Origin of the sequence: Tepidibacillus fermentans, assembly GCF_004342885.1 — a bacterium.
Classification (GTDB): Bacteria; Bacillota; Bacilli; order Tepidibacillales; family Tepidibacillaceae; genus Tepidibacillus; species Tepidibacillus fermentans.
This window is the reverse complement of sequence record NZ_SMAB01000001.1, coordinates 115343-230685: the sequence shown is the minus strand read 5'-3', so window position 1 is coordinate 230685 and position 115343 is coordinate 115343. Positions and strand designations below refer to the sequence as shown.

113 protein-coding genes, 5 tRNA genes and 2 pseudogenes (2 of these 120 running past the window's edge) are annotated in these 115343 nt (G+C 36.0%); 95 read left to right on the top strand and 25 right to left on the bottom strand.

What is annotated here, in order from left to right; genetic code table 11:
* The 8 genes from EDD72_RS01115 to EDD72_RS01085 form a co-directional block, all read left to right on the top strand.
* On the top strand, positions 1-360 hold the end of the coding sequence (locus tag EDD72_RS01115; RefSeq protein ID WP_132766779.1) for a hypothetical protein. It extends 747 nt beyond the left edge of the window; only the last 360 of its 1107 coding nucleotides appear in the window; its start codon lies off the left edge, out of view; its stop codon occupies positions 358-360.
* A gap of 65 nt (positions 361-425) precedes the next feature.
* On the top strand, positions 426-704 hold the full coding sequence (locus tag EDD72_RS12645) for a hypothetical protein (protein ID WP_207893603.1): 279 nt from the start codon (positions 426-428) through the stop codon (positions 702-704).
* 58 nt (positions 705-762) lie between these two features.
* Complete coding sequence (locus EDD72_RS01110) at positions 763-2661, top strand: cell wall-binding repeat-containing protein (protein WP_132766778.1); 1899 nt, start codon at positions 763-765, stop codon at positions 2659-2661.
* Positions 2662-2670: 9 nt separating this feature from the next.
* A complete protein-coding gene (locus tag EDD72_RS01105) occupies positions 2671-5676 on the top strand; it encodes an Ig-like domain-containing protein (protein ID WP_132766777.1) in 3006 nt (1001 codons plus the stop codon).
* A gap of 169 nt (positions 5677-5845) precedes the next feature.
* A complete protein-coding gene (locus EDD72_RS01100; protein ID WP_132766776.1) occupies positions 5846-6898 on the top strand; it encodes a hypothetical protein in 1053 nt (350 codons plus the stop codon).
* Positions 6899-6902: 4 nt separating this feature from the next.
* The gene (locus EDD72_RS01095) at positions 6903-7310 is read left to right on the top strand and encodes a hypothetical protein (RefSeq protein WP_132766775.1); all 408 of its coding nucleotides are present in this window, start codon (positions 6903-6905) and stop codon (positions 7308-7310) included.
* Positions 7311-7438: 128 nt separating this feature from the next.
* Positions 7439-7657 carry a JAB domain-containing protein gene (locus EDD72_RS01090; protein WP_132766832.1) on the top strand — a complete coding sequence of 73 codons (219 nt, stop codon included), beginning with the start codon at positions 7439-7441 and terminating at the stop codon, positions 7655-7657.
* A gap of 17 nt (positions 7658-7674) precedes the next feature.
* The gene (locus tag EDD72_RS01085; protein ID WP_132766774.1) at positions 7675-7959 is read left to right on the top strand and encodes a YgiT-type zinc finger protein; all 285 of its coding nucleotides are present in this window, start codon (positions 7675-7677) and stop codon (positions 7957-7959) included.
* 267 nt (positions 7960-8226) lie between these two features.
* Here EDD72_RS01085 and EDD72_RS12430 read toward each other — a convergent pair whose 3' ends face one another.
* Complete coding sequence (locus EDD72_RS12430; RefSeq protein WP_165894890.1) at positions 8227-8367, bottom strand: hypothetical protein; 141 nt, start codon at positions 8365-8367, stop codon at positions 8227-8229.
* A 1-nt stretch (position 8368) separates the two neighbouring features.
* Complete coding sequence (locus EDD72_RS01075) at positions 8369-8587, bottom strand: hypothetical protein (RefSeq protein WP_132766773.1); 219 nt, start codon at positions 8585-8587, stop codon at positions 8369-8371.
* Positions 8588-9529: 942 nt separating this feature from the next.
* Between EDD72_RS01075 and EDD72_RS12640 the strand changes: the two genes are divergently transcribed.
* The 5 genes from EDD72_RS12640 to EDD72_RS01055 all read left to right on the top strand — a co-directional run bounded on the left by EDD72_RS12640 (position 9530) and on the right by EDD72_RS01055 (position 15411).
* Positions 9530-10066, top strand: a complete 537-nt coding sequence (locus EDD72_RS12640) for a reverse transcriptase domain-containing protein (protein WP_207893609.1) — start codon at positions 9530-9532, stop codon at positions 10064-10066.
* 27 nt (positions 10067-10093) lie between these two features.
* Positions 10094-10432 (top strand): group II intron maturase-specific domain-containing protein, encoded by a 339-nt coding sequence (locus tag EDD72_RS12635; RefSeq protein ID WP_279388073.1) that lies wholly within the window; start codon positions 10094-10096, stop codon positions 10430-10432.
* A gap of 144 nt (positions 10433-10576) precedes the next feature.
* Positions 10577-11149, top strand: a complete 573-nt coding sequence (locus EDD72_RS01065) for a TetR/AcrR family transcriptional regulator (protein ID WP_132766772.1) — start codon at positions 10577-10579, stop codon at positions 11147-11149.
* A gap of 27 nt (positions 11150-11176) precedes the next feature.
* Positions 11177-14029 (top strand): hydrophobe/amphiphile efflux-3 (HAE3) family transporter, encoded by a 2853-nt coding sequence (locus EDD72_RS01060; protein ID WP_165894889.1) that lies wholly within the window; start codon positions 11177-11179, stop codon positions 14027-14029.
* Between the two features lie 329 nt (positions 14030-14358).
* A complete protein-coding gene (locus tag EDD72_RS01055; protein WP_165894887.1) occupies positions 14359-15411 on the top strand; it encodes a GAF domain-containing protein in 1053 nt (350 codons plus the stop codon).
* 101 nt (positions 15412-15512) lie between these two features.
* Here EDD72_RS01055 and EDD72_RS01050 read toward each other — a convergent pair whose 3' ends face one another.
* Complete coding sequence (locus tag EDD72_RS01050; protein WP_132766769.1) at positions 15513-16007, bottom strand: hemerythrin domain-containing protein; 495 nt, start codon at positions 16005-16007, stop codon at positions 15513-15515.
* Positions 16008-16114: 107 nt separating this feature from the next.
* Here EDD72_RS01050 and EDD72_RS01045 point away from each other — a divergent pair, with 107 nt between their 5' ends.
* Together EDD72_RS01045 and EDD72_RS01040 are read left to right on the top strand one after the other, a co-directional pair.
* Positions 16115-17533 carry an MFS transporter gene (locus tag EDD72_RS01045; protein ID WP_132766768.1) on the top strand — a complete coding sequence of 473 codons (1419 nt, stop codon included), beginning with the start codon at positions 16115-16117 and terminating at the stop codon, positions 17531-17533.
* Between the two features lie 163 nt (positions 17534-17696).
* On the top strand, positions 17697-21182 hold the full coding sequence (locus EDD72_RS01040) for an efflux RND transporter permease subunit (RefSeq protein WP_132766767.1): 3486 nt from the start codon (positions 17697-17699) through the stop codon (positions 21180-21182).
* A 117-nt stretch (positions 21183-21299) separates the two neighbouring features.
* Here the strand turns inward: EDD72_RS01040 and EDD72_RS01035 are convergent, their stop codons facing one another.
* The 3 genes from EDD72_RS01035 to EDD72_RS12915 all read right to left on the bottom strand — a co-directional run bounded on the left by EDD72_RS01035 (position 21300) and on the right by EDD72_RS12915 (position 24131).
* Entirely contained in the window at positions 21300-22103 is an 804-nt protein-coding gene (locus EDD72_RS01035) for an NAD kinase (protein ID WP_132766766.1), read from the bottom strand.
* A gap of 252 nt (positions 22104-22355) precedes the next feature.
* Positions 22356-23390, bottom strand: coding sequence for a ThiF family adenylyltransferase (locus EDD72_RS01030; protein WP_132766765.1), 1035 nt, complete (start codon positions 23388-23390; stop codon positions 22356-22358).
* A gap of 51 nt (positions 23391-23441) precedes the next feature.
* Positions 23442-24131 (bottom strand): molybdenum cofactor biosynthesis protein, encoded by a 690-nt coding sequence (locus EDD72_RS12915; protein ID WP_132766764.1) that lies wholly within the window; start codon positions 24129-24131, stop codon positions 23442-23444.
* A gap of 246 nt (positions 24132-24377) precedes the next feature.
* On the opposite strand from EDD72_RS12915, the gene EDD72_RS01020 reads away from it, so the two are divergent.
* Positions 24378-26180: an aldehyde ferredoxin oxidoreductase family protein gene (locus EDD72_RS01020; RefSeq protein WP_132766763.1), complete on the top strand. Its 1803-nt coding sequence runs from the start codon at positions 24378-24380 to the stop codon at positions 26178-26180.
* Between the two features lie 129 nt (positions 26181-26309).
* Here EDD72_RS01020 and EDD72_RS01015 read toward each other — a convergent pair whose 3' ends face one another.
* On the bottom strand, positions 26310-26594 hold the full coding sequence (locus tag EDD72_RS01015) for a MoaD-like domain-containing protein (RefSeq protein WP_132766762.1): 285 nt from the start codon (positions 26592-26594) through the stop codon (positions 26310-26312).
* 1 nt (position 26595) lies between these two features.
* Positions 26596-26877 carry a ubiquitin-like small modifier protein 1 gene (locus EDD72_RS01010; RefSeq protein WP_132766761.1) on the bottom strand — a complete coding sequence of 94 codons (282 nt, stop codon included), beginning with the start codon at positions 26875-26877 and terminating at the stop codon, positions 26596-26598.
* Between the two features lie 113 nt (positions 26878-26990).
* On the opposite strand from EDD72_RS01010, the gene EDD72_RS01005 reads away from it, so the two are divergent.
* The 9 genes from EDD72_RS01005 (at position 26991) to EDD72_RS00965 (ending at position 35543) form a co-directional block, all read left to right on the top strand.
* Positions 26991-28259, top strand: coding sequence for a molybdopterin molybdotransferase MoeA (locus EDD72_RS01005; protein ID WP_243643740.1), 1269 nt, complete (start codon positions 26991-26993; stop codon positions 28257-28259).
* Between the two features lie 93 nt (positions 28260-28352).
* The gene (locus tag EDD72_RS01000; RefSeq protein WP_132766760.1) at positions 28353-30257 is read left to right on the top strand and encodes a molybdopterin biosynthesis protein; all 1905 of its coding nucleotides are present in this window, start codon (positions 28353-28355) and stop codon (positions 30255-30257) included.
* Between the two features lie 98 nt (positions 30258-30355).
* Positions 30356-31198 (top strand): ABC transporter substrate-binding protein, encoded by an 843-nt coding sequence (locus EDD72_RS00995; protein ID WP_132766759.1) that lies wholly within the window; start codon positions 30356-30358, stop codon positions 31196-31198.
* A 16-nt stretch (positions 31199-31214) separates the two neighbouring features.
* Positions 31215-31919, top strand: a complete 705-nt coding sequence (locus EDD72_RS00990) for an ABC transporter permease (protein ID WP_132766758.1) — start codon at positions 31215-31217, stop codon at positions 31917-31919.
* Positions 31916-32620: an ABC transporter ATP-binding protein gene (locus tag EDD72_RS00985; protein WP_132766757.1), complete on the top strand. Its 705-nt coding sequence runs from the start codon at positions 31916-31918 to the stop codon at positions 32618-32620. Before EDD72_RS00990 ends, EDD72_RS00985 begins: the two co-directional genes overlap by 4 nt.
* 73 nt (positions 32621-32693) lie before the next feature.
* On the top strand, positions 32694-33695 hold the full coding sequence (gene moaA, locus EDD72_RS00980) for a GTP 3',8-cyclase MoaA (RefSeq protein WP_132766756.1): 1002 nt from the start codon (positions 32694-32696) through the stop codon (positions 33693-33695).
* Between the two features lies 1 nt (position 33696).
* The gene (gene moaC / locus EDD72_RS00975; RefSeq protein ID WP_132766755.1) at positions 33697-34179 is read left to right on the top strand and encodes a cyclic pyranopterin monophosphate synthase MoaC; all 483 of its coding nucleotides are present in this window, start codon (positions 33697-33699) and stop codon (positions 34177-34179) included.
* Between the two features lies 1 nt (position 34180).
* Entirely contained in the window at positions 34181-34681 is a 501-nt protein-coding gene (gene mog, locus EDD72_RS00970; protein WP_132766754.1) for a molybdopterin adenylyltransferase, read from the top strand.
* Between the two features lie 244 nt (positions 34682-34925).
* Positions 34926-35543 carry a PilZ domain-containing protein gene (locus tag EDD72_RS00965; protein WP_165894884.1) on the top strand — a complete coding sequence of 206 codons (618 nt, stop codon included), beginning with the start codon at positions 34926-34928 and terminating at the stop codon, positions 35541-35543.
* Between the two features lie 144 nt (positions 35544-35687).
* Here the strand turns inward: EDD72_RS00965 and EDD72_RS00960 are convergent, their stop codons facing one another.
* Entirely contained in the window at positions 35688-36020 is a 333-nt protein-coding gene (locus tag EDD72_RS00960) for a hypothetical protein (protein ID WP_132766752.1), read from the bottom strand.
* 111 nt (positions 36021-36131) lie between these two features.
* Here EDD72_RS00960 and EDD72_RS00955 point away from each other — a divergent pair, with 111 nt between their 5' ends.
* On the top strand, positions 36132-36965 hold the full coding sequence (locus EDD72_RS00955) for a PHP domain-containing protein (RefSeq protein ID WP_243643739.1): 834 nt from the start codon (positions 36132-36134) through the stop codon (positions 36963-36965).
* Positions 36966-37018: 53 nt separating this feature from the next.
* Here EDD72_RS00955 and EDD72_RS00950 read toward each other — a convergent pair whose 3' ends face one another.
* Positions 37019-37456: a GNAT family N-acetyltransferase gene (locus EDD72_RS00950; protein ID WP_132766751.1), complete on the bottom strand. Its 438-nt coding sequence runs from the start codon at positions 37454-37456 to the stop codon at positions 37019-37021.
* 19 nt (positions 37457-37475) lie between these two features.
* Positions 37476-37985, bottom strand: coding sequence for a 2'-5' RNA ligase family protein (locus tag EDD72_RS00945; protein ID WP_132766750.1), 510 nt, complete (start codon positions 37983-37985; stop codon positions 37476-37478).
* Between the two features lie 165 nt (positions 37986-38150).
* On the opposite strand from EDD72_RS00945, the gene EDD72_RS12420 reads away from it, so the two are divergent.
* The 4 genes from EDD72_RS12420 (at position 38151) to EDD72_RS00930 (ending at position 39979) form a co-directional block, all read left to right on the top strand.
* Entirely contained in the window at positions 38151-38303 is a 153-nt protein-coding gene (locus EDD72_RS12420; RefSeq protein WP_165894880.1) for a hypothetical protein, read from the top strand.
* 80 nt (positions 38304-38383) lie between these two features.
* A complete protein-coding gene (locus EDD72_RS00940; RefSeq protein WP_132766749.1) occupies positions 38384-38941 on the top strand; it encodes a phosphatidylglycerophosphatase A family protein in 558 nt (185 codons plus the stop codon).
* A 58-nt stretch (positions 38942-38999) separates the two neighbouring features.
* A complete protein-coding gene (gene thpR / locus EDD72_RS00935; protein WP_165894878.1) occupies positions 39000-39545 on the top strand; it encodes an RNA 2',3'-cyclic phosphodiesterase in 546 nt (181 codons plus the stop codon).
* A 56-nt stretch (positions 39546-39601) separates the two neighbouring features.
* Positions 39602-39979, top strand: coding sequence for a hypothetical protein (locus tag EDD72_RS00930; protein ID WP_132766747.1), 378 nt, complete (start codon positions 39602-39604; stop codon positions 39977-39979).
* A 109-nt stretch (positions 39980-40088) separates the two neighbouring features.
* On the opposite strand, the gene EDD72_RS00925 is transcribed toward EDD72_RS00930, so the two are convergent.
* The gene (locus tag EDD72_RS00925) at positions 40089-40520 is read right to left on the bottom strand and encodes a hypothetical protein (RefSeq protein WP_132766746.1); all 432 of its coding nucleotides are present in this window, start codon (positions 40518-40520) and stop codon (positions 40089-40091) included.
* A 217-nt stretch (positions 40521-40737) separates the two neighbouring features.
* Between EDD72_RS00925 and EDD72_RS00920 the strand changes: the two genes are divergently transcribed.
* The 5 genes from EDD72_RS00920 to EDD72_RS00900 all read left to right on the top strand — a co-directional run bounded on the left by EDD72_RS00920 (position 40738) and on the right by EDD72_RS00900 (position 41214).
* Positions 40738-40813 (top strand) — tRNA-Met (locus EDD72_RS00920).
* A gap of 14 nt (positions 40814-40827) precedes the next feature.
* A tRNA-Asp gene (locus EDD72_RS00915) sits at positions 40828-40904 on the top strand.
* Between the two features lie 35 nt (positions 40905-40939).
* Positions 40940-41015, top strand: a tRNA-Ile gene (locus EDD72_RS00910).
* A 16-nt stretch (positions 41016-41031) separates the two neighbouring features.
* Positions 41032-41120: transfer RNA gene (locus tag EDD72_RS00905), tRNA-Leu, on the top strand.
* A gap of 18 nt (positions 41121-41138) precedes the next feature.
* Positions 41139-41214 (top strand) — tRNA-Val (locus EDD72_RS00900).
* A 253-nt stretch (positions 41215-41467) separates the two neighbouring features.
* Here EDD72_RS00900 and putP read toward each other — a convergent pair.
* The 4 genes from putP to EDD72_RS00880 form a co-directional block, all read right to left on the bottom strand.
* Positions 41468-42916: a sodium/proline symporter PutP gene (putP, locus tag EDD72_RS00895; RefSeq protein ID WP_132766745.1), complete on the bottom strand. Its 1449-nt coding sequence runs from the start codon at positions 42914-42916 to the stop codon at positions 41468-41470.
* 154 nt (positions 42917-43070) lie between these two features.
* On the bottom strand, positions 43071-43787 hold the full coding sequence (locus EDD72_RS00890; RefSeq protein ID WP_132766744.1) for an SDR family NAD(P)-dependent oxidoreductase: 717 nt from the start codon (positions 43785-43787) through the stop codon (positions 43071-43073).
* A 70-nt stretch (positions 43788-43857) separates the two neighbouring features.
* The gene (locus EDD72_RS00885; RefSeq protein WP_132766743.1) at positions 43858-44868 is read right to left on the bottom strand and encodes a spore photoproduct lyase family protein; all 1011 of its coding nucleotides are present in this window, start codon (positions 44866-44868) and stop codon (positions 43858-43860) included.
* Positions 44834-45667 (bottom strand): 5'-methylthioadenosine/S-adenosylhomocysteine nucleosidase family protein, encoded by an 834-nt coding sequence (locus EDD72_RS00880; protein WP_132766742.1) that lies wholly within the window; start codon positions 45665-45667, stop codon positions 44834-44836. The genes EDD72_RS00885 and EDD72_RS00880 overlap by 35 nt, the downstream gene beginning before the upstream one ends.
* 268 nt (positions 45668-45935) lie before the next feature.
* On the opposite strand from EDD72_RS00880, the gene EDD72_RS00875 reads away from it, so the two are divergent.
* The 15 genes from EDD72_RS00875 (at position 45936) to EDD72_RS00815 (ending at position 61802) form a co-directional block, all read left to right on the top strand.
* On the top strand, positions 45936-47108 hold the full coding sequence (locus EDD72_RS00875; RefSeq protein WP_132766741.1) for an MFS transporter: 1173 nt from the start codon (positions 45936-45938) through the stop codon (positions 47106-47108).
* A 61-nt stretch (positions 47109-47169) separates the two neighbouring features.
* Positions 47170-48129, top strand: a complete 960-nt coding sequence (locus tag EDD72_RS00870) for a helix-turn-helix transcriptional regulator (RefSeq protein ID WP_132766740.1) — start codon at positions 47170-47172, stop codon at positions 48127-48129.
* A gap of 40 nt (positions 48130-48169) precedes the next feature.
* Positions 48170-48574 carry a DnaA N-terminal domain-containing protein gene (locus EDD72_RS00865; RefSeq protein ID WP_132766739.1) on the top strand — a complete coding sequence of 135 codons (405 nt, stop codon included), beginning with the start codon at positions 48170-48172 and terminating at the stop codon, positions 48572-48574.
* A 51-nt stretch (positions 48575-48625) separates the two neighbouring features.
* Positions 48626-49462, top strand: coding sequence for a DUF4352 domain-containing protein (locus EDD72_RS00860; protein ID WP_132766738.1), 837 nt, complete (start codon positions 48626-48628; stop codon positions 49460-49462).
* A gap of 95 nt (positions 49463-49557) precedes the next feature.
* Positions 49558-50427, top strand: coding sequence for a gamma-glutamylcyclotransferase (locus EDD72_RS00855; RefSeq protein WP_132766737.1), 870 nt, complete (start codon positions 49558-49560; stop codon positions 50425-50427).
* A gap of 127 nt (positions 50428-50554) precedes the next feature.
* The gene (locus EDD72_RS12415) at positions 50555-50692 is read left to right on the top strand and encodes a hypothetical protein (protein ID WP_165894876.1); all 138 of its coding nucleotides are present in this window, start codon (positions 50555-50557) and stop codon (positions 50690-50692) included.
* An 87-nt stretch (positions 50693-50779) separates the two neighbouring features.
* Complete coding sequence (locus EDD72_RS00850; RefSeq protein ID WP_132766736.1) at positions 50780-51100, top strand: HIRAN domain-containing protein; 321 nt, start codon at positions 50780-50782, stop codon at positions 51098-51100.
* A 132-nt stretch (positions 51101-51232) separates the two neighbouring features.
* Positions 51233-51430 (top strand): gamma-glutamylcyclotransferase family protein, encoded by a 198-nt coding sequence (locus tag EDD72_RS00845; protein WP_132766735.1) that lies wholly within the window; start codon positions 51233-51235, stop codon positions 51428-51430.
* A gap of 582 nt (positions 51431-52012) precedes the next feature.
* On the top strand, positions 52013-52282 hold the full coding sequence (locus EDD72_RS12765) for a phospholipase D-like domain-containing protein (protein ID WP_243643738.1): 270 nt from the start codon (positions 52013-52015) through the stop codon (positions 52280-52282).
* Entirely contained in the window at positions 52239-55196 is a 2958-nt protein-coding gene (locus tag EDD72_RS00840) for a helicase-related protein (protein WP_243643737.1), read from the top strand. The genes EDD72_RS12765 and EDD72_RS00840 overlap by 44 nt, the downstream gene beginning before the upstream one ends.
* A gap of 12 nt (positions 55197-55208) precedes the next feature.
* Positions 55209-55988, top strand: coding sequence for a DUF4391 domain-containing protein (locus tag EDD72_RS00835; protein ID WP_132766734.1), 780 nt, complete (start codon positions 55209-55211; stop codon positions 55986-55988).
* Positions 55989-56001: 13 nt separating this feature from the next.
* Positions 56002-57813 (top strand): site-specific DNA-methyltransferase, encoded by a 1812-nt coding sequence (locus EDD72_RS00830; protein ID WP_132766733.1) that lies wholly within the window; start codon positions 56002-56004, stop codon positions 57811-57813.
* Between the two features lie 3 nt (positions 57814-57816).
* Complete coding sequence (locus EDD72_RS00825; protein ID WP_132766732.1) at positions 57817-60774, top strand: type III restriction-modification system endonuclease; 2958 nt, start codon at positions 57817-57819, stop codon at positions 60772-60774.
* Positions 60775-60850: 76 nt separating this feature from the next.
* A complete protein-coding gene (locus EDD72_RS00820) occupies positions 60851-61588 on the top strand; it encodes a hypothetical protein (RefSeq protein ID WP_132766731.1) in 738 nt (245 codons plus the stop codon).
* The gene (locus tag EDD72_RS00815) at positions 61581-61802 is read left to right on the top strand and encodes a YdbC family protein (RefSeq protein ID WP_132766730.1); all 222 of its coding nucleotides are present in this window, start codon (positions 61581-61583) and stop codon (positions 61800-61802) included. Before EDD72_RS00820 ends, EDD72_RS00815 begins: the two co-directional genes overlap by 8 nt.
* A gap of 337 nt (positions 61803-62139) precedes the next feature.
* On the opposite strand, the gene EDD72_RS00810 is transcribed toward EDD72_RS00815, so the two are convergent.
* Complete coding sequence (locus EDD72_RS00810; protein ID WP_132766729.1) at positions 62140-65181, bottom strand: helicase-related protein; 3042 nt, start codon at positions 65179-65181, stop codon at positions 62140-62142.
* Between the two features lie 83 nt (positions 65182-65264).
* Between EDD72_RS00810 and EDD72_RS00805 the strand changes: the two genes are divergently transcribed.
* Positions 65265-66476 carry a sigma-70 family RNA polymerase sigma factor gene (locus tag EDD72_RS00805; RefSeq protein WP_132766728.1) on the top strand — a complete coding sequence of 404 codons (1212 nt, stop codon included), beginning with the start codon at positions 65265-65267 and terminating at the stop codon, positions 66474-66476.
* A gap of 80 nt (positions 66477-66556) precedes the next feature.
* Here the strand turns inward: EDD72_RS00805 and EDD72_RS00800 are convergent.
* A pseudogene (locus EDD72_RS00800) lies at positions 66557-66772 on the bottom strand (ATP-binding protein); the annotation flags it as partial.
* 1 nt (position 66773) lies between these two features.
* On the opposite strand from EDD72_RS00800, the gene EDD72_RS00795 reads away from it, so the two are divergent.
* From EDD72_RS00795 to EDD72_RS12410, 10 genes and pseudogenes are all read left to right on the top strand, one after another.
* A complete protein-coding gene (locus EDD72_RS00795; protein WP_132766727.1) occupies positions 66774-67091 on the top strand; it encodes a hypothetical protein in 318 nt (105 codons plus the stop codon).
* Positions 67092-67373: a hypothetical protein gene (locus EDD72_RS00790; RefSeq protein ID WP_132766726.1), complete on the top strand. Its 282-nt coding sequence runs from the start codon at positions 67092-67094 to the stop codon at positions 67371-67373.
* A 139-nt stretch (positions 67374-67512) separates the two neighbouring features.
* Positions 67513-67806 carry a hypothetical protein gene (locus EDD72_RS00785; protein ID WP_132766725.1) on the top strand — a complete coding sequence of 98 codons (294 nt, stop codon included), beginning with the start codon at positions 67513-67515 and terminating at the stop codon, positions 67804-67806.
* Positions 67797-68570 (top strand): helix-turn-helix domain-containing protein, encoded by a 774-nt coding sequence (locus EDD72_RS00780; protein WP_132766724.1) that lies wholly within the window; start codon positions 67797-67799, stop codon positions 68568-68570. Before EDD72_RS00785 ends, EDD72_RS00780 begins: the two co-directional genes overlap by 10 nt.
* Positions 68571-68712: 142 nt before the next feature.
* A complete protein-coding gene (locus EDD72_RS12760) occupies positions 68713-69054 on the top strand; it encodes a hypothetical protein (protein WP_243643736.1) in 342 nt (113 codons plus the stop codon).
* 43 nt (positions 69055-69097) lie between these two features.
* Complete coding sequence (locus tag EDD72_RS00775; RefSeq protein ID WP_243643735.1) at positions 69098-70075, top strand: M20/M25/M40 family metallo-hydrolase; 978 nt, start codon at positions 69098-69100, stop codon at positions 70073-70075.
* 1201 nt (positions 70076-71276) lie between these two features.
* The gene (locus EDD72_RS12755; RefSeq protein WP_243643734.1) at positions 71277-71432 is read left to right on the top strand and encodes a DNA cytosine methyltransferase; all 156 of its coding nucleotides are present in this window, start codon (positions 71277-71279) and stop codon (positions 71430-71432) included.
* Between the two features lie 78 nt (positions 71433-71510).
* A pseudogene (locus EDD72_RS12750) lies at positions 71511-71792 on the top strand (ATP-binding protein); the annotation flags it as partial.
* A gap of 15 nt (positions 71793-71807) precedes the next feature.
* Positions 71808-73691 (top strand): Ig-like domain-containing protein, encoded by a 1884-nt coding sequence (locus EDD72_RS00760; protein WP_132766723.1) that lies wholly within the window; start codon positions 71808-71810, stop codon positions 73689-73691.
* Positions 73692-73944: 253 nt separating this feature from the next.
* Positions 73945-74085: a hypothetical protein gene (locus tag EDD72_RS12410; RefSeq protein WP_165894872.1), complete on the top strand. Its 141-nt coding sequence runs from the start codon at positions 73945-73947 to the stop codon at positions 74083-74085.
* Positions 74086-74156: 71 nt separating this feature from the next.
* Here EDD72_RS12410 and tnpC read toward each other — a convergent pair whose 3' ends face one another.
* The 3 genes from tnpC to tnpA form a co-directional block, all read right to left on the bottom strand.
* A complete protein-coding gene (tnpC, locus tag EDD72_RS00755) occupies positions 74157-75764 on the bottom strand; it encodes an IS66 family transposase (RefSeq protein WP_132766829.1) in 1608 nt (535 codons plus the stop codon).
* Positions 75765-75920: 156 nt separating this feature from the next.
* A complete protein-coding gene (gene tnpB, locus EDD72_RS00750) occupies positions 75921-76277 on the bottom strand; it encodes an IS66 family insertion sequence element accessory protein TnpB (protein WP_132766722.1) in 357 nt (118 codons plus the stop codon).
* Positions 76271-76591: an IS66 family insertion sequence element accessory protein TnpA gene (gene tnpA, locus EDD72_RS00745; protein WP_132766721.1), complete on the bottom strand. Its 321-nt coding sequence runs from the start codon at positions 76589-76591 to the stop codon at positions 76271-76273. Before tnpA ends, tnpB begins: the two co-directional genes overlap by 7 nt.
* A gap of 1169 nt (positions 76592-77760) precedes the next feature.
* On the opposite strand from tnpA, the gene EDD72_RS00740 reads away from it, so the two are divergent.
* The 8 genes from EDD72_RS00740 (at position 77761) to rarD (ending at position 88930) form a co-directional block, all read left to right on the top strand.
* A complete protein-coding gene (locus EDD72_RS00740; RefSeq protein WP_207893600.1) occupies positions 77761-78132 on the top strand; it encodes a DUF3427 domain-containing protein in 372 nt (123 codons plus the stop codon).
* Between the two features lie 98 nt (positions 78133-78230).
* Positions 78231-78539 carry a LapA family protein gene (locus tag EDD72_RS00735; protein ID WP_132766719.1) on the top strand — a complete coding sequence of 103 codons (309 nt, stop codon included), beginning with the start codon at positions 78231-78233 and terminating at the stop codon, positions 78537-78539.
* Between the two features lie 103 nt (positions 78540-78642).
* Positions 78643-80154: a TIGR02677 family protein gene (locus tag EDD72_RS00730; RefSeq protein ID WP_132766718.1), complete on the top strand. Its 1512-nt coding sequence runs from the start codon at positions 78643-78645 to the stop codon at positions 80152-80154.
* Between the two features lie 9 nt (positions 80155-80163).
* Positions 80164-81360, top strand: a complete 1197-nt coding sequence (locus EDD72_RS00725; protein WP_132766717.1) for a TIGR02678 family protein — start codon at positions 80164-80166, stop codon at positions 81358-81360.
* Entirely contained in the window at positions 81347-85489 is a 4143-nt protein-coding gene (locus EDD72_RS00720) for a TIGR02680 family protein (RefSeq protein ID WP_165894869.1), read from the top strand. Before EDD72_RS00725 ends, EDD72_RS00720 begins: the two co-directional genes overlap by 14 nt.
* Positions 85473-86846: a TIGR02679 family protein gene (locus EDD72_RS00715; protein ID WP_165894867.1), complete on the top strand. Its 1374-nt coding sequence runs from the start codon at positions 85473-85475 to the stop codon at positions 86844-86846. The genes EDD72_RS00720 and EDD72_RS00715 overlap by 17 nt, the downstream gene beginning before the upstream one ends.
* A gap of 45 nt (positions 86847-86891) precedes the next feature.
* A complete protein-coding gene (locus EDD72_RS00710; protein WP_132766714.1) occupies positions 86892-87869 on the top strand; it encodes a nucleoside triphosphate pyrophosphohydrolase family protein in 978 nt (325 codons plus the stop codon).
* Positions 87870-88000: 131 nt separating this feature from the next.
* A complete protein-coding gene (gene rarD / locus EDD72_RS00705) occupies positions 88001-88930 on the top strand; it encodes an EamA family transporter RarD (RefSeq protein WP_132766713.1) in 930 nt (309 codons plus the stop codon).
* 116 nt (positions 88931-89046) lie between these two features.
* Here the strand turns inward: rarD and EDD72_RS00700 are convergent, their stop codons facing one another.
* Positions 89047-89943, bottom strand: a complete 897-nt coding sequence (locus EDD72_RS00700) for a LysR family transcriptional regulator (protein ID WP_132766712.1) — start codon at positions 89941-89943, stop codon at positions 89047-89049.
* Positions 89944-90062: 119 nt separating this feature from the next.
* Here EDD72_RS00700 and leuC point away from each other — a divergent pair, with 119 nt between their 5' ends.
* The 21 genes from leuC to EDD72_RS00600 all read left to right on the top strand — a co-directional run bounded on the left by leuC (position 90063) and on the right by EDD72_RS00600 (position 108645).
* On the top strand, positions 90063-91469 hold the full coding sequence (gene leuC, locus EDD72_RS00695; RefSeq protein ID WP_132766711.1) for a 3-isopropylmalate dehydratase large subunit: 1407 nt from the start codon (positions 90063-90065) through the stop codon (positions 91467-91469).
* A gap of 15 nt (positions 91470-91484) precedes the next feature.
* Positions 91485-92093 carry a 3-isopropylmalate dehydratase small subunit gene (gene leuD, locus EDD72_RS00690; protein ID WP_132766710.1) on the top strand — a complete coding sequence of 203 codons (609 nt, stop codon included), beginning with the start codon at positions 91485-91487 and terminating at the stop codon, positions 92091-92093.
* A 41-nt stretch (positions 92094-92134) separates the two neighbouring features.
* Complete coding sequence (locus tag EDD72_RS00685; protein WP_132766828.1) at positions 92135-93112, top strand: bile acid:sodium symporter family protein; 978 nt, start codon at positions 92135-92137, stop codon at positions 93110-93112.
* 338 nt (positions 93113-93450) lie between these two features.
* On the top strand, positions 93451-94227 hold the full coding sequence (locus tag EDD72_RS00680) for a putative hydro-lyase (RefSeq protein ID WP_132766709.1): 777 nt from the start codon (positions 93451-93453) through the stop codon (positions 94225-94227).
* A 52-nt stretch (positions 94228-94279) separates the two neighbouring features.
* Entirely contained in the window at positions 94280-94432 is a 153-nt protein-coding gene (locus EDD72_RS12405) for a hypothetical protein (RefSeq protein WP_165894865.1), read from the top strand.
* Positions 94433-94498: 66 nt separating this feature from the next.
* Complete coding sequence (locus tag EDD72_RS00675) at positions 94499-94687, top strand: hypothetical protein (RefSeq protein ID WP_132766708.1); 189 nt, start codon at positions 94499-94501, stop codon at positions 94685-94687.
* Positions 94688-94742: 55 nt separating this feature from the next.
* Positions 94743-95978: an NRAMP family divalent metal transporter gene (locus tag EDD72_RS00670; RefSeq protein WP_132766707.1), complete on the top strand. Its 1236-nt coding sequence runs from the start codon at positions 94743-94745 to the stop codon at positions 95976-95978.
* A gap of 30 nt (positions 95979-96008) precedes the next feature.
* A complete protein-coding gene (gene pxpB, locus EDD72_RS00665) occupies positions 96009-96761 on the top strand; it encodes a 5-oxoprolinase subunit PxpB (protein WP_243643733.1) in 753 nt (250 codons plus the stop codon).
* Positions 96751-97521, top strand: a complete 771-nt coding sequence (locus tag EDD72_RS00660) for a LamB/YcsF family protein (RefSeq protein WP_132766706.1) — start codon at positions 96751-96753, stop codon at positions 97519-97521. The genes pxpB and EDD72_RS00660 overlap by 11 nt, the downstream gene beginning before the upstream one ends.
* 5 nt (positions 97522-97526) lie before the next feature.
* Positions 97527-98474 (top strand): 5-oxoprolinase subunit C family protein, encoded by a 948-nt coding sequence (locus tag EDD72_RS00655; RefSeq protein WP_132766705.1) that lies wholly within the window; start codon positions 97527-97529, stop codon positions 98472-98474.
* A gap of 190 nt (positions 98475-98664) precedes the next feature.
* Positions 98665-99513 (top strand): patatin-like phospholipase family protein, encoded by an 849-nt coding sequence (locus EDD72_RS00650; RefSeq protein ID WP_132766826.1) that lies wholly within the window; start codon positions 98665-98667, stop codon positions 99511-99513.
* 98 nt (positions 99514-99611) lie between these two features.
* A complete protein-coding gene (gene yjjX / locus EDD72_RS00645; RefSeq protein ID WP_132766704.1) occupies positions 99612-100154 on the top strand; it encodes an inosine/xanthosine triphosphatase in 543 nt (180 codons plus the stop codon).
* 289 nt (positions 100155-100443) lie between these two features.
* On the top strand, positions 100444-101184 hold the full coding sequence (locus EDD72_RS00640; RefSeq protein ID WP_132766703.1) for an N-acetylmuramoyl-L-alanine amidase family protein: 741 nt from the start codon (positions 100444-100446) through the stop codon (positions 101182-101184).
* 385 nt (positions 101185-101569) lie between these two features.
* Positions 101570-101752, top strand: a complete 183-nt coding sequence (locus EDD72_RS00635) for a twin-arginine translocase TatA/TatE family subunit (protein ID WP_132766825.1) — start codon at positions 101570-101572, stop codon at positions 101750-101752.
* 68 nt (positions 101753-101820) lie between these two features.
* Complete coding sequence (locus EDD72_RS00630; protein ID WP_132766702.1) at positions 101821-102930, top strand: 4Fe-4S dicluster domain-containing protein; 1110 nt, start codon at positions 101821-101823, stop codon at positions 102928-102930.
* A 161-nt stretch (positions 102931-103091) separates the two neighbouring features.
* Entirely contained in the window at positions 103092-103742 is a 651-nt protein-coding gene (locus EDD72_RS00625; RefSeq protein WP_132766701.1) for a TorD/DmsD family molecular chaperone, read from the top strand.
* A gap of 294 nt (positions 103743-104036) precedes the next feature.
* A complete protein-coding gene (locus EDD72_RS00620; protein ID WP_165894863.1) occupies positions 104037-105827 on the top strand; it encodes a KamA family radical SAM protein in 1791 nt (596 codons plus the stop codon).
* Positions 105828-105902: 75 nt separating this feature from the next.
* The gene (locus EDD72_RS00615; protein WP_132766699.1) at positions 105903-106406 is read left to right on the top strand and encodes a hypothetical protein; all 504 of its coding nucleotides are present in this window, start codon (positions 105903-105905) and stop codon (positions 106404-106406) included.
* 42 nt (positions 106407-106448) lie between these two features.
* Entirely contained in the window at positions 106449-106796 is a 348-nt protein-coding gene (locus EDD72_RS00610) for a DUF1292 domain-containing protein (RefSeq protein WP_132766698.1), read from the top strand.
* Positions 106797-107083: 287 nt separating this feature from the next.
* A complete protein-coding gene (locus EDD72_RS00605; RefSeq protein WP_132766824.1) occupies positions 107084-108322 on the top strand; it encodes a DNA polymerase IV in 1239 nt (412 codons plus the stop codon).
* On the top strand, positions 108319-108645 hold the full coding sequence (locus EDD72_RS00600; RefSeq protein WP_132766697.1) for a YolD-like family protein: 327 nt from the start codon (positions 108319-108321) through the stop codon (positions 108643-108645). Before EDD72_RS00605 ends, EDD72_RS00600 begins: the two co-directional genes overlap by 4 nt.
* Before the next feature lie 151 nt (positions 108646-108796).
* Here the strand turns inward: EDD72_RS00600 and EDD72_RS00595 are convergent, their stop codons facing one another.
* Positions 108797-109246, bottom strand: a complete 450-nt coding sequence (locus EDD72_RS00595) for a DUF1885 family protein (RefSeq protein ID WP_243643732.1) — start codon at positions 109244-109246, stop codon at positions 108797-108799.
* 108 nt (positions 109247-109354) lie between these two features.
* Positions 109355-109651, bottom strand: a complete 297-nt coding sequence (locus tag EDD72_RS00590; protein ID WP_132766695.1) for a hypothetical protein — start codon at positions 109649-109651, stop codon at positions 109355-109357.
* 139 nt (positions 109652-109790) lie between these two features.
* Here EDD72_RS00590 and EDD72_RS00585 point away from each other — a divergent pair, with 139 nt between their 5' ends.
* From EDD72_RS00585 to EDD72_RS00575, 3 genes are all read left to right on the top strand, one after another.
* Positions 109791-110216 (top strand): hypothetical protein, encoded by a 426-nt coding sequence (locus EDD72_RS00585; RefSeq protein ID WP_132766694.1) that lies wholly within the window; start codon positions 109791-109793, stop codon positions 110214-110216.
* 31 nt (positions 110217-110247) lie between these two features.
* Positions 110248-111054, top strand: a complete 807-nt coding sequence (locus EDD72_RS00580) for an alpha/beta hydrolase (protein ID WP_132766693.1) — start codon at positions 110248-110250, stop codon at positions 111052-111054.
* A gap of 267 nt (positions 111055-111321) precedes the next feature.
* Positions 111322-111441, top strand: a complete 120-nt coding sequence (locus EDD72_RS00575; protein ID WP_132766692.1) for a GapA-binding peptide SR1P — start codon at positions 111322-111324, stop codon at positions 111439-111441.
* A gap of 159 nt (positions 111442-111600) precedes the next feature.
* Here EDD72_RS00575 and EDD72_RS00570 read toward each other — a convergent pair whose 3' ends face one another.
* A complete protein-coding gene (locus EDD72_RS00570) occupies positions 111601-113079 on the bottom strand; it encodes an aminotransferase class I/II-fold pyridoxal phosphate-dependent enzyme (RefSeq protein ID WP_132766691.1) in 1479 nt (492 codons plus the stop codon).
* A gap of 189 nt (positions 113080-113268) precedes the next feature.
* Between EDD72_RS00570 and EDD72_RS00565 the strand changes: the two genes are divergently transcribed.
* Both EDD72_RS00565 and EDD72_RS00560 read left to right on the top strand, forming a co-directional pair.
* The gene (locus tag EDD72_RS00565; RefSeq protein ID WP_132766690.1) at positions 113269-114228 is read left to right on the top strand and encodes an NAD(P)H-dependent flavin oxidoreductase; all 960 of its coding nucleotides are present in this window, start codon (positions 113269-113271) and stop codon (positions 114226-114228) included.
* Positions 114229-114324: 96 nt separating this feature from the next.
* Positions 114325-115343, top strand: the 5' portion of a protein-coding gene (locus EDD72_RS00560; RefSeq protein WP_132766689.1) for a 2-oxoacid:acceptor oxidoreductase subunit alpha. Its footprint extends 754 nt past the window's final position; 1019 of the gene's 1773 nt are visible here — the first part of the coding sequence; the start codon lies at positions 114325-114327; its stop codon lies off the right edge, out of view.

Genomic DNA, 115343 nt, shown 5'->3' with positions numbered 1-115343 from the left:
GATGAACCAGAACCAAAGATACCATGGAGAGAAGCATTTCCTGATAAAAAACTAGGGCAAATGATTATTCAATCTTGGCAATACCATGTTGATTTGAAACAAAGAGCCTTATACAAATACTTAAATATACCGTATCCAGTCGATAATAAATGGGAATATGAGGATAAAACGATTGCTCCATATCCATTCCCATCCGAACAAATTCCAGAATGGGCAGATGAAATCGAACAAGTATATTTCAATAGTGTTGACCAATGGAGAGAAGAACAATTGCAAACTGTAAACAAACAAGTAAAAGTAACAAAAGATAAATCAAAAGGAAAAGTTGTTAAATTTACTAAAAGAAAATTAAAAATTTAGCTGGCTCTTATGAGCTGAATATAAATTAGTCAGTAATTTTCCTCACCTCTTTAGTACAGAAGAAATTGTATACTGAAAGTCTAGAAAAAAACGCTAGATTAACAGCAACAACACCTAATGCAGATAGTTTTTTTGAAGATGAATTCAGAGTAGTATCTATGGATTTTATAGATGATTCCAATGCTACTTTTCCATATACTTATCATCATCCTATTTATCATTTCGATGTACTATACTCAGGTCCAACCATTGTTGTCGTTATAGAAACATATGGACCACGATTTTTCAAGGGTGAGAAAAATATCATAAGAAGAGCAGCCTCTTATTCATATAAATTTTACTAAAATTGTCAGAGTTACTATAATGTAAAATAAGAAGAAAAAAGTTAAGGAGTGATTCAATTTGAAGCGATTTTTACCTTTAATGTTTGGGATTGTAATGCTATTTAATTTATTCTTCCCCATTACGTCAAAAGCATTTTCTCCACCTTATTATCCAGAATATCCCGGAAAACCATACTATGTAGTTGAAACAACATCAGACAATAGTACACCAGATAAAGCACAAACTATCACTCTTCCGGGACCAAATGACGGTTATCCAAATAATTACACCTATGTAGAAGGTGAATTTACCTCTTTAGATGATGTGGATTATTATACTTTTAACGTAAACCAAAGAGGAACTGTTGAAGTAATTACATATCTAGAACCAGGTTATCTTCAGTTTTATTATAAAAGTATTACAGGTAAAAATTATGATGGGAAAATGGTTACAATTGAGGATACCGGAAGCGTATTTGGTCGAATGACTTTAGAGAATATATATCAAGATAATAAAATCATTTTAAAAGTTAAAGCAATACAAAATACAGGAAAATATATTTTTCGAGTTTCATTAAATATTCACTATCAAGGTGTTACTGATCCCCATGAAATAAATGGTTATAATGATATTTTCGATTTGGGGAGCCATTATTATGAATATACACCTGTTCAAAACGGGGCTTTAATATCGAGTGTATGGGCAGGCAGCAATGATGTATTTGATAATTTTAGCATACAAGGGGGAAATAATGGTACATTAAGCTTTGAAGTGATTTATCCGCAAGACGAATTCGATAGATGGAGAACAAAAGATTACTATATTCCATACCAAGTATATGCAGAAAAGAAAGATGGTACTTTTGATTACATATTTAGTAATGGAACTCTAGGTATGCCGAATCGTATCTATGCGAAAACTCTTCAAGTAAACAATTCCAACTATACAGGAAAATATGTATTACAATTACAACAAGCAAGTTTTTGGAATAGGAATTATCAATTTAAAATGACGTTTACACCTGCTACAAGCACTCCTTCGCAACCAACTAATCCAACACCATCACCAACGCCGGTTAAACCAAGTACGAACAGATTCGCAGGGAATGATCGTTTCAGTACAAACTTAGCCATAACAAATCAATTAGCTTCAGATTCTTTAGATTATGTGATTGTGGCAGCAGGGGATAACTTTCCAGATGCCCTAACCGGTGGGGTATTAAATACCGCTTTAAATGGTACGATTCTTTTAGCGACGGATGATACAACAACTTTAAATAAAGAAGTAACGGAAGTTCAAAGATTATTAAAACCTGGTGGTAAAGTCATTCTTTTAGGCGGGCCTTCTGTAGTATCTACAAAAGTTGAAAATGCTTTTAAAAATAAGTTTCCAGTACAACGAATTTATGGGCAAGGAAGGGTAGAGACAAGTATTGCGATTGCAAATCAGATTAATACGAATCCATCTGAAATTGTGATCGCTTATGGAGGGGATTTTCCGGATGCTTTATCGATCGTACCATATGCTGCTAAAGTAAAAGCACCCATTATTTTAAATATAAGCAAAAAAGAATTAGATCCAGTCGTTTTAAAATACATTCAATCCAAAAATATTCAAAAAGCAACGATTGTAGGGAGTACTGGAGTAATTTCAAAATTAGCAGAAGATCAACTTAAAAAATATATTCCTACTGTTCAAAGAGTTGGAGGAAAAGATCGTTTTGAAACATCACTGTTCATAGCAAAAACCTTCTTTAATGATAGTCAAACGATCATCTTTGCGAATGGTTACAAACACCCAGATGCTTTAAGTGGAAGTAGATTAGCTGTGGATTATAATGCACCTATTCTTATCACAGCACCGAAACAATTAACAGTAAATACAATTAATCATTTAAAAACCAAGCAAATTAAAAATTATTTCTTTTTAGGTGGAGAAGCTGTTGTTAGCAGCACAATCATTTCACAAATAAAGTAGGGGATTTAAGTGAAGAAAAAACTAAAACGAGTCATTGCCTTATTCGTTATAAGTGCTACTTTGATTATAAGTAGCACTTCTTTTCAAGTACAAGCGGACCGTGTCTCTGGACGAGGGTATAACGCAACAGGTGCAGATGATTATAGAACATATAACTATTTAGATACAACAGTAACACCACCGCTTTCATCTCAATGGAGTAAACCTCTTTCAAGTCCAATACCTTCATATGGTGCGATTTTGACCAATTATCGTCTTTATTATGGAAGCGGCAATACATTTTTTGGTACGAGTGACCAAACAGGCCTTGATGCTGATGTTCCTAAGACTCAAGATTATAATGTAGGAAAACCTTTTAGTTTTGAGTTAAGTTCGTATTATGGACCTGTTTCAAGTGATACTGCTATTTTATGGTTGGAAAATGGAGGGAATTTATTATTTGGAACAGCAAACGGTTTTGTTGGAAGAGTAACGGGTTGGGGTCTTTATGATAAGCAAAATCAACAAACCGTTTCTTTTTCAAATGATTTAGGGGACGCTGTAAAATATATTGGGGATGCAGGAAGCGGACAATATTTTGCTGCTGCATCAGATACAAGGGTTACTATTATTGATACAGGGTTAGGCAAACACGGTGGATTTTCTGTCGATTCAGGTGGAAGATTTACTGGGATTACTCGTATATCTGGCCATGCAGGATTCGGAGTTAGTTCAGATCATGGAGATAATTTAGGCTATTTATATTTTTATGAATGGACAACGGATGATCCGAACAAAACGACGTATGATAAAAAATTAACTTACTACGCCGGTTTATTAAAACACGTTGCTTATGATAATGCAACAGGATATATCTATGCAGTAGATAAGAAAGGCCGATTTTACAAAAACCATTACTCAGATACAGGTTACGCAAAAGTTTTTAGTTATGCAGGAAATGCTTCAAATCGTGGTTTTCGCTCTGTTGGAGGAGTGTTGTTAAATGGAGGTTATGCTTATGTTTCCACAGAAACCAGTTATAATTCATCTAACGTAGAAGTATGGCAAGGAACGATTACAAAAATAAATACTTCAACCGGAAGTAAGTCATATTATGTACATCCTTACTCCATCACAACAACACCCATTATGTTAAATGGGTTGCTCTACTTTGGAGACAGTTATGGAAAAGTGTGGGCGTTAAATCCTTCTACTATGCAACTTGTAAAGAATATTAATATTGAAAACGGGATTTATTATGATTACTTTAATATAGGAGAAAGAGTGGATAACATTGTAGGTGCAGATAACCACTTAATCGTCTTTAGTCAACACTATATAAACGCTTTCAAAGGACAACCAGACTATTATGTTGCAGCACAAAAGGTTGGAACTACAAATTTAAACGGGTATCGGGTCAACTTTTATAATAGTACCTTACCTACGATAAACATTACGCAAACGATCGGAAATAAGGGTACTTTCGATTATTCAATATACACAGATTTTGGCGGTTCCAACACACAGACAACAAGTTTTCAAATTCATAGAACAAATGATTGGTACTCAGTTCCGATTAATACAAGTCTGATCACGAATAATGTACCTGATAATTATAAAGATGAAAATGTTTTGTATACAAATAATCCTCAACGATTTCAAATACCTGTAAATGGAGCTTTTAACTTATATTATTCATTTACACCTCCATCAGAAGGGAAATATAGACTTAGAACGATTGCAAATGAGGATAAACGCCAAAACGAATTTGATGTATATGGTTCTAACCAAGTTGACGCTTATTTTGATGTTGTCGATATGAGGAATCCCAACACATGGACGTCCAAATCATCATATCGGCCAAATGAAGATGTTGTATTTGGATTAAGCAAAACACAAACTTTTTCTTATTCCTCTTACCTATTACAAGTAAAGAATCCAAGCGGTACGGTGATCTATTCATCGAGCGGAACAACTTTCCCCTCTAGTTTAACAATGACAGGAAAAACTGGAACACCAGGGAGATACTCGTATCAATTAAGTATTAAAAATACGTATGGTGATACCTTATACTCAGGATGGAAATACTTTGATGTAGTTAATCAGGCTCCAATTGCAGGATTTAACACAAATAAAACCACTTATTATTTAAATGAAATAATATCTGTGACAAGTACAGCTAGTGATTCAGATGGTGACTCATTAACATTTTCTTATACGATAAAGCGTCCTGATGGGACAACCTTTACCAATACAAATGCCAATTTTAGTTTTACGGCAACACAAAGAGGAACGTATACAATAACGCAAGTAGTAAAAGACCCTTATGGCGCTAGCGCAACATTAACAAAAACCGTACAAGTAGTAAATCGCTCACCAATAGCGGGTTTTGTGATAGATAAGCCATATTATTATATTGGAGACAATATGGTAATCACGAGTACAGCAAGTGATCCCGATGGAGATCCACTCACTTATTCCTATGTAGTGACTAGACCTAATGGAACGACATTTACGAATACCAATGCTAACTTTTCATTTAAAACCGATCAAATAGGATACTATACCATTAAACAAACAGTAAATGACGGGCATGGTGGAACAGCGGTAGCAAGTTTATCTGTAGAAGTTAGAGATTTATCCATCATTGGTCATGTCAATCATACTCCTGATTGGGAACAAAAACATACAGCAAAGGGACACACGCCAGAACAGTTCTATTCAGGAGAAAAGTTCTTGGTAGCTGCTGATGTAGTAGATCAACCAATAAATTATGTAAAGGTTGAATTCTTTGGAAACCAAGTAAATGGTAGACTTCTCTATCTAAGTACCAATTTACAAAAAGTAACGAACATTTATTATACGGGTGAAGTTTATGATGAATCGATGATTGATCCATCAACCATGTTACAAACAGGACCTGTAACATTCAAATTCACAGTAGAATATGCAAACGGAACAGTTAAGACAAATATTGTGAATGTAGAGATCATCGGGTCTGTCTACGATGCCTTCCAACTTTACCGGTCCTATTAAAAATGGAGCTGTCTAAAAAGTCTATTTAAGTTGACAATCCGCCAAAATTAAACCCCAAAGAATGTTCAATTTACCGCATTCTTTGGGGTTGCTTTTCGATAAGATAAAAATTGGGAATTAATTCACACTCACTATATAATAGACATATAGACTTATGGAGGTGATAACCATGAAATCATTGGGATCGTTTGAGCATCTTACAAAAAGAAATAAAGGGAATATATTTGAGCAAGTTGTTGAAACGATTAGAAAACTCATCGATCAAAGTTTTATATGGGTTATTACGATTTCTGTTATTACATTATTAACTCCCCATATAGAAGGATTTCAAGTTTTACTTAAGCTGTTATCAATCGCTTGGCATTATATCATCAATTGGGGCGATTGGGTATTCATTATACTGATTAGTTTAAGATTGGCACTAGAACCAACAACATTTTACAATAAAGCCAAAGAAATCCGCTTAAATATGTTCTGGTTAGAAACAGCACGGTGGGAAAGGACCCCATATATTGCACCTTTACATTTATATTACTTATTGGCTGTTCCCTATTCATATTCACCCTATTTAAAAGATATATCTAAAAATAAATTCTATCAAATCGTCATGAATCAATTCAGATCAAGAGTTTATACCGATATTGGACACCGTTCACTAGAACCATCCAAAAAGCCATCAAAACTTAAAATTATAGGAATTAAATCTTTTTTTCCTATCATAGCAGGAATTGGCTTAGAAGTTTTGTTTTTCTATTCACTTTACGATACAAAACCGATCAATAAATGGTTTACTGGATTAGAACGATTTTTAATACCAGTTGTCGTATTTATTGCCTCATGGGTCATTCAACAAATATTAGCGATCATTATTTTTTCTAATCCACGAAAATTGCGAAAAGAAATAGAAAACATGTTTGATGAACCAGAACCAAAGATACCGTGGAGAGAAACATTTCCTGATAAAAAACTAGGGCAAATGATTATTCAATCTTGGCAATACCATGTTGATTTGAAACAGCATGTTGATTTGAAACAGATTGTTCCATATCCATTCCCATCCGAACAAATTCCAGAATGGGCAGATGAAATCGAACAAGAATATTCCGATAGTGTTGAAAAATGGAGAGAAGAGCAAATGCAAATTGTAAACAAACAAGTAAAAGAAACAAAAAATAAATCAAAAGGAAAAGTTGTTAAATTTACTAAAAGAAAGAAGGGTTAACAAAATGAAACAATTAGTAAAATTACATTTGTCCGTAATTTTTGGTTGGGGAGTTATTCTATTTGCAATACTTGCTTCTATATCATCTCCATCCGATCGTATGAATCTGTTTGTAACAGCAGGCATTCTATTATCCATTCGTTATAGCGTACTAAAACCCGTTGCAATGCTTGAAACCATAGGAGCAGGATTATTTTATTTTAGCTTATGGGATTTGATATTTGGGGACCGAGATTCCTATCTACCTAATACCGTTAGTATGATTTTGTTTCCAATCGTAATCATACTTCTAATATTTACTTTCGTGAACTACTCACCACTTAGCTATCGCTTGAAGTGGGAGCTTCTCAGCTCCACGACGAAAGTAACCTTTCGTCTCCCTGAGCGTTACTTCGGGTCGTTCCAACCCTAGGCATCCGATGATTTGGAGTTCTTTTGTACCTTGGATATTTTACGCATGAAAGGATCAGCTTGGTTGAAGTTGATTCATATCCCACTTTCATTAAACTACGCAAGATTTAGAAGTGGGAGACTTCTCGACTGAAGAATGTTAAAATAGCGGTTGCATTAGGAGCAGCAGCCAACGTTGTTGGTCATAATCACCCAAGTGGAGATCCCACTCCTAGTAAAGAAGACATCTCTATAACACAAAGGCTTTCTCAAGCAGGTGAGATCTTGGGAATCGAAGTCTTGGATCATATTATCATCGGTAATTTTACCGATAGATATGTGTCTTTAAAAGAGGAAGGTTATATCTGATAAAAGGAGGGTGTTCCATGCACGAGTACAATTTAGATTGTAAAGGGGCATTTAGAATGGAACGGATAACATTAGAACGGAAAGTACATTATAATGACGTACAATTAAAAGTTGATAATTTTCCAATAAAAAAATGTAATAAATGCGGTGAAGAAGTATTTGGGCTTACAGATCTAGTCATGTTAGATTTATTTGCTCTTGAATCGAATGCGGGAGAGCAAATACATGTTGATTTCTCAGTAATTAAGGAACGATTCAAAGACAAAGACTTAATGGAAGAAGTACTTAAATACAAAAATTAATTTGAAGTCATCGCCCATCTATAGAGATGGGTGTCTTCTTGCCTATTTTAACCTCATGGAGCAATGACATACTGAAAGATTTAATAAATAAAATAAATAATGGAGAACTAAGATATAATCTTATCATATTAGATAAAGAGATGTTCCCTGTACACATATTTAATGATGTTCAATGGTATCAAACCTTTGATCCGAATAAGGTTCTAATTTTATTTTTGATGAGAATAAAAATGAAAAAGAAAATTAAAAAGATTTCCTAAAAAGTTGTTAAATTGCATTAGAATTTACTCCATCCAATGCACCAACCTCTTGAACGACAGAAATGGGATGTTTATATTGACGTTTATCTGTGTTATGATTAGAATAAGTCATCAGTAAATCCTCCATATTATCTTTTTTATCCCCCATTTCACCACCTCTTATTTTTATAATACTCGAGTGCATCAAATTTTTCTCCAACATATCTGTAATGATTATTCATATTTAAATTAATTATTTTGTCAGTAAGTTTGTAATGATTATTCGTTGATGCTTCCCAAGGTTTTTCTTTTTTTGAGAGAAACTCCCCTGAAATCAGTCCAATAAGCATAGGTAATACAAAAATTATAGTGATCACTTTCATGATCATACCCATTCCTCCATTTTATTTAATATATCTATTATAACATAGAACTCACTAGAGAAATTAAACTTTTCCTCCTTATCTGTTCCTCATCCCTTCTTGATTTACTTAGCCATATTTCTGCTCCTTTTGCAAAAAATCGGTACGGATTTATGAACAAAGTATTATCTTTGTTTCTCGATTCGTATCTTGTAACTTTTTCGTTTGGGCGGGGGTGCGTCGCGCGCGTCGAAAGGGGGTAAGCCAAAGAAAAAGAATCACGTATCGAACAAAGGTAGATAAATACGGCAAGTAGAAAAGGGTGAGCGAAAACACACGGGCGAAAGAAAGTGGAAGAAACGGAAAGCAGGTTGGGTCATGAGAAATGTGGGGATGATTGGATAAGAATATGAGTTTCTCTAGTGAGTTGCTTTTTGTAAGTGAAATATGAAATTGGTGGCCGATGAGTACATAAAAAAACCTGTAGTTATTTTCTACAGGCTCTCTGATTTATAATCTTTAATGAACTATATTCGGTGAAAAGGTAAAATCATCTAATTTGTATCCTGGAAAATGTGTTGCAATCCCGTTCATTATTTTTCTTCTTTTTCATTCATTTCACTCCATGCTTAATAGAGTATATTGGTTTTCATTTCGTTCTTTTTGTTCTTCCATGCTTAAATCGCTTAATTGTGTCTTTTTAACTCTTTCCCCTTTTGCTAGTGACATTTTATATCCCCCCTATTGATATTTGTCATTAAGCCAGTTAAAATAGCTTTTTTTGATTTTAAGAATTTTTTCTTGTCTTGTGAAATTTGCTTTGGTTTAGTTTGTGTCAAGTTTTTCTCGATCAAGCTTTAATACTAATAATATCAGCATCCTATTTTTGTACGCTATGCACAGGCTACCGCACTACTGTCTGGTGGCCTTGATTAATAAGTTACGTTCTAAAAAGCAAGAACCTGACTTATTAAGTACATAGATACCATAGGACAAGCAAGGAAAAGATGCTGGAGATATGACTACGTCATAGAATTCGACATAAAAGGGCTATTTGATAACATTGACCACGAATTACTCTTGAAAGCGGTCAGAAAACACACGGACTATGATTGGGTGATACTCTATATTGAACGGTGGCTGAAAGCGCCATTTCAGAAGAAAGATGGAGAAATTGTTCAACGAAAAGCTGGAACACCTCATGGAGGTGTCATAAGTCCTGTTCTTGCAAATCTGTTCATGCACGATGCGTTCGATATGTGGATGGTACGGACGAATCCGCAGGCACCGTTAGAGCGATATGTGGATGATGCTATCATCCACTGCAAGACGAAAACCGAAGCGGAAGAGACTCTGAAAAAGCTGAAAGAACGACTAGAGGAATGCAAACTCGAATTACATCCGACGAAAACAAAGATTGTATACTGCAAGGATAAAGACAGAAAAAGTGAGTATCCGAATACGGAGTTTGACTTTCTGGATATACCTTTCGAAGGATATTTATAAAAGACAGACTGGGAAGGCTACAGTTCAATTTCCTTCCAACAGGTAAGTAAAAAGTCGGTAAAATCCTTTAGAGACAAGATAAAGGAAATGAGAATTCATAGCTTTACTGGGAGTAAAATTGAAATGATAGCACAAATGATAAACCTGATTGTTAGAGGATGGCTCAACTATTTCACAAAGTTCAAACCATCGGCAGTGAAATACACCATCGACTGGTTGAATCGGCGTTTGGTTAAATGGGCAATGAACAAAAATAAAAGATTCAGAGGACATCGTAGTCGAGCTCAAAAATGGTTGAGAGAACTTGCAAAAAGAGCCCACAATGTTCCTACATTGGGCTCTCGGTATGATTCCGTAAATGGCTGAATGATAGAAGCTGTATTAGACTGCCCCTCCTATCGATATTCAAAAAAATCTCCTTGTTTTTTATTCATCAATTAGATATATTAATTAATGTAAGTACTTACTTAAATAACGTGTATCAAAAATAAAGAAACGAGGTGTGCATCTTTGAACCAACCGATACGAAAACGGATGAAAAAAGAAGAACGAGAACAACAAATTTTAGAAGCAGCTAGAAAAGTTTTTAACGAAAAAGGCTATAACGGGGCAACGACGATTGAGATCGCCCAAGAAGCAGGAATCACTGAAGTCACCTTATTTCGCTATTTTTCTTCAAAACAAGATATGTTTATGAAAGCAATAGAGCCTATTTTAACAGAAACATTACAACAGGTGATACGAACCTCAAACGGATTAAGTTCAAAGGAACGAATTAAACAGATCTTACAAGACCGGATTACACTTATTTCGAAACACTATCAACTCATTAAGATGGTCTTAATGGAGGATCAGTTCGTTGACGAGCTGCCATCTGTTCATATTGTGAGCAAAATGGCAGACTTATTGAAACAGGCTATTACCGAAATGGAAATACCAAAGGAGAAAGAAGAAGTGATATTGCGAATGGTGATGGGAACGACATTAACCTTCTTATTTATGCCAGAAAACAATGAGCAAAAAGTGAGTCAAATTGTTGCCCAAATGGTGGAATCAATCTGTATAGAAAATGGTGATGAATAAAGGAACAAACCAATGGAGGTGAAGAAGATGAAACGAATCTTTGAATGGTTGGCTATTCGCATGGAAAAACGACCAATGAGAATCTTACTGATTACCATCGCGATTTTTCTTGGTTTAACCATTGGGATCTCCCAAATTCGGATGGCAACAGGAAACGACACTCTTGTCAAAACCTCTACGGAAGCATATCAATCCAATGTTGCTTTGGAAAAAGATTTTGGTGGAGATGCCGTGATCGTTTTATTTGAGGGGAAAAAGCAAAAAGACCTCGTTACATTAGAGAATATCCGCAAAATGTGGAATGTAGAACAGACAATCAAACAGGAAAATGATGTATTTACAGTAATCAGTCCTGCAACCATTGTCAATCTGATTGCGGATAAACAAGGAACAGAAATTAAGAGTCGTCTGAATGACATTAGTGATGGTTTAGCAGAAATGTCGAAGAAAATGATCGATCTTGGAAACAATTTGAAAGGCAAGAACATAAAAGATCCGAATGAAATCAAAGCTAAGATTGAAGATCTATCTAAAGCAACTGCTGCCTTTGATCAGCTAATCAATGCCCAAAAGGAAATGGGAAAAGGGACGAGTCAACTTCAAGGGGGAATGAACCAAATTGCTGATGGCATCGGAAAAGTTTCATTACAGTTACAGCAATTAGGCATGAGCGTAAAAAATAATCTTCAATTATCTCAACAATTACAAATGATGGCTGCTAACTTGAACCAAAGTTCCCAAGGGCTTAAAATCATAGCGGAAAAAACCACAGGTTTACAACAAGGAAATGAGAAAACGGCAGAAGCTTTAAGTAAAATGAAGATGCAACTTAATGCCCAAACAAAGGAGATGATAGGAAGTTTTGGGGATGCTTTATCTCCTGATCAACTTCAGGAGATGGCTGACGGCTTTCTCACAATGGGGGAGAAGTTAGGTGAAATTAGTGACGGATTGAATACGTTCCATGAGAAAAGTGGAATGATGATTGCAGATATTCCAACGGAGCAAAAGGAATTAGATGAAATTCTATATGACAATGGAAAGTTGCGTTCCATGTTCTCGGAAGTGATCCTCGATAACACCCATGCCATGATGATGGTGAAAATGAATGGGAATCTATCCGATTCACAAAAAGATGATTTATATCAAAAAATAGAGAATTTACTAAAAGAACAAGATTTTAAAACGATTTCCTATATGGTTTCGGGAAAACCAGTGCTTGACTCTGCTCTTCGTTCAGAAATGAAAAACAGTATGAAGAATATGGTACTTCTTGCCGTAGGATTTATGTTTCTTGTGTTAATGGTGGTTTTCAAAGTAAGATGGAGAATACTTTCTTTACCCATTATCTTTTTTGCAGTCGTCGCTACATTAGGCTTGATGGGATTGGTCAACATCCCGATGACGATGGTATCGATGGCCGTTTTTCCGATTTTGATTGGATTAGGTGTTGACTATTCCATTCAATTTCAAAATCGTTATGAAGAAGAACATTCATTAAAAAAGACATTAAAACAAATGGGGCCAGCAGTGGGAACAGCAGTTGTCGCAACTATCCTTGGTTTTGTTGCTCTGTATCTTTCTCCTGTTCCAATGGTTGAGGATTTTGGCAAGATGTTAACCATTGGTGTAGCTATTAGTTATCTTGCTGGGATCTTTATTTTAATGTTGATTCTCTATCTACGTGATCATTATTTCTCAAGAAATCAAAAAGTATTACAGAAAAAAGTGAATCAGTCGTCGATATTAGAACGGATTCTTCAAAGCTCTACGTCAATTGTGATTAAATTTTCTCTGTTCGTTTTACTATTTGCAATCTTCGTCACTGCTTGGGGTGTATGGGTCGATGAAAAAGTAGGAGTAGAAACAGATATCGAGACATTTATGCCACAAGATACGCCACAGTTATTAGATATTCATAAACTACGGGATGTCTTAGGAGCGACTGATCAAGTGGTTCTTCTTATACAGAGTGACTCATTGCTTAGTGAGAAACATCTAAACTGGATCGATCAAAAAACAGAACAATTAAAGCAAAAATATCCTGATTTGATTGTTAATGCCAAATCATTAACAACATTAATTCGCAATGCGAATGACGGAGAAATGTTGAGCTATACAGATTCGCTTGATTTTATCAATGACTTACCAGAGAATCAACGGAAAATGTTTTTAACCGAAGATCAAAAACAATCGGTGATTCTCTTAAACATCAAACATGTGCCGATTGGTGAAGTCAAGGGCTTTATTCAGGACTTACGGAAAGAGATTAAGGATACAGATATGAAAGTTACTGTAACAGGAAAAAGTGTGCTAGATGTTGAAATGATTAATGGATTAACATCAGGTAGAGTAGAAATGACTTTTATCGGGATGGGGCTTGTATTCCTTGGGCTGCTTGTGGTTTACCGTAATCCAATTCGTGCGTTTATCCCAGTCTTCCCCATTAGTCTCATCGTAGGACTTTCTGGGGGAATGATGTACTTACTTGGAATGAAGTATACGCCGCTGACAGCAACATTAGGAGCATTAATTATTGGAATCGGTACTGAGTTTACGATCCTATTATTAGAGCGATATATGGAAGAAAGGGAAAAAGGAATGGAAAAAATCTTGGCAATCAAAACAGCTGTGTCCAGAATCGGAAAAGCAATTATAGCCTCAGGTCTTACTGTAATTGGTGGATTTAGTGCATTGGTCGTTTCTGATTTTGTGATTCTCAAGGATTTCGGATTAATGACCTTAATCAATATGAGTTTAGCATTATTTAGTACATTGGTAGTTTTACCACCTGTAATGGTTTGGTTGGATCGATGGATTGTAAAAAAGATGAAAGAAGCACCTTCACCTGTTGTACAAATTGCACAAAAAACAGAATAGTAAAAAGAAAGGTTTTTAAGGTTTTGAACGATAACCCGAATTTTAGACACAAAAAAAGAGTCTAAGATTCGGGTTTTTTATTAAGGTATAGATTGGTATAATTTTGTATGTATTATACCGATGTGACTTGATTAGGCGATTTATCCTCCGCCTCAATCTCTTTTGGAGGTAGGTTGGGGGAAAGTTTAGAATTAGGTTAATAGGATGGAGTAAGTGAAGAAAATGTTTTTTCTAAGTAAATGCTTAATATTGGATAATTCTCTAATTTTAAGTTTTTCTATTTTCAAGTAAAATAGATTTAAAACTTTTGTGAAAGAGAGAGAAATAAATTGAACATTTATCAATTGATTTTTATTGTGTTTGCTTTTATTTTGACCCTTATCATTGGTTTTCTTCTTGGTTTTCGTTTTGGGAAAAATCTTAATCGTGAACAAAATAATTTTGAAGTTTCCTTGAGGAATAAGCAAAGCATAAAAGAAGTTGAAAATACGAATCGAAGCTTACGAGATATCATCATAGCCAAAATGGAACAATTACAACAAAAGACAAATGTGGATTTTGTGGCTTTAGCTATTTATGATGTCATGACCGATGAGATACGTTGGCGTTTAGCTATTGGAGCTAGTAATGAACGGTATAAACGAATTGTCATTCGAATGGGGAAAGGAATTGCTGGTGAAGTGGTTCAATTGAATCGGATAATTAAGATTGAAAATTTCCCCTATGATGCGATTGGCGATTCCATTGAATACCCGATCATCTTAATCGAACATCTTCGAAGTGTTTTGGCTGTACCCGTGTCATTTCAGCAAAAAATCTATGGTGTTCTCTTAATCGGTCAAAGAACGGAAAGAGTATTTGAAGATATTGATGAACAAGAAACGAAGAACGTGGGGCAGGAAATTGCAAAAGAACTAGAGAGAGCAAACATTTATGACCGTATTCTTCATGAGGCTGATTTAGACAAAACTCAATCTTTAGATCAACAATTGTATCAAAATGATTTTATTCAATATTTGCTACGAAAACAAAAGGATTCAAATAAAGAGAAAAAAGGGAAGATCGAGTTTGAAGTTTTAGACCAATCGATTGTAGAGATTACGAATGATGTACAGCAAACGCTTGTTTATAATATGGAAGAGATTTTTACGATACTGAATCAAAATAAAGATGATCAAACGAATGTCAGTATCGGACGTGAAGGAAATTATCTTCTGATAGAATTTAAAAGTAATCATTCCATCCTATCAACGAAAGAAACATTTGGCCAACTTTATGAGCGTATTGGGCAAATTGGAGGATCGGTTATATCTTATCGTGAAGAAGGTGGTTTCCATCTTGTAATGCAAGTCCCCGTATGGAGTTATCAAAACCCTTTATAATTCAATTTATTAATAAAATAAACCTATGGAATCTCAGTATGAGAATTTCCATAGGTTTTTCTCTCACTAGAAGGGACAACATACAACTAGAGTTTTCTTAATCAACGAAGTATGTGGAATAAAGCTGAGATTTCTGCCTTCTCTTCTTGACTTAAAATCAAGCTAACCAAGGGATAAAAATAATGATCTTCTTTTTCAATATGTTTCATGATTATATATGCAAGGAGGTTAATCTGCTTTTTGAATTCCAATGATTCAGGATTCTGATGATATGATTTTTGAACTTCATGGTATTTTTTTTCAATGGATCGATGTTCATCAATTAGTTTTGCAATAGGTCCTACTACTTGGTTATTAACATATCGTTTCAATCGAGTGAGGATGAGATCTTCTTCTTGTTTAAAATGATGTTGTATCTCATGGGCGATGACTTCTAATGCTTTGTTATAGATCTGTTGTACATTAGACTTTCTTACTTGACTCATCAGATTCCAAGTTTTATGATGGTCATAAATAAAGGGATGTAATTCTGTAGCAATATTTTCAAGAATAAACTCGAAGTCTTTATTATGATTTCTGATGTTTCCCTTTGTCATAAAAATCCTCCTGAAGTTTTAATATATTCATCATACCACGAATAAGAACAGGTTACAGTTAACAATATCACTTTTTATGAATGATGGAAGGGAGATTTGTATGAAAAATGAAGCCAATTCAGGACAAATTATCGGAGTATGATATTTATCCATGGTTAATCTTTGCCTCGGTAACGACCGCGACGTTTATGACCAATGTAGATGCAAGTATTTTAAATGTTGCATTACCTGTTTTAGAAGATTACTTTTCCGCCGGACCCCAAACCTTACAGTGGGTGATTTCCGGTTACTTATTGGTGATTACAAGTATTCTACCAGCCGTAGGGAAACTGTCCGATATCAAAGGGCGAAAAAAAATGTTTATGATTGGACTTTCTATCTTTACTTTCGGATCGTTTCTCTCTGCATTATCTGCAACAGTCTGGCAGCTTGTGGCGTTTCGCATTATTCAAGGCGTTGGTGGTGCGATTATGCAAGGAAATGTGATGTCCATCGTTGCCTATACGTTTCCGCCTGGACGAAGAGGGAAGGCTTTAGGTGCAATTGGCAGTGTTGTTGCAGCGGGAACCATTGTTGGACCAGCACTTGGTGGATTTCTAATTCATCAATTCGGATGGCAAGCGATCTTTTGGGTGAACGTTCCTATTGGTATTTTAGGAATTGTAGGAACTTATATTCTTCTCCCACCCGACCAACTTGACGATCAACAGGAACGATTAGACTATGCTGGTTCAGCGATCTTTTTCGTAGCAATGACGGCCTTGTTACTTTATGTTTCTCAATCACAGGAATGGGGATTTCGTAGTGTGGCGAGTTTGACTTCACTTATTATTGCGATTGTTGCTTGGATCGGATTTGTTTATTGGGAGAATCGAGTAAAAATACCACTTATTGATTTATCCTTCTTTAAAAACCCTACTTTTACGATTGGAAATTTTGCGGGTTATGTATCCTATGTGTTAATCATGTTTCCATCCATTCTTTTGCCGCTTTATTTACATCATGTGGTTCATGTTAGCGTAGACCAAATTGGTTTCTTGATGACTGCTCAGGCGATTGCGATGATGATTGCCGCACCGATTGCTGGATGGTTGTCTGATCGGGTTGGACATGACATCCCTTCAGTAATTGGAATGGGACTAACTGCCATTTCCTTGTGGATGATGGGACAGTTTGATACGACAACACAGCCTTTTCATGTTGTTCTTGCCTTAAGCTTGTTTGGAATTGGCGTAGGTCTGTTTCAATCTCCGAATAATGTGTCGATCCTAGAAAGTGTACCTGTCGGTAAAACAGGAGTTACAGGTGGAATTATTGCAACAGTGCGTAACTTTGGACGAGTAAGTGGTGTTGCCGTTGCCGTTTTCTTGTTCCAATGGATGATGGGAGCAAGTGATACAGTTCATCAATATGTCGAAAGTGTCTCGTTTGTATTTTTATTTGGCAGCGGTTTGGCAGTGGTGACATTACTCGTACTAATCAGTCGTCTACGAGTCTCACTAAAAAAGAAAAAGGAATTATACTAAATAAAAAATCGAACTTTAAGGTGCGAGTTTATCTTGCACCTTTTTTGTTTTTTTGCCATCTAAGTAAATTAGTAGATTGTCCACGAAAATAATTGTCGCGGGTCAGTGAAATGTGCTAGAATAGGAAAGGATGATTGAATGGAGGAAGATTGGAGGGAAAAACATGAATTCATGGATTCGTTTTTCGATGAAAAACGTGGGCGTTATCTTTATGGCCATGATTCTGATTCTTTTGGGAGGAATTTATTCGGCATCCAATATGAAATTGGAAGAAATGCCGAATGTTGATATACCCTACTTGACCGTTATTGTAGCCTATCCTGGAGCTACGCCAGAACAGTCATTAGAAGACATTGGTAAACCAATGGAGCAAGCATTTTCAGGCTTGAAAAATATAGAAAACCTCTATATCACCGCTGGCACAAATTATACAGCAGCAACATTAGAATTCAATTTGGATCAGTCAATGGATCAAGCGGAAAAGGATGTGAACAGTGCTTTAGCAACAATCAAGTTGCCGGAAGGTGCACAAAAACCTCAGATTCGTAAGGAAGGTCCGACGGCTGCACCAATTTATTCTTTTAGTGTTACAGCGAATGAGGATCAAGCAACGATTCAGCAATATATCAAAGACCATATTCAACCTAGTTTAGCTACAATTGATGGGGTTTCTTCCGTTGATGTAAAAGGTTTGGCAGAGAAAAAGATTTTTATCCGGGTTGATCCCCAAAAACTAAAGGATAAAAATTTGACCTTGGATCAAGTAAAACAGATACTTCTAGCCAATAATATCTCATTTCCTGCTGGAGAAGTGACAGCAGACAATAAAAGCTTAAATGTGGAAGTAGGTAACAAAATTCACTCGATTGATGATCTGAAAAAGTTGCAATTAATCTCGATTCAGCAAGATTTAAGTGGATTCTCAAATGCTTTTAAATCTATTGGCGAAGGATTTAATGTCGTTGGTTCAACGATAGGACAGCTCGGTCAAGGAGTCGGAACACTAACAGGAAACCAATTGATGATTCAAGGGCAGATTGAAATCATGAATGGAATCTTTGGAATTTCATCGATGATGTTACAGGATCAAGCTCAACTGAATGGGTTGATGCAACAGTTACAGAAAACTCCCGAACAAGCTCAAGTACTTCAACCACAAATTGAGGAATTACAGAAAAAAATTCAAAGAGAACAAGCGCAAATTACGAGCTTACAATCGAAACTGACTGAGCTTCAAAAACAAGTAAAATCTTCTGGAATCCAGTTAGCCAATGAATTAAAAGGAATGGCCTCTAACCAAAAAACGCCAACAACTCAGAATCATTCGACGATGAATCCATCGTTAAAAATTGAGGTGATTCCTTTAACGGATATTGCTGATGTGAGTTATAAATCTGAAAATGGTGCAGTTCTTACACGTCTTAACGGGAACCCTGCTGTCGTAACCGATATTAAAGCGCAACCAGGTACGAATACGGTTGAACTTGTAAAAAAGGTGGAAGAAAAATTAAAGGAGATCAAACTGCCAAAAGGCTATCAATTAACGAAACTTCGTGATAGTTCCATTCAAGTGAAAAAATCGGTGAATGGAATGTTAAGAGAATCTCTATTAGGGGCGTTATTTGCTGTCATTGTGACTTTTATCTTTCTACGGAACTGGCGGTCCACGATTGTTGCCATATTATCGATTCCATTATCGATCTTCGCATCCATGATTGCTTTATACTGGTTTGGTTATAGCTTAAATATTATGACTCTTGCCGGGATGGCGATTGCAGTTGGTCGTGTTGTCGATGACTCGATCGTCGTTATTGAAAACATCTATCGGCGTTTGAGTGCTAGCAAAGAACGCGATCCAGAGCTCATTATTGATGCAACTAAAGAAGTAGGAAAAGCAGTCACATTCTCTACTTTTACGACAATTGCAGTTTTTGGACCGTTATCATTTGTGCCTGGAATCGTCGGTAAATTTTTCGTCCCATTTGCTGTTACCGTCGTTATTGCCTTACTTTTCTCGTTAATTGTTGCCATTACTGTTGTTCCGTTATTGTCTCGTTTATTCTTAATGAACATGAGACACCATGAACCAAAAGATAACCTATTACAACGAGGGTATCGCCAATTACTTGGTTGGTCTTTGCAACATAAATTCATCGTTTTACTTGTTGCTTCCTTTTTGTTTGGGAGTGCAGTTGCGTTAGTTCCTCATATTCCTAAAAACTTTATGCCAACGGAAAAGACGGTTTCCTATAATCTTGGAATCACTCTTCCATTAGGAACGACAGATGAAAGAGCAGATCAAATGGCGAAGAAGATTGAGAACTTATTAGCAAAACGAAACGATGTTAAACACTTTCAAACGAATATGATCGGTGAAAAAATTGAAATACAGATTGAATTAAAAGATGATCTAACGCAAGAACAGACCAAAGATTTTGAACAATATATCCGAAAAAATACGGCTAACTTAGATCATGGTGTAACAACAGCGTTAACGCCTTTAGGTTTAGCTTCAGGTTACGGTGGCCTATATATTGTGGTGAATGGTACGGATATGGCTTCTTTAAAAGAAGCAGGGGCAATGATTGTAAATCAAATCAAAGATGTCCCAGGTTTAGCCGATGTAAGTTCCAATGTATCGGCTGTTCAACAGCAAATTTCGGTTCAGGTTGATCCGAAGAAAGCAGCAGAGAATGGCTTGAACCCTGCTATGGTTGCTATGGCGGTAAGAGAAATGATTAGTGGCGATTCGGTGATGAATGTGAACCTAAACGGAAAAACCACAGATGTGAATCTTGGGTTAAAAGTGGATGATTTGAAATCACTTGAATCGATTCGTAACCAAACGATTACATCAATGACAGGAAAACAAGTGAAGTTGTCAGATGTTGCCACAATTGAACAAAAACCAGGTCCAACTTCGATTCAACGTTTAAACCAACAAGAATACGTCTCCATACAAGGACGATTTACCACAGATAATTCCTCTGCGATTCAAGATGAAGTTGAAAAACGAATAGAGAGAATCCAATTACCAGAAGGGGTCACAATTCGTTTTGAAGGAGAAAGTAAAGAGATTTCTTCAGGATTTAAAAATATGGGAATTGCCATCGTTGTCGCGATTTTGTTGGTCTATCTCGTGATGTTGATTGGGTTTGGTGAAATGATCGCACCGATTGGAATTTTATTCTCACTACCTTTTATCTTCGTTGGGGGACTTTGGGGCTTATACTTTTCTGGTGATGCATTAGGAATGCCAGCAATGGTTGGTTTTCTCATGTTAATTGGAATTGTGGTTACCAATGCAATCGTTTATATGGACCGTGTCATCCAAAACCGTGGTTTAGGTATGAAGTTACGTGAAGCATTGATTGAAGCAGGTGTTACCAGACTTCGCCCAATCTTGATGACTGCATTAGCGACAGTTGGAGCATTGCTACCATTAGCCATTTCCACGGAAGGTGGATTAATTTCTCGCTCAATGGCGATCGTTGTGATTACAGGATTAACGACATCAACGCTTTTAACTTTGGTTATTGTGCCAGTTGCTTACATGGTTTTAGATGGGATTCGCAATCGAGTATTGGCATTAGGAAAATCAAACACGAACGCTCAAATCGTGGACTCCATTCGCTCAATGAACGATTGATCCTTTGTCATTTCGTCCAGTAGGGGTATAATACCTATTGGACTTTTACTTTCAACTGAACAAACGAAACGAAAAAAGGACCTCCCTTCAAAAAATGTGGGGGTCCTTTTCCTATGTCTAGTCCATATGCTCATTTCCAATAAAGGCTTCGCGTACCCGGCTCCAGAAAGGAAACGGCCGATATCTAGCAAATCGAATCTTCTCATCTGCAACAAAACCTTGTATGGAATAAACATTTTTCATTTGCATACTCAAATGGTCAAGGGTAAAGCGTATTTCACCTTGATATTGAGGGTATAAATCAATATGATGATGTTTCGGCAAAACAAGAGGTGATCCAATCGTTCGATAGACGCGGTTATTAATTGACGCCATTTCACTCACCTGAATCGATTCAAGTGATGGATGAATTAATGCTCCTCCTAAACTTTTATTGTAGCCTGTACTACCAGAAGGAGTTGATATACATAATCCATCTCCGCGAAACATTTCAAAATCTTCGTGATTAATTTTAATTTTCATGACCAATGTTTTTTCAAGGTTTTTAACGGTGAATTCATTTAATGCTAAGTATTCATAATCCTTTTGATCATTTGTTTGAATCTTAATTTTTAGTAAAGGGTATTCAATGGTTTTCATCGATTGGGTAGCAATTAATGAAATAATCGTTTCTAACTGATCAGGTTGCCAATCAGCATAAAAACCTAAATGTCCCGTATGTATCCCTAGAAAAGCGACTTCCTGAAGACGATGTTGATTAGAATGAAAGGCTTCTAACATCGTCCCGTCTCCCCCAATAGAAATAATTAAATTAGGAGAATGGTTATCTTCAATTAAACGATATTTTGTCGCTAGTTTATAAAATTGCTCAGTGATAGATTCGGATTGACTGTCACCACGATGTACAATCGAGAATTTCATGAAGTAGTAACCTCCACATATGAGATCTTGTACTAATTATAATCATAAAAAACGGAAAAAATAAACAGAATAAAAGGTAAGTGTAAAAAATGATTTAGATTAAAAATATTTCCCTAAACTCTCCCCATTGTAGCAGTGGTATTTAATCGAAGTTTGAACCAATAGGAAAGTATGGCCAAAAAAGAGCAAGCCTTTTGACTTGCTCTTTTCTAATGATATTCTAGCAATTATGTTCAATCAGATCGATTTTTCCTAACCTCCAATGTATTTCGCAAAAAGATTTTTGGCAACGATTAAATCATCGGTCCCTTGTACCAAGGTACGACCATCAGGGAAAATCGTTAGTTTATAACTCTCTACATAAAAACGAAGGAGAAAGGGTGTCTCTTCCACACGACCCACAAGTTGTAATGTTTTTGCCAATTTTTTTAGATCTAATTTGGTTTCCAAACCTGGTGTGATTTGAATCGTGTCCCTTCCACATAAAGATACTACCCGTTCTGATTTATCATTAGGATCAAGATAATCATAGTGATGATGTCCACAAGTAGGACAATCCTCATTCCGCGCATTTTTTACATTGATTTCGGAATAATCATTTTGCCATAGTTCAAAGTTGCGTAAGGAAGTGCTTAAATGTTCATCATCACCAACTAACAATTTGAGTGCTTCTGTTGCTTGGTAAGCAGCCACCACTTGAATGATCGGCCCAATAACTCCTGCGGTATCACAAGTTTGCGTAGTACCTGGTGCGGGAGCTTCGGGGAAAAGGCAACGGAAGCATGGTGTTTTTTCTGGAATGATGGTAAATGTCATTCCTCTGGAACTCACTGCACCACCATAAATCCAAGGAATCCCATATTTGACAGCCACATCATTCACCAGATAACGAACATCAAAATTATCTGTTCCATCGAGAATGAGGTCGACATCAGAAAGTAATTTTTCAGCGTTTTTCCATGTGAGATCTGTTACATGAGCATCAACGATGACATCAGAATTAATGGCATTTAGTTTCTCTTTTGCTGCAATCGCTTTAGGAAGACCTTGTTTTGCATCCTTTTCGTCATATAACATTTGCCGTTGTAAGTTACTGTATTCCACAAAGTCTCGATCCATGATTCGAACATAACCTACACCTGAACGAACCATATGATTCGCTAAAGCTGTTCCTAAAGCGCCCATTCCTACAATCGCTATCCGACTATTTTTTAATTTTTCTTGCCCTTTTTTTCCAATAAAAGGGAAAAGATGTTGTCTTGAGTATCGTAATTCACTTTGATCCATTTTGACCATCCTTATTTAAGTTACTGTTTTCTATACGATTTTCAGTTAAAATTATTTTTCTGTTTGTGGTTTCCAAGGGCCTTCTTGATGCCCAATCCATTCTTCGCCATCTTCCCAGATTTCTTTTTTCCACACAGGGACAATTTGTTTTAAACGTTCAATCGCATAACGTCCCGCTTCAAAACCAGCTTCACGATGAGGAGAGGCAACGGCAATAATGACACTGATCTCTTCAATGGCTAGTTTACCAACACGGTGGGACATAGCTACTTTCGTATCTGGCCATTTTTCTTTAATTTCATTGGCGATTTCTTCCATTTTCTTTATTGCCATTTCTGGATATGCTTCATATTCAAGATACACCGTTCTTTTTCCATGAGTGAATTCCCGTACGGTTCCAACAAAAGTTAGTATGGCTCCAGCATAGGGATTGGAAACTTTTGCAATGAGTCGATCAGCTGATAACGGTTCTGTTGTTACTTCATAAAGTGGTTCTTCTCCACCACTTACCGGAGGGATTAAGGCAACTTCATCGGTTTCTGTAATGTTTTGTTCCGGTTTTGCATAATCATGATTAACAGATACCATTGATCTTTTGATCATCTCAGCTGCTTGAGGAAATTCTGATATCAGAGAATTGATTATATCTTTCACGTTAGGAGAGTGATCGAAATGTAATTCGTGTACTCTTTTTCCAGTGCTTTCAGCAATACCTGCAAAAAATTTTACGGTTATTTTCATAGAATTCGTCCTTTCACTAGAAAAATCATATCATGACCTATTGTATCATTAACTTTCTTTTTAAGAAAAGCAAAAATCCATGAAGAGTTTTTAGCAATTGATACAATTGATTTAAGATTATGAAATTTTTAGGAAGATTTTATTTTCTCCTAAGTCGTGATATTATAATAATTAGATTGGTACTTTCTAAACTTTACCAGTCAATTTTTGGGGATAAAATAATAGAAAAAGAGGAGGTAAAATCGGTTGAAGTTAGATGGATATTTGAACAAAGTCGCTTGGATTAATTTAACAGACGGAACGATTGAGTACAAAGAGATTGCCGAAGAAGATGCTAGAAAGTACATCGGAGGTAGAGGACTTGGAGTAAAATATGTTTTTGATAATGGTCCCCTTGTTGATCCATTATCACCAGACAACTTACTTACCATTTTAACGGGTCCAACCACGGGTACCCAAGTTACGATGGGAAATCGTCTGGCTGTTGTCACCAAGTCCCCATTAACAGGCACCATTACGAACTCACATATGGGTGGATGGGCAGGTTCCCGGATTCGTTGGGCTGGTTTTGATGGCTTTGCGATCAAGGGAAAAGCAGACAAACCTGTATACCTTTTTGTCGAAGATGGCAAAGTAGAAATCCATGATGCCAGTGATCTTTGGGGAAAAGATGTTTATGAGACGATTCAAGCGATGGTTGATCGCTATGGTGAACAGGACTTAAGTGTGATGGCAATTGGGCAAGCGGGCGAAAATCTAGTAAAAATTGCGAGCATTATCAATGAGAAAAATCGTGCCGCTGGCCGTGGGGGAGTTGGTGCGGTTGCTGGCAGTAAGAACCTAAAAGCAATTGTGATCCGTGGTTCCCAAAAGAATATGCTAAAACCTGTTCAAGTAGAAGAACATAAAGAAGCTAGAAAAAAAGCAATGAAATTAATTATGGATAGCCCGATTACAGCACCAGGTAAAGGCGGACTTTCCGTTTATGGAACAAACGTCTTGATGAATTTACTCAATACTGTAAGCGGTTTACCAGCCTATAATGGGAAACTTTCCCATTTTGATCAAGCAGATAATATCAGTGGAGAATCTTATCGAAAAGAACTATTAGTCTCTGAACCAACCTGTCATGCGTGCCCAGTCGCATGTAAGAAAGAAGTGGAAGTAAAGGACGGGAAGTATAAGACAAAGGTTGAATCAATGGAATATGAAACCGCTTGGTCCCTTGGTGCGATGTGTGGAAATGATAATAAAGAGGCATCTGCATATATGTTAAATCAATGTAACCGTTATGGTATAGATACCATTGATGCAGGGGTAGCCATTGCTTTTGCCATGGAAGCTTCAGAAAAAGGTCTGATTGAAGAGGAGATTAAATGGGGCGATGCCGATAAGATGATCGAGCTGATCGATAAAATCGCACGCCGTGAAGGAATTGGTGATCTTTTAGCAGAAGGTGCGGGAAAAGCAGCGAAGAAAATTGGTGCTCCAGATCTTGCGATGACAGTAAAAGATCAAGGGATTCCAGCTTACGACCCACGTGCTGTTCAAGGGATTGGCGTCACTTATGCAACCAGTAACCGTGGTGCTTGCCATGTAAACGGTTATACAGTCGCAAGTGAAATCCTTGGTGTCCCACAACCAATTGACCGTTTAGAAAACAAAGAAAAAGGTACACTCTCTAGAGTATTCCAAGACCTTGCTGCCTTTGGAGACTCCATGGATATTTGTAAATTCTCTTCCTTTGCTGAAGGGGCAGAAGAATATGCAGCTCAATTGGCCACTTTAATCGGCCGTAACATGACCGCAGAAGATGTGATGAAAACAGGAGAGAGAATTGTTAACCTAGAGCGTTATTATAACAACCTCAATGGTTTTGATGGCAAGGATGATACATTACCAAAACGTTTCCTCACAGAAGGTGGAAGCAAACATAGTGAAGGGATTGTTTCCAACCTATCAGAAATGTTAGAAGAATACTATCAAAGCCGTGGTTGGGTCAATGGTGTTGTTCCAGAAGAGAAATTAAGAGAATTAGAGATTATCTAATGTAAGTACGAAAAGGTTTAACGTTATCCAAATAGAAATCCAGCTATCTTTTGGTAGCTGGATTTCTAATTCAATCGTTCTCTAATTAATCGAATCCGACTTCTGACTTTTGATATCTGATTTCTAATTTCATCCTCCTATTCGGAGAGTTCGAATTTGTAATTTTTGAATTATATCTTGAATCTTTGACTTGTCACCATGGAAGGTAATAAATACTCGTGGTATCACGATTGTTGAAACAATTGAAAACGTCTCTTCCTTGGAAATCTCTACAACCCAATCTATTGATTGTATGGTTACGCTTCCATTTTCGTTTGTTATAATAGAAGAAGATGTTAATTGTGTAATATTTAGTAGATATTCGATGAGTAATGAGCGAGAAATACCACGAAATTCTAGTGTTGTTTCATACAAATCAACCACCTCCAACAGGTGGAATTAATGCGATTTCATCGTTTGCTGAAATGGGCGTCTCTAAACCTTGTAAATGAATAATATTCCGTCCATTTACAAAAAGATGAACATGGGGTTTCAGCTGTGACTGAGTTTCATCAATAAATAATTCATGCTGAAAATCTGGAACAAGATTCACAAGTGCTTGCAACAATTGTTTAACGGTGATCGATTCTGTAACTGGTACATCAACAACTTTTGCTTTTGCAAGGTCACGATACGTAGCAAATAATTGGATTTGCATGAGTTCACCTCCCTAATCCAATTTTATCATATCATCATTTCATACTAGAATCACCAATTTAAAATTCAGAAGTGTTTTTGTAAAAGGAATGTACAACACAAGGAGGAAGCAACATGGAGCTATTAAATCTTCATAAAGATGGGCCAAAAATAGAATTATTCGATGTTCAGCAAGTAAATGAAGTGGCAGAAAAGATCAAACAACAGTTTCAGGCAATCCAGGAAGCAGAAACCGTCGGGATTATGGAAGCGGTTGGCCGAGTTTTAGCAAGCGACGTTGTATCAAAAGAAGATGTTCCAGGGTTTCATCGTTCTACTGTTGATGGGTATGCGGTAAAAGCAAGCAATACGTATGGTTCCTCTGAATCGATGCCCTCTTTTTTTCAAATTATTGGTTCCGTGGAAATGGGGAAAAATGTTGATCAGGAAATTCATGAGGGTGAAGCGATGTATGTCCCTACAGGTGGCATGATGCCTAAAGGTGCCGATGCGGTTGTGATGATTGAGGATGTGGAAGTGATTGGGGATTTACTTAATGTCTTTGAACAAGTGGCTCCAAGGGAAAATGTGATTTTCCAAGGTGAAGATGTGAAGCTGAATGAAGTTATTTTAAAAAAAGGCCATCGCTTGCGTCCACAGGATTTGGGTGGTTTGGCTGCCATAGGGATAACCGAGGTAACGGTCTATCGTAAAATAAAGGTTGGTATCCTTTCTACAGGTGATGAGTTGGTTCCCCCTGATACCAAAAAGTTATTACCAGGCCAAATTCGGGATATCAATGGAATCTCAATCAGCGCTGCTGTACAGGCACTTGGTGGCGAAGTCATCTATGGTGGAATCGTTACTGACGAATTCGCTGAATATTTAAGAAGGTCCAAAGAATTGTATGATCAAGTCGATTTTCTCATTTTGTCTGGCGGAAGTTCCATGGGTACGAAAGACTACTCGAGTCGGGTGATGAATGAATTAGGACAACCTGGAGTTTTTGTACATGGAGTTGCAATTAAACCAGGGAAACCGACCATTATTGCTAACTGTAATGGAAAACCAGTCATGGGATTACCTGGACATCCTGTTTCTGCGATGGTTCTATTTGATCTTTTTGGAACACAAATTCTCAACCAACTTCATGGTGTTGAACCGAATCGATTTGCAAAACAATTAAAGGCGAAAATATCACGAAATGTGGCTTCGCAGGTTGGACGAACAGATTTTGTTCGAGTTCAGTTAGAAATTCGTGATGAAGAACTTTGGGCAATCCCCGTTTTTGGAAAATCAGGGTTAATTACCAACCTCGTAAGAAGCGATGGAATGATCGAGATTCCTGAATTTAAAGAAGGAATCGTTGAAGGTGAATGGGTGAATGTCACGTTATTTTCATAAGAGAGTTAGGAAAATAGGATTTCAAGTGCTAGAATAGAGACAATGAATAAACAAAGATGATAAGAGCCTGAGTAAGATAAAGGAGACGTCAAGATGAGGAAAATCTACTTAGAAGATACCCCATTACATGAAGCACAAGAAAAATATTTGAACTTATTTCAATTTCAACCAAGAGTAGAAATGGTACCAACGATGGAAAGTCTTGGACGCATTACGGCAGAGCCAATCTTTGCAAAAGTTTCCATGCCTAACTTCCACGCTTCGGCGATGGATGGAATCGCTGTGAAAGCGGAGAAAACTTATTCTGCCAACGAACATTCGCCCCTTCGTTTAAAACTTCATGAGGATTATGAAGTAGTAGACACAGGTGATCCTATTCCAGAACAATTTGATGCGGTGATTATGGTCGAATATCTTCATCAAATCGATGAGGAGACAGTGGAGATTATCGAACCAGCAAGCCCTTGGAAACATATTCGCCAAATCGGTGAAGATATCGTCGCTGGTGAAATGATTTTACCGATTCATCATAAAATTCGTCCCGTTGATCAAGGTGCATTATTAGCAGGAGGAATATTACAAGTACCTGTGATTGCGAAACCGAAAATTGCGATCATCCCAACGGGAACAGAATTAGTAAAACCAACGCTTGATCTTAAACCAGGAGATATTATTGAGTTTAACGGAACGGTATTTTCAAGTTTTGTCAAAGAATGGGGCGGCGAACCCATTTATAAAGGGATTGTTATTGATGATTTTGAATTGATTAAACAAGCGGTTCTAGAAGCCTTAGAAGAAGCCGATATGGTATTAATGAACGCAGGATCATCAGCAGGGAGGGAGGATTTCACTTCTTCTGTCATTGAATCGGTTGGCGAAGTTATTGTACATGGTGTAGCGACACGACCAGGAAAACCTGTCGTACTTGGTAAGGGATATAATGGCAAGCCAATTATTGGAGTACCTGGGTATCCAGTCTCTGCTTACCTTGCGCTGGATTGGTTTGTCAAACCCCTTATGCATCAATTCCTAGGAATCGCAAACCCAGTTCGTCGAAAAATTAAAGTAAAATTAGGTAGAAGAATTACTTCAAAGATGGGGGCTGAAGACTTTATCCGCCTCAATATTGGAAAAGTGAATGGACAATATGTGGCCAATCCCCTTACTCGTTCTGCAGGTGTAACCATGTCGATGGTTCGAGCAGATGGATTACTAAGAATTCCCATTCAAAGCCAAGGTTATGAGCAGGGTGAAGAGGTGGAAGTCGAATTGTATAAACCTCTTGATCAAATTGATCGAACCATTGTGTTTGCAGGAAGCCATGATTTGACCCTTGATCTATTAGCGTCAGCCATTAAGAAAGTGGACGCTGCATATTCTCTAAGTTCTGCTCATGTAGGTAGTTTGGCAGGAATCCTAGCTATTCGTAAAGGGGAAAACCATGTAGCAGGTACACATTTATTCGATGAAAAAACAGAAGAATATAATATACCGTTTATTAAGCAATACGTAGGTAATCAAGAAGTTATCCTTGTCAACCTTGTATATCGTCAGCAAGGATGGATCGTGCAAAAAGGCAACCCAAAAGAAATCCATTCCATTGAAGACTTAACAAAGAAAGACGTTCGCTACATTAATCGTCAGCGAGGTGCAGGAACAAGAATCTTGTTTGATTATTTATTGAAGCAAGCTGGGATTGCACCAAATCAAATTTATGGTTACATGAGAGAAGATTTCTCCCATTTAAGTCTAGCAGCTGCGATTAAGGGAGGTAACGCCGATGTGGGATTAGGAATCTATTCGGCTGCGAAAGTGCTTGACTTAGATTTCATTCCAGTCGCTGAAGAACGTTACGATCTTTTAATGACCAAAGAATTCTATCAAAGTGAACTGGGGCAACTTCTCATGCAAGTGATCACATCAGAATCATTTAAAAATGAAGTAGAATCAATGGGCGGTTATAGTTGCAGGGATACAGGAAAATTACTACTAGGATAAATGAAATTATATATAAACATCGACGCAACGTTTGTATGTTTCGATCAGTGCGATTTTTAGCATACAATGAAGCGTTCAAAACAGGGAGGAAGAAACGTATGAAAAAGAAAAGTTCAGTATTCGTTCTATTACTTGTGGTATCGATGATGTTCTTTGTAATTGGTTGCGGGGGACAAACCAATTCTACCAATGCGAAGTCAACAGAACCAACGACTCTAAGATTAGCAACAACGACAAGTACCCAGGATTCTGGATTACTTGATTATCTATTACCTGTATTTGAAAAGAAATACAACGTAAAAGTAGAAGTATTAGCACAAGGGACTGGACAAGCGATTGAAACAGCTTCTAGAGGAGACGCTGATGTCATCCTTGTTCATGCAAAAAAAGCAGAAGAAAAATTTGTAGCAGATGGACATGGGATCAAACGTTATGATGTTATGTATAACGATTTTGTTATCGTTGGTCCCAAAAACGATCCTGATGGCATTAAAGGAAAAACATTAGATGAAGCGTTTAAAGCTTTTACAAAAGGAAAAGCCCATTTTGTTTCAAGAGGTGATGATTCAGGCACGAATAAAAAAGAATTAGATATTTGGAAAAAGCTCGGAATTACACCGAAGGGAGATTGGTATCAAGCGGTTGGAAAAGGGATGGGCGACACATTAACCATGGCCAGTGAGGAGCAAGGTTATACCTTAACCGATCGTGCTACCTACTCATTTATGAAAGATAAATTAAACCTTGATATTCTTGTTGAAGGAGATAAAGGCTTATTAAACCCTTATGGTGTTATTGCAGTAAACCCTCAAAAACACCCTGGCGTGAACAACAAAGACGCACAAAAATTTATTGATTTTATTCTTTCGAAAGAAGGACAGCAACTGATTAAAGATTACAAAGTGAATGGCAATCAATTATTTTTCACCTATGATAAATAAAGGATTTGAGGCTTGAATGAGTATCTACCTTCAAGGATTGGAACGAGCAATCACTTTAATTCTATCTGGTGACCGAGAATTAGTTGAGATTACCTTTCGTTCGCTCTATGTATCAAGTACGGCAGTTATCATTGCTGGGATCATCGGGATTCCTATTGGGACATGGTTGGGAACCCTTCGTCCTACTTTTTGGAAAAATCTATTCATTCGCTTGATCTATGTTTTGATGGGGTTACCACCTGTTCTTGCAGGATTAATTCTTTTTTTACTTTTGTCTCGAAGTGGTCCAATCGCCAAATATGTTTATCTCTTGTATACCCCAACGGCTATGATACTAGCTCAACTGATGTTATCCTTGCCAATTGTGATTGGTCTTGTCTACGTGGTGGCAGAGGAAAAAGCTCCGGTGGTCATCATGACAGCCAAGGGATTAGGAGCCAACCGATTTCAAACGCTAACCACCTTAATGAAAGAGATTCGCTTTCCAGCGATTACCGCGTTGGTATCTGCTTTTGGCCGAGTTATTGCAGAAGTGGGAGCTGTGATGCTTGTTGGTGGAGATATAGCCGGGAAAACAAGAGTGCTTACCACCTCGATAGTGATAGAAACGAGAAAAGGGAACTTTGATCTCGCAATTGCATTAGGTCTAGTATTATTGCTCGTATCTTTTATGGTTAATTCCCTCTTATTTTCTTGGCAGCAAGGAGGGAAAAACAGATGATTGAAGTGAAAAATATATCCGTCCAAATCGATAAAAAAACGATTTTAAAACCAACGAACTTTTCTTTTAAAAAGGGAAAAATTTATGGAATCATCGGGCCAAATGGAGCAGGAAAAAGTACATTTCTCAAGGTGATCGCTGGATTTTTAAAACCAAGTTCAGGGCAAGTTTTTTTTCTTGGGAAACCAATGCTCCAACCTAATCCAATAATTTCAGTCGTTTGGCAAACACCCTATCTTTTTCAAACATCTGTCTATAAAAATGTGGCCTATGGCTTAAAGGTTAGACATATAAATGAGAACGAGATTAGAACCAAAGTGAGAGAAATCTTGCAACAATTTCAATTAGAGCACTTAGCACTACAAAAAGCAACAAAACTCTCAGGCGGAGAAACAGCCAAAGTGGCGCTTGCACGCGCGATCATTACTTCGCCAGAAGTATTGATACTCGATGAACCAACGGCAAGTATGGATCCACAAAATGTATTTGAAATTGAGCAAATCATTCAGAAGTTTTCCAAACAGTTAAACATGACTGTCATTCTGGTGACTCACAATATGTTTCAAGCCAAGCGAATCGCCGATGAAACTTTATTTTTCCATAGCGGTCATTTGATTGAGGCGAATCAAACACGAATCTTGTTTGAAAATCCTACTCATGAACTTACAAAAAAGTTTATATCGGGCGAGACATATTTTTAGTACGTTTTTACCGTGAATTTGTTGTAAAATAGAAGGAAGACTTCTGTATTTTAAAAATGAGAGGAGAACAACTATGAGCCAATTAATCGATCGTTTTGGTCGTAAACATGACTACTTACGGATCTCCGTGACAGATCGTTGTAATCTTCGTTGTGTCTATTGCATGCCTCCTGAAGGGGTAAAATTCATGCCTCATAGTGAATTATTAACCTATGAAGATATAGAAAAAGTAGTGAAAGTTGCAGCGAAATTAGGTATACGAAAACTTCGTATTACAGGTGGGGAACCATTAGTCCGAAAAGACCTAGAAGTGTTAATCGCAAAATTAAGTCGAATTGAAGGAATTAAAGATATTGCTTTAACGACCAATGCTATATTTTTGGCTCAAAAAGCTCAGGCGTTAAAAGATGCAGGACTTACTCGTGTCAATATTAGCTTAGATTCGTTACGACCTGATCGATTTAAAGAAATTACTCGAGGAGGACAATTGGAAAAAGTTTTAGATGGAATCGACGCAGCTTTTCGTGTTGGTTTTCAACCAATTAAGATTAATACGGTTCTCATGAGAGGTTTTAACGATGACGAAATCGGTGATTTTCTTAGAATGACCATCGATCAACCGGTTCAGGTTCGTTTTATTGAATATATGCCGATTGGTCATGCCGATGATAATTGGAAAAATGGTTATTTATCATTGAACTTTGTTCAAGAAAAGGCAAAGGAACTTGGATTTGAATTGGAAGAATCAGAAGGAGTATTTGGCAATGGTCCTTCAGAAAACTTCCGGATTAAAGGAGCAAAAGGTTCAATCGGATTTATCCATCCAGTGAGTGACCATTTCTGTTCAAATTGTAACCGTCTACGTTTAACTTCTGATGGAAATATTAAACCGTGTCTATATTGGGAAGATGAACTCAATGTAAAACCTTATTTAAACGATGAGGAAGGGTTAAAACAAATTTTTTATCGTGCATTAGCGATTAAACCAGAAAATCATGAAATGGCAAAAGTTTTACATGATGAAAAACAGACAAATACGCCAACGATGAGACGAATGTCACAAATAGGAGGTTAAGATGAGCGAACTCACCCATTTTAATAACCAAGGTCGAGCCAGAATGGTCGATGTCAGTGAAAAAGAAGTAACGAAACGTACAGCTGTCGCCAGAGGTTCAATACGAATGAGACCAGATACGTTAACTTTGATTCGAGAAGGGAAAATTGGTAAAGGTGATGTTCTTGCAGTTGCCCAAGTAGCGGGAATTATGGCTGCAAAGAAAACCTCTGAAATAATCCCAATGTGCCATCCAATTCCATTAACTGGGGTAGATATTTCCTTTGAGGAAAAAGGGGAAGATACCATTCAAGTTGAAGCAACAGCAAAAACAACAAATGTAACAGGTGTAGAGATGGAAGCCTTAACTGCGGTTAGTGTAGCGATGTTAACCATTTATGATATGTGTAAAGCTGCGGATAAAGGAATGGTCTTAGAAGATACCTATCTCGTATCGAAGTCGGGCGGAAAAAGCGGAGATTATCGAAGGGAACTGGAGGATTAGTATGACAATCAAGGTTGGAATTCTCACTCTTAGTGACAAAGGAGCAAGAGGAGAACGGGAAGATATTAGTGGTAAAGTCATCCATGAAATGGTTGCAACAATCAATGGCGAAGTAAAGCAATACGATATTATCCCTGATGAACGGGAATTAATTGAAGAGTATCTCATTCGTTATGCAGATGAATATCAATTAGATCTTGTCGTAACAACAGGTGGTACAGGGTTAGCAAAGCGAGATGTTACACCTGAAGCCACACTTGCCGTTATCGATAAAGAGATTCCAGGTATGGCAGAAGAAATGAGAAGAGTATCAAGACAAAAAACCCCTCATGCAATTCTTTCCCGTGCCGTTGTCGGAGCAAGAGGAAATTGTATCATTGTGAATTTACCTGGTAGCCCCAAAGGAGTTCGTGAGAACCTTGAGGCGATTATTCAAGTCATTCCTCATGCCCTTGATATTTTACAAGGGAAAATGGGGGAACATCCAAAGAATTTTAAGTAACTATACATAAAGATAGTTCAAGGCATCCTGGTTTTAGGATGCTTTTTAACGTAAAACATCAAGTCCAAAAAATAGGTTTTTATATTCCAACGCTACTTATGGAATATACATTTCAGGTTTTATCAGGGAGCTATTAACGAATTGCAATTACAAAACCGTATAATTTGACGAAAGCGCGAAAAAGGATTAGAATATCCTCAAAATTATGGTGCTCCATTCTTTTTTGATTTGGGGGAAAGAGGGTTTGTTAGGGAGTCGCATTGTTTGTGAAGGAAAATTAGTAAAAACGGAAGGAATCGTGAAATATACAGAGGGGAATTTTATCGTTGTTGAACTCCCTTCAGAAACTTTCCAAGTTAGGCAGTCATTACGCTGCCAGATCTTTGAATTTAACAGTACTCAAACCTTTCAGACAACAGTGGTCGGGAAGAAAAACCATCATATCATCTTAATCGCTCCGCCCGAAATACGTGAACGTTGGATTCCTAGAGAAAGTCCACGATTTCCAATCGATATTAAGGGAAAGATTTCAGCGGTTTCTTTTTCTGGAAAAAAACCATTGGTCGAACTAATGAAGCCTTACACGGTTCACATTTATGACATTAGTGAAGGTGGAATCGGATTTTCTAGTGTCAATTATCTTCGCGAAGGGGCAATCGCTCAAATTTATTTTCAATTATTGAATCAAAAAGTATATTTGGAAATTGAGATTGTTCAAAACAAGTACTCTGACTCAAACCGAAATTACTACTATGGTGGCAAATTTATTGACCAGAGTTCTCCTAGCTATCAGGTCATTCGTACCTATACATTTCAAGCACAATTGCAACGGATCATGAACCGAGAAAATGAAGGAGGTTAAGGGGAGTCGTGGAACCAACGATTTGATTATGGCAAACATTACCGATGAAATGATCGAGAAGGTAGAAACACTCCCGAACCAAATTGTGATGGAAAATATGATAAAAGGCTATAGGATAGTTCCTACAGCCTTTTCCTACAAATACTAAGAATGATTGATGATAGAAAAGACTTCATGAACTCTTTCTTTTGCTGCGGATATAATAGCATCGGGAATTTCTGAATTTCTCATTTTTGGGGATTTCATTGTGATCCGAAACTCTTGGCATTTATAAAAAGGCTCTTGTTTTTGCTTGCGAATCTCTTGTATCGGTATTTGTACTTCATATTTCGTTTGTGTACATACATCCTCTATTTTGAACTGATAATAAGGTGAATCCTTTTTTCCTTTCCGGCGAAAGCCTTGAGATTCAAAAACCTCCTCAACGACAGAAGAAGGTTTAATGATCTTAGGAAGTGATTTCACAGCTATTTGCACACCATATCCCCCTTGCAATACAAATTTTATTTCTATATGACATCTATGTGGGATAACTTGGCAACATTCACGGTTTTTTATGAAATTATCTTCAGAAGGAGTGGGAATCAAGTGGAAAATTTAAGAGTAGACTTGCATTCACATAGCACAGCCTCTGATGGACTTAATCCTCCTAGAGAGAACGTAAAAATGGCGAAAGAAGCTGGTTTAGCAGCTTTAGGCATTACTGATCATGATTCGGTTACGGGAATTGATGAAGCGTTGGAAATGGCAAATGAAATCCGCATTGAGGTGATACCTGGTATAGAAATTAGTACGGTTGAACAAGGTCAAGATGTTCATGTATTAGGATATTTTATTCAATATAAGGATCAAACGTTTTTGCGTCGATTGGAAGAGTTACAAAAAGCAAGAGATCGCAGGAATGAAATGATGATTGAAAAACTGAATGAACTTGGTATTGAAATTCAAATGAAGGAGGTACTCGCCAAAATTCGACGCGAAGGAGCCAATGTGGGTCGTCCACATATTGCCGAAGTATTAATCGAGAAAGGTATCGTCAATACGATGGAAGAGGCTTTTGACCTTTACCTTGGGAAAAATGGCAAAGCATATGTCAATCCTATTCGCATTTCTCCTGAAGAAGGAGTCGATATGATCAAAGCAGCAGGTGGGGTTCCGATTTTAGCGCATCCAGGTTTATACGATAATGATGAAATGGTAATTCGTTTAATCAAGTATGGGATCAAAGGAATTGAAGTCTATCATCCAGACCACGATGAAGAGGAAGAACGCAAATATCAACAACTCGCTGATCAATATGGAATCTTGGCTACGGCAGGGTCAGATTTTCATGGTTCACGGAATGGCGAGATGTTCCATGCCCCCATTGGGACAAAGACCATATCCTATGAAATTGTCGAAAAGATGAAATCCATGCTTTAGCTTTTGATAGAGGACAAAAAAAGGCCGTAGCGAACTACATGAGAAGTAGCTCACTATTTGGCCTCTATTTTTTTTATCATCGTTACATGTTCAATACCAGCTTCATCAAAGGGTTCACTAATGGTTTGATAACCGAATTTTGCATAGAACCCTTCAGCATGACGTTGAGCGTTTAGACGCAAAGTCGTAAATCCATTTTTCCTTGCTTCTTCTTCCATCACTTTTATTAATGCTCTACCAACGCCTTGTCCTCGATATTCCTTCAAAACGGCAAACCGCTCAAATTTGACAGTCTTCTCGTTAAGATATTTTCTAAACCGAGCAGTTGAAATGGGTTTATTACCATCATAAACAACGAAATGGGTTGCGACTTCTTCATATTCATCCATTTCAATCACTTTTGGTACATTTTGTTCTTCGATAAAAACTTTTTCTCTGATGGAGAAAGCATCATTTAATTCTTTTTTATTTGTTACCACTTTTATTTCCATTAAGACCTCCAAACAATGATTACTTATTCTCTTTTAATAAAAAGGTCTGATAAACAGTCCAAGATTCATTTTCAAGTTGGTAGCAAAGATGAATCCGATCCACAGGAACTTCCATATTATATTCTTTCATTTTTAATCGCCCAAGTATATCATATAATTCCTGTTCGGATAGGTCTTGTGCAATCGTAAGATGAGGAGTGAATTTGAATATTTGTTCATGATCGAGTACATGATGGATTAATTTTTCATGTAAATTATAGATTGTATCGTTTTTCTCAAAGCCAAAATAGACCACTGGAGAGAGGGGTAAAAACGTTCCTACTTTGTTTAATTTTAAAGTAAAAGGAGGAATAGTTTGTGCCACCTTTTCAATGCGTTCTGTTAAATCTGAAATATTTTCCCATTCAAATGCATCAACGAGTGTAATATGAGGAGGAATCAGTGAATAATGGGAATCATAACGCTTTCTTAGAGCATTTGCCCTATCTTGCACTTCTCTTGGTGGATAAATTACAATACCATATTTCATAAACATAACCTCCCTTTTAAATGATAAGAAAGTAAACCTTTCTTTCAATGATATAAGAATATATTATCAAAAAAATACGAATTACGAAATATTCGGGTGAATATAAATCTTTATTTTTGTATAAGCTAATACTAAGCAATCTTATTGTCTTAGGGGGAAAAAGATTTGACCATCTTTTTATTTTTTATTTTGCCGGTGCTGATTCTTATAGGACTGAGTTACGGAATGGCTTACTTGATTCAACGGATTGATCAAAGTTTAGAACACGATCAAATGCAAGATGTAACAGAAGTGGAGAAAAACAATCTTTCGATCTAAATCGTTGATAGAATCAGAAAATCCCCTATATTTTGTTTTTCCAAAACATGCTAAAATAAATAAAAGGGGGGTGTCTTTTTTTGAAAAGAAAAGTACCAAGTAAAGAAGTAAAAGCGGCAGCATTACAAAGATTACATGAACGTGGAGTAACAGTTGAAGATATTGCTGAAATCGTCTATGAAATGCAGGTACCATATAATAAGAATCTTACTTTAGAACTATGTGTTGAAAGCGTTCATAAAGTTTTGGAAAAAAGAGAAGTTCAACATGCTTTATTGGTTGGAATTGAGTTAGATCTATTAGCTGAAAAGAATAGATTGCAAGAACCTCTACAATCTTTGATTGAATCGGACGAAGGTTTATTTGGCATCGATGAAACGTTAGCTTTAGGATCCGTCTTTGGATATGGTAGTATTGCAGTCACTACCTTTGGTCATTTAGATAAGCAAAAAATGGGAATTATTAAAAAGCTAGATACAAAAACAGGAAACGGTGTTCATACTTTTTTGGATGATCTAGTTGCTGGAATTGCAGCATCAGCGTCTGGCCGTTTAGCTCATCGTTTAAGAGATGTTGAAGAAACAGAATTAGACAAGCAGATCGATGAATTGGAAGAAGATCAAGAAATCGTAGGATAATGAAAATCGCTTGGCATAAAAGAATTGCCAAGTTTTCTTTTTAATGAAGGAGGGGATCATGGAATTGCGCTTGTTTATCACCATTAATTTAGAACAGCAAATTAAGGATCAAGTAAGGATGGTTTTGCCTTCGTTAAAGTGTAGGTTTAAGGGACGATTTGTTCCAAGCGAACATTGGCATATTACGACTTTATTTTTAGGAGAGGTAGAAGAAGATCAAATTCCGTTGATTGAGCAGTCGATGAAAGAAGCTGTCAAAGTAATAAGACCATTTCAATTATGGATTGAAGGTATTGGAGCCTTTCCATCCCTGAAAAAACCAAATATACTGTGGGCAGGCGTCGGAGGAGACCTAAAACCGTTGAATCAATTATATCATCAATTAATAAAAACGATTGAACCTCTTAAGATCGATTTCGATGCGAAACCTGTCTATACTCCACATTTAACTCTTGCTCGAAAAGTAATTCCACAAACCTGTCAGGAAACAGGTGAATTAAACTTAAAGACGAAGCCTTGGACCGTAAACGCACTTGAGCTTTATCAATCAATATTTATTCATCAAGGAGTAAAGTACCATCGCATTTTAAAAACAAATTTCTAAAATAAGAATAAATAGTAGCCACTCCTGTAAAAACTGATAGCAAAGGAGTGATAATAATGCACTATTACATGATTCAACCAGTTTATGATCAACCAGATGGTCGAACTGTCGATCTATCTCTTGGGGATCATGCCATCTCCAATATCATTGAATCAGCATATTGGACTGTTCAGGATGAGACTAACGTCTATGATAAAAGCTTTACTCATGAGCACAAAGATTTTTTTATTTTTGATACCATGAAAGCATTCAATAAAGCTGCAGATATCCTTGCATTACATATGATTAATTTTAATACGAATATTGTGCAAAAAACGACACCTGAAGAAGCTGATTTTCAATCAGATAACAATTATTATAAGGTTGTTGTTCCGGGTAAACCTGATGTAAAGGGTGCAAATCACTACTATCCACGAACCTATTACGATGAATGAGCACATACTCACATTCCACATATATTATTTTCTCTTTTTTTAAGGGATACATTCATATATAAAAGCTGTGGAACATCTATTTCCACAGCTTTTATGATGTTGGTTAAGGTTATAAGTTTGTTAACTTTTGAGAAATTTCATTGCTAAATTGTTGAAGGGCATTTGCTTTTTGTTGTATCGTTTGCTGAATTTGTGTTTTGTTCATGTTTGAATTGCTCAACTGGTTATATTCAGTATTCATTTTGCCAATCTCAATCTGAAATTGATTCGTCAACTGTTGTAGTTCTTGAAGTTTTTGCTGTAATGTTTGTTGTTGGAAAAGTTGCTGAATTTGTTGTGTTTGTGTGGCCATATTTTGCATCACTTGGGATGGTGGTTGAAAATATTGAACGGGTTGCGGTTTAACAGCGGTTTGTAAGTTATTTTCTTGCTGTTGTGAATCTGTTTGTGATGCATTAATCTGTTGAGTAAGTTGTTGTTTAATTAAATTTGATTTTGTAGATTGGTGAGCAATTTGTTTATCCTTCATTTTTTTAGACAAGAATAGCACCCCTTAACCAAGTTTGTGTCAGTAAACTGACATTATTAGTATGATAAAACGAAAAGGAATTCATTATTGACAAATGTTTCTTCTGTTTGTACAATTACTTTTGTCAATTATGAAGCATTTTTGAAATCAGATTCAAATATCATAAAAAATCCTTGCATAAAAGTTAAAAATAATATATAATGATCTTTGCCGTTGTTTTATAAAACGTCGCGGGGTGGAGCAGTTGGTAGCTCGTCGGGCTCATAACCCGAAGGTCGCAGGTTCAAGTCCTGCCTCCGCAACCAAGATAGCTTCGCATGGAGCTGTGGTGTAGAGGCCTAACATGCCTGCCTGTCACGCAGGAGACCGCGGGTTCGAATCCCGTCAGCTCCGCCATATCTTCGTTGTTCTTTTCCAAGATTGTCTTATGAGGGCCTATAGCTCAGTTGGTAGAGCGGTCGGCTCATAACCGATTGGTCACAGGTTCGAGTCCTGTTGGGCCCACCATTTTAATTAATAATCTGCCGGGGTGGCGGAATTGGCAGACGCACAGGACTTAAAATCCTGCGGTAGGTGACTACCGTACCGGTTCAAGTCCGGTCCTCGGCACCATGTTTAATATAAATGTGTGACTCCGTAGCTCAGCCGGGAGAGCACCATCTTGACAGGGTGGGGGTCGCTGGTTCGAACCCAGTCGGGGTCACCATACATAAAGCCAATAATGGCGCGGTTTCTAAGTTAAGAGAAACCGCGCCTTTTTGTTCTGTAAAGGAGCTTAAGGAATTAGAAAAGACCACAAAAGACTTTACAGCACCAGAAGGGGCCTTTATACTCAAAGCTGCACCCTTTTGAAGCAGAAGGACCTCTTCATCAATATCTATCTTGAAAACAGCGTTTTGTTTAATATGTTTCAAGAAAAAAATTAAAGGCAGGTATCGTTCTACCTGCCTCAATTATTATTACATTGATTGACTAAGCGATTCAAGTTGTTTTTCGATTTGAATGGATGGTTTTGAGGTTAATAAACTTACAATCGTGATAGCGAGTAAGCTTATCGCAAAACCTGGAACCATTTCATAAAGCTGATTCACAACAGGAAGTTTTGGCCAAATAACCACTGTTAGTGCACCAAAAAACAACCCCGCTAAAGCACCCCATTTGGTCATCCGTTTCCAGTAAAGGCTAAGAAGGATTACTGGACCAAATGAGGCTCCAAAACCCGCCCATGCATATCCAACAAGATTGAGAATTGTATCATTCTTCGTCCAAGCTAAAGCTAAGGCAATAATGGCGACAAGGAAAACGAAAAAGCGACCCAAGAAAACAAGCTCTTTATCCGAAGCGTTGCGTCTAAAGAATGTTTTGTACAAGTCTTCAGTTAATGAGCTTGATGTTACAAGTAACTGGGAAGAGATTGTACTCATAATCGCTGCGAGAATAGCAGAGATTAAGAAACCGGTTAGAATTGGGTGAAATAAGAGTTGCCCTAATTTAATAAATACTGTTTCAGGATCGTCTAATTTAATTCCTTGATTCTTAAAATAAGCTATACCAATAAGACCTGTAAACATTGCTCCAACTGTAGAGAAAATCATCCAACTCATACCAATTCGACGAGCTTTTTTGATTTCCTTAACAGAAGTAATGGCCATAAAACGAACAACAATATGCGGTTGGCCAAAATACCCAAGACCCCAAGCGAAAAGTGAAACGATTCCTACAAAACTTGTTCCTTTAAAGATATCTAATAAGGAAGGATCAATCGATTTGATAATACTAAAGGTATCGTTAATACTTCCTGTATGATAGATCGTTACAACAGGAACCATAATTAAGGCAGTAATCATAATGAGTCCTTGAACGAAATCTGTCCAACTAACCGCAAGGAATCCACCAAACAATGTGTAAGCCATAACGACTCCAGTAATAATCCATAAACCAGTGTGATAATCAATACCTAAAATACTCTGAAATAAAACTCCACCTGAAACCATTCCGGCAGAAACATAAAATGTAAAGAATAACATAATAACAAGTCCTGATACTAAACGTAACATCTTCGCGTGATCTTCGAAGCGTTTTTCTAAATAACCTGGAATGGTAATCGAGTTATTTAGTTCGGTAAAAGCTCTTAATCTTGGGGCAACATATAACCAGTTTGCCCATGCACCTAATGTTAAACCGATCACAATCCAAGATGAACTAATTCCTTTCGCAAACATAGCTCCAGGTAATCCCATCATAAGCCAACCGCTCATGTCTGATGCCCCTGCACTAAGTGCAGTAACAGCTGGTCCTAATGCTCGTCCACCAAGCATGTAGTCAGATAAATCTGATGTTCGTTTGTAGGCATAATACCCAATATAAAGCATGAGTACCATATACACCACTACCGAAAAAATGATCATAAAAAGCCCCCTTTTTTTTAAAAAAATTATGATTGTAGAATAATTATATCAAAATTTTCTAAAAAATTGTACTTTATTATAATAAAATAGATAATTCTGTTTAATTATTATATAATGAAAATTACAATATTCGATATAAGAAGGAACATTCATTTCATTTGCTTCTTTTTATTTGATTTTTTCTAGAAATCATATGTCGCTGTGGCTGAATGGTAAGCTCTGTCAGCACCGTACCTTCTCGTTGAGAAAGGATAGTTTCAACAGCATTTGCCACACATTCAGGTGTAATATAGCTCTCAGGTACGTCACCTTCTTGAAAATCAAGGTGGTCATAAAAAGGTGTCTGTGTAATATCTGGATGGATGGTGACAATTTTCACCCCTGATTTACGAACCTCATCAAAGAGGCTGATCCCAAAATGGGAAAGTCCTGCCTTTGTTGCTGAGTATGCACAGCCAAAGGAGCTTGACTTTTTCGCAGTGATTGAAGAAATGTTAATGATATATCCTTTTGATTTGCGAAGTTCTCGCAATAATAAATTACTGAGAATCAGTGGTGCTTGGAGATTTGTAGCGATCATGGTTTCAATTTGTTTTGGACTTAAGGTTTCATGAGGACCAAAATAGCCCACTCCTGCATTATTGACTAAGATAAAAATGTCTTTCTCTTGTTCTTTTATTTTTTTTGTTACTTCAATGAGTTGTTTCGTATCTGTGACATCACAAACGATTTTTTGAAAGTGTTCGTGTTGATCGTCCGTTTTTGAAAAATCTCTTGCTAATCCATACACCACAAAACCTAATCGATTCAATTTTTTCGCGATTGCTAAACCAATCCCTGAGGATGCTCCTGTTACGATAGCTGTTTTCATTGCAATTCTCCTTTTTTAAGGTTTTAAATCACTTTTTCTTTGCAATGTACCTCTCTTCTCCCGATATCCTTCACGTATAGATTTTTTCTTTCGGTATATATTTTTCGATCATCTGAGTAACTTCTTGAACCAGTTGATCACGGATTGCTTTCGGATAGGTATAAACCCCATCCATATGCTCATAAGGGTAGTAAATCAGATCAGAGTCATTTCGATATTTACGAATATTCTTCAGATAATCCTTAGGCATTCGAAAAACCCCAACACTAGCGTCTAGTATTTTCTCAGCAGGTATTGTCGTAAACGTTTGCTCCACACACTCCTGATAGTGCTCTTGCCAATCATCAATGTGTAAAAGAGGATCAAAACTTAGTCTTACCTTCCATCCATCATGGATCGCTTGTCTGATATTCGCAAGCCTTGCTTCTAAAGAAGAGGCGCCTCGTTCATAATGTTTCACGATAAAATCGGGTGATATCGTCCATCCCAAGATCACATTGTTCAAGGGTTCTAAATGACGAATTGCTCGATAGTTGGCACTTTTCGTTCGAATCTCAATCGTTAAATTGGCATGTTTTTTGGCATAGTGAATCCATTCCGCTGTAAATGGAGCGACGTTCTCAAATGCGAGTAGATCGGTATCATAAGAGATAGGAAGATAGACAGAATGTTTCTCTAACATCTGATCTAATTTAGCAAAATAATCTTCTAGATTCACAAACATCACGACATTAGCAGAAGAAAACATTCCTTGTAAATAGCAATAATCACAATGATAAATACAATTTAAGATGTTCGTCGAGTAGTAAAAATGTGGGTTCCCGAAATCATGACAAACTTCTGCACCAGGATAAAAATAATGATCTTTTTTTTCCGCTAAAATAAGCTTTTGTGAATTTTTTTGAACGAAAAAGTTTTGTTTTGGACGATGGAAAACTTCTTGATACTGATCGATTTCAATTACTCTAGCATTGGGAAAACGCTTAAGAATTTTTTGCGCCATCGGATGATTTTTCATGTTTTTCTCAACATAGATATGAGAAAACCTAGGTGTATAAAAGTTGTTTGCGGATTTGTTCAAAATAGGTCTTCCCTTCAGACTTAGTTTTTACCTCAACATCAAGATACGATTGCAAGGTATCTAAAGGTTCTTTGGTACGAATTTTATATTGTTTTGTAAGATGAATCAATTGATGATACATGGTAATGGTTAGACGAAGGTGATCTCGAAGTTGCTGTAAAAGTTGCAGATCCTCTTCTGTTAGTACCTCTGGATCGGTAAAAGAAACCTCTTGCAAATTCTTCATAAATGCAGCAATCGACTCAAGTTGATTCTTTATCAATTGCGAAATATCATAAGATGTAACAACAGTAGGCTTTAATTGGTCAGAAACAATTTTTAGCACATGAATTTGATGAGGGGGTAAGAAAGTAGCAGCAGCTTCAAAAAATCCAGCCCCTTCCATATCGACAAGATCCCCTATCACTTCCTTGTTCATTGATAGATCAACGATTGTAGAGAACGTCTCTAACACCCCTTCAGAAAAAGAATGTTCTACCAGGATGTCTGGATAGTAGTTACGTCTTGTATCATGATGAATGATTTTGTGACAGTAGATGAGATCGCCTGTTTCGAACTTTAGCCTCGCTGCTCCAGCTATCCCAATATTCAAAATGGTATCAGTGGCCTTTGCTTCATATTTTGTTAATAGATAAGTTGTAGCAATCGCAGAAGAGATGATACCCACACCACTTATTGCGAGAACAATCCCGTTATTTTCATAGAGTTGGATCCTAGAGATTTGCGAAACTTTTTTCAGTTGAAAATACTCGATCAATGGTTTGGCTTCAGGATACAATGCACTCACGATGAAGATCATACAGATCACCTGTCTATAAAAAAAGTGTTGATAGATCTATTATACAATGTACCAATCGCCAAACCCATTCATTGTTATGGAAAAATACTGAAGAAGTAGAGAACTAGTATTTTAATGAGTTTTTTTATGGGGATGTTTTTTTGGATTTATTTGGTATACTGTATCTGATAAAATTTTTAAAAATTGAGAAATCGTTGAACAGTACTTGTTGGTTGGATCCGCTTTTTGTGGCTTTGTGAGCAGAAAAGATGATTTAGGTGGTAAAAGCATGGGAGAAAATAGAACATTGGATTACTATATTATAGCAATTATATCTGCCTTTTTTATGATTGGAATCGGGGGAACAAGACCACTTATATCTTTAGTATTAGCGAACGAGTTAAATGCTAGTACATGGCAAATTGGTTTCATTGTTTCATTATATTCATTTTTTCCTCTCTTTTTTGCGATAAAAATGGGGAAATGGGTAGATCGTGTCGGTTCGAAAAAACCACTTCTCATTAGTACGTTTTTTGGAAGTATTGCGTTAATGATTCCAGCTTTTTCTCCCACGATTGGTGGAGTTGGTCTTTCTCAATTGTTATCGGGGATCTCCCAGACCATATTGGCAGTGTCTGCCCAAAGCTATGCAGGAAATACGAAAGATCCACGTAAGAGAGAAATTAATATTGCGATTTTCAGCATTGGCGTCTCGGTAGGAAGTTTACTTGGGCCCCTGTTAGGTGGCTTGTTTTCTGATCGATTTGGATATTTTCGTGCTTTCTTCTATTTAGCAAATCTAGGACTTATCTCTTCCTTATTTACACTGATATTAAGAGAAAATCGGATAACGTCATCACATTCACCTGATTCTCTGAAAGGGAATATCTTTGAACTTTTAACAATTCCAAATGTAAGAAAAGCATTTTTCATCAGTTCTTTAATCTTGATTGGTAAAGATATATTTGGCACCTATTTCCCGTTGATTGCTACCAAAAGCGAGATTTCTAATACAATGATCGGATTTATTATTGCTCTAAATGCAGGAGCAGGGATATTTATTCGTTGGGTTTTACCCATATTATTAGATCGTTTCACTAGAAATCAAGTGATTGTCGGTTCTATTCTCATATCTGGAATAACCTTTTTACTTTTCCCTCTTTTTAACAATTTACTTTTATTGACTTTATTGTCATTAATTCTTGGGATGGGATTAGGGATAGGGCAACCTTTATCCATTACGACAACGATACTTTCTCTCCCAGAGGATCGGGTAGGAGAAGGATTAGGGTTAAGACTGACTTCCAACCGATTAACACAAGTTTTGGGACCTATTTTATTTGGAATTTTTGCTAATTTACTTGGCTTTGCAAGTGTGTTCCTAATAACTGGGGTCTTTCTTATCGTTGGGTCTGTCAAAGCAAAAGTTGATGTGCCATTTACTGATGAAAAGGAGAATTAGGTTCATCACTACAAATATTACCAATCAAATAAAAGGAAGATAAAATGGAGGTTCCACCACGATGAATGATAAAATCATTCGTTTATTGCGAATCTTAACTCTCATTCAAGCCAAACCAGGGATTCTAGCTAGGGAATTAGCTGAAAAATGTGAGACTTCAGAACGGACGATATATCGTGACCTTGAAATCTTAAGCTTAATTGCACCCATTACCAACTTAGGTCATGGGAAAGGTTATCAATTTATTGGCAATTTCTCTCTTTATCCTCTCAATTGGGATGAACAAGAAGCGCTATCTTTTTCGATGATGCCTTCAATTCTAGAGTCTGTAAGATCTATGCTTCCTCAAGGCTTTGATACCGCTTATGAAAAGGTGATGGCCACATACAGAAAGGAGAAAAAACAAAATGACGATCTCCTACAAAAAGTAACTGACATTATTCAGATGGGAACACCAGCGTATCGCGAAGATAAAACCAATTTTATGCTACCGATCATTCAAGCTATCTTAGCTAAGAAAACGATTATGACGGTCTATCATACCCAAAGTCGCGATAAAACTTCTAAAAGAGAAATCGATCCTTACTATCTAGTACCACGAGAACAACGGTTTTATCTCATTGGTTATTGTCACACGAAAAAAGATGTTCGAACCTTTCGCATCAGTCGTTTTCTAGATGTTCAAATTACAGACAAACCTTTTGATATGAAAGACTTCAACATCCAAAACTATCTAAAAAACACTTGGTCCATCGAACGAGGGGGAAAGAAAATTACGTTCAAAGTGAAATTCAGCCCCAATGTCGCTCGCTACTTGAAAGAAGAAGAGCTCTTTGTCACCCCGAAATTGACGGATCTTAACGACGGCCATCTCCTTTTTGAAGTAACGGTAAATCATGATCGGGAATTTCTCAATTGGTTGTATCAATATGGTCCTGAGGCAGAGATTCTTGAGCCAAAGGAATATCGAGGAAAGATGAGAGAGATGCTTAGAAAATGGACTCAATTATATGAAAGATAAACATGATTTAAAGAAAAAAATTTAGATTGAGGTGATCACCATGGAAAGTTCGGACATTTGGAAGCAAATCTTAGCGTATATTGAGGGCCAAATTAGTAGACCAAGTTTCGAGACTTGGTTTCAAAATTCAAGAGGCTACATAAAAGATGAAAGAGAACTAATTATCGAAGCCGAGAACGAATTTGCGAGAGATTGGCTCGAATCTAGGTATATGAGCTTAATTGATGAAGCAATTGATGAAGTGAAGAGCGACATCGACTCCTATGTTATTGTAACTAGAGAACGAATGGATGAACCAATGAGGAAAAGAAGGCGGTTTCAAGAGAACGAAATAACAGAAATGTTTCAACTGTTAAATGAGATTCTGCGGGAAACACAAGAAGTAAAAGAACAAAATGAAAAAATAATGCGGATGTTGGAAGAACTTTCGTTCCCTGACAAATAAATGTCAAATCCCCCCAATATAATGAAAGTAAAAATACGAGGGGGAATTTTTTTGAAAAAAACTTTCATTATTATTTTTGCCATTATTCTCATTATTCTAGGAGGATGTTTATCTTCAAGCACAAGTTCAAGCCCTGCAACTAAAGAAACTTCTGCTCCGGAAACAAAAGACGACTCTAAAGTTTTAACAAAAGAAGAGTTTGAAAAAATGTATACCAATCCAAACGATTACAAAGGAGCAAAAGTAGATTTCTACGCCAAAATCTTTACAGTACCGGAAAAAGATAACCAAGGTACATACTTGCAAGCTTTTGCTGATCCGAAAAATAGTGAGAAAAATACTGTCATTGCGATTAAAGATCCAAACTTGGATGTAAAAGTAGGGGATATTATTCATGTTATTGGAAAGGTAGAGAAAGTTTTTGAAGGGGAAAATGCTCTTGGAGGAACGATTAAGGCACCAGTGATTATTGCGGATAAAATAGAAAAAAGCGATTATGCAACTGCCTTTGCTCCAGCCATTAAGACGATTGACGTGAACAAAGAAATCAACCAACATGGATATATTATAAAGTTGACTAAGCTAGAATTAGCAAAAGCAGAGACAAGAATTTATGTGACGGTAACGAATCAGAGTAAAAATAAAATTAATTTCTTTGACTTTAATACTAAACTAGTCATGAATAATAAACAGTATGAGTTGGAAGATAATTTTGAAGCAAATTATCCAAAGGTTCAATCAGAGTTATTACCTGGTGTAAGATCAGAAGGAATTTTGACTTTCTCAGCACTTGAAACTCAATCAGGTACACTAAAGGTAATTTTTGAAGGTTCATCAGATAACTACGAACTCAATTTCAAGCCATTTGAATTTGAAATCAAGTTTTAATATTCTTCCCCTACTATGAAAGGTAGGGGATTTTTTCAATGGGATCTTATCTTATACATTGTTTAGAGAAATCGTTTTAGAGGGAGAGATTTTTTATGAATAATAGAGTATTTGTCTATGGAACATTACGAGAAGGGGAATCCAATCACTTCCTGATCAAGGATTATGTTCAATCATCCCAAAAAGCAATAATGAGAGGTTGGATGGTGAATCTTGGATCTTATCCAGCTGTTATAACAGGTAAAGGTATTATTCTAGGAGAACTCATCGAATTAAATAACCCAGAGGAAGCTTTTGCAGTGATGGATCGATTAGAAGAATATTATGGCAAAGGTTCTGAGATGAACTACTATGACCGAATCGAGACAACAGTAATGACTGAAGATGGCAAGCAAGAAAACTGTGAAGTTTATGTGTTCCCAGAAAGGGAAAAAGAAGATTTAACGAGAAAATTTCCCTTTATCGTCAATGGCGATTGGAAGAATAGAGACCAAGAAACCCACTTTTTATATTTCGCTTATGGGTCCAGTATGAGTAGGAATTCTTTAAGAAATGACGTCCCTGAATTTGAAGTCATTGGCAAAGCCGAATTGGTAAACTACCAAGTGGCCTTTACCCGATATTCTCATCATCGTAAAGGAGGTGTCGCAGATATTGTAAGTCAACCTGGAACAAAAATGGAAGGTATCTTGTATCTGATCCCCATTGAAAATCTGGAAAATCTTGATGCTCGAGAAGAAGCTTCCCCACATTTAGTTAACCCTATATACAAAAGAATTAAAGTGAATGTTAAAATAGATGGACTTGATCTTCCTGTCTATACCTATGAGGTTGTCAATAAAAGTGAAAAAGAAATTCCTCCAAGCGATAAATACATGGGATTAATTATGGAAGGAAGTGATTTATTAAGCGAGGAGTACAGGAAGAAACTAAAGGAGCATATGGAGGAGTTAAAAATGAAATAAATTCAATTGTGTACCCTTAGCTTGTCTACGGGAGTGAAGATTCTTATGATTTTATTCTCAGATACAGAAGCCGATCAATCGCGTAAAGAAATTAAATCGATTGCAAAACAACTAAGTTGGTAAGTGTTTGCAGAAGAAATCAATCATAGTCGATCTTACTGATGTAAAACAAATCGAATTTCCTACAGTTTTCGATACATCAGATCAAAAAAACCAATTAGAAGTTTTATCTGAAGCGATATTGCAAAGCAGAAAAAATTTATAATTTTACAGACAAACATTTATTCCCTGACCACATACTGTCAAAATCTCATGCTTAGATATAAGTAACATGTATAATGGAGGGATTAGGATGAATGTTAAGCCTCTTTATGTTACCGTGGTCGGGAGTAAACATTACTATGGACCAGAAGTATTCAAAGTAGGTCAAAAAGTGAAATTGATCAAAGACTATGACAATCCATATGATGATGAAGCGATTAAGGTTGAATCGGAACCTATAGGTACTGTTGGATATGTGGCCAATAGTACTCATACCGTTGCCAAAGGAACAAGAAGCGCAGGGAGAATCTACGATACATTTGAAGACCATTGTTATGGTAGAGTTATTTTTATTGTAAAAGGCGATGTCATCGTAGAATTGTTAGGTGAAGAAGACCATGAGTTTATTTAAGAAGTATGAAGAGACAATTTATACAAGATTTTTTTAGCAGAGCGTTGATCCGCTTTGCCTTTTTTATGCCAGAGATTGTAAGAAGATTTTTGAAATAATTAAGCGACAAAAGAAAAAGATGTGAATTGATATATCACAAACAAAGTTTTTGTTTATGGAACGTTACGTGAAGGGGAAGTGAATCATAATCTTATTCAACCCAATGTAAAATCCCTGAAAAAAGCCATGATGAATGGATGGATGATCAATCTAGGGCATTTTCCCGCGGTAGTTACAGGAAGTGGTATTGTCAAAGGTGAACTGATTAAATTGACAAATCCTGATACTTAAAGAACCTTGATGCAAGAGAAGGAGCTACCGCTAAAAATCCTGCATACCAACAAATCACCGTTCATGTCAAAATAGATGGAATCGAACTTCCTGTCTATACGTATGAAGTGATGAATAAGAGCGACAAGGAAATTGCCCCAAGTGATGAATATATGGGTCTTATTATAGACGCAAAAGAACTATTTCAAAAAGAATCGATCAGATTTCTGTAATTGATTTTGCAATAGAAGATTCAATCCTGAAGCAGTTATACGAAAGAGCAAAACAATTAGCAAAAAATCAAATTACTCATCAATGTGCTAGATAGTTGACCAATATCGAAGCAATTAGAAGTGTTGAAAGACCAAATGGAATTAGAAGAAACGAAAACGATTTATACTATGTATTAGGATCTGTGGAGTGGAAGAGTTGTTGAACGAGGGCAATTGCCTTCTAGAATGGACTTATTTTAGATTTTACTAAAAGGGGCCCTTTTTGGGCTTTTTTCAAATTCAAGGGTAAAAAGGAATTTATTATGGTATTATTGAACTATACAAATGGAAAGAAAATGGAATTCGTCAAAAAAGGGAGAGCGACTATAGAATGTCAAAAGGGATAATCGATAATAAACAAACAGGTTTGGTAGGGGATGTTCTTAAAGAGAATATTTCAAAAGGCAGCAAAATCTCTGTTGCAGCAGCACATTTTACCCTTTATGCCTTTGTTGAGTTAAAGAAAGAACTGAGGCAAATTGATGAATTTCGATTTATCTTTACAGAACCAGCATTTATTGAAGGTAAGGACTTAATTCGAGATCAAATTAAGAAAAATGAAGCAATGCTATATGGGGCAGATGAAATGGCTAAAGAATAAAGCACAAATAAAATCTGTGACTAGACAACGCATTCAAGGTGGATTGTATCATATTCAAAACAAAGATGGGAAGCAGATTGGTTTAGTTGGTGGTGCTCCTTTCTCAAGCCCAGGATTAGGTTACAGCAATTCATCAAACATGTACATAAATAATATCGTAGATGATGAAGAAACGAATAATCAGCTTCTGCGAAATTTTGATGCAATATGGAGAAATGACCAACTGTTAGAAGATGTGAAAGAGCAAATCTTACAGCGTATCGAGTTGTTATACCGTGAGAATTCCCCTGAATTTATTTATTTTGTTACCCTCTATAATCTGTTTAAAGATTTTCTAGAGGGGAATCGGAGTATTGATATATTACAAACAAAAACAGGGTTTCAAAATACAAAAATATGGAATAAACTCTATGACTTTCAAAAAGACGGTGTAGTAGGAGCCATTAACAAAATAGAAACATTTGGTGGATGCATCATTGCAGACAGTGTTGGTTTAGGAAAAACATTTGAAGCCTTAGCGATCATCAAATACTATGAATTGCGAAATCATCGGGTATTGGTCTTGGCTCCGAAAAAATTAAGGGAGAACTGGTCGATCTATCGCCTGAACGATAAACGTAATCTTCTATCTGAAGATCGTTTTTCGTTTGATTTATTAAATCATACTGATTTGTCACGTCAAGGCGGATTTAGTGGTGATATTAATCTAGAACACGTCAACTGGGGAAATTATGACTTAGTTGTTATTGATGAATCCCATAACTTCAGAAACAATGAGGCTCGGAATGATCGAGTCACAAGATATTCAAGACTGATGAATGATATTATCAAATCAGGCGTAAAAACTAAAGTGTTAATGTTGTCTGCAACACCGGTAAATAACAAACTAGATGATCTGAAAAATCAAATTGCTTTTATTACTGAAGGAGATGACTCAGCACTATTAGAATCGGCTAATATAAAAAATATCTCTCAAACCATTCGCGTTGTTCAATCTCAATTTAACAGATGGAGCGAATTACCCGAAGAAAGTCGAACGACTGAACGATTGTTAGATATGTTAAGTTGGGATTACTTCGCATTATTAGATTCATTAACGATTGCTCGATCACGTCGTCACATTGAGAAATATTATAATATGAACGAGATAGGAAAATTCCCCAATCGATTAGATCCAATAAATATTAAAACGGAGATTGACAAAGAGAATCAATTTCCTGCTCTTGAGAAAATAAACAACGACATCTTGCGATTACGCTTGGCTGTATATTCCCCGATGCAATACATTTTGCCACATATGAGAGAGTTGTATAGTGAAAAATATGATACAAAGATAGCAAATGGAAAAGTGTTCAGACAAACAGACCGTGAAGATAACTTGATTTATTTAATGAAGTCTAATTTATTAAAACGACTAGAAAGTTCTGTACACTCGTTTTCCTTAACGCTAGAAAGTATCATTTTTAACATCAATTCCTTTTTAGGCAAAATAGAAAATTATACACCTTCTATAGATACTGCCAATGACATTCTAAATCTAGATCTCGAAGATCCAGAACTAGAAGATGCACTTATTGGTTCAAAAGTAAAAATTTTACTCAAAGATGTTGATTTGATTCGCTGGCGACAAGATTTATTATATGATCGTGAAATATTATCAAAACTATTAACTTATGCAAAGAGTATTACACCTGATCGTGATCAAAAACTATTAAAACTAAAAGAAACGATAAAAGGAAAAATTGAAAATCCGCTAAACGGGGATAACAAAAAAATATTGATATTTACCGCCTTTGCAGATACGGCAAAATATCTATATGACAATTTACATGCTTGGATTTTGCAATATTTTGATCTTCATACGGCGATTGTCACAGGATCAGACAATCCAAAAACAACCTTAAAGCTGAAGAAGATCGATTTCAATAATGTATTGATGAGTTTTTCACCAATCTCGAAAGAAAGAGAAAAAGTAATGCCAGGAATGGCTGATGAGATTGATATTTTGATTGCAACAGATTGTATATCAGAAGGACAGAACTTACAAGATTGTGATTATCTAATCAACTATGATATTCACTGGAATCCCGTTCGGATTATCCAACGCTTTGGTCGTATTGATCGATTAGGAAGTCGAAATGAAAACATACAACTTGTCAATTTTTGGCCTTCTATGGAACTAGATGAGTACATCAATTTAGTAGGTCGAGTGAAGAATCGTATGACCATCTTGGATATTTCTTCAACTGGGGAAGAAAATGTGATATCCGAGAATGCAAACGAAATGAGAGATTTAGAGTATCGTCGGAAACAATTAGAAAAATTACAAAATGAGGTTATCGATTTAGAAGATATCTCTGGGAATATCTCACTTACGGATTTTACAATGGACGACTTTAGAATGGACCTACTAAATTTTATGAAAAAAAATAAGAGTTTAGTAGAAAATGCCCCGTTAGGACTATTTAGTATTACCACTAACAGAAATGAAAAGTTAAATGAGGAGATTGAAAGGGGAGTTATTTTTTGTTTAAAACAAATCAATAACTTCGCAACATCAAATGAAAAAAATGCTCTCCACCCTTATTATTTAATCTATATGAAAGAAAATGGTGAAGTCCTTTACAATCATGTTCATGTGAAAAAGATATTAGACATTTATCGTTCGTTAAGTTATGGTAAGCAGGAAGTAGAAGAGCAATTGTATAACTTATTCTACGAGGAAACAAATGACGGAAAATACATGAACACCTATAAAGACCTACTAGAGAAAGCGATAGAAGAGATTGTCGGCAAGATCGATCAACAAGTAACCCTTGATATATTTAACCTCGGCAATTTAGACAGTATAGTGAACAGTGCGAATACGCACTTACAAGATTTCGAGATCATTTCTTATCTCATTGTAAAATAAAGGGTGGTGTCTATGTCTGCTTCAACTTTTTATCGGCAGATTGGATTGGAAAGCAAACTACCTTCTTTAAATAAAAAACTGGACAAAAAAAACTTTTATGATTATGTAGATTTAAATCGAAAAGAAAAAGATGTCATTACAAAAGCTATCGAACGAATGGAGTTAACTTTCTTACTAACTCCTTCAACCATTAACATTCAACCGTTTATAAATGAAGAATTTCATTATGAAGGGATTATGTTCATCACCATTCAATTAAGAGAAACGGCGACAGATAAGCAAATATCAGTTATTGATGAGGTTATACATGGAACATTGCCAAATCCAACCATCAATGTTTTTCAAATGAATAACAATGATATTCTTATCAGCACATGTATGAAACGACTAAATAAAGTAAATAGATCCAGTGTGGTGTTGGGTGAAATCCATCATACAACTTGGATTAATTTAGACTATCAAACTCAAATAGTTAAGGATTTTATCCAGTCTGTTCATCTTACAAAGATTAATTTTGCTAATTTCTATGAATTCTACAAAGATATCGATATAGCAGTACAGGCTTTTCAAAATGCCAACATTATAGGGAATTTCCAAATTGTTAAGGACGAACAACAGAGACTACAAAAACAATTACTGATCCAACAAATTAGCGTGTGTGAGACGGAGATATCTAAACTTAAAACAGCGATTAAAAAAGAAACACAGTTCAATAAAAAAGTAGAGTTTAACGTGAAAATTTATCAGTTACAGAAAAAAATTGCTGAATTAAAACAACAATTAACATTGTAAAGGAGAATCCGTAATGCAAAAACTAGATGGTAAATCTCTCGACTTAACACAAGAGAACATTAATGCACTAAAACAGCTTTTTCCAGAGATCGTAACTGAAGGAAAAATAGACTTTGATAAATTAAAACTTATACTAGGTGAAGAAATTGAAATACGTAAGGAAAAATATGAATTCACATGGCATGGAAAAACACAAGCGATAAAATTAGCTCAAACCCCTTCAACAGGTACGCTACGTCCAGATAAGGAATCAAGTAAAAATTGGGATACAACAGAAAACCTTTATATTGAAGGGGATAACTTGGAGGTGTTAAAACTTCTCCAAAAATCTTATTTTGGAAAAATTAAGATGATCTACATCGACCCGCCTTATAATACGGGAAAGGATTTCGTTTATAAAGATGATTTTCGGGATAATATAAAAAACTATAAGGAATTAACGCATCAAACAACGAGGGCAAATACAGAGAGCAATGGAAGGTATCATACAGATTGGCTGAATATGATGTATCCAAGATTGAAATTGGCTAGAAACTTATTAACTGAAGATGGTGTTGTATTTATAAGTATTGATGATCATGAAGTTCATAATATTAGAAAAATATGTGATGAGATCTTCGGAGAGGTAAATTTCATTGCTGAAATTATTTGGGAAAAAATACATACTAGGAAAAATTCCGCTAAATATTTCTCAGACTCTCATGAATATATTTTATGTTACACCAAAAATAAAATTTTTTGGGATCGAAATTTGATACCAAGAGAAAATACTGATAGCTATACAAATCCAGATAACGATCCTAAAGGGCCCTGGAAAAGCGATCCAATCTATGCTAATAATCCCTATGAAGCAGATTATGAAATAAAGAAACCAAATGGTGTTATTTTAAAAAGGCCACAGGGTAAATACTGGAGATATAGTGAAGAAACTATAAAAGCTGCAATTTTAGAGAATAGAATTTTATGGGGAGAAGGTGAATCATACCCTACTTTAAAAAGATACTTATCTGAAGTACAAGATGGTTTGGTTCCAACTACACTTTTTAAAAGAGATTTTGCTGGAGATAATTCACTAGGAAATAATGAACTTAAAGATATTTTTGGTATGGATAAATTATTTTCATATCCCAAACCTGCAAAGTTAATCAAAATACTTCTTCAAATTGGTACGAACCAAGATTCCATTGTATTAGATTTCTTCTCCGGCTCAGCAACAACAGCACATGCAGTCATGCAAATAAATGCAGAAGATGGCGGAAATCGTAAATTTATCATGGTGCAGTTACCTGAATTAACTGATGAAAACTCCGAGGCTTTTAAAGCTGGTTATAAAAATATATGCGAAATTGGTAAAGAACGAATTCGCCGTGCTGGAGATAAAATTGTAAAAGAAACAGGTAAAACGGATTTAGACATTGGTTTTAAAGTTTTCAAATTAGACTCATCAAATCTAAAACCATGGGATCCAGATTACGAAAATTTGGAAAATGATATCACTAATTGGAAAGAAAACATCAAAAAAGATCGCACTAAAGAGGATTTACTATATGAAATTTTATTAAAAATAGGTATTCCATTAACAACACAGATTGAGGAAATAGATTTTAATGGTAGAACTATATATAATGTTGCCTATGGTTCCGTTCTCTTATGTTTAGAAGATAACATTGACCAAGAGATTGTAAACGAAATGATTAAGCTAAAACCAGAAGGGTTCGATACCAAGTTTATTTTTAAAGAGTCAGGTTTCATCAGTGATTCAGTAAAAACAAATGCAATTCAAACGTTAAAGAAAAACGGAATCACGGATGTAAGGAGCGTGTAAAGGATGAAGTTAAAATTTATCTCTGACTTACCTTATCAACGCCAAGCTATTGATTCTGTTGTAAATATCTTTAAAGGACAACCAGTGAAACAATCAAACTTTACGGTATCTTATGGAGAGGATGCCGGGATGATTCAGACCGATTTAGGAATTGGAAACCGATTGGATTTAACGCCAAATGAGATTTTGAAGAATGTTCAAGAAATACAGATAAAGAATGGTTTATCAAGAAGTGAATCTTTAAATGGACTAAATTTCACAATTGAAATGGAAACAGGTACTGGGAAAACTTACGTATATTTACGCACCATTTACGAGTTAAATAAGCATTATGGTTTTACTAAATTTGTGATTATTGTTCCATCTGTAGCCATTCGTGAGGGAGTGTATAAATCCCTTCAAATCACGGAGCAGCATTTTAAAGAATTGTATGATCGAACACCTTTAGAGTATTTCATATATGATTCAAGTAAACTCGACCAAGTGCGTAATTTTGCTACAGCTACTTCCATACAAGTGATGATTATCAATATTGATGCTTTTCGCAAAAGTTTTGAGGATCCTGAAAAAGAGGATAAAGCAAATGTCATTCATCGAGCTAACGATCGTTTAAATGGTTATCGCCCCATTGAGTTTATCCAACAAACCAATCCGATAGTAATCATTGATGAGCCACAAAGTGTGGACACCACACCAAAGTCAAAGGAAGCGATTTCATCTTTGCATCCATTATGTACGCTTCGTTACTCTGCAACACACGTCGATAAATACAATATGATTTATCGATTAGATGCAGTAGATGCTTATAATGAGAAGTTGGTAAAGAAAATTGAAGTCATGTCTGTAAGATCAGAACAGTCGTTTAATCTACCTTATATTAGATTGGTAGAAGTAAAAGAAGGCAAAGCAAAAATCGAACTAGATGTAGAATCGCGTGGAAAAGTAAAAAGAATGGTCAAAAACGTTAAATATGGGGATGATCTGTATGATGTATCAGGTGAACGTGAGATATATCGGAATTATCTTGTTGAGCAAATCGATTGGACAGAAGGCAATGAATCCATTGAAGTGAACGGCCATTATTTACGTGTTGGTGAATCGATTGGCGATATTGACGATGATACGATTAAAAGATATCAAATCCGAAAAACAATTGAAGAACATCTAGATAAAGAATTACGTTTAAATCCTCGTGGAATTAAAGTATTAAGCCTATTTTTTATTGATAAGGTTGCAAACTATCGTGATTACGATAAAGATGGGAATCCAGTAAAAGGCAAATATGCCATCATGTTTGAAGAAGAATACAAAAAGCTTATTCAGAAGCCAAAATATCGTACATTATTCAATGATATAGATGGTGATATGGATATAGAAAAGATTCACAATGGTTATTTTGCGCAAGATAAAAAGGGAAAGTTAAAGGATACAAATGGAAACACACAAGCAGATACAGATGTATATAGTCTGATCATGAAGGAAAAGGAACGATTGTTGAGTCTAGACGAACCCCTTCGTTTTATCTTTTCCCATTCTGCATTGCGTGAGGGGTGGGATAACCCAAATGTATTCCAAATCTGTACCTTAAAAGATTCCGCTGGAACCTATGTAAGTCGTAGACAAGAGATTGGCCGTGGTCTTCGCATAGCGGTAAATCAAAAAGGAGAACGAGTACAAGACTATCATGTGAATACATTAACGGTGATGGCCAATGAATCTTATGAAGATTTTGTGGCTAATTTACAAACTGAAATGGAAGAACAAACGGGAATTACATTTGGAAAGATCGAGAAGCATATGTTTGCTAAGTTAGCCTATATTGACGACAGCACTGATGAACCAGTGGCTATGGGGTATGAAGTATCTGAGAGACTATATAATAGTTTGAAGGCCAACGGGTACATCGATAAGAAAGATAAGGCCACATCAATACTTAAAGAAGCGATAGAAAACTATGAACTTCATCTACCTGAAGAGTTCTCTCCTTGGAGACCGACGATTATAAGGGAATTGAAACACATTATAAACCGCTTACCTATTAAGGATGCAAGTAAAAAGAAAAAAGTTAAATTAAATAAAGCTATAATCGACAGCAGAGAATTCTTAGAGTTATGGGATAAAATCAAATACAAAACCGTGTTTACTATTGATTATGATAGCCGTGAATTAATTAATAAGTCGATTGGAAGTATTCAGAAGATGGATCGAATTGAAAAAATGAGAATTCTGAGTCGAAAAGATGGAATTTCGAAACTAGATCGCACGACTGGTATACAAGGTTCGATAGTGAGTGAGCGATTTGAAGATTATGTAACGGTTCAACATCCTTTACCAGATATTATCACTGAATTGCAGAATCGCACAAATTTAACCAGAAGAACCATTGTTGAAATATTAACGGGGAGCAAACGACTTGAAGATTTTAAGAATAATCCCCAAAAGTTCATTGAAGTAGTTACCAAAATAATTAAGCGTGAATTGAAGCTGTTATTAGGAGATGGTGTAAAATATTACAAGATTGGTGACGACTCATACTATGGTGTCGAGTTGTTCCAAAATGAAGAACTTTTAGCATATTTAAATGATAACGCACTTCAAAGCAAGAAATCTCCTTTTGACCATGTCATCTATGATTCGGATGTGGAAGCAAATTTTGCGAAACGCTTTGAAAATGATGAGAATGTAAAAGTATATGTGAAACTTCCAAGCTGGTTTAAGATTGAAACACCAATTGGAGATTATAACCCAGATTGGGCAGCTGTGATCAATAAGGATGGGGAAGAAAAACTCTATTTTGTGATAGAAACAAAAGGAACAGATGTAGAGGCTTTCCTACGGCCAGAGGAACAAGCAAAGATTAAGTATGCAAGAAAGCATTTCGAAGCAATGAATACTGATGTAATCTTTGAAGGGCCGGAAAGTGATGTTAATCAGTTTATGTTGAAGGTACAAAATAAATAATGAAGGGACAGATAATATAGACAGCACAAGAGACCCTAATTCTTGTGCTGTTCATTTTATCGTGGGGGAGATAAACATGAGAATGGAACAAATTTTAGCTATTATTAATAAGGAATTTCCGGAAAAGGCAATAGACATTGGTGAAAGCATAGATTTATTGCTTTATTCAATCGATGAATTAATTAAGGACATTAATAATAAGATCACTCATGCTTTAAATAAGAGAGATTACAACAAGACAAAATCTTTGACAGAATTATCTGAAGCAGTATATAACTATGAAACGATGTTAAGGCAAATCTTTAATGATATTGAACCTGACAATATAATAGATGAGGTTGAAAATGAGAAGGAGGAAAGTACTAAATCTTCTCCGAATTATAATGAGTGTCTAGTTGATTTCAATATACCACATACGTTATATGAGGATTTTACCCATGTACGTCCTCATTCCTTTCAATTTAAAGGGCAAAAGTACGAAGTTAGGACATGGCAAGAGGTACTATTAAAAACATCAGAGATTTTATACACGTTAGATATGGATAAGTTTGAACAATTTCAATATGATAGAAGAATGAATGGGAAAAAAGTTCAATATTTCTCTAAAGTTGAATCTGAGATGAGAAAACCTGTAAAGTTAAAATCGGCGGATATTTTTATTGAAACAAATATGAGTGCAAATTCTATTCGAAATTTAATCGCAAAGATGCTACAAAAATATGATTTTAAAATCTCAGATTACAAACTCTTCTTTAAAACAGACTATTCTTCATTACATAATGAAAATAAAAATGGGGGGTTTCATAATGGCTGAAATCAAGTACGATATCATTAAAAATGTGGGGATTCTATCAGAAAGTCCAAAAGGCTGGACGAAAGAACTCAACCTAATAAGTTGGAATAATAAAGCCCCTAAATATGATTTGCGAGATTGGTCGCCTGACCATGATAAGATGGGAAAGGGAATCACGCTAACAAAAGAAGAATTAATGGAATTAAGAAATATATTGAACAACTTAGAGATCTAATGATAATATCGCCATCGATACGTCGGTGGTTATTTTTTTGCTTTCATACTGGTACTCAAATTATAATGGATAAAGATCTTGCCATACAAAAAGAGTCGAACTTTTATTATAAAAAGTTTCGGCTCTTCTTATTTTAGTTTAATTTTATCTTAAATACTACTTAATACCTCAGTAGGTATCCTTCCAAGAAAATAATCTTCAATTTTATCCCAAAACTCCTCAGTATTTGCTTCGGTTTTAAATAGATAAGTCAGCATTGCTACTGAGATTCGGTGTCGTTTGTGAACATTGCTTAAGATTGTGTTATCATAATTCTCTGGATTCTTAATCGTATTTTCTATTTGGAGTTTCGAGTTAATACGTATAAAGATTTCAGGGTTATCTCCACCCCTAACTTCATACAATAACAGGTCAAGCATTTCAATAGACCAAGTGAGATAAATGTTTTTTCTAATTCATAAGTATGGGATTTTGGTAGATAAACTTCATAATTTTCATTATAATTTAAAGCGGACATTTGTAATAGCTTATTTACATGATGGTTTAAGAATCGTGTAAATTCGTTTAAATTAGGAAAAACCTTATATTTTATTTCGGATTGATTTTCCCTCTTGGTGATGATCGATAGTCTGTGATTTTGGTTGCGATTGACTACATCTTGGTAACTTATAATGCTTTGAATGAGTTGATTTGCTATTGCTTCAGATTGGTATTTTGATTTCCTAAATAAGCTAGAAACTGAAGTCGTAAGGCTGTTTAAGGAGAAATATTCCTGATTATAAATATATGGACTAAACAATTTTTCAATTTTACTTATTGTATCTTCAATATTCTTTAAAAATTGATATTGGTTTTTGTTTTGTAAATCTATCTCAACATTTAGTACGGATTCGATAAATTCAATGTGTTTAAATTTAAGGTTATCATCTTTATGATGTAATAAAAACTTGAATTTTGGGAATGTCATATCTTTGTATTTTATCTCCCATAATTCTTTTAAATTAAACTTATATATCCCCCCAAAATATTCTTCATTTAAACTTTTTATTTTTTGAATATAGGGCCCATAAGTTTTAACAAAGTCATCTTCGATTTCCCTTTTTACTTTCATGTACTCAATTGAGAATATATTTCTCGGTCTTGCAATAATAGGGGAGTAGCCCATTTTATTAATGAAATCTTTTTCAATGATTAATAGTGCCGTTTTTAATTTGTTATCTAGATCATCATCCTGATCAGAATTAAAATTACGTTCAAAAATGTAGCGAAATTCCTCTGAACTAACAAGAAGATTACGAGCTGGTTTATTACTTTTTTCTTTTTTATATAGCATTAGAATTTTGTCCATAACCTGGATTAATTGTGCTTTACGAATCGTACTAATCCCATGGAGTTTCTTTACATGATTAAAGTCCTTTGGAAGGAAATCAAAATATGCCTTTCCTTCATCAAGAGATCTAGCGGCACGACCTATTTCCTGTACATAATCACATACATTTCCAGTTGGGGCAAAATGTATTACGGTATCAATGTCAGGAATATCAATTCCCATACCAAACGCTTTTGTTGCCAGCATAATTAGTGAATCTCCATTTTTGAACTTTAGAAAGCTTTCATTCTTTTCCTCTTTTTTCATCGTTCCATAATAAGTAGAAACGGAATTGGCCAATTCGTGATTGGCGTGTGCCAGTATGTAATCATTAAATTGGCGAAGGATTGAAACAAACGGGAAATATACTAATACTTTTTTCTTCCTTTTATACGATCTTTTTAATCTTTCGTGAAGCAAAGAGTACTTCTGTAGTCGGTATTCTTGTTCTTTTGTTGAAGTAAATGATACGCTTTTTAAAGAAACTTTAATATTCTCCCGTTTAACGTAACCAAAATAGTTGATAGGATTAATAAGCATGAGGCTATCCCTAGTCTCTGAGTACATATCCTCAATTCCACCGTAAATGGCTGTCGCTGTAAACGTGGCAACGGGAAATTTCATCTGTTTACGAAGTTTTTGTAAATAACTACCCAAATACCAATAATCTGATCGAAACGCCTTCCCCCAAGTAGTAACAATGTGTGCCTCATCAATAACAAAAAGTCCGACTTTTCTATCTCCAATTAACATGCTGATATCTGAACGACTAAGTAAGGTTTCGGGCGAGATATACAAGATTGAAATTTCACCATTTGCAATCTTCGTCGATATATTCATTTTTTCAACAGGAGAAATTTCAGAATTAATGGTTGCTGAAAAATAAACATTTCTTTCATGCAAACCATATACCTGATCTTTCATTAACCCAATTAAAGGTGAAATAACAATAGTTAATAGATTATATTTCTCAGCCAAATAAATAGCTGGAACTTGAAACATAACCGATTTTCCAGCCCCTGTTGGTGAAGTGGTAAAAACATCCCGGAAAGTTTCATCTTTGTAGGCAAGTTCAGCTTGCGTTACAATATCATCAATAATTTGGGATTGGGATATATAAATAATTTCTTTAGGATTTTCAATATCATCTACGTTTTTATACATTCTTAATGGTCGGAAATGATCGTAACCCCAATATTTTTTTAATATTTTCTCATATTCTTTCTCTCTAGCAATACCTTTGGATTCAGTTTTTTTTTGGTATTGGTAAATCTTTAAATCTGGTAGTAAGGATTGTAAGATTTGAATTCTATTAAGGTAATTTTGACTAAATTGTTGAATATCTCCTTTCCACGTAAAATGAAGAGCTTTTATTTCTTTACTATTTTTAGATAATTGAGAAATAAGTTCTAAAAATGGTTCTTCATCTTCTGATAACTCAATAAAATTTTGTGCTGTTTTGGTAATGGGAAAGGAGGAGATGTCCTTTTCGTTATTAAACAAGTCTATTTCTCCGTAGTTATCAATGTAAGAAACGTAAAATCTTCCATTTCTTGTTTTTAAGATATTCCCATAATATGAACTAATGTATTGAATTTCATCAGGTATATCATGGTGGTTATCAATATCCTCATAGTATTCTAAATAAATATGATCAATTTCATCTATCGAATATGTGAGAGGATAATAGTATTGATAGAGGTTGTTGTTTAATATATGAACATCAGCAAAGGTCTCTATTGTATCTTTAGAAGCGGTAATCAATTCTTCATAGGTACACCAATAAATATCCGGAGATTGATTAAGCCTCATAACTGCTTCTGTTATTAATTCCATTTTTCTCTTTGGAAGCTCACTCAATAATTCGCCTAAAGGAATTGAAAAGAGTTTTTGGTAATCAATTTTAGAAATCCATTCATTGGGGAATCCTTTAAAAACTACTAAGTTATTTCTTTTGCGGTCTAATTTGTTTAAGAAAATATTAAAATGCTGGAAAAATTGATTAAACATTACAAAAACACTTCCAATCTTTTACCAATATGATAAATTAATATTATAGTAGAAATAGTCTGAATTCAATAGGAAGTGATCATATGGGGGAAGAATTTGATCTATTAGAAAGAGTGCTTAATAGATACATTGAGCAATATGATAAAAGGAGTAATATAAATTTATCTTGGCTCAAAAAAATTGTAATGGTTAATGAAAATATAGAAGTCAACGAAACCATATTAGTAGAATTTTTGACTCGAAAGGGATTTCATTCTATCAAATTACCAAATACCTCTTCATTAAATGTCTCTACTGAATTAGGAAATACCAAAAATAAACATCAAAGAGACGAAACAAAAAAAGAATGTGATGATGTTATCGAAAAAGATAAAGAGGATGAAGAGGATGAAGATTTTGATCCGAATGAATTTTTGAAGAAAAATAAGGATTTGATTGATAATTTCTTTTTACCTATACAAAGTTTCGAGGAGAATACAAGATTAATAGAAAAATATCATAACAACAAGGACAATAAACTATTATTTGAATTAGTAAATAAAAATATGGGACTTATAGAAAAAGTTGCAATGAAATATGGAAATATGTCCCATCATGATCTTGAATTTGATGACTTAGTTAGTATAGGTAAGTTTGGACTATTAAAGGCAATTGAAAAATTTGACCCTCAATTAGGTTATCAATTTTCGACATATGCTACCCATTGGATAAGACAGGCGATAACGAGAGCGATCATGTATGAAGGAACCACGATTCGAATTCCAGTTCATCTATATGATAAAATAATAAAAATAATTAGAACGGAAAATGAATGTATTAAGGAATTGGATAGTCTAGATATAGACTGGGTATGTAATAAATTGAATATGACTAAAGAGAAATATTATGAGTTAAAAAGGATTGATTACAATATTTTAGGAATAGCTTCTTTAAATACTATTGTTTCTACCGAAGATGAAGATAGTCAATTATTTGACTTTATCGCCTATGATAAATTTGAACATCTAGGTGCAATTGTTGAAGAATACTTAGATCCATTTGAAAAAGTGGTAAGACAAGATCTCCAAAATTTTATAGAAGAATTACTTTCTTCTTTTTCGGAAAGAGAACGTGATATCATAAAACATAGATATGGATTCTATAAAGAGGAATTAAAAACTCTTGAGGAAGTCGGAAGAATATATGGGGTAACAAGAGAAAGAATACGACAAATCGAATCGAAAGTAATTCAAAGTTTGAGAAAGAAGGTTCGTTTAAGGAAACTTCATTATGATGATTTAACTGCATCAATGTAATGTTTGACAATCCAACTTACTATAACATCGCAAAAATGGAAAGGTGTAACCGTCAAGTAATTTTGAACACTTTTTGCTAATTAATTTTGAACACTTTCCTTGCCAAAAATGGTAGCTTGATGTTTAAGTCTATAGCTGTCATTCTCGTTTAGTTGAATCACCTCTACTTTATGAAGTAAACGATCTTATATGGCTGTGGTAATCCCTTGATCTCCCATTAATTCAGCCCATTCTTCTGGGCCTTTATTAGAAGTCAATATAATTGAATTCCGTTCATATAAATAGTTAACTAAATGGTTGGCTGTCTACCCAAAAAATAAACAATCTCATAAACAATCCGCTCAGTTCTATTTATCTATTCACGGAAATGTTCAAGAGAAAAGAACGAATTACCCACAATTATCAGCAACATTTTCTTCCGTGTTTGAATCATTGGATGAGGTAGAATGGACTTTTGAATTTATAAGGGATTCACTTCAACAATTAGGAATAAATGAACCTGGAGATAAACGTTTAGCGGTTACCTATACTTCTAGGAGTTCTGGACAAGCTATACATGTGAACTATTGTAATTGGCTGTTACTTGGATTCTATAAAGATAATGAGAATGGATAAATGGTTCGAATTCCACTTGTAGAAAGTGAGCTACCTAATTCCTATCCTGTCTATTATCGTTTTAAACAAAAACCTGACGAGGAACAGGTTGCATGCTATTTAGTGCCAATGAAGGATTTAAGACCATTTCACGAAGATATAAGATCGAATTATGAAAGAACATTATCCTTTATAAAAGAAAGGTTCCATAACTTTGAAAAGTCTCCCTATAGAAAATACAACTTAGAAAAATTAGAAAATGCAATTTTTAATTTGGTTGAAAGTATTTACAAAGAAAAATAGACTCAATGTATCAAGCAGAAATATTAGATCTAAGGATTAAGTTTGGTTTGGAACCAAAGGTAAAGCATATCTCGACGTAATCAAAACATATAAATATTAACCCAAAATATAAGATATTTCTGTAAAAGGGTGAATTCATATGAGGCATAGAGAAAGAACTCTAGAAGAACTTGAAGAAGAGGAACGAAGATTGCTCGCTCAAGAAGATCTAACGAAAAATGATGGTTTTTATGGTAAGTTTATCAATCTTTATCAAGAGATGTACGATGTTGTAATGAAAAATGCTCGTCAAACTAAAGATAGGGATGATAAAGACTTCCTTATTCAATACGCAAACGATATAAAAGAGCGGATTATCCATTGGTTGATTAAATATGGTACCTGTATGAAAATGAATCATGAGAAAAGTGATATATTGCGGAAATGGCTTTGAAAAAAGTATTCAGGTATGATCGTAGTAATCCAATTGCGAATTATCGATTAGGTTTTTTGGCATACAAATACCACAGACATAGTGACGCTGTTCTCTATTTTAAAAATGCAATTGACTATCAAACGTATGCTCAAAGTCAAGATTGGAAAATGAATGAGGAGCAACTATACCGAGCCCATTTATATTTAGTGAATAGTTACTTATTTGTTGCTAGTAGAACATATGAGAAAATGAAAGATCTTCCCATGCCTGAACAAGAATTGACACAGTATGAACTCTCTCCCATTTTTGATATTATTAACAAAAATGAAATGTATTTAAATCGACATGCCTTTGTACGTTACACGAATGAAGGACGCTTCTTTTGTTCAAAAGAAGAGTGTGATGATATTTTTTATGAAAGTGATGCTGTTGATAACATTCTTATTCTATATTTTTCTGATCGTAACTATTTGTTAAAGTTTAACGACAAAAGTATTGTCCTGACTGCTAAATTTGCTGAGTTATTAAAAGATTTACTATTAAATAGTTCTAAAGACCAGTCTTTAACTGTACGAAATGTAAAAGAATATTTTAATAGTAAGAGTGAGGATGTTTCAAAGGACACGTACAAACAAGGAATAAGACGTTTGCGTAGGAAATTGGAGGAAATTGGTACTCCAGATATTATCGTTAATGATCCTAATAATAAGGAATTAGCATATTACTTTAATGGTACCGTTCAGTTCATGGTAATGGAGCGAGTTGAGGAGATAATCGATTAATTCATTTGTTGATCAATTTTCAAAGACAATGGGGTCAAATCCTTGCAAGTCAAGGTATTTGGCCTTTTTCTTTTTTTGGTGACAGGACTGTCACCGCCATTATGGTTTAATGGATTTAAGAAAAGAAAAGGAGATGGTTTTAATGAAAAATTGGTCAGCATTATTAATCAGACATGGGTTTCAGGTGAAGGAGATTGAAGAGAATGTATTTCATTGTTCGTCTGAAACGAAAGAGAATGTTGAATTTTTAAAGAAGACATTATCGTATGGAAACGTTCAATTTCAATATCATACACCTTTACTTAAGATTGAAAGCGAAGTATTAAATGAAGAGGAGTGGATTGCTTTATTAAACTTTGAATTTCGTGGCCGTGGTGAAGATCTGTACTTTAGACCTGGAATTGATGAGCCTAAAGTATTTGAGCTTGATATCTATATTAGTGGAATCGTTAGGGAATTGAAATCGGCTGGGTCTTTATACTAATGGAAGTTGTGATGGCCATGGTAAACGACCTGCGACGATCTATATGTTAACGGAAGAAGACGCAATTACAGCTACAAAGTTGCTTCAAGTAACAGGCATTCATCGGGTTATCATTCGAGGTAGACAAATTCATCTTCATGTCAAAAACCAGAAGGATTTGTTAGATGCAGCGGAGAAACTGCACCTAATTCAAAGAGAGTGGGTAAATGAGGAAATTGAATTTATCCAAAGACAATTTTTTTATAACACGTTGGAAAAACTCTTATCAATTAATGGGCGCAGTGGTGAAGAAGAAGTTCGTCAATATGTGAAAGAACAACTTATGGAGAAAGTAGATCATCTAACAGTTGATCATAGCGGTAACATTCTTGCTCAAAAAACATATCGCAGTGGGAAAGGACCAACAATTTTATTGAGTGCGCACTTGGATTTGGTAGAAGAATTAGAAAAAGATAGAGAGATTATTAAGGATGGAACAATCTGGTCTAGTAATAAAGGGATTCTTGGGGCAGATGATCGAGCAGGAGTAGCGGTACTGTTAGAAATGGCAAAACGCCTTGAAACTTCTAATTTTAATGGAAAAGTAAAATATATATTTACAGTAGAAGAGGAAATGGGTCTGCTTGGAGCTAAATCAGTAAATGAATATTTCTTATGGGACGTTGATGTAGCAATTGTTATAGACAGACGCGGTACAGGTGATATTGTTGTATCTGCTGGCTCTTACTTTTCATTCTGTCATAAAAACTACGGTGAATTTTTTGAGAAGGTTGCCAAAGATAAAGGCTTAAATGGATGGAAGACCACACCAGGTGGAAGTAGTGACACAAAAGTTTGGGCCGAGAACGGTATCCAAAGTGTCAACTTGTCAGCGGGATATATGAACGAGCATACAGAGGATGAAACGTTAGATGTGGAAGCTTGTTATAACGTTGTAAAATTATTAGATGGAGTATTTGAACAAGGACGCCAGATGCAGCAAGTCTTGAGACGAATTAAAACATTGCAGAAGTGTAGATGAAACAGAAGTTATTTAAATAGAAATAATTAACAAATCGCCAGCTTATAATATAAAAATTAATGTAAAAAAGTTATTTTTATGAGTAGTCGTTCATGTAGGAAAATGTTAATTCCTATAATCTAAAAAATTTTTTAAAAAAAGTGTGTGTTTTTCTTTTCTTCATGAGTAGTAACAAACGGAAAAGAAGCTTATGAAAAGATACTAAAAAATGATGATTATGACCAGAAGACGGATCATTATGGGGGATTGGAAACAAAGAAGAATTAACCTCCATAATGACAGATTTGAAGGAAAAGGTGTTCGTTTTCTTTTTTCTAAAACTGGCAGTAGTGTTACAAAAAATAGATCCGCCTGGTATACAAGTTATAAATATTGATTTTATTTTAAGGTCTGCTAATGCAGGTCATTTTTGTTTAATGAAACGAATATTATCAAACATACATTCCCTGACAATAATGCTTCAGAATGAAGTGGTATCATTAATGAGAAATATTGATAAATAAAGAGGGAGATCGAATTGATACGGTGACAGCAATTATAAAAATTGGAGAAAATCATCCGAATGATCAAGGCTTGGTGAACTTAACGCATTCAAGATGCTTTGGTAATGATTGGATTATATGTTTATCAAGTTGAAAACATCAAAAAGTCAGGAGAAGTATTAAAAAAAAATTAACCAGATTTCAGTCATTGATCATACAATAGAAGATTCAAGTCTAGAGCAGTTAAACAACAGGACAAAACAATTAGGAAAAGGAAGCAAATTACTTATCAAATATACTCGATGGTTCAACAATATTGAGACAATTAGAAGTACTAAAAGATTATCAAATGGAACTAGAAGTAACAGAAACGATTTATACAAGGTATTACGACCAGTGGATCGGAAGAGTTGTTAAGTGAACGCTGTTGCAATATAAAAGCGCAAGGATTATTAGGTGACAAATTTCTACATTATTTTTATGGATGATTCGTTAAAATAGAATAAGGTAAATCCATGACAGTAATGATCCTATTTATAAGTATAAAAATAAGATAGACTAAAATACACGGATTTACCTGATCATTTAATCACTCATAATAATTTAGAATCTTTTTTGGATAGATTTAAAGTGGTTGCTTCAAATTTACCTTATTCTCATACTGTTGTTGCACATATATCAAAAGATGGACATTATTATATACACCAGATATTTATCAATTGAGGTCATTAACTGTAAGGGAAGTTGCTAGAATACAGTTTTTTCCTGATAACTTCTACTTTGAAGGTCCTAGAACAGCTAGATTTACACAGATTGGACCATTGATGGCTGAAAAAATTGCGGGAAAAATTAAAGAAATACTAAATTCACTTTGATGTTTCTCTAAGTAAGTTTTAAAAATAGTAGAAATAAGTTAAGGTAGACCTTCTAACAAAGTAACTACACAATGGATATTGCTCATATTAGATGAATTAGAATATATTCAATTTCAAAAGGAGGGATCAGAGTTAATATTTCATATTATTGCAGACAGTTAAGAACAAAAAAGTATCATTGTGACTTCTAATTTAGAATTTAGTCAGTTGGAATAAAGTATTCGGCGATTCGCGGCTTACAGCCATATTAGTGATCGACTTGTATACCATGCACATATTCTAGCTTTTACTGGAGAAAGTCTCAGACATAAAAATGCATTATCCGTGATGAAGATTTCACATAATACTCTCAAACGTTAGAATGGAGGGGAATTAATGTTTAAATATTTGAATTTATTATTTATAATTCTTATGTTATTTGTAATGAGTTTTCAAGTGGATATTATTGCACAAGCAAGTACAGGTACAAACGTTAGCGGGATAATTAAACAGGATACAACGTGGACTTTGGCAGGTTCTCCATATTATTTAACAGGAGATATTCAGATAGCTAATGGGGTTACTTTAACAGTAGAGTCTGGTGTTATTATAGAAGGTAATAATAATCGTATTAGAGTTTTTGGAGATTTTGAAGCAATAGGTAAATCTAATTCTAGAATTGTATTTAACGATGTGAATATCGAGCCAGGAGAAAATACTCCTAGTGAGCAATATCTTATTCATATTGAAAATGCCGATATTATTAAAGGAAGCTTGTATCGCCCTACAGGTAATGCTATTTATGGGAGTTTGATATTGAGAGATTCAAGACTGTTTGACTTAGAAAGTTACTTGTATCTTTGGTATCCGACTAGCGATGTTTATATTGAAAGGAATGCTTTTGTAAATACTGGTGGAATCAGTGTTGGAACAAGTGATAATGTGAAGGTACATATATTAAATAATGCTTTTTTTAATTATTCGAATTTTGCAGTTGAAAATTGGGCAAGTTACGGAACTTCTGAAACAATTGTTTTATTTAATTCTTTTTTAAATTCTAAAGAAGATGATTTAGGTAACCCGATAACATATAAAGATACTTTAGTTTTACCTGCTGGTTATTCAAGTGCAAAAATGACAGCTACAAATAACTATTGGGGAACAATAGATGAAACAGTTATAGAAAAAATGATATTTGATAAGAATGACGATATAAGCTCTGCGTCTTATATTAATTTTAAGCCTTATTTACAATCACCAGATCCCAATACACCTATTATAGATATAGTACCTCCTGAGAAACCGATGGTAGATGATATTACAGAAAAAAGTGAATATATTACTGGTAAGGCAGAAGAACTTTCTGTTATCAATGTAGTTAATGAAAATAATGATATTGTTGGGAAAACTATAACAGACGCTAATGGGGATTTTAGAATTAATATAATGCCATTAAATGCAGGTAGTAAATTGTTCATTACAGCTACAGATGATTGGTTGAATAAAAGTGAGCCAACAATTGTATTTGTAAAAGATATAACTCCACCTAATAAACCTTTAACAGATGAAGTAACGGATAAAACAACAAGTGTGACAGGAACAGCAGAAGCAGGTTCTTCAATTACCGTAAAAGCAGGAACGTCTGTATTAGGGACAGGAACAGTAGATATTAATGGTAAATATATAGTAACGATACCCGAGCAAAAAGCAGGAACTAAACTTACGATAACAGCAACAGATAATGCTGGAAATACAAGTGAAGCAAATGAAGTCACGATAAAGGACGTAACAGCACCAAGTATACCAAGTGTGAATGCCGTTTATGATAATGCTACTGTTATCACTGGTAAAGCTGAAGCAAATGCAAAAGTTTTTGCGATGATAGGAAGCAAAAAAATTGGTGAAGTAACAGCAAAAAATGGCCAATATACCATTAAAATTGCAAAGCAAAAAGCAGGAACAACCATTCTTGTTTATGCCGTAGATACAGCTGGAAATATTAGTGCAAGTAAGACTATTGTGGTTATAGACAAAACTCCACCAAGCGTACCAATTGTCAATAAAATAACAAGTAAATCAGTAACGGTAAGTGGTAAAGGGGAAAAGGGAGCGACTATATATATTTACAATGGGAATAAAAAAATTGGGCAAGGAATAGTTGATAATCGAGGGAACTTCAAAGTAAAAATTAAAAAACAAAAAAAGGGTTCAAGACTAAAGATATATGCTAAAGACAAATCAGGAAACAACAGTAAGAGCATAACCATAAAGGTAAATTAATGTTAAATGATGATAATGGATATAAAGAAGATATTTCTGTTGTTGAAGTGGTAGTTAAGAATACTACCTCCCAATTTATTTAATAAGATTCTCGGAAATTAAATTTCCGCATTTGCTCTAGCATTTTGCTAGAGCTTTTTATTGTTTCACCCCCAAAATGGGGATAAGAACAAACTTTCCTCTTGACAAATCAATTTTGCTTCCAAAATCGAAGTGAAGGTATTTAAAAACACTTTGAAAGCGGGGAAAAATAATGATTTATCAAGCACAATCACATGATTCCTTTTTAAACATTGTTATTGAGCAATTCAATGAGAATTTCAAAGATTCCACGCAATACTTAACGGATTTCTTTTTAGAAACCATTATTTGGGTCACTTCTATTGATCTGTAAGCGTCAAATAAACCACACGTAATTAAAAAAATAACCACACCGTAGGTGTGGCTTTAGTTGTTCAATCTCTGTTATTTTACAATTAAATTATCAGGAAGTTCATTGGACCATGGAAGCAGTTTATCGAGTTCCTCAGAATTAGTGACATCCATATTTGGTAACTTTTCGAATAGATATTTTAAATATTCAAATGGAATAAGATTGTTCTCCTTTGCTGTTTCAATGGTGCTATACACAATCGCACTTGATTCTGCACCTGCTGGTGTGTTTGTGAACAGCCAGTTTTTTCTTCCGATGACAAAAGGTTTGATCGCTCGTTCTGCACGATTATTGCTTAATTCAAGCCTTCCATCTTTCAGAATATTCATTAGTTTATCTTTTTGATTGAAAGAGTAGTTTATAGCTTTACCATAACTAGATTTTGGTAATGCATGAGCATGTTCCTTTTCAATCCATGCGAAATAAGCCTCTAACATCGGTTTTAAACGACGAAGGCGTTCTTCATAACGTTCTACGTAGGATTTGTCAGCTAGTTCTTTCTCCAGTGCAAACATGCCGTCTATATGTTTCACGCCTTGATAAGCGGATGTATGCATATAGCTTTTCTTATCCGTGACCGCTTTCAAGGTTTCCGTAAAATACCTCCTTGAATGAGCAAAGCATGCTACAAGTGTAACTTCCATTGGAGGTCCAGCGTTAGACTTCTTCAGAAGTTTATCGTATCCATGATAAGCGTCCGTTTGCAGATACCCTTTAAATCCCATGAGGAAGGACTTAGCGTTATCCCCTGATCTTGATGGCTGATAATCATAGAGAACAATCGGTTTATGTCCATTTCCTGTTCGGTACATCCACATATATGATTTCGTGGCAGCTTCACGACCGGGTTCATTTAGAACTTCTAGTTCTGTTTCATCCGCATGAAGGACATCATAGGATACTAGTATTTCTTGCATCCTTTTAAACAAAGGAGTTAGCCACTGTTTGGATACCCGAATGATCCAGTTGGACATATTCTGACGATTAATAGGCAAACCTCGACGCTTATATTCCTGTTCCTGACGGTACAGAGGTGTCGCATCCACATATTTCTTCGTCATGATATCAGCTAATAAAGAAGGTGATGCAATACTTCCTTTGATGACAGGGTTAGGTGCATCTGCCTTGATCATTGGGACGGTGGTATCTACTTTCTCGCATGTACGGCAAGAATAGATCATGCGATGGATTTCCTTTACTATAACTTTTGCTGGGATAACCTCTAATTCCTTACGGATTTCAGGGCGTACTTCATGAAGTGGATTTGAACATTTTGGGCAGACTTGTTCCTCTTTAGAAAGTTTATATTCCACAATTTTTTTTGGAAGCTTTAAAAGATCTCTTTCTCGTTTGCCTTTTTTCTTTCTAGGTTTCGTGTTGAGTGGGTCAACATGAACATCATCTTCAAGCTGAGGTTCAACGTTAATTGGCTGATGCTCTGTTTCTGCTTCGTTGAAAATAGGCAAAGAAAGTTGATGATCATCAATATTTTTTTCACTAGATTTGCCGAATAATTTCTGTCTACTAAGCCTGAATTGTTCTTGATACCATTGCAATTGAATTTCTGTTTGCTCCTTTTCAATACTGAGTTTTATGTAGGCTTCTTCCAGTTCTTTTCGGCTATATTTAGTTAAATCGATGGTTTTTTCACTTGTTGTTTTCATAGTTTCATTATACGTCTTTTTGCCAAAATAAGAAAGTTAAAGCAGCGGAATAATCCAATATTTATGCGAGTTTAAGACACTTTTTGTACAGTGGGACACCTCCTTTTTCTTACAGAAAAAACTATTAAAATATTAGATGATTTTCCGTTGTTTGACCGCCCGAAGGGCGCCCTTTTGGTGGATATCTAGTCCATCTAAGATCCATCGGAGTTCACGTTCAGTAACATGTATGACTTTGTCATCTGGACTGTCTGGCCATTTGAAACGTCCTCTTTCCAGTCGTCGGTAGTAAAGCCAGAATCCATTATGTTCCCAGTAAAGTATTTTAATTTTATCTCGCTTGGCATTGCAGAAAACAAAAATGGCATCAGAGAAGGGGTCTAACTTAAAGCTCATCTGAACGAGAACAGCAAGCCCATCAATAGATTTACGCATATCTGTACTTCCGCAAGCCAAGTAAACATTAGATGTCTGCTTTAGATTTAACATATGGAAAGTAAGGAATAAACAACTTCTGCAAAAAGTTCCTTATTGAATCCTTCGGATACTGTGATCTCAGCATGACCGATCTTAACCGAAATGGATCTCGATGAACTCTCAATAGGGGAAGAATGTAATGGAACCCATTGAATCGTTTGTTCATTCTTATTTAATTTTTGTCGTTTTTTAATCTGCCAACGTAATTGATGTGGTTTAAAACCATGAATTTCACACCATTTTATAACACTTAATCCACTGTTTCTGTATTTTTCAATAAGTTCATCCCACTCTTGGAAACTCAATTTTGTGGGAGTATCTGACATAAAAAACACCTCCTAGCGCTATTATGGCAAACAATAATAAACGTTAGAAGGTGTGGACAGTTTGACGCTTACTTCTCAAACTTCTCTCTTACTAAGGGATCGCTATTCTTCGAATCCTAGAGGCAGAAAGCTTCGAGATCCAGCAAATATGCTACGAAGTTTACTACTTATGCATAAAATTACGTATCACAAGTGTTGATCAATGGGTTTACACCATGCGAACCGTTCCTGTATATGCAATACTGAGTGGTTTTCACCCAGATTCAACACCGGTGTGGGTACTTATTATGACTTTTTTAAACGTCTTTGGTTAAACGAATCCCCGCATCTCACTAATTGAGTTAAAAGAAAGATTAAAAAGCCAAAGAAAAAAGGCAAAAAGAATGAAAAAATGGAACCGCGAAAAGTATTTTTACGGTCGTAGTTTAAATATAATCAGTGAATCAGATAGTTCATACGACTTACCTATATACCCAAGACTTTATCATGCTAGTAAACATGACTCTGTCACATTCATTAGCATACTACATGAATTATTTCACTGGTATCCTGATTGGAAAATTGGGGAATGCATTTTGGATTCCGCCCACGATGCACTCCCTATATATAAACTGCTAGAACAATATGATATTTCCGCATCATAGACCTTAATCCAAGACGTTCTAAGCAGTTCCATACAATGAAATGGATATTAATTTAGAAGGAGTCCCTATTTGCCGAATTGGTCGAAAAATGATCGATTGGGGGGGGTAAAAACGTTATCGTCGCAAATGGAGATGTCCAGCAAAAGTAGGAAACTGGGGATGCTCAAATCCTTGTTCTTCTTCCGATTACGGAAGAACATTTTATACATTAACGAAGGATAACCCTCGCCTTTTTCCCCGTGTCAAACGAGATAGTAAAGAATGGAGGATGAGGTATGCTCTTCGTACAGGGATCGAACGTTGTAATAAACGTCAAAAAATTGATTATAAACTTGAAGAGTCAAAAGGGCTAAGTTCACGCCATTGGACCATTCGAAAATCAATGGATAGGTTCTTTATTAGCCACCTAGTCAGTTCCAAGAAATAATGTTTTTAAAATCACTCTTGTTGTGGTTTATTCATTGGCTGCCCTTGGTGAACATACTGAAATTAGGAAAGTTCCATTTCAGGAAGGGGTTAAATACATTGAAGAGAAAAAAAACAGATGTATTCTTTGTTACATTAAATAAATCGGAAAAAGATTATTTAGAAACTATCATGTATGAAGATTATGCAATAAGTGAACAATTATTTTATTGGCAATCTCAAAGTAAAACTTCAATAGAATCCCCGACAGGTCAAAGATACATTAACCATCAAAAAACTGGCAACACAATACTACTATTTGTAAGGGAAAATAAAAGAGAAAATGGGAAGACAAGTCCATACTACTTCCTTGGTAAGGCAAATTACGTTGAGCATCAAGGATCAAAGCCAATCAATATCATCTGGCATTTAGAAGAAAAGATACCACAAACGATTCTGAGAGAGACGAATATGCGGGCGGTGGTGGAGTGAGTGGAGTCCCTCATTTATATTGTTCAAGTTGTCAAGCAGGGAAAAACAATCCAATAGCGAATAAAATGTAATAACAGAAGAATAAGGAGGGTGATTGTATGCAAACACGAGTGATTATTTTTTTAATCTTTACCTTTATCGTTGTTATTTTTTCAGTTATGAACATTCAACCTGTTGTCATTGATTTTTATTTTGCAAAAGCAAATGTTCCTTTAATTCTGGTGATTATTTTTTCAATTTTTATAGGAGCATTGCTAATGTATATACTATCTTCGATGAAATATCTCAAAACGACAAGAAAAGTAAAAATGTTAGAAAAGGAAAACGACCGATTGCAACAAGAGCTACAGGAAACGAAAAAACAAATGGAGGTAGAAACGCCTCAAAACCAACCATCCTTAGATTAAATGTAAAATGTACAAACATCCCTCTAGAAAATTAAGGGGTGTTTTTTTATTTTGGTTTGATATACTAAAACTATGAAAAATACCTGAAAATGAGAGGAAATCTATGAATGACCAACTATTAAAAGCAATTTCAGAGGTTACCTATTTGACGACTGAAAATGCATGGCGTTATCGTTCTATTTTACGCTATTTTTATCAACAACATGAGCGGTTACGCCATTATCTTTTTCCAGAGGAAATCTATGAATATTTGCAACAAAGTCCCCATTTTCAAGAATATACAGAAGAACAATTGCAAAATGATTTAAACCAATTGGTTCAATGGAAAAACCTCATTCCTCGGCAGGAAACAGGAAGAGTATCGAGCATTGAAGATTTCAAGAAAAAAAAGTTTCGTTATCAGGCAACTCCTTATACGATCGAAATTGAGCGAATGGTACAAGGATTAGAAAAATTGGGAGACTCTTTTGGAGGTTCTTTAGAAAGAACCTTGTTTGATCGCTTACTTGAATTCTTATTTCAACTAACGGCTTATCACAAACATCCCTTTCATGAAGGTAAACGGGAATATGAAGCGGACAAGCTCTCTAATGAGGAATTATATCGTATGTGGGAAGATCTATTTGATCAATTTCGAAAAATGGCGGAAAATGCCACGGACTATATTGCTTATCTTAAAAGCGAAAAAGTAGAAGAAGTGATGATGACTGAGGCTTTTTTAGCTTTTAAAGATTCGTTAACCGAATATTTACGGAATTTTATGACTGCTTTGCAACGATCCTCATTAAAAATTGAAGCGGTTTTAAATGACACTTCAAATACGTTTATTCAACGAGTCGCGAAACGTTTGGTAACTTATCAATTATTGATACCACGTTTAACGGACCTTCCCAAAGAAGAGCAACTTGTTCAACAATTTATCGATCAATGGGAAAGTTTGAAGAAATGGTTTCTGGGAGGAACAAGCCACGAAAGTGAACTTTCTTTTTTACAGAATGAGACCAATGAAACGATTCGACGAATGACACGATTTGCACAGCGGTTAGGTGAAAGGAGCCAAAATTTCCGGAGCAAGCGAAAGGATTACCTTCATTTGGCGAAATGGTTTAGTGAGATGCAAGACATTCAAGATGCGCATAAACTTTCTTCCGTAGTATTTGGTGTTTTTCACACGAGACACTTTCAAACAGATGGTATTGAAACGGAAGATATTTATTCAGAAATATGGGATCAACCGCCAACGATATTTACCTTAAAACCAAGGATTAGAAATTACAAGGAAAAAACAAGGCCTGGAGCTATCGTAAGTAAGGAACAAGAGAAGAAAGAGACACTTAAACAATATATGTTGGAAAAAGAAGCCGAACAGAAGATGTTAGAGCAAATCATCGAGCAAAAGCAAATTGTAATCAGCCAACTGAAGAGGGTTGATCCCTATGTAAGAAAAACAATTTTGAACTGGATCGGAAAAGCAATGGGGAATAAAGAGCAGATTGGGAAAACGGAGACAGGCAGACGTTTTAAATTATTCCAATTGGATGATTCAATGATTCAGCTTGAATCGGAAGATGGAGTTTTAACAATGCCAAATTATGTTTTTTATTTCATCGATTAGGTGAGGAAAATGGAGAAACAAAAACAGCAGTTTGATGAAGTGGCGCATGAAGCCATGGAAATATTGTTTGAGCAATTTTGGGTTTTACGTGAGAGTGAACCAGAAAAATATCAGCTGATCAGGGAAAGAGAAAATGCTTTACGCAGTTATTTTCTCGAAAAATTCGGCTATCGTTTAATCGTTCACAGGCATTTTGCGAAGTTGGAAAAAGTTCCAATTGAACCAGAACCGTGGATGGGAATTCAAGCATTTACTCATTCCCGTGATTATGCCATTTTTTCTTGTGTGTTAGCATTCTTAGAAGGGAAAACGATCGATGAACAATTTTTACTAACAGAGATTGTAGAAGATCTGCAAGGGATTTATCCAGGAGAAGATGGTTTAGACTGGACCAATTACGAACATCGCAAATCTTTAGTTCGTGTGTTGCGCTTCGCTCAGGAAATTGGGATTGTAAAAGTGGTAGATGGGGATATTGAGGGTTTTTCACAAACGGAAAACCATGAAGTACTTTATGAAGTACCACTGGTCTCCCGATATTTTATGCGTTCTTATCCAAAGGATCTATTTCAATTTGCGTCGATAGATGAGATTTTAAAAGTAGAATGGATGAAGGAAGAAGAGAATACAGGAGCGACAAGAAGACATCGAATCTATCGAAAACTATTTTTATCCCCGGTGATGTATAGTGAAGGTGTGCAGGATCCTGACTTTTTGTATCTGCGCAATTATCGAAATCGTTTGCGAGAAGATATTGAAAAACATACTCCTTTTCAATTTGAATTGTACAAAAATACAGCGATGATAACCTTGCCTGAAAGAAGGGCACGCTTTACTCTCTTCCCAGATAATAAGGGAATTATGGATATTGCTTTACAATTTGCAAGTATTGTTAGAGAACAGCAAAGAACGGAAGATATCCCATATCAGTGGAATGGGACGTTACTTTTAACTTGGCTCGATTTTGAAAGGTGGGTAGGACTTTGTAAAGAACAGTTTGGCTACGGATGGAGCAAGGAACATCGCGAAGCTACTGTTAAAGATACGGCATCTGAATTGTTTCGACTACTCGAAGATTGGAAACTAGCTAGAAGAGAACAAGACACTGGAGCAGTTATTCTTTATCCTGCATTGGTGCGAATGATTGGCCGTTATCCTGATGATTTTCTAAAAAATAATGAGGTGGGAGAAAGTGAAAAAGAATAAATGGCAACTTCATCGGGCAGGTTTGCTTAACTTTTGGTATTACGATGAGGAAGAGTTTCACTTCGCAGGTGGACGGTTACTTTTAAGAGGAAGTAATGGTTCAGGAAAGTCGGTGACGATGCAAAGTTTCTTACCTGTACTATTAGATGGGAAAAAGAGCCCAGATCGCTTAGATCCTTTTGGTTCAAAGGCCAGGAGAATGGAAGATTATCTTCTCGGTGAAAAAGGAGTCGTCGATCGAGATGAACGAACAGGTTATTTGTATCTCGAATACAAGCGTCAGTATACAGAACAGTATTTAACAACAGGAATCGGTCTTAGGGCAAAAAGACATAGTAATATGGATTTCTGGGGATTTGTCATCTATGATAACCGGCGAATTGGGCATGATTTATCTCTATACAAAATAGAAGCAGGTGAAAAAATTCCACTTACGAGAAGAGAATTGGAACACCGACTTGAAAATGGGGGGAAAGTCGTTCGTACTCAGAAAGAGTATATGGAATTGGTAAATAAGTATATCTTTGGTTTTGATTCATTAGAAGCGTTTGATGAACTCATCAAGTTATTAATTCAATTGCGTAGTCCCAAATTATCCAAGGAATTCAAGCCGACGGTGATCTATGACATTCTTAATGAATCTCTACCTGCTTTATCCGACGAGGAGTTACGTCCTTTATCGGATACGATTGAAAATATGGACCAAACTAAGCAGCAATTAGAACAACTGATTCGTGATCAAAAATCGTTAAGAAGATTATGTAGGGAATATGATCAATATAACCGTTTTGTTCTTGCAGAAAAGGCAGATGGTGTTATAAAGGCTTATCGTGAGAGGAACAATGTCCGAAAAAAGAAACAAGAATTACAGCGAAACTTGCATCAGTTAAAAGAAGAGCTTGATGCAAAATCTCGACAATTGGATACTCTTGAACGAGAAGAAGATGTTCTAAAAGAAGAAGAAAAACAATTAAGGGACCATGATGTTTTTAAAGCAGAAGAGGAAAAACATAAATTCATCCAGCTTCAGCAACAAGCAAAAGTAAAGTGGGAACAAAAGGAATATTTTTTAGAAGAAAAAAAGCGCAAAGAAAGAGATTTACAAGATAAGGTTTTGAATGAAAAGGAAAGAGAAGAAAAAGCAGAACGAATCATACAAGAGTTGTTAGAGGAATTAGATTTTTTAGCAGAAGAAGCAGCCTTTTTTAATCATCAGATTGGCGCACCTGAATTTAAGCGAAATTATAAGACGAGCTATCATTTTGATCTTTGGAAAAAAGAAGTTCAAGATTACCAACAAAAAATTGATGAGATTCTAAAAGTGTTAAGAGAACAAACTAAAGTAAAAGAACGATATCAAGAATTGGAAAAAGAACTAGGGGAAATCAACAAAAAGCTAGATCAAATGCGAAATAACGAACGAAAATGGGAACAATTTTTTGAAGAGGAGAGGGAACGTTATTTAGCAATTTTTCATTCTTGGCGAAACCAAAACAGGCGCTTATTTCTTGGAGATGAGGAGATTCAACTAGTAGCTGCGAGAATTGGCCAAATCTATGAAGAATTTCAATTGGAGGATATTAAAACGCCTGTACGCAATCGATATAACGAAATCTATCAAAATATTCAAAAAGAGATGATTAAAAGTCAGCAGCAACTCGAAGAGAAGCAAATGGAAATTGAACAGAAAAAAGTAGAATTAAAAGAATGGAGAGAAAAGATAGATCCAGAGCCAGAAAGGCACCCCGATACAATAGAAGCTAGAAATACATTGGAAAAACAAAATATACCTTACCTTCCCTTTTTCTCTGCCGTAGAGTTTCGTAAAGAAGTCTCACAAGAACAACGTGAACGAATTGAAGCTGCGATTACGGAGATGGGGCTTCTTGATGCGTTGATCATACCTGAAAAATATTCAGTAAATGTACTTCATGATCGGGTGATAAGAGTCAATCCTCAATTTTTTGGCTATACCTTAGCAGATCTGCTTGATCCTACACCTGTGGAAGGGATTGATGTAACAGCGGAGGATATTGATCTTGTATTGAGAAGCATCGTCATTGCTGAAAAAGCTGATCATTACGTTTCGATCACTGAAGATGGTCGCTATCAAATAGGGCTTCTTGAAGGACACGCTATGAAAAGAGGACAAGCAATCTATATTGGCAAAGAATCACGTAAACAATACCGACTACAGATGATTGTCCAAATTGAAGAAGAAATCGTCACATTAGAAGAAAAGAGGAATCAGTTTAAACAACAACTTGAACAATGGAAGACACAACTTGCAGAATTAGAGACGGAGTTTCTTGCTTTTCCAAGTGATAAAGAATTAAAAGCAATTTATTACGAATTAGAAGATAGCCGCCGAGAGCTAAAATTTCTTCAAGAAGAAGCTAGACGAAAGAATGAGCGGGTAAAACGAGAGTTGGATCAATTACAGCTGATCAAAAACCAAATTCGACAACTAACAGAGGGATTAACTTTGCCTACTCAGGACGATGCATATGAATCAGCAAGAAAGGCATTACTAGATTATCAACAGCAACTTCGTGATTTAGAAAGTGTATATAAGGATTATCAGCATAGTAAACAAAGCAGGTTTCAATATCAACAAAATCTAGATGAGATTAAGTTTGATGTTGATGAGTTAAAAGGAGAAATCAATCAAATTGAAGGAGAAATAGAAAGATATAACCTTCACTTACAACAAATTGAACAACGTTTGCAGGAATTAGGTGCAGAAGAAATACGCCAAAAGATTGAAGAGACCGTTCGACGTTTAGAACAAATTCCAGATCAGATCAAACAACTGATTGCTAAAAGACAAGATCTTTTTCATCAGATTGAGAATACAGAGAAAGAAATAAGTAAAAACAATTTAGAAATTGAATTCTTCGAACAACTCGTCCAAAAATGGTTAGCGGTTTTTACGGAAGATGATCGTTTGCAACTTGTTGATCAAATTGAGGATCCTTCAGTGTGGTCAGATGAAGAACAAATTGTAAATCGAGCCAATATGGTGCTTCATCATTTCGGTAACCTCATTCAAACCCTAGATCGAGAAAAAGTAAATGGTCGTTTAACCAACGCTTATTATATGGAACAAGGTGTTTTAGTAGAATATCGTTTAACTCAGGATACAATTTTTGAGATCAAAGAGGAATTAGAAATAGATGATGAAAACTTACATATGAAATGGGAGCAATTAAAGCAGAAAGCTAGACGAATCCAACTGCTGATGGAATATAACGGCAATCGAGTCAGTCCATATTATGTTTTAGAGCAAATTGAAAAAGACATCGAACTACAAAAGATGATCCTAAGTGAAAAAGACCGTGAACTATATGAAGAAATTATTTTAAATAGCGTAGGGAGAATCATTCGTGCAAGGATTAATCGCGCGGAACAATGGGTAGAGAAGATTAACCAATTAATGGCTGAACGGGACACATCTAGTGGCTTAACGTTTTCTATTCGCTGGAAGCCAAAGACTGCGGATGTGGAAGAGGAGATGGATACCAAGGATCTTGTTGACCTTCTTCGTCTTGATCCTAGACTATTAAAAGAAGAGGATCTGAATCGAATCACGAGACATTTTCAGTCTAAAATTACTCGGGCCAAAGAGGTGTTAGAGGATAAGGGGTATGGGGAAACCTTACATCAAATGATCAAAGAGATGTTAGATTACCGTAAGTGGTTTTCCTTCACTTTATATTATAAAAGAGAAGGTGAACCAAAAAGGGAATTAACCAATAATGTCTTCTATACCTTTAGTGGCGGTGAAAAAGCAATGGCAATGTATATTCCATTATTTTCAGCTGCTTATTCACGCTATCTTGAGTCTCGTGAGGATGCACCATATATCATTTCCTTAGATGAAGCCTTTGCGGGTGTGGATGAGAACAACATTCGAGATATGTTTGATCTCGTAGAAAAACTAGGCTTCAATTATATCTTCAACTCGCAAGCCTTATGGGGAGATTATGATACGGTATCCCAGTTATCCATATGTGAATTAGTAAGACCAAAGAATGCATCTTTTGTTACAGTTGTTCGATATTATTGGGATGGCAAAGCAATGCATTTATTTAAAGAGGAGAATTATAAATATGAGTCAGTTTATTGATAAAATTAACGAAGCAATTGAATATTTCAAGCATGAAAAAGTGTTTCAAAAACTCTTTCATTTATTCATAAAAAAATATAAAAGTCTTGGAAGAATTGGGGGAAAGGTGACCTTAGATGATCTAACGGTTAGGGAAAAAGAGGTGCTTTCCTCTTTTTTTCGTAAGGACTTTACCAATGAAACAACTGTTTCTATTTCTTTTTCCCAATTTAAAAAAGCTCTTGATGCGACAAAATTTACTGGGATTGATCTCAAAGATTTATTAGATGGCTACGCCGGTCAGATATTGATTTCACAAGCAGAAGAAAAAGAACAATATGAGCGACAAAAAGCGAAGTTTTTTGAAGAATTTGCTCGTCGTTACACCAATCTATATGCACAAGGTTGGATTAAACATATTCAAGAAAAGGGAAGTGGAGTAAGAGGAGTTCATCTAGCGTATGATAAAGATCCCGATCGATTAAAACAGCAGTTAAGCAACGTTTTACAAGCGATTTCAAAGCTTCCACTTCTGTCACATGGTGATTTTATAAGGGAAAAGGAATATGTTCGTCTTCCTGTATTTGCTTATCAAATAACTAAGAATCCCCATGGATTTGATCTAGATTCAGATCAAGGGCGTTTACTTATTTCGGCTTTACAATGGGTTCGAACCGTTGTAGATCAGGGATATGAAATCGTAAATTCACTAACGATTGAAGATGTGAATGATTTATTGCAATATTTTGGGATCATCCGTGATGACATTTTGAATTTTGTTACTTGTACTGGAATTATTGGTTATGATAAAGATGGTAAGCCATCACCATTTTGGCTAGAAGCATATAAAGAGCAGATTGTACTGAACGTCCCTTTAAGAGAACTAGTGAAACTATATTCCTTTTTACCAGGTAGTGTCGTTCAATCAAGCAGAACAAATGTTGTTTTTGTCGTTGAGAATTCGGGAGTCTTTTCAGCGATCATCGATCAATTACAATTAAAAGAGAGTGCGCCGATCATTTGTACTCATGGCCAATTCAAACTAGCTACTTTAATCTTACTTGATCACTTAGTACAAAATAGAACGAAAATTTATTATTCAGGTGATTATGATCCAGAAGGTTTACAAATGGCACAAAGGCTTAAGGTACGTTACCCTGAACATGTACAACTATGGCGATTTGAAATAGAAGAATATCTTGAAGCAATATCTAATATCGAATTATCGGATGCACGGCTAAAGAAACTGAATACGATTACTTTGGATGAATTACTGCCATTGAAAAAACAGATTGCCATGAAACGGAAAGCCGGTTATCAGGAAAAATTGATACCAAAATTAATGGAAGATATTCAAAAGATCATGTGTAATGAATAAGCAATTTGAACAAATGAAAAACCTGTTCAAAAGGGGAAAAGAATAATGAGTGAAACCATTCGAGATTATCAACAAAAAGTAGATAAAACGGTACGAGAATTAGGAGGATATTGGCGACCACTTTCAGGGTTGGCTAGAGTTATTGAAGAATTAGGTGAGTTAAGTGAGCTCATAATGACATCGGAGAGTGATAGAGAAGAATTAGGTGGTGAGCTTGCGGATTTATTTATCATTACCGCTTCAGTAGGGAATCAGTATTGTACGGATCTGAATGAAGAATTATCATTAATGGGGTATCCAATTCATATCGATGAACTGTATCATGGTATTTCATTAATAAATAATAAAAAAGAAGGTCTAATGAAACTTATAATAAGGGCTGGACAGATTGCTAGAATTCTCAATCATTATGAGGGAGATAAGAAAAAGAAACCGACAGAGAAGAAACGAAGATTGGGTGAAGAGATTGCTAAATTTAACATTGATTTGATTGCACTGGCAAATCTCAATAATATCCCGCTTTTCACCTATGTAGATCAAATATTAGATCGTGATGTTGTGCGAGATAAGAATCGGTTTGACATCACTCACGATCCAACGACTGAACCTTCCCTCGATCATTTTCGTGAACTGACGAAAGGAACACCTTATGAATCGTTGAAGAAGGTTTGGGGTTCCTATGAATGGGATGAATCACTCTCATTAGAAAAGAACTTACAAAATACGCTTCCTACCTTTCAGCGTTTTGGGAAAGTAGGAGAAAATGAAGGACTTGAGGCGCTAGTTCTAGAAATTGTAGGAGAGGAATTTATCTCTGATGAAGAAAATCGCAATAAAACGATTCAAAGGGTGTTGCAGTTCTTCCATCGATATGATCCATATATTGGACAAGAACCAGATGTAAATGATCTAGGTCTACATGAGTTAACTTTTCGTTTTCATTATTATGGACTAGAGTTTGAATGGATTCCAATGGTAGATCAGCAGACACTGTTTATCTTGTTCATCCCGCAATATCACTAAGGAACCAGCTGAATTGCAGCTGGTGCTTTTCTTAAAGGTACAATCAGTATTAAAATGCTTCCTTTTTTCACCCAAATAACGTGCTATAATGTATAATTATTAGATTGATTTGAAGTAGAAGGAGATCGGTTATGTTAGAAGAAGATAAAAAGATTGCAATAGATAGTAAAGGGATAGGTGTTTTGTATGGAATATTGGCATATACAGCTTGGGGGTTACTCCCTTTGTATTGGAAATTATTAAAACAAATCACAGCTTTTGAAATTCTTGCCCATCGAATTGTTTGGTCCTTTGTCTTTGTCGTGGTACTTGTATTGATTTCTAGCAATTGGATCATGATTAAAAAAGTCATACATGATCGTAAAAAAATATTGTTCATCACGATAAATGCTTTTACCATTACCCTTAATTGGGGAACTTATATTTGGGCAGTCAATGCAGGTCATGTACTTGAAACCAGTTTGGGTTATTATATTAACCCCTTAGTTACGGTATTATTGGGCATGGTCTTTTTAAAGGAGAAATTAAATAATGGTCAAAAAATTGCCTTAGGATTAGCTTTTATCGGGGTAATGTTAATGACCATTCACTATGGGAAAACGCCATGGATCGCCTTAATCCTAGCTTCTAGTTTTGGTTTTTATGGCCTGATTAAAAAAATAGTACATGTAGACTCTGTCACAGGTTTAACACTAGAGACAGCGATTATTCTTCCTTTTGCGTTAGGATTTATTTTATTCAAACAATGGAATGGATTAGGTGCATTGGGGAATTTATCAGTCTTCACGACAATTCTTTTATTATTATCAGGAGTTGCGACAGCAATACCTCTTTTATGGTTTGCTAAAAGTGCAGAAAGGATCGAATTATCCACTCTTGGTTTTTTACAATATATTTCACCAACCATTACTCTTCTTTTAGGTATCTTTATTTTTCATGAACAGTTCTCAAGAGCACATCTCATTGGCTTTGGCTTTATTTGGGCAGCACTAGTGATTTATTCTTTTTCAAAAACAAGTTTCAAAAAAGCTCAGCCGATGATCATCAATACAAAAGTATAATTCGGGATTGAAGAACCTTTGCAAAAGGGTTCTTTTTTTGTGACGCGCATACGGGTATAAAGTCTTTAACTTATCTTAATGTACCCTTCTACCCAACGGTACATACGATGGTAGAATTATTTTAACTGTTTCGCTACTTCCTTCATTACATCAATAAATGCAAGGGCTGCTTTTGAGAGATAGCGGCCTTTTTTATATCCGATTACAAGAGTACGAGTAGGTGGGTCATTTCCAATTTGAAGATAAACAGGTGCTAATCCCTGAGAAAGGTTAGATCTCGCAACCATCTTTGGCACGAAGGAAACCCCCATTCCCGTAGAAACTAGGGATTGTATGGTCTCAATATTTGTACTTTCAAAAACTACGTTTGGTTGAAATCCTGCTTGTTGACAGAGTTGTTCAGCAATTTGACGGAAGCCTTGCCCTTTTTTTAATAGAATAAAAGAATCGTTTTGAAAATCTACTAGATTGACTTGTTTTTGTTTTGCTAACGGATGGGAAGGAGGAACAGCAAGTAGTATCTCTTCTTCTAGAAGAGGAATTCCTTCTACCCCAGGGGCTAGAATTGGCAGAGATAATAAACTAATATCAGTGTGGCCTTTAGCAGTTAATGATTCAAGGTTAGAAGTTGTTTCTTCGATTAATACTAGCTCAATCCCCGGATATTGCTTTTGAAAAAGTGGTAAGGCTAATGGCAAAAGATGGGAACCGGTAATGGGTAGGCTTCCAATGATCAGCTGTCCTTTTTTCATCTCTGCCACATCGATCATTTCCTTTTTCAATTGTTCCACATGATCTAGTATTTTTGCAGCTTGATCAATAAAACGTCTCCCTGCATAGGTAAGTTCAATATCCCCTGGTCTTCTTTCAAATAACTGAATTCCTACTTCCTGCTCTAATTTCTTGATCTGTTGGCTTAATGATGGTTGAGCAATATGCAGCTTCTCTGCCGCTTTGGAGAAATTTTTTTCTTGGGCTAGAACCAATGCATATTCAAGCACTCGTAGTTCCATGTGAACACCTCATTATAGGTAAAACCTATAGTATTTATAGATATTATATCTTAGACCTAATGAATTGAACATGTTAAAAATAGAGTAAAAAGTTTGAAAATTGGAAAGGAGATTTACGGATGAGACCTCGTACCATGTTTGAAAAGATTTGGGATCGACATATTGTTCACCAAGAGGATGGGAAACCAAGCCTTCTTTACATTGACCTTCATCTTGTCCATGAAGTCACTTCACCTCAAGCATTTGAAGGATTACGGTTGGCTGGTAGGAAAGTAAGAAGACCTGATTTAACCTTTGCCACGATGGACCATAATGTTCCAACAAAGGATCGTTTCAATATAACAGACCCGATTGCCAAGCAACAAATCGATACATTAATCAAGAATTGTAAAGAATTCGGTGTCCCCTTAGCAGATATGCATAGTCCGGATCAAGGGATTGTTCATATTATTGGTCCTGAGCTTGGGTTAACCCTTCCAGGTAAAACGATTGTTTGTGGTGATAGTCATACATCGACACATGGAGCCTTTGGAGCGCTAGCTTTTGGAATTGGAACAAGTGAGGTTGAACATGTTTTGGCAACGCAATGTCTCCAACAATCGAAACCAAAAACTTTAGAAGTTCGGGTTAATGGAGAAATGCCTGAAGGTACAACAGCAAAAGATCTTATTCTTGCAATTATTGCAAAATATGGAACGGATTTTGCGACAGGATATGTGATTGAATATACCGGAGAAGCGATTCGTAAAATGAATATGGAAGAACGGATGACAATATGTAATATGTCGATTGAAGCAGGAGCTAGAGCAGGAATGATCGCTCCAGATGAGACTACGTTTCAATATTTAGAAGGTCGCCGTTATGCACCTAAAGGGGAAGACTGGGTAAAAGCGGTAGAAGAATGGAAACAATTAGTAACAGATCCAGGCGCTGTATATGATAGAGTAGTGGAAATTGATGCAAGAGAGATTCTACCTCAAGTGACATGGGGAACAAGTCCTGGAATGGGAACAGACATTACAAAATCGGTACCCAATCCAGCAGATTTTAAAACAGTGAATGAACAGAAAGCGGCAGAGGCGGCATTAAAATATATGGGACTAACTCCAGGAACACCAATGAATGAAGTGAAAATTGATAAGGTGTTTATTGGTTCGTGTACGAATGGAAGATTGGAAGACCTTCGTGCTGCAGCAAAAGTGGTTAAAGGGTATAAAGTGGCCCCGCATGTTCACGCCATTGTCGTTCCTGGATCACAAGAGGTAAAAAAACAAGCTGAAAAAGAGGGATTGGATAAAATTTTCATCGAGGCTGGGCTTGAATGGAGAGAGCCTGGATGCAGTATGTGTTTAGCGATGAATCCCGATGTTTTGCAACCTTATGAACGCTGTGCTTCTACTTCAAATCGGAACTTTGAAGGACGTCAAGGAAGAGATGGGAGAACCCATTTAGTAAGTCCAGCAATGGCAGCTGCAGCAGCGATTAAAGGGCACTTTACCGATATTCGTGAATGGAAATATCAATAGGGGAGGAGAAGTTTTATGAAACCTTTTCATCGATTAACCAGTATAGTTGCACCTCTAGATCGAGTGAATGTGGATACAGACGCCATCATTCCGAAACAATTTTTGAAACGAATTGAACGTTCTGGGTTTGGACAGTTTCTTTTTTACGAATGGAGATTTGATCATCAAGGTAGTCCCAAACCTGAGTTTGAATTGAATCAGGAGAGGTATCAAGGGGCAAACATTCTTGTTGCAAGGGCCAATTTTGGTTGTGGTTCTTCAAGGGAACATGCGCCATGGGCATTACTTGACTATGGGTTTCAAGTCATTATTGCACCATCGTTTGCCGATATTTTTTATAACAACTGTTTTAAAAACGGCATTTTACCCATTCGCTTAACAGAAGAAGAAGTGGATCAGATTTTTCAACGTGTCAGAGAAAAAGAAGGATACCAATTGACGGTTGATCTTAAGGAACAAACGATTCAAGATGATGAAGGTTTACAATTCACCTTTGAAGTGGATCCTTATCGCAAATACTTACTACTTCATGGCCTTGATGATATTGGGATCACCCTTGAACATGAAGAAAAGATAAAAGCATATGAAGAAAAATTGCCATCATATTACAAGATTTCTTATTAGTAAAAGAATTTATTCATATTGCATTGTGAGGAGTGATTAAACTGAATACACTAGCTAAATTGAGTTCATTTGTAGGAAGAACGTTTGCTGTATGGGTGTTATTTTTTGCTGTCTTAGCTTACTTCTTTCCATCTTCATTTGTCTGGTTAGGAAAATACATTGTACCTTTATTAGGGATTATTATGTTTGGAATGGGTTTAACTCTTTCAGCGGCTGATTTTAAAGAGGTTTTTCGTCGACCAAAAGATGTTGTGATTGGGGTATTAGGACAGTTTTTGATCATGCCGGCCATTGCATTTGGTTTAGCGAAAGGGTTAGCGTTGCCACCTGAAGTAGCGGTAGGTGTTATTTTGGTAGGAAGTGCACCTGGAGGAACAGCGTCTAATGTCATGACCTTTTTAGCAAAAGGTGATCTAGCTTTATCGGTTGCCATTACTTCTGTTACCACATTATTAGCACCAATTGTTACTCCTTTTCTTATCTATATCTTGGCTAGTCAATGGGTACCAGTAAATGGAGGAGCACTATTTTGGTCAATTGTGAAAATCGTGATCATTCCAATAGTATTGGGACTTATTATAAAAACGGTATTTAAAAAACAGGCTGAAGCTGGTACTCAAGTTCTTCCTTTGATTTCGGTTATCGCCATTGTTGCCATTGTAATGGGAGTTGTTGCAGGAAGTCAACAAAAGATTGCAGAAACAGGCTTTCTTCTTTTTACTGTCGTGATTTTACATAATATTTTGGGACTCTTATTAGGTTATCTTTTTGCTAAATTATTTAAATTGGACTTAGCAAAAAGAAAAGCCTTATCTATTGAAGTAGGTATGCAAAACTCCGGTTTAAGCGCTGCTCTTGCCGCAGCACATTTCTCACCTTTGTCTGCCGTACCTAGTGCCATTTTTAGCGTTTGGCATAATATCTCTGGTCCAATTGCTGCTACGATTTTTCGTCGAATGGGTAACTCGAATTCAGAGGAATATGATATAAAGGTTAATGATAAAAACGTAAAAGCTTAAGGCTCATATTTATAGAGGGGAAACCCTTTTTTTTTTAGCTTTTGGCATGTATGCTTCTAAAAGCATATCTTTTGGGCGTTAGAACATACAAGCCTATATTTTTGTTAAAAAAAGATTTTACATTATTATTATTTTTTAAATTTTAAAATTATTGACGGAGGAGGAGTTTTAGACTAGTATTATTTTATCATAACTTCAATATCTGACATACAATATTATGATAACTTACATAAAAAAGAAAAATGTTGAAAAGTATTAGGGAGGAATATCGGGACAGAATGAGAAAAATGCATGAATATGCCACATAAGATAATAATTATTCAAAATGGGGTGATAAAATGGAAAATGTTCAACAATTAAGAATGAAAATTAGAGCTAATGAATTTACAAAACCTACGACAGGTTATGGGATGGATCGATTACAAGCAAACGTAGTCATTCTACCGAAAAAATACGCTTACGATTTTCTATTATTTTCTATCAGAAATCCCAAACCTTGCCCAATATTAGAGATTACGGATGCCGGTTCACCTTATATAAAAAAATATTCAGATGATATAATTGATATAAGAACTGACGTTCCTAAATACCGTGTATTTAAAAATGGTGAACTCGTTGATGAACCATTGGATATAAAGGATATTTGGCAAGATGATTTTGTAACCTTTCTTCTAGGATGCAGTTTCACTTTTGAAAATGAATTAATAAATAACGGAATACCCTTAAAACACATCAACCAAGAGAAAAACGTGGCGATGTATATTACGAATATTGAGACTGAACCAGCAGGATCTTTTAGGGGAAAGCAAGTTGTAAGTATGAGACCATTTCATTATTCTTTAATCCCTCGTGTTGTCGAAATTACTTCTAGATTTCCTAGTGCACATGGTTCCCCTATTCATATAGGAGATCCTAACCAAATTGGTATCAAAGACATCCATTCACCAGACTTTGGTGATCCCATTGACATCGCAGAAGATGAAGTGCCTGTGTTTTGGGCATGTGGTGTAACACCTCAAGTCGCTGTCTTAAATAGCAAACCAGAGATCATGATTACTCACGCTCCAGGGCATATGCTCATTACGGATTATCCAACAGCCAAACTGGCACGCTAAACCAAACACCAATTCCCTGACAATGATTTGTCAAATCCCCTTGATATTAGGCATGAAACGAATTGAACAGTTAAAAGAGGTCGCCAAATCTTTCAATGGACTTCAAACTGGCACTCAATTGGCTGAAGAAGAATTTACGATATTTACTCGTGAAGTACGAGTATTTAACCAACCGTTTAGACGAGCTCCAAAAACGATTGAGTGATATGGTTCAAACGATTCCAGGGGCTAAAGAAATGTGTGACATCAACCAATACCAGCATCCACGCCAATGGCGGAACTCAATTTAAAAAAGAAAGAATCCGGTCTACATAGAAGAAAGACGACGATTATTTCATTTTTAAAATTTGAGGAATGGAATTTATTTTCAAATACCCCTACAAACCAAATATTTAAAGAAATTCAATTTTTATCCATCAAAATCGATACCTATCATCAAACAATCATTGTGAAATTGTAAGAAAACACTAGAAATCGTGAGATGAATTTAATTTTATAGAGGGAGAGAATCAAGAATGGCAGATCATACGATGATTACAAACACAACAAAGCCACAAAAGAAAAAAGGAAAGTTAGGAATTATTCTTGGTGCAATCTTTATCATGGCAACATCTGCTATTGGGCCGGGTTTTTTAACACAGACAACAGTTTTTACGGAAAAATTTCTCGCGAATTTTGCCTTTGCGATTTTAGCTTCGATTATTGTTGATATTGGTGCGCAAGTAAATATTTGGAGGATTATTGCTGTATCAAGAAAAAGGGGTCAGGATATTGCGAATATGGTTTTCCCAGGACTTGGACATTTAGTTGCCGCATTAATCGTGTTAGGAGGTCTTACGTTTAATATCGGTAACGTTGCAGGAGCAGGCTTGGGGTTAAATGTTATTTTTGGAATTTCACCGGTTAAAGGTGCAGTCATTTCTGCAATATTAGCGATTATTGTTTTTAGTATAAAAGAATCAGGAAAAGTGATGGATTTAATCGCTCAAGTATTAGGTGGAATCATGATTATCCTTGTGGGATATGTTATGTTTACGACACACCCACCGGTTGGACAAGCCGTAGTGAAAAGTTTTTTACCAGATGATTACGGAATCTTGTTTTTACCAATAATTACATTGATTGGTGGAACGGTTGGGGGATATATTACATTTGCTGGTGGTCATCGTTTATTGGATGCGGGAATTACAGGGGAAGAGAGTATTCCTGAAGTCAATCGTGCTTCCACTCTCGGTATTATTGTCACAGGAATTATGCGTGTCTTTTTATTTCTTGCAGTACTAGGTGTCGTTACAGCGGGGCACAAGTTAGATCCAACAAATCCAGCTGCTGACGCATTTAAAATTGCTTTAGGAGATTTGGGTTATAAATTTTTTGGTATCGTTTTATGGTCTGCAGCAATCACCTCTGTAATTGGTGCGGCGTATACAAGTGTTTCTTTCTTACGTTCTTTCCATCCGTTCTTTGATAAGTTCAACAACTATATCATCATAGTGTTTATTTTGTTCTCCACACTTGTATTCACCATCGTAGGTAAACCAGTAACGTTGTTGGTTATTGCTGGCTCATTAAATGGTCTAATTCTACCGTTAACATTGGGTTCAATCCTTATTGGATCGCGGAATAAAAAAATTGTCGGGGAAACCTATAAACATCCGATGTGGATGATCCTTTTTGGCATTTTTGCGGTTGCAATAACAACTTATGCCGGTTGGGTTTCACTCCAAGGAATTGCTGACTTGTGGAAGTAATAGAGAGATATATGGTTAGGGGGAATGATGGTGAGAAATAGAGCCTCTATCTACCCTATAGGGGACAAAGCGATTACGGTAAAATTTGGAGATGAAATTTCCCCGGAAATCAATGGTAGAGTCATTGCATTTGCGCAATATTTATCTAAACAAGTCGTTGATGGCATTATCGAGTCTGTTCCAACCTATACAGATGTGACCATTTACTATAATCCTCTCATTTTGTCTTATGAGGAAATCAAAAGACGAATTCAAGGTTGGCTTAACCAAAAAATGACATACCAGATTGAAAATCAGCGTTTGATCTATCTACCAGTACTCTATGGTGGAGAATATGGTCCTGATTTAGATTATGTCGCTAATTATCACGGGATTGATCGTGAAGAGGTGATTCGAGTTCATACATCGATCGATTACCGAGTTTATATGCTAGGATTTGCTCCAGGATTTCCTTATCTAGGGGGATTACCTGAAATCTTGCATACCCCTCGATTAGAAAAACCCAGAGTTCAAATTCCGGCTGGATCGGTTGGGATAGCAGGGAAACAAACAGGGGTTTATCCTTTATCTACCCCAGGGGGATGGCAAATTATTGGCCATACCCCTGTGCCTCTTTTTGAGAAAAAAGAAGAGTCTAACCCTATTCTATTACGTGCAGGGGATTTGATCCGTTTTGTTTCCATCGATCTGATTCAATATGAACAAATCGAAGAGCAGATTAGGAAAGGAATCTATCAAGTGCAAATAGAGAGGATAGAAAGGATGAGTGGGTATGAAAATTGATATCAATAGCGACATGGGGGAGAGTTTTGGCCATTTTAAAGTAGGGAATGATCGAGAATTGATGAAGTATATCACGTCTGCAAATGTGGCCTGTGGATTTCATGCAGGAGATCCAAAGACACTTCATCAAACGATTTTGTTCGCAAAAGAAATGGGAGTCGCTGTAGGCGCACATCCAGGGTTTTATGATGTCCGTGGTTTTGGCCGAAAAGGAATAATAGTAAGTCCAGAAGAAATCTATTATGATGTTCTTTATCAATTGGGTGCAATAAAGGCATTTACAGATGTACATCAAGTACGATTACAACATGTAAAGCCACACGGTGCTCTGTATAATATGGCTCATAAAGATTTGGAACTTTCGCAAGCCATTGTGAATGCCATCTATGACTTTGATAAGAATCTGATTGTTTTTGGAATTGACGGTGGGAAATTGCTTCAGGCCGCAAAAGAGAAAGGGTTAAGAATAGCGAGAGAATTTTTTGTGGATCGAACTTATCAAAATGATGGATCCCTTACCCCAAGGACAAAGGAGAACGCTTATGTCTATGACCCTAACGAAGCAGCAGAAAGAGTGGTTCGTTTAATCAAAGAAAAGAGGGTACAAGCTACTGATGGCACTTGGGTTATAATGGATGCGGATACATTGTGTGTTCATGGTGATGGTGAACATGCGCTTACTTTGGCTAAGGCTGTCTATGATCGATTAATAGCAGAACAAATCGAACTCATTCCAATTGGTAAGTCTATCGTGGGGTGATCAAGATGACTCATCCTATACTGGAAATAACCAAAGCAGGGTTACACACCTCGATTCAGGACCTCGGAAGGTATGGATATCAAGAATATGGTGTTATTGTGGGCGGAGCGATGGATTCCTATGCTTTACGTCTAGGAAACTATCTTGTAGGGAATCGAGAAGGTGAAGCTGCAATTGAAATGTTTTATGGAAATACTATTTTTCGTATATTGGCTTCATCTTATATTGCAATTACGGGTGCGAAGACGAGGGTATTATTAAATGGAACAACAGTTCCGTTGTGGAAAGGGTTTCACGTTGAAAAAGGGGATTATCTAGAAATTGGTGTTCCTGAAGAAGGCTATATTAATTATTTGGCGATTCGCGGCGGTATTCATGGTGAAGTCTTTTTAAACAGTAAATCTACCTATTTACGAGGACGCTTTGGAGGATTAGGCCGATTGTTAAAAAATCGGGATATCCTGTTGGGAAGAACTGATGTTAAGTCAGATCACCTGCTAAAAAGGAGTTTAGCAAAAGAATTGATTCCAACCTATTCAAAACATCTAACAGCTCGTGTCGTAATTACCCCACAAGCCAATTATTTTACCAAGGAAAGTATCCGGAGATTCTTCTCAACAGTTTATACGGTTTCTAGACAATCGGATCGAATGGGTTACCGGTTAGATGGAGAACCCTTAGAATATCGAATCCATCAGAATATCATTACAGATGCGATCCCTTTAGGAGCGATTCAAGTGCCGGACAATGGGTTGCCGATTATCTTATTAAGCGATCATCAAACGACTGGTGGTTACCCAAAAATCGGAATCATCGCATCAGTGGATATTCCTCTTGTTGCCCAGCTTCGACCAGGACAAACACTTTCTTTTAAACCGATATCTGTTCAGAAAAGTCAAGAGCTATGGATAGAACAGGAGAAACAATTAGTGATCACAAAACTTACAAGTTAATTTAGGCATTTCACCCAGGGCATTTGTCGGTAACAAGTGCCTTTTTTTTTGCAAAAGGAATATCCACAGTCACCACATTTACAATGAAACCTATATTTTCCAAAAGAGATCCTTTGGTGTATGAATTGGTATAATAATTTGGTAAAATGAACATAGTTAAGGAATAAATACCCAAAAGAAGGTGGCAGAAATGGAAGGTGTAGGGCTTGTTCTTGAAGGTGGAGGAATGAGAGGTGTTTATACAGCAGGTGTTCTAGAATTTTTTATGGAACAGGATTTGTACTTTCCTTATGTCATTGGAGTATCGGCAGGGGCTTGTAATGCCTGTTCGTATATCTCTCGACAAAAAGGAAGGAATAAAAGGGTAACTATTGACTATGTAAATGATCCCCGTTATTTAAGTTATCGAAATTTATGGAAGGAAAAAAGTATCTTTGGAATGGATTTTATCTTTGATGAGATTCCAAAGCGACTCGATCCCTTTGATTTTGAAACGTTCAATCATTCAAAACAGCGATTTATCGTGGGAACTACTGATGTTTTTACAGGAAAACCGGTCTATTTTGATCGAGAATCAGTTGAAGATGTATTGCAACTTGTACGTGCATCGAGTAGTCTTCCATTTGCAGCGCCAACAGTACATATTGATGGATACACCCTTTTAGATGGGGGAATTGCTGATCCAATACCTATACGTAAGTCAATAAAGGATGGGAATCTTAAAAATGTGATTGTGCTTACAAGAAATAGGGGATATCGAAAAAGGCCTTTCAAATATAAATGGTTAGCAAAAAGAAAATATCCAAGATATCAAGGACTTATCGATGCCATGGTGAATCGCCATCAAGTGTATAATGAAACATTAGATTTCATCAAGCAGTTAGAAGAAGAGAAAAAAGCTTTTGTGATTCGTCCGTCTCAACCGTTGTCTGTGAAGCGTACGGAAAAGGATCAAAAGAAATTAGAAGAATTATATCATCAGGGATACGAGGATGCGAAAAAGAGTTACATACATTTAAAAAGATGGATAGAAAATTAGGCTGACCTTTAGGCGGCCTGTTTTTTTATTTAATCTGGCCAAGAAATGATAAAATAAAGGAATGTAGAGAATATGCAAAAAGAAAAGAGGGTTAGTTTATGTTGCGGATTGGAGTAGGATCAAAAAATCCAGCAAAAGTACAAGCAGTTCGTTCTGCTTTTGAGAAGATTGGGTATGAAGTAGAAATTATCGGCTTAAACGTACCTTCGGGAGTATCGGATCAACCGTTTTCAGATGAAGAGACGATTCGTGGGGCAATCAACCGGGCAACGGCGGTGATGGCATATGCAAAAGAACATACAAATGTAGGTGCCCTTGATTACGCCGTTGGTTTAGAAGGAGGAGTAGTTGAGACTCCATTTGGTTTCTTTCTCTGTAACTGGGGTGCTGTTGTAAACGCTGATGGGGAGATTGGAATCGGTGGTGGTCAACGGGTTCAACTCCCACAGATTATTGTCGACGGACTGCAAAAAGGAAAAGAGCTAGGCGATATCATTGATCCGATTGCGGGAAAGGATGATGTAAGAAAAAAGGAAGGTACAATTGGAATTTTAACCAATAGCCAGATTACCCGTAGCCAGATGTTTACGGATGTGGTCGTTTGTTCCTTTGCTCGCTTTTTACACCCCGAACTTTATTAGATCATGCTATCAATCAGTTTCCTGACGATTTTTCAAAACAAAACTGTAAAATGAGTGGTAAATGATTCAGAAAAAGCTCCCTTTGCATATATTTCTAACACCTCAGAAATCTAATAATCTATGACCAATGTGTGGATTAGAATGAACACTATGTCACCTTTCCCTAACTTTTTTATACTTTTTTTAGTAGAGAACATAAAAGGGGAAAAAATAGTTAACTATCTTAGAAACTTTGATATTCTATGTTCATAAACTAAGAAATAGAAAAAAGGAAAGGTAGGGATTTGAATTGGCATATTTAGTTGCACTGGATTATGGTCACGGGGGTTCTGATAGTGGTGCTTCGGCAAATGGACTAGTGGAAAAAGTTCTAAATCGAAAAATCGGATACCAAGTTCGCGACTTACTCATTTATAATGGAATTCAAGTTGTTGAACTAGCCGATGATGAAAATACCTATGTAAGTCTACAGGAGCGATCAAATAAAGCTAATAAAAGTGGTGCTCATATCGTCGTAAGTATGCACAACAATGCAGGTGGTGGAGAAGGAGCAGAGATTATTTATTCAATAGTTGGTGGTAAGGGAAAGGAATTAGCAGAGAAACTACAAACTGAGATTTCAAAACATCAGGTATTTCGGAAGATATATACACGTGTTGGTGCAAATGGACGAGACTACTATCATATGATTCGAGAAACAAAAGCACCAGCCGTCATTATTGAATACGGATTCGTAGATAATGTTAACGACGTACAACGGTTAAAGAATCCTGCATTTCTAGAAACAATGGCAAAAGATACGGTTCGAGGAATATGTAACTATTTTGGAGTCGTTTATAAGGAGCCTCAACCAAAACAGAATGATGAGGACGAGAAGCCGACTGATAGCGATCCACTCGATGGAATTGTTCATCGTGACATTGTTGACGGAACACAAGTGGGTGCCTTTGATAATCCAGAATCAATCGCCGATCTAGTAGTCAAATATGTGAGTCAAGGAAAGAAAAACATCGTGATTCAACGAGTATAAAGGTAATACAGATCTGTGAATAGGTTATCAACAGCCAGGATTCGAAGATAGTGGGTTTGTATATTCCATAAGCGACATAGCACGACTAGCAGCTTTAGCTGTGTAGCGTGACTTGTACACTTTGTGCATTTCTGAAAGTGTATTTATACACGAACAACGGAGTGCGTTGAATATACAACCCTTTTTTTAATGTATTTGTGGACAAGAAGCAGAATTATTAAGAAGTATGATGGTATTATGTGAAAAACATGAATAAGTTAAAATTTTCACAGATTGTCGTTAAATCTTCATAAATCTGAAGACATTTTCAATTATTTTTCCTATAAAATAAAAATTGTAAAGTAGATTGTGAAACTAATCTCAAATTCATTGAGGAGTGATGGACTTGTTATCCAATATTGGTATTCCAGGGTTGATCTTAATTTTAGTCATTGCATTGATAATTTTTGGACCGCAAAAACTTCCTGAATTAGGAAGAGCAGCTGGAAGGACGTTGAAAGAATTCAAAAGCGCAACCAGAGACTTAATTGATGAAGAAATAGATACCAAAAAGAAAGAGGAAAAATAGTGTTATTCTTAACTTCTAGCACTTCTTTCTGATTGATTGAAAAGGGTGATTCGAGGTGACATAGGGTTATGAGAGAGGAATTGCAGCGATTACTTAGTGAATCGATTTCAGTTGAACCAAAAGTCTGTTTGAATTATCTTCGAAAAGATATTGGCTGCGAGCAATGTGTTGAACATTGTCCCGCTGAAGCCATATCCTTTCAATCGCGAATTCCTGTCATTCAACATTCTAAATGCGTAAATTGCGGAGCATGTGTGAGTGCGTGTCCAGTTTTGGCAATCGATCATGTGCAAAAACCTTACCATGAGTTGCAAAAGCAAATCGAAGAACACAGAGAGGCTCGGATTACATGTCAAAGAATGGAATCCTATCAAAAGGGAATTAAGGTTCCGTGTTATCTATATTTAGATGTGCCAATACTTTTGACTTATGGAAAAGGAAAAGAACGATTAAATTTTACCATTGAACCTTGTCAAAACTGCGAATATGCATTTTTGAATCCAAAACAACATTTCTTAAAGTTACAGGAAAAAATAAATCTTTACCAAATACCATTAAAAATTGAAGTTACGGAAGAACCACTTACAATGGAACAAAAAGATGAAATTGTGGGTGGAATAACAAGAAGAGATTTATTGAAAAAATTTTCGATAAAAAATTTAAGGGAAGTGTTACTACCAGAAGAGGAAGAAGAAAAAGAGAATCCAAAAACGATCAGTTTAACGAATGAAGAAAAACCTCTTTATAAAAGAGGAATCTTTAATCAAATTGTTATTCAAAAATATATAGATTTAGGATATACAAATAGAACTCTACCAGAAGCAGAGTTTATCAAAATTCATATCGATGATTCCTGTGTTGGATGTAATATTTGTGAGAGTCTTTGCCCAACTCAAGCACTGCGATGGGAAAACGACGAAAATGAAAGTCGTTTAGTCTTCTCCGCAGTAGAATGTATAGCTTGTAAAAACTGCAATGCTTGCCCAGAAACAAGCATTCAATTTCAGGCAATTACTTTTGAGGAGTATGTCCAGCAAAAAACAAATCGATTAAAAAGCTTTTCTCGAAAGATTTGTACTGAGTGTGGTGATGAGTTTAGAACAAAAGCAGATGAGAATGTTTGTACATTCTGTTCCGCCAAAAAAGAACAGGACCCATTAAGATTTTTTCAATCCTAATGAAAAACCCGATCCACATCTTCTGGATGCGTGTATCATCATGTGTATGTTCTAGGTAATCATGAAGTTGTCTATAACATTTACTCTATCACTTGGGCAGAGCGGGCAATTCACCATCTGTAATTGATTAAAAAGGGTGTAGATGTAAGGAGAGAAAAACCATGTCAGAGATCGGATTGGAACAAAAGGAAGTAGTAGAAGAGATCTATTTAATACTTGCTGAATTTTTTAAATTTCCGACAGAGGAATTTTATCAAGAGGTAGTACAGGGCCTCATTGATCAACGCCTAGAAGAATTAACTGGATTCATGGGCTATCCAAAACCTAATGTTTTTTTCAAAAACAGATTTACTAGCTTCCAAGAGATGAAACAGCTTTATGTTCGTTGTTTTATGGGCGTAGTACAACCCTACGCTCCTCCTGTAGAATCTGTCTACAAAGTATGGACTAAAGATCCAACAGCATCATTACCGAACGCAACGAGCAAAGGATATTATTATGGAGATTCAGCATTACATCTTCGTCATTTATATCAACAATTTCAATTAGAAATACCAGAAGAATATACGAGCATGCCTGATCATCTCACGTTATTATTGGAGTTTTTAACCTTTTTGGTTCAGAACGGTACGATTAGACAAGTATACCAGCTGATTGTCGATCACTTTGATTGGCTGGATGATTTTAGAACAGAGTTAACGAAGGTTGAGAACAGTCAATTTTACTTAGATGTGACAGATGTATTGATCGCAATCATTTCATATGAGCGACAAAGTCTAGCCAACATCAATCAAATCGAAGATTCCGTCTGAAAGGAGTGAATCAATGGAACAAGATAATGGTACTTATCATATAACAACATCACCAACAACTATCCATATCAACGCCGATGGAACGTATACTTTCTAACAATATGATTGTACTCTCTATTTCTTAAACTTGCATGATTCTATGATGAGAACATGTAAGTTTTTTCATATCTTTTACTTTTTAACAATTCCTTGAATGTTTTTTGATTCTTCACCTTTTTTTATATAGATTTGGTACAATCAGATGAACAAAGGTCTTTTACTTTTTTTCGGTTAGAAGTATTGGGGGGGAGAATGGTGATTTTTGATATTGAAAAAGAAGACATTGTGGTCGATTCCGATAGAATAGAAGAAGTCATTCAACAGATTCAAAAAGAAAACCCTGGTTTTTGCCAGATCATTATGAAAGATATAGATGAAGAACAAATTAGAAAGGAAATTTATCAATATTTTTTTCATTTTGAACTTCATTGTCTAGAATCCTGTTATATGAATTCTTTACAACGTCATCGTTCACAACAAGCTCTTCATGTCTTAAAAAATCTATTTTCACCTCGGCATGAATCCTTAACCCATTTTTCTGTTCTTAGTAATCTAAAAAAATGCCTAGATCATCGTCACACTGAGGTGAGTTTAAGTTTTGCCTATGAGATTCTCTTCTTGTTACGGGCGTTAAAAGGGAAGACTGGTCTAGAGCAAAAAGAGGAAAATAGTCCAATCGCTACCCGACCTGAATGGGGTCGTCTTGACGAATTGTCTCAAGAAGTTAAGACGTGGATGAAACGTTATCCTAGTGGATTAGATTATCAAGTGATTAAGCAAAGAAAACAGAATCAAGAAATGATTAAATCCATGTTCGGGATTACGGATAAGGAATGGAAGGATTGGAACTGGCAATGTCAACATGTGATCCGTGATTTGAAAGAGTTAGAATCATTTACGAAACTGACTGAAAAAGAAAAAGAATCGATCCTATTAGCCAATGAACATCAGATTCCTTTTGGGATTACCCCTTATTACTTGTCATTGCTGGATCTAAGCGATTCTTCGATAAAATATGACCATGCTATTCGCAACCATGCTTTTCCTCCTCTTCATTATATTCAACGGTTGATTGAGATGAAAAAACGTCAGAATACGGAACCTTTGAATAATCCAAAACAAACACCGGAAGAGATCTCGATCCGCAGGGGTTATCCGATGATTGCTATTTTCAGGCCCATTCCGACGCATACTCAATATTGTTTATATGGGGAACGAAATTGGGAAATGAATGATGCACTTGGGAAGAAAAAACCAGTACAGATGGATAAAATTGATCGTGCTGTTCGTTGGTTTGAAAAGCATACTGAAGTGACTGAAGTATTGATAGCAGGGGATATCCTCATTTTTGATGATGATATTATCGAAGAGATACTATCTCGTCTAGCGGATATCTCTCACATTCAGCGAATTCGTGTTTCGACAAGGATCCCTGTCATTCTGCCAAATCGCATCACCGATTCATTAGTACACCTTTTAAGTTCCTATCAGATCTCAGGTAGAAGAGAAATTTCTTTAATGACTCATTTTGAACATGCATATGAGGTTACCTTAGAAGCAATGGAGGTCGTTCAAAAGTTAAGAAAAGCAGGAGTTCATGTCTATAATCAGTCGATTTATACGATTGACAATTCCAGACGCTTTGAAATGTCTGCTTTACGAAAACAACTTCGACTGATCGGTGTGGATCCTTATTATTCTTTCAATGCTAAAAAAGATACTCCTGAAGAAAGAGTACCGATTGCACGAATGATTCAAGAGCAAAATGAGGAGTCACGACTTGCTCCTGGTATTGATCGCGAAGATGAGGCAGTGTTTAATATTCCGGGTATTGGTAAGAATTATTTAAGAGCTTCTCAAGAACATGAATTGATCATGATTCTCGCGGATGGATCACGAATCTATGAATTTTATCCTTCTGATGCTCATTTGTTCCGTCAAAAAACGTTCTTATATCGTGATGTACCTATTTATACCTTTTTAAAAGAATTAGAAAAAAGGGGAGAAAGGATTAAGGACTATCGTTCTATCTGGTACTATTATTAAAAATTAATTATAATTATTTCCATTGGTATTCAAAATGAATAAAATGGAAATAAACTGGAAGGATGATTGTGCTGAATGAGTAAATGGTTTGATGACTTCAAGAAACTTACAACGAAGGAAGAAAAAAAAGTTTATAAACAAACGGTAGAGCAAGGTGGTTTTGCCGTTTTTAACGAATTGATTCGATCTTTTCACGAAGAACTGAAAAAATTAGATGAAAATGGGTTTGAACAGATGCAGGATTGGATAGAATTAGGAAAAGAGTTATTCCCTGAATTGTATCGGTTTAGTCCAACATGGGAATATTTCTGGGATGAAATTACTCAACTTTATCAAAATAAACAGGAATTCTATCAAATTGTCCCTAAAGAAGAACGTGATGGAGAATGGCAAGTCCTTTTTGACAACCCGTTCTCAACAGAAGGAATTGTCTGTCATACAGATAAAAACTTTGCCGAAGCTACCTATCTAGCAGCAAAATATCAATTATCGATGAAAAAAGCAGAAATTCTAAAATTGCAAAAAGTCTCGAATACGATCATAAAAAGAGGAAAATATTTTGACGGCATCACCTTTTAATGATACGATAGAGCAAATTGATTAGAAATGAGGAATGATAAAATGAGCGATCATAAACACGATCACAACCACCATCACCATCATCACCATGACCATGAGCATTGTGACCATCATCATCATGACCATGATCACCACCACGAACATAAGGTGATTCTTTTAGATGAGAATGGTCAGGAAAAGGAATTTGATATTGTGACATGGTTTGAAGTTGATTCCAAGGATTATGTTGTATTAATTTCCTCTGAAGGCGATCAAGAAGAAGGTATCATTTTACGACTTGAAGAAGAAGACGGTGAGGAAGTTTTAGTGGATATTGAAGATGATGAGGAATGGAATCGAGTCTTAGCTGTTTATGAAAAACTATATGACGAGCAGCAAGAGCAAGACTAATTCGATACACATGTTTTGACTGAAAGATCCCTCGGATAACGAGGGATTTATTTTTTGCTTGTTGATTACCTTTCAGATGGTGATCAATCATCCGAATTTTGGACATTTAAAAAAGTCCTTCATTCGGGTTTTATTATACTTACAAATATGATGCCATAATCGAGTGGATCTAAATCGTTTTTGTTATTGAAAATTAAGAACATCTGTTCTAAAATTCTTTGCTATGAGATATAATAAGAACGAATGTTTCTTTTTTATGATACAACAAAGTAAAAAGGGCGATGGCGATGAAAGCAAAGAAAAAAGTGATTTTTTTGGTGGATATGCAAAGTTTTTATGCATCAGTTGAAATCGCTTCTGATCCGACATTAATGGGCAAACCAGTTGCTGTTGTTGGTGATCCAGCCAAACGTCACGGAATTACCTTAGCTGCCAATCCTGAAGCAAAGGCTGCAGGAGTCAAAACAGCGATGCCAGTTTGGCAAGTGAGAAGTGTTTGTCCTAATGTCGAATTTGTGAAACCCCATATGCAAAAATATATTGATACATCGATTCAGATTACCCACATTTTAGAACAGTTTACTGATCAGGTTGAAGTTTATTCGATTGATGAACAGTTTCTAGATGTAACCGCCAGCCAATCTCTTTTTGGGCCACCTTTACAAATGGCCAAAATGATTCAAGAGCGAATTTGGAAAGAGGTAGGGGTTCGAGCGAGGATTGGTATTGGTGAAAATAAGATTCAAGCGAAAATGGCCTGTGATAATTTTGCAAAGAAGAATAAAGAAGGGATCTTTGAATTAAATCGTCAAAATTACCGAAAATACACTTCACCACTTGCCATTAACCAACTATTTGGTGTGGGAAGTCGAATGAAGCGAAACTTTGAACGAATTGGGATTTATACGATCGGTGATTTAGCCAACCGTTCCTTAGAGGAAATGAAAAGACGCTGGGGGATTATGGGGCATGTTTTGTGGTTAAGTGCTCAAGGAATTGATTATTCCCCAGTTGAACGAAATTCGACAGAGGTTCAAAAAGGAATTGGCAATAGTATCACATTACCACGGGATTACTACATTCAAGAGGAGATTGAAACGGTCCTTCTTGAAATTACAGAAGAAGTGTGTAGACGGGCAAGGTCAATGCATCAAAAGGGACGAACCGTTCATGTATCCCTTCGGGGAGCGGATTTTGATCGTCCCACAGGTTTTCATCGGCAAACTACTCTTCCTGAAGCCACCAATAATACGATGGAAATCTATCAAGCGGTTTTACAATTATTTCATCGATTCTGGGATCGTAAACCTGTAAGGAGTATTGGAATTAATATTACTCAATTAGAAGATGATCGACAAGTACAGCTTAGTCTATTTGCTGATCCGATCAAAAAGCTACGACTCGGTCAAGTGATGGATGAGATTCGCGAGCGGTATGGCAGGACAGCGATTTTTCGCGCATCATCCTTATTATCTGCGGGACTATTGTTTGATCGTGCAAGCAAGATAGGGGGTCATGAAGCATGAATCGGGGGAATTTATTATGGACAGGAAGTCGGATGATGTTAGCCGAACATCGGCAATTATTAAATGAACGATTAAAAGAAGCAGGCAGAAAAGAAAAACCACTATTGGATGAACAACAAAAAGAATGGATCGCTCAATCGATTTCCGAAGCGATGGTCAATGACCTTGAAGTGATAATTACCCTTTTTGAGCCATATCGAGAAAAGAAAATCAAGGGAAAGATACGAAAGATCGACCATCAATTAAGAAGACTCAAGGTTACTGTTCAAGAGGATTATACATGGATTACGATGGATGATATTATGGATGTGAGTTTAGTATAATAAGTTCGTAACCTTCACCAGATTTCCTTAAGGAGGAGAACAAAATGGCAACCAGTAGAGACTCAAAAAGGGTAAAGAACTCCCAAAGATAAACAAAAAAGCGCTCAAAAATGAACGCTTTCATTAATATGTATCCTAAAGATAAGGCCTATTATTTACGAGGATTGTTATAAATGATACGGCCATTAAAAAGATGTGTTTCTGCTTTTAAGTGTTTTCCAAGATATTTGGTAAATTCATTACCTTTTGCTACATCCCCGGGTGTACGATGTTCTTCATCAGGAATTGTAACTTGTACGTAATGACGAGTTTTGCCATCCGCTTCTTCCTTACCTACACCAATGAGAAGGAAAGTATAAAGAGGATCGGTAGCCGTTAGTTGCAAGTATTTTTCTCCATCTTGCATTTTTTCTTGAACAGTATACGGGAAAGCTGATTTTTCGTATTCCCAATCTAACTGATCACCAAGTTTTGTCATTCTCGATACATATTGGTCTAATAGGTTTTTTACATCCTCAATTGTAATTTCTTGTTGTGCTGAACCATCCACTAATTTGATATATGCGCTTCTACCCAATTTTCGATCCACCCCTAATTCCATATAATTGCAAATACTATACTCATTTTAGCACTTAGGAATTAGATTTGACAATAAAATAAGAGAAAAACTTCAATATAAGAAAAGAAAGCCTCCAATTGGAGGCAAATATTACTTTCTATTCTTCGATTTTTTTTCCTCTTCAGGTTGATTTACAATAAAATCTAACTCATTTTTATAAACATCTAATGTGGCATCATGCATCGGATGCATAAATGGACCGCCCATAGGGGAAGCCGTTCGAAGATCTAAGTTCTTATCATAATCGTTATCGTTCGTAAAATTATCTGTCTGTTCATCGCCAGCAAAATGCTCTGGTGGTTCATTTTCTGCCCAGTTGATCATAAATTTATGATCATAAGCTTTTTCTTTGTTTTGAAGCTTATCGATTTGTCGATCATTTTTCATGGGAAAGCACCTCCTTTTATGAGTATGAACGAATTAAATAAAGAATATCCAAAATTCAAAAATTCTAAGGATCGATTAATTTTGTAAGATATGGTAAGATTAAATTAGAAAATAGTAAATTTTTTGGAGGCAATATTTTATGGAAAAGGCTGAACTGCTTGAGGAAATCCGATGTGAGTTAGGCCTGTTGTTACAAGATGTTCAAGACAAAAAAGAATGGTATGATACGGTCATTCATTTATTAAAATCAAGAATTCCCAATTACCGTTCAATTTTCGTCTATTTAACAGACGAAACATCATTTAATTACTACACCCACCTAAGTGATGGAAAGGAAATATATCAAGAAAAAATTTACTTTGGTGACGAGATGCTAAGTATTGTAGCCGCTCGTGGTGAAATATCTTGTGATTTTATTCCTGGAGGACAAAAAATCTATATTCCTTTCTATCGTGGACATCATTTAATGGGTGAAATGATCATTATGACTTCTCAATTTGTAGATTATGATGAATTAAAGTTTATAAAAAATATCCAAACTATGTTAAGTACAGCCCCTTTTTAGGGGTTTTTTCTTTGAGAATGGAGGGCTAATTATGGAAACACTGCAAAAATTTTTGGTACAACCTTCGAAAGCGATTGTATTAACCATTCACGGAGCAGGAGAACATATTGGTCGGTATCACCATTTCGCAGAATGGCTAAATCAAAATCAGATTTCAATGATTGGAGGGGATCTGCCAGGGCTAGGCAGATCGAAGGAAAGACGCGGTCACATTCAGCATTTTGATGATTACCTAAAAAAGGTAGACCAATGGTTATTTTTTGCCATCGAACAATTTCCCAATTTACCGATCTTCTTGTTTGGCCATAGTATGGGTGGGTTAATTACATTAAGGTATCTTGAAGAGTACGGGAAAGAACGTCCTCTTTCTGGTGTGGTTCTTACTTCGCCGGCAATTCGCATCGGTATGGAGATTCCGAGATGGCAATTGACATTAGCGCGTTTTATGGAAAAGATATGGCCTACATTACGTTTAAAAAGCGGAATAAAGGCTGAAGAACTAACACATGATTTAAAAATTATAAAAGCAAATCAGATAGATCCTTTGGTCTATGGGAAAGTGACCATTCGATGGTTCTTTCAATTCCAGCAGGCGATAGAAGAGGTTTGGAAAAAAGTTGATCGGATCAAAAGACTTCGCCTTCCAATGCTATATTTACAAGCAGGAGAGGATACTTTAATTGATCCTAAGGCATCGAAAGAATTTATAAAACAGCTCGATCCGAAAAGGGTTGAATTTCATTTTTTGCCAGGGTTATACCACGAAGTATTAAATGAACTAGAACGTGAAAAATATCTAAAAATGATTAGCGATTGGATACTCAATCAATTGAAATAAGCCAAGAATATGAACCTTGGCTTTTTTGTTGTGGCTTGTATGTTCTAACGCTGCCTAAAACAACATTGTTACCTCAAAAAAGTTGTAGAATTTAATTTGCTTTCTGGGACGAAATATGTCCAAGATGGCTAAATATGTCCTACTAATTATTTATTTGCGGAAAATATTAAAACATAATTAAGTTTATTGACATAAATAGTATAACATATTAAAATAAAGGTATCCTAGTAATCGGTTTCAATAATACAAGGATGGGGGCATGGAAACATGGGTACATTAATTTGCCAAGAATGTGAAAGAATCATTGCGCCAATAGCTTCAGAAAAATCAGAAGTATTATATGGCGTTTGTCCAGATTGTGACTGCCATGACCATGACGAAAAGTAGTAATGAAATAAAAAAGAAAATAGTATTTAAAGCCTAGTCGTTTCGACAGGCTTTTATTTTTTTGCGCAAAAAAAAGGAATTAGTCAAATGACTAATTCCTCAAATCCATATTTCATCACTTTACTTCACACTTCGAACATCTAACTTCTCACTTCAAAATTAGTAAATGGGGATTGCTTTACGTTCTTTAATCACTTTGATCATCTGAAGAGATTCGTCTTCAGGACCTTGTACAGGTAATCCAGCAGCAAGATTTTGTTTAATATATTCAATATTCTCTTCAGTTATGATCTCACCAGGAAGTAAAATAGGTATTCCAGGTGGATAGACCATCACAAACTCAGCGATTACATGACCAACAGATTTTTCAAGAGGAATAAAATCCGTTTCAGCATAGAAAGCATCTCTTGGAGATAGTGATAAAGCCGGGATTCTTGGAAGTTTCACTTCAAGATGCTTCTCCTCGATCTTATGGCTTTGCTCCTCTGATAATCTTGACAAGGCAGTAATGAATTGATCAATATCACTAGTTCGATCTCCAGGGGTGATAATTACTAAAATATTATATAAATCACTTAATTCGACCTCAATATTGTAATTTTTACGAAGCCATTTTTCTACCTCATATCCAGTAACTCCTAAGTCCTTTACACTGATCAGTAGTTTTGTTGGGTCATAATCGTAAGTCGCTTCAGTCCCTAAAATCTCATCCCCTAGACAATATAAGCCTGGGATTTGGTTAATTCTCTTGCGCGCATCTTGTGCGAGATGGATTGCCTCATCTAAGAGCTTTCTTCCGTTGATCGCTAAATTGCGTCTAGCTGCATCTAGTGAAGCTAACAAGATATAGGATGTAGATGTTGTGGTTAGCATACTCATCACTGACTGAACATGAGAAGGATTTACAAGTCCCTTACGGACATTAAGAATCGAGCTTTGTGTAAGGGAACCGCCTAGTTTGTGAACACTGGTAGCGGACATATCAGCCCCCGCTTGCATGGCTGATAAGGGAAGTTCATCATGAAAATGGATGTGAACACCATGAGCCTCATCGACTAGAACTGGAATTTTGTATTCGTGAACGATTTCTACGATTTCACGAAGATGGCCAGCAATGCCATAATATGTCGGATTGATAACGAATACCGCCTTCGCATCAGGATGCTGTTCTAACGCTTTTTTTACAGAATTTGGGGTAATACCATGAGCAATCCCAACTTTCGGATCCATTTCAGGATGAACAAAGATAGGTGTAGCACCTGCAAAAATGATCGCTGACATAACAGATTTATGAACATTCCGAGGTACAATGATTTTATCGTTAGGGCCAACGACAGACATAATCATTGCCATGATGGCACCACTCGTACCTTGAACAGAAAAAAAGGTATAGTCGGCCCCAAAAGCTTCTGCCGCTAATTCTTGAGCTTCTTTGATGATCCCATGGGGATGATGGAGATCATCTAAAGGGGCGATATTGATTAAATCGATCGATAAGGCATTTTCGCCTATGAATTTTTTAAATTCTTTATCCATCCCTTGACCTTTTTTATGTCCTGGTATATGAAATTGTATAGGATTCCGCTTTGCATGTTCAACCACTGCAGTGAATAAAGGTGTTTTTTCTTGACGATTCAATTCTATACATTTCCTCTCTAATTTAATAAAATAAACAAAATAGAGTATAACATGTTTATTTTGAGATGCAATAGATAAAAATATGTTTTTTCTACAAAGTTTAAGTGATATAACAAATATGAAGGAATTTTCAAAAAACAAATAGAATAAATAAATGTATGCAATAATATATGTAGAGGAGGAGAAGGAATGAATACAAGAATTACGGAATTACTCGATATTGAATATCCAATTATTCAAGGGGGGCTTGCATACTTAGCCGATGCAAATTTAGCAGCTGCGGTATCCAATGCTGGCGGATTGGGACAAATCACAGCAGTTACTTTACCTTCACCAGAGGATTTACGAAAAGAGATTCAAAAATTGAGAACGCATACAACTAAACCATTCGGCGTCAATTTTGCCATTAGTATGTATGGGGATAAATGGAAGGATTATTTAGAAGTTGCGATCGAAGAAGAAGTTCCTGTTGTTACCATTACAGGGGGTAACCCTACACCATTACTTGAGCGAATCAAAGGATTACCGATGAAGAAAATCTCCTTGGTCTCCACTGTGAAACAAGCGAAAAAAGCAGAATCATTGGGAATGGATGCGATCATGGCAGTTGGACAAGAAGGTGGAGGGCATATCGGTCGAGATGATTTAGGTACGATGGTATTAATTCCTCAGGTCGTAGATGCGGTTAAAATCCCAGTGATCGCAAGTGGAGGAATTGGTGATGGTCGGGGACTAATGGCTGCATTGGCACTTGGTGCAGAGGGAATTGAAATGGGAACTCGCTTTATCGCCACAAAAGAATGTCAATTGGCACATGAGAATTATAAAAAAACATTAGTTGAAAAAAATGAGATGGACACTGTCGTCATTAAGCGTTCATTAGGAATACCTGCAAGAGCCATTGCTAATCCAACCACAGAAAAAATTTTACAACTTGAACAAAGTGGGGCAGATTATGAAACATTAAAACCTTATATAAGTGGGGAAAATAATAAAAAGGCCATTTACGATGGTAAAATGGATGAAGGTTATGCTTGGGCAGGGCAAGTGATGGGATTAATCCATGATGTTCCTACTGTGAAAGAGTTAATTCTTCGTATTGTAAGTGAAGCAGAAGAAGTTTGTGAAAAATGGAAGCAAATATTTTAATCTGGTTGAGATTACCTGGCAGATGCCAGGTTTTTTTTTGGAAAGAAAGGACAAATTATCAATAGAAGATATGTTTTTTTTTGTTTTTATTATTCCATGAAAAAAGGAGTGAACAACTTGAAGGATTTAAAATGGAAAGTCGGTGGTGCTCAAGGGGAAGGAATCGACAGTACTGGTGAGATTTTTGCCATTACGTTAAACCGAATGGGTTACTACCTTTTTGCCTATCGTCATTTTATGTCCTTGATTAAAGGTGGACATACCAATTATAAAGTACGGATCGCATCCCAACCTGTTCATTACCATGGGGATGATCTCGATATTCTATTAGCTTTTGACCAAAGAACCATAGATGAAAACTTTCATGAATTGAAAGACGGTTCGATCTTAATCTACGATTCAAGTAAGTTGAAGGAAGCTAAAATTCCTGATCAAGGGAAAAAAGTAAATGTTTGTCCAATCCCCATTTACGATATTGCTCAACAATTAGGGAATTCAATTATGAAAAATATGGTTGCTGCCGGAGCAAGTTGTGCAGCAGTAGGTCTAGAGCCATCGGTGTTCCATGAAGTAATTGAGGGGATTTTTCAGAAAAAAGGAGAAAATATCATCAATGCCAATAAAGAAGCGATCAAGAAAGGATATGATTATTACAAAGAAAACTTTAATTTCAAACTTGAACTTCCAGAGAAAACAGGTAAGCCCAATAAAAACCTTTTTATGACTGGAAATGAAGGGATCGGCTTAGGCGCATTAACGGCAGGGTGTCGTTTTTTAGCTGCTTATCCAATCACACCAGCAACAGAGATTATGTATAATGCGTTAGCTCACTTCCCACGTTTTGGAGGGAAAATTATTCAAGCAGAAGATGAAATTGCAGCTTGTTTAATGGCAATTGGCGGTAATTATGCAGGTGTAAGATCAATGACCTCTACTTCTGGTCCGGGATTATCCTTAATGATGGAAGCTTTAGGATTAGCAGGTATTTCTGAAACTCCTTTAGTTATTGTGGATGTTCAACGGGGTGGGCCAGCAACTGGTTTACCAACAAAAACAGAACAATCGGATTTGAATGAAATGATTTATGGATCCCATGGCGAGATTCCAAGAATTGT

What these genes read in the sequence shown, in the direction of transcription:
- EDD72_RS01000 (WP_132766760.1), top strand. Translation starts at nt 28,353, where the DNA reads ATGAGGAAAATCTACTTAGAAGATACCCCATTACATGAAGCACAAGAA.
- EDD72_RS00590 (WP_132766695.1), bottom strand. Translation starts at nt 109,651, where the DNA reads ATGAAAAATGATCGACAAATCGATAAGCTTCAAAACAAAGAAAAAGCT.
- moaA (WP_132766756.1), top strand. Translation starts at nt 32,694, where the DNA reads ATGAGCCAATTAATCGATCGTTTTGGTCGTAAACATGACTACTTACGG.
- EDD72_RS00565 (WP_132766690.1), top strand. Translation starts at nt 113,269, where the DNA reads ATGAATACAAGAATTACGGAATTACTCGATATTGAATATCCAATTATT.
- EDD72_RS00625 (WP_132766701.1), top strand. Translation starts at nt 103,092, where the DNA reads ATGTCAGAGATCGGATTGGAACAAAAGGAAGTAGTAGAAGAGATCTAT.
- EDD72_RS00775 (WP_243643735.1), top strand. Translation starts at nt 69,098, where the DNA reads ATGTTAACGGAAGAAGACGCAATTACAGCTACAAAGTTGCTTCAAGTA.
- EDD72_RS01060 (WP_165894889.1), top strand. Translation starts at nt 11,177, where the DNA reads ATGAAACGAATCTTTGAATGGTTGGCTATTCGCATGGAAAAACGACCA.
- EDD72_RS00675 (WP_132766708.1), top strand. Translation starts at nt 94,499, where the DNA reads ATGGCGGAACTCAATTTAAAAAAGAAAGAATCCGGTCTACATAGAAGA.
- EDD72_RS12430 (WP_165894890.1), bottom strand. Translation starts at nt 8,367, where the DNA reads ATGGGGGATAAAAAAGATAATATGGAGGATTTACTGATGACTTATTCT.
- EDD72_RS01050 (WP_132766769.1), bottom strand. Translation starts at nt 16,007, where the DNA reads ATGACAAAGGGAAACATCAGAAATCATAATAAAGACTTCGAGTTTATT.
- EDD72_RS01040 (WP_132766767.1), top strand. Translation starts at nt 17,697, where the DNA reads ATGAATTCATGGATTCGTTTTTCGATGAAAAACGTGGGCGTTATCTTT.
- EDD72_RS00600 (WP_132766697.1), top strand. Translation starts at nt 108,319, where the DNA reads ATGAATCGGGGGAATTTATTATGGACAGGAAGTCGGATGATGTTAGCC.
- yjjX (WP_132766704.1), top strand. Translation starts at nt 99,612, where the DNA reads ATGTTGCGGATTGGAGTAGGATCAAAAAATCCAGCAAAAGTACAAGCA.
- EDD72_RS00680 (WP_132766709.1), top strand. Translation starts at nt 93,451, where the DNA reads ATGGAAAATGTTCAACAATTAAGAATGAAAATTAGAGCTAATGAATTT.
- EDD72_RS00790 (WP_132766726.1), top strand. Translation starts at nt 67,092, where the DNA reads ATGGTTCGAATTCCACTTGTAGAAAGTGAGCTACCTAATTCCTATCCT.
- EDD72_RS01035 (WP_132766766.1), bottom strand. Translation starts at nt 22,103, where the DNA reads ATGAAATTCTCGATTGTACATCGTGGTGACAGTCAATCCGAATCTATC.
- EDD72_RS00585 (WP_132766694.1), top strand. Translation starts at nt 109,791, where the DNA reads ATGGAAAAGGCTGAACTGCTTGAGGAAATCCGATGTGAGTTAGGCCTG.
- EDD72_RS00875 (WP_132766741.1), top strand. Translation starts at nt 45,936, where the DNA reads ATGGGAGAAAATAGAACATTGGATTACTATATTATAGCAATTATATCT.
- EDD72_RS00815 (WP_132766730.1), top strand. Translation starts at nt 61,581, where the DNA reads ATGGCTGAAATCAAGTACGATATCATTAAAAATGTGGGGATTCTATCA.
- EDD72_RS12405 (WP_165894865.1), top strand. Translation starts at nt 94,280, where the DNA reads ATGAAACGAATTGAACAGTTAAAAGAGGTCGCCAAATCTTTCAATGGA.
- EDD72_RS00595 (WP_243643732.1), bottom strand. Translation starts at nt 109,246, where the DNA reads ATGGAATTAGGGGTGGATCGAAAATTGGGTAGAAGCGCATATATCAAA.
- EDD72_RS00890 (WP_132766744.1), bottom strand. Translation starts at nt 43,787, where the DNA reads ATGAAAACAGCTATCGTAACAGGAGCATCCTCAGGGATTGGTTTAGCA.
- leuD (WP_132766710.1), top strand. Translation starts at nt 91,485, where the DNA reads ATGAAACCTTTTCATCGATTAACCAGTATAGTTGCACCTCTAGATCGA.
- EDD72_RS00950 (WP_132766751.1), bottom strand. Translation starts at nt 37,456, where the DNA reads ATGGAAATAAAAGTGGTAACAAATAAAAAAGAATTAAATGATGCTTTC.
- EDD72_RS01030 (WP_132766765.1), bottom strand. Translation starts at nt 23,390, where the DNA reads ATGGATCAAAGTGAATTACGATACTCAAGACAACATCTTTTCCCTTTT.
- EDD72_RS00735 (WP_132766719.1), top strand. Translation starts at nt 78,231, where the DNA reads ATGCAAACACGAGTGATTATTTTTTTAATCTTTACCTTTATCGTTGTT.
- EDD72_RS00760 (WP_132766723.1), top strand. Translation starts at nt 71,808, where the DNA reads ATGTTTAAATATTTGAATTTATTATTTATAATTCTTATGTTATTTGTA.
- EDD72_RS12760 (WP_243643736.1), top strand. Translation starts at nt 68,713, where the DNA reads ATGAAAAATTGGTCAGCATTATTAATCAGACATGGGTTTCAGGTGAAG.
- EDD72_RS01085 (WP_132766774.1), top strand. Translation starts at nt 7,675, where the DNA reads ATGCACGAGTACAATTTAGATTGTAAAGGGGCATTTAGAATGGAACGG.
- rarD (WP_132766713.1), top strand. Translation starts at nt 88,001, where the DNA reads ATGTTAGAAGAAGATAAAAAGATTGCAATAGATAGTAAAGGGATAGGT.
- EDD72_RS01075 (WP_132766773.1), bottom strand. Translation starts at nt 8,587, where the DNA reads ATGATCATGAAAGTGATCACTATAATTTTTGTATTACCTATGCTTATT.
- EDD72_RS00870 (WP_132766740.1), top strand. Translation starts at nt 47,170, where the DNA reads ATGAATGATAAAATCATTCGTTTATTGCGAATCTTAACTCTCATTCAA.
- EDD72_RS00985 (WP_132766757.1), top strand. Translation starts at nt 31,916, where the DNA reads ATGATTGAAGTGAAAAATATATCCGTCCAAATCGATAAAAAAACGATT.
- EDD72_RS00930 (WP_132766747.1), top strand. Translation starts at nt 39,602, where the DNA reads ATGCACTATTACATGATTCAACCAGTTTATGATCAACCAGATGGTCGA.
- EDD72_RS00880 (WP_132766742.1), bottom strand. Translation starts at nt 45,667, where the DNA reads ATGATCTTCATCGTGAGTGCATTGTATCCTGAAGCCAAACCATTGATC.
- EDD72_RS01100 (WP_132766776.1), top strand. Translation starts at nt 5,846, where the DNA reads ATGAAATCATTGGGATCGTTTGAGCATCTTACAAAAAGAAATAAAGGG.
- EDD72_RS00825 (WP_132766732.1), top strand. Translation starts at nt 57,817, where the DNA reads ATGAAGTTAAAATTTATCTCTGACTTACCTTATCAACGCCAAGCTATT.
- EDD72_RS01010 (WP_132766761.1), bottom strand. Translation starts at nt 26,877, where the DNA reads ATGCAAATCCAATTATTTGCTACGTATCGTGACCTTGCAAAAGCAAAA.
- EDD72_RS00780 (WP_132766724.1), top strand. Translation starts at nt 67,797, where the DNA reads ATGGCTTTGAAAAAAGTATTCAGGTATGATCGTAGTAATCCAATTGCG.
- EDD72_RS00830 (WP_132766733.1), top strand. Translation starts at nt 56,002, where the DNA reads ATGCAAAAACTAGATGGTAAATCTCTCGACTTAACACAAGAGAACATT.
- tnpB (WP_132766722.1), bottom strand. Translation starts at nt 76,277, where the DNA reads ATGTTAAATCTAAAGCAGACATCTAATGTTTACTTGGCTTGCGGAAGT.
- EDD72_RS00810 (WP_132766729.1), bottom strand. Translation starts at nt 65,181, where the DNA reads ATGTTTAATCAATTTTTCCAGCATTTTAATATTTTCTTAAACAAATTA.
- EDD72_RS12410 (WP_165894872.1), top strand. Translation starts at nt 73,945, where the DNA reads ATGATTTATCAAGCACAATCACATGATTCCTTTTTAAACATTGTTATT.
- EDD72_RS00615 (WP_132766699.1), top strand. Translation starts at nt 105,903, where the DNA reads ATGAGTAAATGGTTTGATGACTTCAAGAAACTTACAACGAAGGAAGAA.
- EDD72_RS00805 (WP_132766728.1), top strand. Translation starts at nt 65,265, where the DNA reads ATGGGGGAAGAATTTGATCTATTAGAAAGAGTGCTTAATAGATACATT.
- EDD72_RS00655 (WP_132766705.1), top strand. Translation starts at nt 97,527, where the DNA reads ATGACTCATCCTATACTGGAAATAACCAAAGCAGGGTTACACACCTCG.
- EDD72_RS00990 (WP_132766758.1), top strand. Translation starts at nt 31,215, where the DNA reads ATGAGTATCTACCTTCAAGGATTGGAACGAGCAATCACTTTAATTCTA.
- EDD72_RS00840 (WP_243643737.1), top strand. Translation starts at nt 52,239, where the DNA reads ATGAAGCAATGCTATATGGGGCAGATGAAATGGCTAAAGAATAAAGCA.
- EDD72_RS00700 (WP_132766712.1), bottom strand. Translation starts at nt 89,943, where the DNA reads ATGGAACTACGAGTGCTTGAATATGCATTGGTTCTAGCCCAAGAAAAA.
- EDD72_RS00650 (WP_132766826.1), top strand. Translation starts at nt 98,665, where the DNA reads ATGGAAGGTGTAGGGCTTGTTCTTGAAGGTGGAGGAATGAGAGGTGTT.
- EDD72_RS00630 (WP_132766702.1), top strand. Translation starts at nt 101,821, where the DNA reads ATGAGAGAGGAATTGCAGCGATTACTTAGTGAATCGATTTCAGTTGAA.
- EDD72_RS00865 (WP_132766739.1), top strand. Translation starts at nt 48,170, where the DNA reads ATGGAAAGTTCGGACATTTGGAAGCAAATCTTAGCGTATATTGAGGGC.
- EDD72_RS12765 (WP_243643738.1), top strand. Translation starts at nt 52,013, where the DNA reads ATGTCAAAAGGGATAATCGATAATAAACAAACAGGTTTGGTAGGGGAT.
- moaC (WP_132766755.1), top strand. Translation starts at nt 33,697, where the DNA reads ATGAGCGAACTCACCCATTTTAATAACCAAGGTCGAGCCAGAATGGTC.
- EDD72_RS01005 (WP_243643740.1), top strand. Translation starts at nt 26,991, where the DNA reads ATGGAGCTATTAAATCTTCATAAAGATGGGCCAAAAATAGAATTATTC.
- EDD72_RS00710 (WP_132766714.1), top strand. Translation starts at nt 86,892, where the DNA reads ATGAGTGAAACCATTCGAGATTATCAACAAAAAGTAGATAAAACGGTA.
- EDD72_RS12915 (WP_132766764.1), bottom strand. Translation starts at nt 24,131, where the DNA reads ATGAAAATAACCGTAAAATTTTTTGCAGGTATTGCTGAAAGCACTGGA.
- EDD72_RS00610 (WP_132766698.1), top strand. Translation starts at nt 106,449, where the DNA reads ATGAGCGATCATAAACACGATCACAACCACCATCACCATCATCACCAT.
- leuC (WP_132766711.1), top strand. Translation starts at nt 90,063, where the DNA reads ATGAGACCTCGTACCATGTTTGAAAAGATTTGGGATCGACATATTGTT.
- EDD72_RS00820 (WP_132766731.1), top strand. Translation starts at nt 60,851, where the DNA reads ATGAGAATGGAACAAATTTTAGCTATTATTAATAAGGAATTTCCGGAA.
- EDD72_RS00835 (WP_132766734.1), top strand. Translation starts at nt 55,209, where the DNA reads ATGTCTGCTTCAACTTTTTATCGGCAGATTGGATTGGAAAGCAAACTA.
- EDD72_RS01095 (WP_132766775.1), top strand. Translation starts at nt 6,903, where the DNA reads ATGAAACAATTAGTAAAATTACATTTGTCCGTAATTTTTGGTTGGGGA.
- EDD72_RS00715 (WP_165894867.1), top strand. Translation starts at nt 85,473, where the DNA reads ATGAGTCAGTTTATTGATAAAATTAACGAAGCAATTGAATATTTCAAG.
- EDD72_RS00660 (WP_132766706.1), top strand. Translation starts at nt 96,751, where the DNA reads ATGAAAATTGATATCAATAGCGACATGGGGGAGAGTTTTGGCCATTTT.
- EDD72_RS00850 (WP_132766736.1), top strand. Translation starts at nt 50,780, where the DNA reads ATGAATGTTAAGCCTCTTTATGTTACCGTGGTCGGGAGTAAACATTAC.
- EDD72_RS00785 (WP_132766725.1), top strand. Translation starts at nt 67,513, where the DNA reads ATGAGGCATAGAGAAAGAACTCTAGAAGAACTTGAAGAAGAGGAACGA.
- thpR (WP_165894878.1), top strand. Translation starts at nt 39,000, where the DNA reads ATGGAATTGCGCTTGTTTATCACCATTAATTTAGAACAGCAAATTAAG.
- putP (WP_132766745.1), bottom strand. Translation starts at nt 42,916, where the DNA reads ATGATCATTTTTTCGGTAGTGGTGTATATGGTACTCATGCTTTATATT.
- EDD72_RS01045 (WP_132766768.1), top strand. Translation starts at nt 16,115, where the DNA reads ATGAAGCCAATTCAGGACAAATTATCGGAGTATGATATTTATCCATGG.
- EDD72_RS00945 (WP_132766750.1), bottom strand. Translation starts at nt 37,985, where the DNA reads ATGAAATATGGTATTGTAATTTATCCACCAAGAGAAGTGCAAGATAGG.
- EDD72_RS00575 (WP_132766692.1), top strand. Translation starts at nt 111,322, where the DNA reads ATGGGTACATTAATTTGCCAAGAATGTGAAAGAATCATTGCGCCAATA.
- EDD72_RS00580 (WP_132766693.1), top strand. Translation starts at nt 110,248, where the DNA reads ATGGAAACACTGCAAAAATTTTTGGTACAACCTTCGAAAGCGATTGTA.
- EDD72_RS00995 (WP_132766759.1), top strand. Translation starts at nt 30,356, where the DNA reads ATGAAAAAGAAAAGTTCAGTATTCGTTCTATTACTTGTGGTATCGATG.
- EDD72_RS00670 (WP_132766707.1), top strand. Translation starts at nt 94,743, where the DNA reads ATGGCAGATCATACGATGATTACAAACACAACAAAGCCACAAAAGAAA.
- EDD72_RS00855 (WP_132766737.1), top strand. Translation starts at nt 49,558, where the DNA reads ATGAATAATAGAGTATTTGTCTATGGAACATTACGAGAAGGGGAATCC.
- tnpA (WP_132766721.1), bottom strand. Translation starts at nt 76,591, where the DNA reads ATGTCAGATACTCCCACAAAATTGAGTTTCCAAGAGTGGGATGAACTT.
- mog (WP_132766754.1), top strand. Translation starts at nt 34,181, where the DNA reads ATGACAATCAAGGTTGGAATTCTCACTCTTAGTGACAAAGGAGCAAGA.
- EDD72_RS00730 (WP_132766718.1), top strand. Translation starts at nt 78,643, where the DNA reads ATGAATGACCAACTATTAAAAGCAATTTCAGAGGTTACCTATTTGACG.
- EDD72_RS00725 (WP_132766717.1), top strand. Translation starts at nt 80,164, where the DNA reads ATGGAGAAACAAAAACAGCAGTTTGATGAAGTGGCGCATGAAGCCATG.
- EDD72_RS00605 (WP_132766824.1), top strand. Translation starts at nt 107,084, where the DNA reads ATGAAAGCAAAGAAAAAAGTGATTTTTTTGGTGGATATGCAAAGTTTT.